88 protein-coding genes, 2 tRNA genes, 1 other RNA gene and 5 pseudogenes (2 of these 96 only partly in view) are annotated in these 115,343 nt (G+C 56.2%); 66 read left to right on the top strand and 30 right to left on the bottom strand.

What is annotated here, in order from left to right; genetic code table 11:
* From ssrA to TR2A62_RS03910, 5 genes are all read right to left on the bottom strand, one after another.
* Positions 1–265, bottom strand: a transfer-messenger RNA (tmRNA) gene (ssrA, locus tag TR2A62_RS17990) (it extends 84 nt beyond the left edge of the window).
* A 12-nt stretch (positions 266–277) separates the two neighbouring features.
* Positions 278–643, bottom strand: coding sequence for a DUF4345 family protein (locus tag TR2A62_RS03925; RefSeq protein ID WP_009158361.1), 366 nt, complete (start codon positions 641–643; stop codon positions 278–280).
* A 67-nt stretch (positions 644–710) separates the two neighbouring features.
* Positions 711–1,664 (bottom strand): DMT family transporter, encoded by a 954-nt coding sequence (locus tag TR2A62_RS03920; protein WP_040820167.1) that lies wholly within the window; start codon positions 1,662–1,664, stop codon positions 711–713.
* A gap of 182 nt (positions 1,665–1,846) precedes the next feature.
* Positions 1,847–2,893: an ABC transporter substrate-binding protein gene (locus TR2A62_RS03915; RefSeq protein ID WP_009160525.1), complete on the bottom strand. Its 1,047-nt coding sequence runs from the start codon at positions 2,891–2,893 to the stop codon at positions 1,847–1,849.
* Between the two features lie 64 nt (positions 2,894–2,957).
* Positions 2,958–3,686 (bottom strand): FadR/GntR family transcriptional regulator, encoded by a 729-nt coding sequence (locus TR2A62_RS03910; protein WP_009158134.1) that lies wholly within the window; start codon positions 3,684–3,686, stop codon positions 2,958–2,960.
* Positions 3,687–3,781: 95 nt separating this feature from the next.
* Here TR2A62_RS03910 and TR2A62_RS03905 point away from each other — a divergent pair, with 95 nt between their 5' ends.
* The 18 genes and pseudogenes from TR2A62_RS03905 (at position 3,782) to TR2A62_RS17985 (ending at position 22,439) form a co-directional block, all read left to right on the top strand.
* The gene (locus tag TR2A62_RS03905; RefSeq protein ID WP_150103554.1) at positions 3,782–4,555 is read left to right on the top strand and encodes a DUF2182 domain-containing protein; all 774 of its coding nucleotides are present in this window, start codon (positions 3,782–3,784) and stop codon (positions 4,553–4,555) included.
* A 13-nt stretch (positions 4,556–4,568) separates the two neighbouring features.
* Positions 4,569–5,279, top strand: coding sequence for a DUF1326 domain-containing protein (locus TR2A62_RS03900; protein WP_009158446.1), 711 nt, complete (start codon positions 4,569–4,571; stop codon positions 5,277–5,279).
* Positions 5,280–5,311: 32 nt separating this feature from the next.
* Complete coding sequence (locus TR2A62_RS03895; protein WP_009157616.1) at positions 5,312–6,415, top strand: dimethylsulfoniopropionate demethylase; 1,104 nt, start codon at positions 5,312–5,314, stop codon at positions 6,413–6,415.
* A gap of 87 nt (positions 6,416–6,502) precedes the next feature.
* Positions 6,503–7,486 carry an acryloyl-CoA reductase gene (gene acuI, locus TR2A62_RS03890; protein ID WP_009158625.1) on the top strand — a complete coding sequence of 328 codons (984 nt, stop codon included), beginning with the start codon at positions 6,503–6,505 and terminating at the stop codon, positions 7,484–7,486.
* Between the two features lie 180 nt (positions 7,487–7,666).
* Positions 7,667–9,292: a BCCT family transporter gene (locus TR2A62_RS03885; protein WP_009159801.1), complete on the top strand. Its 1,626-nt coding sequence runs from the start codon at positions 7,667–7,669 to the stop codon at positions 9,290–9,292.
* Positions 9,293–9,362: 70 nt separating this feature from the next.
* Positions 9,363–10,583, top strand: a complete 1,221-nt coding sequence (locus TR2A62_RS03880) for an aminotransferase class V-fold PLP-dependent enzyme (protein WP_040821099.1) — start codon at positions 9,363–9,365, stop codon at positions 10,581–10,583.
* A gap of 19 nt (positions 10,584–10,602) precedes the next feature.
* A complete protein-coding gene (locus TR2A62_RS03875; protein ID WP_009157965.1) occupies positions 10,603–12,024 on the top strand; it encodes a deoxyribodipyrimidine photo-lyase in 1,422 nt (473 codons plus the stop codon).
* 146 nt (positions 12,025–12,170) lie between these two features.
* Positions 12,171–13,379 (top strand): cyclopropane-fatty-acyl-phospholipid synthase family protein, encoded by a 1,209-nt coding sequence (locus TR2A62_RS03870; protein WP_009157359.1) that lies wholly within the window; start codon positions 12,171–12,173, stop codon positions 13,377–13,379.
* Between the two features lie 35 nt (positions 13,380–13,414).
* Positions 13,415–13,855: a TrgA family protein gene (locus TR2A62_RS18375; protein ID WP_040820165.1), complete on the top strand. Its 441-nt coding sequence runs from the start codon at positions 13,415–13,417 to the stop codon at positions 13,853–13,855.
* 2 nt (positions 13,856–13,857) lie between these two features.
* A complete protein-coding gene (locus TR2A62_RS03860; protein ID WP_009159529.1) occupies positions 13,858–15,003 on the top strand; it encodes an NUDIX domain-containing protein in 1,146 nt (381 codons plus the stop codon).
* A 56-nt stretch (positions 15,004–15,059) separates the two neighbouring features.
* On the top strand, positions 15,060–16,094 hold the full coding sequence (locus TR2A62_RS03855) for a cysteine synthase A (protein WP_009159668.1): 1,035 nt from the start codon (positions 15,060–15,062) through the stop codon (positions 16,092–16,094).
* Positions 16,091–18,427: a DUF3772 domain-containing protein gene (locus tag TR2A62_RS03850; protein ID WP_009160723.1), complete on the top strand. Its 2,337-nt coding sequence runs from the start codon at positions 16,091–16,093 to the stop codon at positions 18,425–18,427. The genes TR2A62_RS03855 and TR2A62_RS03850 overlap by 4 nt, the downstream gene beginning before the upstream one ends.
* Positions 18,424–19,143, top strand: coding sequence for an alanyl-tRNA editing protein (locus TR2A62_RS03845; RefSeq protein ID WP_009157404.1), 720 nt, complete (start codon positions 18,424–18,426; stop codon positions 19,141–19,143). The genes TR2A62_RS03850 and TR2A62_RS03845 overlap by 4 nt, the downstream gene beginning before the upstream one ends.
* A 4-nt stretch (positions 19,144–19,147) precedes the next feature.
* Positions 19,148–19,519, top strand: a complete 372-nt coding sequence (locus tag TR2A62_RS03840; RefSeq protein WP_009158330.1) for a hypothetical protein — start codon at positions 19,148–19,150, stop codon at positions 19,517–19,519.
* Positions 19,520–19,607: 88 nt separating this feature from the next.
* Positions 19,608–19,697: transfer RNA gene (locus tag TR2A62_RS03835), tRNA-Ser, on the top strand.
* A 175-nt stretch (positions 19,698–19,872) separates the two neighbouring features.
* Positions 19,873–20,577 (top strand): IS6 family transposase, encoded by a 705-nt coding sequence (locus TR2A62_RS03830; protein WP_369699514.1) that lies wholly within the window; start codon positions 19,873–19,875, stop codon positions 20,575–20,577.
* A gap of 416 nt (positions 20,578–20,993) precedes the next feature.
* Complete coding sequence (locus tag TR2A62_RS03825; RefSeq protein WP_050761062.1) at positions 20,994–21,683, top strand: YrbL family protein; 690 nt, start codon at positions 20,994–20,996, stop codon at positions 21,681–21,683.
* Positions 21,684–21,742: 59 nt separating this feature from the next.
* Positions 21,743–22,439 (top strand): annotated as a pseudogene (locus tag TR2A62_RS17985) (IS6 family transposase).
* Positions 22,440–22,580: 141 nt separating this feature from the next.
* Here TR2A62_RS17985 and TR2A62_RS03810 read toward each other — a convergent pair.
* Positions 22,581–23,453: a LysR family transcriptional regulator gene (locus TR2A62_RS03810; protein ID WP_009157995.1), complete on the bottom strand. Its 873-nt coding sequence runs from the start codon at positions 23,451–23,453 to the stop codon at positions 22,581–22,583.
* A 134-nt stretch (positions 23,454–23,587) separates the two neighbouring features.
* Between TR2A62_RS03810 and TR2A62_RS03805 the strand changes: the two genes are divergently transcribed.
* From TR2A62_RS03805 to TR2A62_RS03745, 13 genes and pseudogenes are all read left to right on the top strand, one after another.
* Complete coding sequence (locus tag TR2A62_RS03805) at positions 23,588–24,160, top strand: hypothetical protein (RefSeq protein ID WP_009160898.1); 573 nt, start codon at positions 23,588–23,590, stop codon at positions 24,158–24,160.
* Between the two features lie 73 nt (positions 24,161–24,233).
* Entirely contained in the window at positions 24,234–24,647 is a 414-nt protein-coding gene (locus tag TR2A62_RS03800) for a hypothetical protein (RefSeq protein ID WP_009160114.1), read from the top strand.
* A 57-nt stretch (positions 24,648–24,704) separates the two neighbouring features.
* Entirely contained in the window at positions 24,705–25,451 is a 747-nt protein-coding gene (locus TR2A62_RS03795; protein WP_223296068.1) for a glutathione S-transferase family protein, read from the top strand.
* 9 nt (positions 25,452–25,460) lie between these two features.
* Positions 25,461–26,558, top strand: a complete 1,098-nt coding sequence (locus TR2A62_RS03790; RefSeq protein ID WP_009158728.1) for an FAD-dependent monooxygenase — start codon at positions 25,461–25,463, stop codon at positions 26,556–26,558.
* A 235-nt stretch (positions 26,559–26,793) separates the two neighbouring features.
* Positions 26,794–27,438 (top strand): annotated as a pseudogene (locus TR2A62_RS03785) (IS6 family transposase).
* Positions 27,439–27,457: 19 nt separating this feature from the next.
* Positions 27,458–27,649, top strand: coding sequence for a hypothetical protein (locus tag TR2A62_RS03780; protein ID WP_009159880.1), 192 nt, complete (start codon positions 27,458–27,460; stop codon positions 27,647–27,649).
* Between the two features lie 402 nt (positions 27,650–28,051).
* Positions 28,052–29,341, top strand: a complete 1,290-nt coding sequence (locus TR2A62_RS03775) for a TolC family protein (protein WP_223296067.1) — start codon at positions 28,052–28,054, stop codon at positions 29,339–29,341.
* A 36-nt stretch (positions 29,342–29,377) separates the two neighbouring features.
* Entirely contained in the window at positions 29,378–30,163 is a 786-nt protein-coding gene (locus TR2A62_RS03770; RefSeq protein WP_009157622.1) for a SapC family protein, read from the top strand.
* A gap of 45 nt (positions 30,164–30,208) precedes the next feature.
* Positions 30,209–56,392: an LEPR-XLL domain-containing protein gene (locus TR2A62_RS03765; RefSeq protein ID WP_040820156.1), complete on the top strand. Its 26,184-nt coding sequence runs from the start codon at positions 30,209–30,211 to the stop codon at positions 56,390–56,392.
* A 32-nt stretch (positions 56,393–56,424) separates the two neighbouring features.
* On the top strand, positions 56,425–58,236 hold the full coding sequence (locus TR2A62_RS03760) for an HlyD family efflux transporter periplasmic adaptor subunit (protein ID WP_009159327.1): 1,812 nt from the start codon (positions 56,425–56,427) through the stop codon (positions 58,234–58,236).
* Complete coding sequence (locus tag TR2A62_RS03755) at positions 58,236–60,353, top strand: peptidase M50 (protein WP_009160625.1); 2,118 nt, start codon at positions 58,236–58,238, stop codon at positions 60,351–60,353. Before TR2A62_RS03760 ends, TR2A62_RS03755 begins: the two co-directional genes overlap by 1 nt.
* Complete coding sequence (locus TR2A62_RS03750; protein WP_009159792.1) at positions 60,350–62,275, top strand: DEAD/DEAH box helicase; 1,926 nt, start codon at positions 60,350–60,352, stop codon at positions 62,273–62,275. The genes TR2A62_RS03755 and TR2A62_RS03750 overlap by 4 nt, the downstream gene beginning before the upstream one ends.
* A 10-nt stretch (positions 62,276–62,285) precedes the next feature.
* Positions 62,286–63,026, top strand: a complete 741-nt coding sequence (locus TR2A62_RS03745) for an efflux RND transporter periplasmic adaptor subunit (protein WP_040820154.1) — start codon at positions 62,286–62,288, stop codon at positions 63,024–63,026.
* Here the strand turns inward: TR2A62_RS03745 and TR2A62_RS03740 are convergent.
* Entirely contained in the window at positions 63,023–63,775 is a 753-nt protein-coding gene (locus tag TR2A62_RS03740) for a hypothetical protein (RefSeq protein WP_009160599.1), read from the bottom strand. The two genes, TR2A62_RS03745 and TR2A62_RS03740, sit on opposite strands and share 4 nt — an antisense overlap.
* Before the next feature lie 126 nt (positions 63,776–63,901).
* Between TR2A62_RS03740 and TR2A62_RS03735 the strand changes: the two genes are divergently transcribed.
* The 3 genes and pseudogenes from TR2A62_RS03735 (at position 63,902) to TR2A62_RS17980 (ending at position 66,187) form a co-directional block, all read left to right on the top strand.
* The gene (locus TR2A62_RS03735) at positions 63,902–65,065 is read left to right on the top strand and encodes a BamA/TamA family outer membrane protein (protein ID WP_009158485.1); all 1,164 of its coding nucleotides are present in this window, start codon (positions 63,902–63,904) and stop codon (positions 65,063–65,065) included.
* Positions 65,066–65,178: 113 nt separating this feature from the next.
* Positions 65,179–65,406 (top strand): annotated as a pseudogene (locus tag TR2A62_RS03730) (IS6 family transposase); the annotation flags it as partial.
* A gap of 72 nt (positions 65,407–65,478) precedes the next feature.
* Positions 65,479–66,187: pseudogene (locus TR2A62_RS17980) on the top strand (IS6 family transposase).
* Positions 66,188–66,650: 463 nt separating this feature from the next.
* On the opposite strand, the pseudogene TR2A62_RS03720 reads toward TR2A62_RS17980, so the two are convergent.
* The 12 genes and pseudogenes from TR2A62_RS03720 to TR2A62_RS03665 all read right to left on the bottom strand — a co-directional run.
* Positions 66,651–66,929: pseudogene (locus TR2A62_RS03720) on the bottom strand (arginase family protein); the annotation flags it as partial.
* Entirely contained in the window at positions 66,929–67,924 is a 996-nt protein-coding gene (locus TR2A62_RS03715) for an arginase family protein (protein ID WP_009158951.1), read from the bottom strand. The pseudogene TR2A62_RS03720 and the gene TR2A62_RS03715, both read right to left, overlap by 1 nt.
* 323 nt (positions 67,925–68,247) lie before the next feature.
* A complete protein-coding gene (locus tag TR2A62_RS03710; protein WP_009160013.1) occupies positions 68,248–69,732 on the bottom strand; it encodes an inorganic phosphate transporter in 1,485 nt (494 codons plus the stop codon).
* An 82-nt stretch (positions 69,733–69,814) separates the two neighbouring features.
* Positions 69,815–70,201: an NUDIX hydrolase gene (locus TR2A62_RS03705; RefSeq protein ID WP_009160779.1), complete on the bottom strand. Its 387-nt coding sequence runs from the start codon at positions 70,199–70,201 to the stop codon at positions 69,815–69,817.
* Between the two features lie 264 nt (positions 70,202–70,465).
* On the bottom strand, positions 70,466–71,599 hold the full coding sequence (locus TR2A62_RS03700) for a CaiB/BaiF CoA-transferase family protein (protein ID WP_009157509.1): 1,134 nt from the start codon (positions 71,597–71,599) through the stop codon (positions 70,466–70,468).
* A gap of 54 nt (positions 71,600–71,653) precedes the next feature.
* Positions 71,654–71,977, bottom strand: coding sequence for an ATP-binding cassette domain-containing protein (locus TR2A62_RS18985; RefSeq protein WP_223296066.1), 324 nt, complete (start codon positions 71,975–71,977; stop codon positions 71,654–71,656).
* A gap of 33 nt (positions 71,978–72,010) precedes the next feature.
* A complete protein-coding gene (locus TR2A62_RS18980) occupies positions 72,011–72,343 on the bottom strand; it encodes an Hpt domain-containing protein (RefSeq protein WP_009159227.1) in 333 nt (110 codons plus the stop codon).
* Between the two features lie 2 nt (positions 72,344–72,345).
* Positions 72,346–72,711 carry a response regulator gene (locus TR2A62_RS03685; protein WP_009160270.1) on the bottom strand — a complete coding sequence of 122 codons (366 nt, stop codon included), beginning with the start codon at positions 72,709–72,711 and terminating at the stop codon, positions 72,346–72,348.
* Between the two features lie 11 nt (positions 72,712–72,722).
* Positions 72,723–73,028 (bottom strand): lipid asymmetry maintenance protein MlaB, encoded by a 306-nt coding sequence (locus TR2A62_RS03680; RefSeq protein ID WP_009160770.1) that lies wholly within the window; start codon positions 73,026–73,028, stop codon positions 72,723–72,725.
* 92 nt (positions 73,029–73,120) lie between these two features.
* Entirely contained in the window at positions 73,121–74,080 is a 960-nt protein-coding gene (locus TR2A62_RS03675) for an ROK family protein (protein ID WP_009158128.1), read from the bottom strand.
* A 48-nt stretch (positions 74,081–74,128) separates the two neighbouring features.
* The gene (locus TR2A62_RS03670; RefSeq protein WP_009158760.1) at positions 74,129–75,451 is read right to left on the bottom strand and encodes a GH1 family beta-glucosidase; all 1,323 of its coding nucleotides are present in this window, start codon (positions 75,449–75,451) and stop codon (positions 74,129–74,131) included.
* On the bottom strand, positions 75,448–76,488 hold the full coding sequence (locus TR2A62_RS03665) for a substrate-binding domain-containing protein (protein WP_009159367.1): 1,041 nt from the start codon (positions 76,486–76,488) through the stop codon (positions 75,448–75,450). The genes TR2A62_RS03670 and TR2A62_RS03665 overlap by 4 nt, the downstream gene beginning before the upstream one ends.
* 256 nt (positions 76,489–76,744) lie before the next feature.
* On the opposite strand from TR2A62_RS03665, the gene TR2A62_RS03660 reads away from it, so the two are divergent.
* From TR2A62_RS03660 to TR2A62_RS03635, 6 genes are all read left to right on the top strand, one after another.
* Positions 76,745–78,031 carry an ABC transporter substrate-binding protein gene (locus tag TR2A62_RS03660; protein WP_040821095.1) on the top strand — a complete coding sequence of 429 codons (1,287 nt, stop codon included), beginning with the start codon at positions 76,745–76,747 and terminating at the stop codon, positions 78,029–78,031.
* Positions 78,032–78,157: 126 nt separating this feature from the next.
* Positions 78,158–79,177 (top strand): carbohydrate ABC transporter permease, encoded by a 1,020-nt coding sequence (locus TR2A62_RS03655; protein WP_009157618.1) that lies wholly within the window; start codon positions 78,158–78,160, stop codon positions 79,175–79,177.
* A gap of 13 nt (positions 79,178–79,190) precedes the next feature.
* Entirely contained in the window at positions 79,191–80,333 is a 1,143-nt protein-coding gene (locus TR2A62_RS03650) for a carbohydrate ABC transporter permease (protein WP_009158590.1), read from the top strand.
* Positions 80,334–80,361: 28 nt separating this feature from the next.
* The gene (locus TR2A62_RS03645; protein WP_050761061.1) at positions 80,362–82,017 is read left to right on the top strand and encodes an alpha-glucosidase; all 1,656 of its coding nucleotides are present in this window, start codon (positions 80,362–80,364) and stop codon (positions 82,015–82,017) included.
* An 18-nt stretch (positions 82,018–82,035) separates the two neighbouring features.
* Positions 82,036–83,139 (top strand): ABC transporter ATP-binding protein, encoded by a 1,104-nt coding sequence (locus TR2A62_RS03640; protein ID WP_009158021.1) that lies wholly within the window; start codon positions 82,036–82,038, stop codon positions 83,137–83,139.
* 72 nt (positions 83,140–83,211) lie between these two features.
* A complete protein-coding gene (locus TR2A62_RS03635) occupies positions 83,212–83,943 on the top strand; it encodes an HpcH/HpaI aldolase/citrate lyase family protein (RefSeq protein ID WP_223296065.1) in 732 nt (243 codons plus the stop codon).
* A 101-nt stretch (positions 83,944–84,044) separates the two neighbouring features.
* On the opposite strand, the gene TR2A62_RS03630 is transcribed toward TR2A62_RS03635, so the two are convergent.
* Genes TR2A62_RS03630 through TR2A62_RS03620 form a run of 3 tightly spaced genes read right to left on the bottom strand, consistent with a single transcriptional unit; the run spans position 84,045 to position 86,397 of the window.
* Positions 84,045–85,127 carry a methyltetrahydrofolate cobalamin methyltransferase gene (locus TR2A62_RS03630; RefSeq protein WP_009159205.1) on the bottom strand — a complete coding sequence of 361 codons (1,083 nt, stop codon included), beginning with the start codon at positions 85,125–85,127 and terminating at the stop codon, positions 84,045–84,047.
* 11 nt (positions 85,128–85,138) lie between these two features.
* Positions 85,139–86,068 (bottom strand): methylenetetrahydrofolate reductase, encoded by a 930-nt coding sequence (locus TR2A62_RS03625; protein ID WP_009160223.1) that lies wholly within the window; start codon positions 86,066–86,068, stop codon positions 85,139–85,141.
* Between the two features lie 32 nt (positions 86,069–86,100).
* Positions 86,101–86,397: a virulence factor gene (locus TR2A62_RS03620; RefSeq protein WP_009157590.1), complete on the bottom strand. Its 297-nt coding sequence runs from the start codon at positions 86,395–86,397 to the stop codon at positions 86,101–86,103.
* A gap of 265 nt (positions 86,398–86,662) precedes the next feature.
* Here TR2A62_RS03620 and TR2A62_RS03615 point away from each other — a divergent pair, with 265 nt between their 5' ends.
* Both TR2A62_RS03615 and TR2A62_RS03610 read left to right on the top strand, forming a co-directional pair.
* Positions 86,663–87,775, top strand: a complete 1,113-nt coding sequence (locus TR2A62_RS03615; RefSeq protein WP_040821091.1) for a Ppx/GppA phosphatase family protein — start codon at positions 86,663–86,665, stop codon at positions 87,773–87,775.
* Between the two features lie 48 nt (positions 87,776–87,823).
* Positions 87,824–88,537 carry an RlmE family RNA methyltransferase gene (locus tag TR2A62_RS03610; RefSeq protein ID WP_009159328.1) on the top strand — a complete coding sequence of 238 codons (714 nt, stop codon included), beginning with the start codon at positions 87,824–87,826 and terminating at the stop codon, positions 88,535–88,537.
* Here the strand turns inward: TR2A62_RS03610 and TR2A62_RS03605 are convergent.
* Positions 88,534–89,289, bottom strand: a complete 756-nt coding sequence (locus TR2A62_RS03605; RefSeq protein ID WP_009160134.1) for a DeoR/GlpR family DNA-binding transcription regulator — start codon at positions 89,287–89,289, stop codon at positions 88,534–88,536. The genes TR2A62_RS03610 and TR2A62_RS03605 overlap by 4 nt on opposite strands.
* A gap of 171 nt (positions 89,290–89,460) precedes the next feature.
* Between TR2A62_RS03605 and glpD the strand changes: the two genes are divergently transcribed.
* The 3 genes from glpD to TR2A62_RS03590 all read left to right on the top strand — a co-directional run bounded on the left by glpD (position 89,461) and on the right by TR2A62_RS03590 (position 93,517).
* Positions 89,461–91,032, top strand: coding sequence for a glycerol-3-phosphate dehydrogenase (glpD, locus tag TR2A62_RS03600; RefSeq protein ID WP_009160080.1), 1,572 nt, complete (start codon positions 89,461–89,463; stop codon positions 91,030–91,032).
* Positions 91,033–91,104: 72 nt separating this feature from the next.
* Entirely contained in the window at positions 91,105–92,595 is a 1,491-nt protein-coding gene (gene glpK / locus TR2A62_RS03595; protein ID WP_009159281.1) for a glycerol kinase GlpK, read from the top strand.
* A gap of 283 nt (positions 92,596–92,878) precedes the next feature.
* Complete coding sequence (locus tag TR2A62_RS03590) at positions 92,879–93,517, top strand: hypothetical protein (protein WP_009158993.1); 639 nt, start codon at positions 92,879–92,881, stop codon at positions 93,515–93,517.
* 101 nt (positions 93,518–93,618) lie between these two features.
* Here TR2A62_RS03590 and TR2A62_RS03585 read toward each other — a convergent pair.
* Positions 93,619–93,708: transfer RNA gene (locus TR2A62_RS03585), tRNA-Ser, on the bottom strand.
* 52 nt (positions 93,709–93,760) lie between these two features.
* Complete coding sequence (locus TR2A62_RS03580) at positions 93,761–95,335, bottom strand: sulfotransferase (protein WP_009158173.1); 1,575 nt, start codon at positions 95,333–95,335, stop codon at positions 93,761–93,763.
* A gap of 139 nt (positions 95,336–95,474) precedes the next feature.
* Here TR2A62_RS03580 and TR2A62_RS03575 point away from each other — a divergent pair, with 139 nt between their 5' ends.
* Complete coding sequence (locus TR2A62_RS03575) at positions 95,475–96,290, top strand: DUF2059 domain-containing protein (RefSeq protein ID WP_040820142.1); 816 nt, start codon at positions 95,475–95,477, stop codon at positions 96,288–96,290.
* Here the strand turns inward: TR2A62_RS03575 and TR2A62_RS03570 are convergent.
* Positions 96,287–96,559, bottom strand: a complete 273-nt coding sequence (locus TR2A62_RS03570) for a hypothetical protein (protein ID WP_009159798.1) — start codon at positions 96,557–96,559, stop codon at positions 96,287–96,289. The genes TR2A62_RS03575 and TR2A62_RS03570 overlap by 4 nt on opposite strands.
* Before the next feature lie 266 nt (positions 96,560–96,825).
* Between TR2A62_RS03570 and TR2A62_RS03565 the strand changes: the two genes are divergently transcribed.
* From TR2A62_RS03565 to TR2A62_RS03530, 8 genes are all read left to right on the top strand, one after another.
* On the top strand, positions 96,826–97,584 hold the full coding sequence (locus TR2A62_RS03565) for a 50S ribosomal protein L21 (protein WP_009158443.1): 759 nt from the start codon (positions 96,826–96,828) through the stop codon (positions 97,582–97,584).
* Positions 97,585–97,595: 11 nt separating this feature from the next.
* Positions 97,596–97,865 carry a 50S ribosomal protein L27 gene (gene rpmA / locus TR2A62_RS03560; protein WP_009157587.1) on the top strand — a complete coding sequence of 90 codons (270 nt, stop codon included), beginning with the start codon at positions 97,596–97,598 and terminating at the stop codon, positions 97,863–97,865.
* Between the two features lie 98 nt (positions 97,866–97,963).
* Positions 97,964–98,554, top strand: coding sequence for a LysE family translocator (locus TR2A62_RS03555; protein ID WP_009160578.1), 591 nt, complete (start codon positions 97,964–97,966; stop codon positions 98,552–98,554).
* Between the two features lie 11 nt (positions 98,555–98,565).
* Positions 98,566–99,105, top strand: coding sequence for a GNAT family N-acetyltransferase (locus TR2A62_RS03550; RefSeq protein WP_009159612.1), 540 nt, complete (start codon positions 98,566–98,568; stop codon positions 99,103–99,105).
* A complete protein-coding gene (locus tag TR2A62_RS17500; protein WP_009160184.1) occupies positions 99,102–99,650 on the top strand; it encodes a GNAT family N-acetyltransferase in 549 nt (182 codons plus the stop codon). Before TR2A62_RS03550 ends, TR2A62_RS17500 begins: the two co-directional genes overlap by 4 nt.
* The gene (gene obgE / locus TR2A62_RS03540; RefSeq protein WP_009159123.1) at positions 99,647–100,687 is read left to right on the top strand and encodes a GTPase ObgE; all 1,041 of its coding nucleotides are present in this window, start codon (positions 99,647–99,649) and stop codon (positions 100,685–100,687) included. The genes TR2A62_RS17500 and obgE overlap by 4 nt, the downstream gene beginning before the upstream one ends.
* Complete coding sequence (proB, locus tag TR2A62_RS03535; RefSeq protein WP_009158587.1) at positions 100,675–101,781, top strand: glutamate 5-kinase; 1,107 nt, start codon at positions 100,675–100,677, stop codon at positions 101,779–101,781. Before obgE ends, proB begins: the two co-directional genes overlap by 13 nt.
* Before the next feature lie 17 nt (positions 101,782–101,798).
* A complete protein-coding gene (locus TR2A62_RS03530; RefSeq protein ID WP_009159657.1) occupies positions 101,799–103,052 on the top strand; it encodes a glutamate-5-semialdehyde dehydrogenase in 1,254 nt (417 codons plus the stop codon).
* Here TR2A62_RS03530 and TR2A62_RS03525 read toward each other — a convergent pair.
* Positions 103,049–103,546, bottom strand: coding sequence for a histidine phosphotransferase family protein (locus TR2A62_RS03525; RefSeq protein WP_150103552.1), 498 nt, complete (start codon positions 103,544–103,546; stop codon positions 103,049–103,051). The genes TR2A62_RS03530 and TR2A62_RS03525 overlap by 4 nt on opposite strands.
* Positions 103,547–103,695: 149 nt before the next feature.
* Here TR2A62_RS03525 and TR2A62_RS03520 point away from each other — a divergent pair, with 149 nt between their 5' ends.
* The 3 genes from TR2A62_RS03520 (at position 103,696) to TR2A62_RS03510 (ending at position 105,653) form a co-directional block, all read left to right on the top strand.
* Positions 103,696–103,881, top strand: a complete 186-nt coding sequence (locus TR2A62_RS03520) for a DUF3553 domain-containing protein (protein WP_009160708.1) — start codon at positions 103,696–103,698, stop codon at positions 103,879–103,881.
* A gap of 144 nt (positions 103,882–104,025) precedes the next feature.
* Positions 104,026–104,790 carry a GNAT family N-acetyltransferase gene (locus TR2A62_RS03515; RefSeq protein WP_009158029.1) on the top strand — a complete coding sequence of 255 codons (765 nt, stop codon included), beginning with the start codon at positions 104,026–104,028 and terminating at the stop codon, positions 104,788–104,790.
* Positions 104,790–105,653 (top strand): 1-acyl-sn-glycerol-3-phosphate acyltransferase, encoded by an 864-nt coding sequence (locus TR2A62_RS03510; RefSeq protein ID WP_009159045.1) that lies wholly within the window; start codon positions 104,790–104,792, stop codon positions 105,651–105,653. Before TR2A62_RS03515 ends, TR2A62_RS03510 begins: the two co-directional genes overlap by 1 nt.
* On the opposite strand, the gene TR2A62_RS03505 is transcribed toward TR2A62_RS03510, so the two are convergent.
* Positions 105,602–106,231 carry a thiamine phosphate synthase gene (locus tag TR2A62_RS03505; RefSeq protein WP_040820137.1) on the bottom strand — a complete coding sequence of 210 codons (630 nt, stop codon included), beginning with the start codon at positions 106,229–106,231 and terminating at the stop codon, positions 105,602–105,604. The genes TR2A62_RS03510 and TR2A62_RS03505 overlap by 52 nt on opposite strands.
* 126 nt (positions 106,232–106,357) lie before the next feature.
* On the opposite strand from TR2A62_RS03505, the gene TR2A62_RS03500 reads away from it, so the two are divergent.
* The 3 genes from TR2A62_RS03500 to TR2A62_RS03490 all read left to right on the top strand — a co-directional run bounded on the left by TR2A62_RS03500 (position 106,358) and on the right by TR2A62_RS03490 (position 109,822).
* Complete coding sequence (locus TR2A62_RS03500; RefSeq protein ID WP_050761107.1) at positions 106,358–107,131, top strand: RNA methyltransferase; 774 nt, start codon at positions 106,358–106,360, stop codon at positions 107,129–107,131.
* A 72-nt stretch (positions 107,132–107,203) separates the two neighbouring features.
* A complete protein-coding gene (ctaA, locus tag TR2A62_RS03495) occupies positions 107,204–108,349 on the top strand; it encodes a heme A synthase (protein ID WP_009158012.1) in 1,146 nt (381 codons plus the stop codon).
* Positions 108,350–108,352: 3 nt separating this feature from the next.
* Positions 108,353–109,822, top strand: coding sequence for a carboxypeptidase M32 (locus tag TR2A62_RS03490; protein ID WP_009158277.1), 1,470 nt, complete (start codon positions 108,353–108,355; stop codon positions 109,820–109,822).
* On the opposite strand, the gene TR2A62_RS03485 is transcribed toward TR2A62_RS03490, so the two are convergent.
* The gene (locus TR2A62_RS03485) at positions 109,823–110,668 is read right to left on the bottom strand and encodes an enoyl-CoA hydratase (protein ID WP_255346151.1); all 846 of its coding nucleotides are present in this window, start codon (positions 110,666–110,668) and stop codon (positions 109,823–109,825) included.
* Between TR2A62_RS03485 and TR2A62_RS03480 the strand changes: the two genes are divergently transcribed.
* On the top strand, positions 110,667–111,086 hold the full coding sequence (locus TR2A62_RS03480) for a PaaI family thioesterase (protein WP_009159476.1): 420 nt from the start codon (positions 110,667–110,669) through the stop codon (positions 111,084–111,086). The two genes, TR2A62_RS03485 and TR2A62_RS03480, sit on opposite strands and share 2 nt — an antisense overlap.
* Positions 111,087–111,147: 61 nt before the next feature.
* On the opposite strand, the gene TR2A62_RS03475 is transcribed toward TR2A62_RS03480, so the two are convergent.
* Positions 111,148–111,381 (bottom strand): DUF1127 domain-containing protein, encoded by a 234-nt coding sequence (locus TR2A62_RS03475; protein WP_009160503.1) that lies wholly within the window; start codon positions 111,379–111,381, stop codon positions 111,148–111,150.
* A gap of 95 nt (positions 111,382–111,476) precedes the next feature.
* On the opposite strand from TR2A62_RS03475, the gene TR2A62_RS03470 reads away from it, so the two are divergent.
* The 5 genes from TR2A62_RS03470 to TR2A62_RS03450 form a co-directional block, all read left to right on the top strand.
* Positions 111,477–112,868 carry a PLP-dependent aminotransferase family protein gene (locus TR2A62_RS03470; RefSeq protein WP_009157570.1) on the top strand — a complete coding sequence of 464 codons (1,392 nt, stop codon included), beginning with the start codon at positions 111,477–111,479 and terminating at the stop codon, positions 112,866–112,868.
* 161 nt (positions 112,869–113,029) lie between these two features.
* The gene (gene rplM / locus TR2A62_RS03465) at positions 113,030–113,488 is read left to right on the top strand and encodes a 50S ribosomal protein L13 (RefSeq protein ID WP_009158858.1); all 459 of its coding nucleotides are present in this window, start codon (positions 113,030–113,032) and stop codon (positions 113,486–113,488) included.
* A 4-nt stretch (positions 113,489–113,492) separates the two neighbouring features.
* Positions 113,493–113,987 (top strand): 30S ribosomal protein S9, encoded by a 495-nt coding sequence (rpsI, locus tag TR2A62_RS03460; protein WP_009159087.1) that lies wholly within the window; start codon positions 113,493–113,495, stop codon positions 113,985–113,987.
* Between the two features lie 122 nt (positions 113,988–114,109).
* Complete coding sequence (locus tag TR2A62_RS03455; RefSeq protein WP_009159884.1) at positions 114,110–115,003, top strand: ABC transporter permease; 894 nt, start codon at positions 114,110–114,112, stop codon at positions 115,001–115,003.
* A protein-coding gene (locus TR2A62_RS03450; protein WP_009159283.1) for an ABC transporter permease crosses the window boundary here: on the top strand, positions 115,000–115,343 show its start. Its footprint extends 457 nt past the window's final position; the window shows 344 of its 801 coding nt (coding positions 1–344); the start codon lies at positions 115,000–115,002; its stop codon lies beyond the right edge, outside the window. The genes TR2A62_RS03455 and TR2A62_RS03450 overlap by 4 nt, the downstream gene beginning before the upstream one ends.

Raw genomic sequence — 115,343 nt, 5'->3', positions numbered from 1 at the left:
GCTTACGCTGCGAGTGCCATCGGAGCTTTGTTGTCGTTTGCAACTAGCTTGAATGTACCGATAACGGTGGTAACTCACCGAAACAAAGCTAACATCTTTAGACGTTTGTCGATCCTATTTCGTCCCCATGGTCCCCAAACGAGGGATGTTGGTGGAGACGCCGGGTACCGCCCCCGGGTCCAATCCGCTTATTACATGCGCGTTTATGTTCATAGTCCCGAAGGACACCCGATATATGGGAGGTTTTATGTGGTTTGCCAAGGGGCAAGCGGCGGATTTACCCGATTGATGGGGCCGCATTGTACCAAATCAGCCATGCCGCTGGGCCCCATTCAAAGCCTAGAAACACCAGTGCTTTGGTCATAGGTGGCTTGTCGAGGATGATGGACAAGAGCCGACCGGCACCCGCCCCGACGTACGCGACACCCAGCATGAAATAGGCTTCGGGTTGGTTGGTGATCAAGCAATAAAGCGCGACAAAGACAAAGAGCCCGCCAGAGCCTGCGCGCAGCTCGGACAGACCCATCGTCGAATGTGTAGGCTGCATGTCTAGCGCCGAGGCTGTGTAGCGCGGGGCCAGAAATCCAAAGCCGCCAAAGAGGATTGTGATCAGCGCCATCGCTGGATTGAGAAGGTCTAGCATCGGGGCACCTTTTGATTTGTTTTATCCTTGTAACGCATAAACCGGCCGATCGGGTCAAAACTAGCGTCTATCGCCGCACGGGTCGTTCGCGGATGGGCGCGTTTATTTGGTTTTCGCGCCATACCGAGTAGAGCCCTGATCCCATAATCATAACGATGCCGATCCAGACAACCGCATCTGGCCATTCGCCGAACACGACGATCCCCAATACGATCCCCAAAGGCAGGGCGAGGTATTCGAACGGCGCCACCAGTGCTGCCTCTGACAGGCGGTAGGCTTGGCTGATGCAATATCCGCCTATCGACGCAAAAAGCCCCAGTATGATCATAACGATGAAATCAAACCCAGTGGGCCAAACCCATGCGCGCAAGAGGAACGACATCGACGCATTGGCGCCTGTATCGAACCGACCGTCACCAACTAAAAGCCACATGGCCGCGCCAACAATTATGAAAACGATTTGAATGTAGAACACCATCGAGACCGCGCTCTCGGTTCCTCGCATGAGGCGGGTCATGACGTGCAGCCCTGCGTAGCCCGCGGCCCCAGCGATCGAATACAAAGCCGCTGGCGTGAACGCTTCGGTTCCGGGGCGCAGGATCACCAAAACACCCAAGAGACCAATCAGAACTGCGGTCCAGCGGCGCGGGCCGACAGTTTCGCCTAAAAAGACGGTGGAACTGATTGTGATAAGCGCTGGGGATATGAAAAATAGTGCGACGGCAGTCGCGACGTCGAGTTCGGCCAACCCCATAAAGAACGACATGTTGGCAAAAACGATAAAGCCCGCACGGATCAAATGCATCACTGGACGTCGCGTTTTGATCGTAGCGAACCCACCGGCCATCGGGATCATGATGAGAAGAACAACCCCCATGCCAATGAGGCTGCGGATCAAAACGACCTCATGCAATGCGTAGCCGCCGCTCAGAGATTTCATCGCCACATCGTTCAACGAGAACAGCGTCACCGCGATCAAAGCAAAAACAGGACCAACCAATAAGGGGGGTATTCGTGTCATAGGAGCGTTATGACGTAGGTCCATGTAACGGGTCTTGCCCATCTGCGACGAGGCGTGTCGCCAATAACTGTCGAAGTGTGACAGGCCAACGATTGGGCGGGTTGGCAGATAATATCCCCGATGAGCCTTGTGCGCCGTCTTGGCGCGCCCACCGGAGATATCAAAATCTTGTCCCGCTGTGCTTAGAAGCCGACTTTGATTTTTTCGAACTCTTGGATCATCAATTCGCGGATCGCGTTGTCCATTGGCAACTGTGCCAGCAGTGGCACGTCAACTTCTCCAAGACCAACCTCTTCGAGCGTTTCCGCGCCGATACCGGCCATCGCTTGGGTGTTCGAGTGGCCATAGCCCCATTCGTTGACGATGTAGTCTGTCGTGGTTGGCTGCAGCCATGCCTCCATGAACTGGTGCGCTTTATCTTCGGAGCCAGGTCCGTCAACGAGGTTCACGTAGCCACAGAACCAGACAGAAGAACCTTCTGCAGGGGAGCGGTTAAAGCCGATTGGGAAATCTTCGCCAACCATTGTCACTGGAACTTCGTTCCATGTCCAAGAAACCAAAACTTCGCCTGTTGCCATGAGCTGCTGCAATTCTGCGCCGTCCGCCCAATAGGCACGGTTCAGTGCGTGCGCTGTGCGCAGCCAATCGGCGGCAGCGGCAACATCGTCAGTGGTGGCTTGGGTCCAGTCGCTGATGCCTGTGGCGAGATATGCCAATGCAAATGCGTCTTCTACGTTGTCAGGCAGCGACAGGCGGCCCGCATATTTTTCGTTGTGAAAGACCTGAAGCGATGCCACGTCTTCGGCGGGCACTTCTTCGGTGTTATAGGCAATCGCGGTCGCGCCCAAATCAGCTGGGATGAAATAGACATCATCGCCGTCCGTAAAGATCGGGGCGGTTTGGTATTCATCAGCAACGGTCGAATAGGATGGGATTTTTGACAGATCCCATGGCTCAATCAGGCCAGCCTGACGCCATTTGTCGACTGATTGTGAGCAAGGGTGAGACACGTCTGCACGAAAGCCCGACCGCAATTTCTGAAACGCTTCTTCTTCTTCGCCAAAGAACGCAAAGGTTGGGGCAACGCCGTTTTCCTCTGTGTATTTCGTATAGAAATCGGCCTCTTCGTAGCCGGACCAGTCAAAGATCAACAGCTCTGGATCCTCAGCGGAAACAGCGGTAGCCAGTGAGATGAGGGCGGCAGAGCCCATCAGTTTTGTAAGTTTCAAAGCAGTTCTCCCTATGCTTGATGCCGTTACGCTAAGCGCGGTCGGGCTATCTCGCAAGCGGGATTTAACCTTTGGAGCGGGCCTCGAACACCGATTGTGCAAGTGCGAGTGTGTATTCGGACAAGTCGCACAGCAATTCATCAGCCCGCGATGCATCCTGTGCTTCGATCGCATCGGCAATTTGGCTGTGAAGCGAAACAATGGTTTCACGAGACCGGGCAGAAAAGGTGATCATGTTCATCAAAGGCTGCATCGCCTCAACGGCACCGGCGAGTTGATAGGACAACACGGGGTTCGCAGCACCGTCTACCAACGCACGGTGGAACGCGACATCTGATGCGCAAAACGCCTCGTCTGTGAGGCCTGGTTGGGCCTGACGAAACGTTTCGGCGCGCATCGTTGCCAGATGATCAGGCGTCCGGCGTTCAGCCGAAAGAGACGCACAGGCCCGTTCCAGCGCATAGCGTGCCTCGCAAGCTGTGGCAAAGCTGACTTCGTTCATCGACAACAACAGCGTCGAGGTTGTGATCTGTTGGGTATAGGCGTCTTCGAACTTCAATCGATTGACAAAGGCACCGCCTGTTGCACCACGTTGCGTGCGGATCAGGCTTTGTGCGCCCAACCGTTTCAGTGCCTCTCGAACTGTCGAGCGGGACACGTCGAACTGATCACACAGTTCGGCCTCGGAGGGCAGGCGTTCGTCCACAGGCAGATCGCCCGAAATGATCGCGTCACGGATGGCGCTGGCGATTTGGACCGAGAGGTCGGCGGAGCAATCAGGATCAATTTTCATATGTCAGACATTTAATCATTTGCCACAAATCTAAAAGTCTGACATTTGATTTGCAACACCTGAGTCGGGAGGATTATCTGGTGCACAGTTTGAATATGCCAATCCGTTCGATCCTATGGCTCGCGTTTTTCGCGGCCATTTTGGGTTCGTGGTGGATGATGTTCATGATGAGCATGTCAATGGATCTCGATATCCTTGGCCGTCCCGGTGCGATGGGGCAGGCGATGCGCGCGATGGATCCGCGGATGCCGATGGATATGCCAATGGCACGTTTCGGTCCTGTATTTGCAATGTGGGCCATCATGATGGCGGCAATGATGTTGCCAACAATGGTGCCAACGCTGCGAAGCTACGAAGACCTGATCAATAACGCCAATGGCAGCCGTGCTGGCTGGATTGGTGTGATCCTAGGATATTCGATTGCCTGGGTCGGCTTTGCCGCCTTGATCGCCGCCGTTCAAATTACGCTCTTGTTTGCAGGCATCATCGATATGCTCGGGATTGCGACGTCGATTTGGCTGTCCGCTGCATTGTTGATTGTTGTCGGTGCCTTTCAGTTCACGCGCATCAAAGAGGTCTGCCATGGCGTATGCCACAGCCCAATGATGTATTTTGTTGGTCACTGGAAGACAGGGTTTTCTGGCGGGCTTCGCATGGGGCTGGGTCTAGGCGTGTTTTGTGTAGGCTGCTGCTGGGGCTTTATGGCTCTGGGGTTTGTAGGCGGCGTGATGAGCCTTGCTTGGATGGGTCTCGCCACACTGTTTATGGTTTTAGAGAAATTGCCCAGTATTGGGCATTATGTGACACGCCCGATGGGTGGTCTGTTGATCGCGGCTGGGGTTCTATTGCCCCTGTGGTCGCTGGTTTAGAAAGGGTCTAAAAATGGCTGACAGAGAAAGACAACCCAGTGACAAGTTGCCGATTTCGCAACGCATTGACCAACGCATAGAAAGTCATCCATTGCGCCGCAAAATGGACCCAACAGAATGGGCCATCAAGGGCGAGCTGTTCCTGAACTGCTCTTGCGAAATGTTCTGTCCGTGCGTCATTTCGTTGGGTGCGCATCCCCCCACAGAGGGTCACTGCCACGCTTGGATGGCGATTGCGATCGACGAAGGCCATTTCGAAGGCGAAGACCTATCCGGACTGAACGTTGGTCTGCTGGTCGATATTCCGGGTCGTATGGGCGAGGGCAACTGGCGCGTAGGTGCCTATGTTGACGAGCGTGCGACGCAAAAGGCGTACAACGGCATCTTGAAAATCTTTAGCGGTGCTGCTGGCGGCACCACGGGCCTATTCACGTTCCTCGTGTCCGAAATCATCGGTGCCGAGCGCGAAAAGGTCGAGATCACACGCGAAGGCAACAAGCGCGGTCTGTATATCGGGCGCAAAATTGCTGGTGAGATCGAAATGATCGAGGGCAAGTCCAAGGATCATCCGGTTGTGATTTCGAATTCCAAATATTGGATGGGTCCCGACATCGTGGCGGCCCGCGGTCTGAAGTCCAAGGTGCGTGACTACGGCCGTGTCTGGGATTTCGGTGGCAAATCCGCTGAAGTCTGCGCAATCGATTGGAAGGGCCCAAAGCCCTAACGTCTCAAACAACTTAATATCTGAGGTCTAAGATGGCACTCATTTCGCCCTCTCGTCGCTTGCGCCGCACACCCTTTTCTGAAGGGGTCGAGGCCGCAGGTGTCTCTGCCTACACGGTCTACAACCGCATGTTGCTGCCCACGGTGTTTGAAAGCGTCGAGGAAGATTATCGACACCTCAAGGACCACGTTCAGGTCTGGGACGTCTCGGTCGAGCGTCAGGTCGAACTGCGCGGTCCAGATGCGGGCCGCTTGATGCAAATGCTGACGCCGCGTGATCTGCGCGGGATGTTACCCGGCCAGTGTTATTATGTGCCTATCGTTGATGAAACGGGCGGCATGTTGAATGATCCTGTTGCGGTGAAAATCGCCGATGATCGCTGGTGGATTTCGATCGCAGACAGCGACCTGCTGTTTTGGGTCAAAGGTATCGCACAGGGCTACCGCTTGGATGTGTTGGTTGATGAACCTGACGTGTCACCGCTTGCCGTCCAGGGCCCCAAAGCTGACGACTTGATGGCGCGGGTCTTTGGTGATGACGTGCGCAAGATCAAATTCTTTCGCTTTGGTCACTTCGATTTTCAAGGTCGCGATATGGTCGTTGCTCGTTCTGGGTACTCAAAGCAGGGCGGTTTCGAAATCTATGTCGAAGGGTCTGACATTGGTATGCCACTGTGGAATGCGTTGTTCGAAGCGGGTGCAGACCTGAATGTGCGGGCAGGGTGCCCTAACGGGATCGAACGGATCGAGGGTGGCTTGCTGTCGTATGGCAATGACATGACCGACGACAACACACCCCACGAATGTGGGCTGGGTAAGTTTTGCGATACGCAAACTGCAATCGGTTGTGTGGGGCGTGATGCTCTGTTGCGTGTCGCAAAAGAAGGACCAATCCAACAGGTGCGGGCCCTTGATATCGCGGGCGACAAAGTGCCGGGGTGTGACCGTGTTTGGCCTTTAATGGCTGGCTCGAAAAAGGTCGGCCAAGTCACGTCAGCTGCGTGGTCGCCTGATTTCAACACAAACGTTGCGATTGGCATGGTCAAGATGACCCACTGGGACGCGGACACAGTTTTGTCTGTGCTCACACCTGATGGCGCGCGCGATGTCACAGTATGCGAGAGCTTTTGGTTGTAACGCTCGGACCGACTGTCGGGCAAACCGGCAATTGGTTTCTTGAGCAAAGATTGTGGGGCCACATGCCCCCAAAAAAGGAGATGGACGATGTTTAATGCTTTGGTCGTGAACAAGAACGACGAGGGTAAAACCTCGGCTGCGGTGCAAGAAATCGGATTGGATGATTTGCCAGATGGTGATGTGACCGTTGCGGTCGAGTATTCGACAGTGAACTACAAAGACGGTCTGTGCATCGGCCCAGGTGGCGGTTTGGTTCGGAACTACCCGCACGTGCCGGGTATCGACTTTGCCGGAACCGTCGAGGCATCAGACGATCCTCGCTATAAAGCGGGCGACAAGGTTGTACTGACAGGCTGGCGGGTGGGCGAGGCCTATTGGGGCGGCTATGCACAAAAAGCACGTGTCAAAGCCGACTGGTTGGTGCCGCTGCCTGACGGTCTGGACGCACGTCAAGCGATGGCTGTTGGCACAGCTGGTTTCACGGCAATGTTGGCTGTCATGGCGCTCGAAGATCTCGGGATCAAAGACGGTCCTGTTTTGGTCACTGGCGCGGCAGGTGGGGTTGGTTCCGTCGCGACTGCGATCCTTGCCAATCTGGGACATCAGGTGGCTGCGGTTACCGGTCGTCCTGAGACGGCAGAGTACCTGACATCGCTGGGCGCAACACAGATTGTTGCCCGTGAAGAGATCAACGAGACGACAAAACGCCCCCTCGAAGCCGAAGCTTGGGGGGGCTGTGTCGATGCGGTTGGCGGCGATATGTTGGCGCGTGTTCTGGGTCAGATGCAGTATGGCGCAAGCGTGTCTGCTGTTGGTCTAGCGGGCGGCGCGGGTCTGCCAGCGACAGTCATTCCGTTCCTGCTGCGCGGCGTAAACCTGTTGGGAATCGACAGTGTTATGCAGCCCTACGACAACCGTGTGCGCGCATGGCAGCGCATCGCCAAAGACCTGCCAATGGACAAGCTTGATGCGATGGTGCAGCCAGCAACGTTGAGCGATCTGCCGCAGCTTGGCCGAGACATCCTCAAAGGTCAGGTTAAGGGCCGAGTCGTTGTCGATGTGAACGCCTAGAAAACTACATTTTGTACTGTTGAAATGCGCCGCGGATACATCTTGCGGCGCATTTTTGTGTTTCGTTTACAATTCGCCCGAAAATTGGGCATTTTGTCAGTAAAACATGCGATAAATTCTTTGTGAGAAAGATTCCCCGGCTTAGGATTGGGGAGCAATTAGCTAAATAAGGGGACAACTATGGCGATGAAGCCACCAATTACCGATCTCGATATCCCAACCGCGAATAGCGGTTTTTACGAGGGATTTTCCAAATTTGTCGCAATCGGCTCAAAGCTGTTGATCGGCGCGCTGATCTTATGGGCGATCGCCTTTCCAGATGCAGCAGGTAATGCTCTGAATTCGGTGCGAGGCTCGATCGATGCCAACACCGGTTCTTGGTACATGTACGTGATGGCATTCTACATCATCGTCTGTCTCGTACTCGCGATCCTGCCTTCTACAGGTAAAATTCGTCTGGGTGGGGTAGACAGCAAGCCAGAGTTCTCAAGCTTCTCTTGGTTCTCGATGATGTTTGGTGCCGGTATCGGCATCGGCATGTTGACCTACGCAACAGGCGAGCCGATTTTCCACTTTGGCACCAACCCTGACGTGATCACGGGCGAGACAACAGCATCAAGCGCAAACAACGTACGCGCCGCGATGAAGTGGTCGTTCCTGCACTGGGGCTTCTCCGCTTGGGGTTGTTATGCGATTGTAGGTCTTGCGCTTGCGTTCTTTAGCTACAGCCGTGGTTTGCCGCTGACGATCCGTTCGGGTCTGACACCGCTTCTGGGCCGTTCGCTAGAAGGTCCTTTGGGTCACATCATCGACATCGTATCGGTCATCGCGACCATCCTCGGCATCTCTGTGACACTGGGCTACGGTGTTTCGCAATTTGCGGCTGGTCTCTACAACATCACTGGGATGGAGTGGATCATGAACGCTGAGGGATCGCCTACTGCTGGCGCAATGATCCTGTGTCTTGTTATCGTGATGATCTTGTCGACATTGTCGGCTCTGTCTGGCGTTGGCAAAGGCATCAAATGGCTTTCCAACATCAACATGGGCCTGTCGTTCTTCATCCTCGCATTCCTGTTGATCTTTGGTTCGACAATGTTCGCGCTTCAGTCGCTGTTCCTCGGTATCTGGGACTACGTAGTCGCACTGCCAAGCATGGCTCTAAGCGTTTACAAAGGTGACGGCCTTGAAGACAGCGTGGCCACACAGCTTGCCGGTTGGCAGGGTGGTTGGACCATCTTCTACTGGGCATGGTGGATTGCTTTTGCACCATTTGTTGGTTTGTTCCTTGCACGTATCTCCAAGGGTCGCACGATCCGCGAATACGTTCTGGGTGCGATGATTGTACCTTCGATCATGTGTTTCGTTTGGTTCGCCTTTGCAGGCGGCACAGCGATTGACCTGACGTTGAACGGTGGTGCAGGTGATCAGATCACAGGTGCAGGCCTCTCGAGCCAGCTCTTTGCGATGATCAACTTCATGCTGTCGCCAACGCTCGCGACTTTGATGTCATGTGTGATCGTGGTTCTGTTGCTGACGTATCTTGTCACATCGGCAGACTCCGCTGTTCTCATCATCAACACAATCGCAGCTGCTGGTGACGAAAGCCCTAAGGGCCGCGCGCACATCATCGTTTGGGGTGCAATCCTCACGCTGGTGATTGGCGGTCTGTTGTTGGCTGGTGGTCTCGGTGCGATTAACACTGCGATGATCATTGGCGCGCTGCCATTTTCGGCAGTGATGGCACTCATGGGTGCTTCGCTGCTCAAGGCACTTTGGCGCGATAGCAAACGCTCAAAAGACTAATCATTGATTAGTCGGAAAACAAAGGGCTCCGGTGCTTGCGCATCGGGGCCTTTTTCGTGACTGTGTTGTCATGACACTTGATCTCAATTGGGTGCGGGACCAATTTCCCGCCTTTGCCGAGGCACCGCTGCAGGGCCAAGCCTTTTTCGAAAACGCAGGCGGGTCCTATACCTGTCAGCCTGTGATTGACCGCCTGATGCGGTTCTATCATCAGCGCAAGGTTCAGCCCTATGCGCCGTATGCCGCATCGACCTTGGGCGGCGAGGAGATGGACGAGGCACAGCGCCGGCTGGCCCTGATGATGGGCGTCGAGACTGATGAAGTATCGTTTGGCCCGTCGACGACGCAGAACACCTATGTGCTGGCCAATGCCGTGCGCCGCTGGTTGGGCGAGGGCGAGGCGATCATCGTCACTAACCAAGATCACGAAGCCAATTCCGGCCCATGGCGCCGTTTGGCGGAAGAAGGCATCGAGGTACGTGAATGGCAGCTGAACTCGGAAACGGGCAGCCTAGAGATCGAAGCGCTTGAGGCGTTGTTGGATGAAAAGGTTCGTTTGGTCGTGTTTCCCCACTGCTCGAATGTTGTGGGTGAGATCAATGATGTTCCGGCAATCACCGAGGTTTGTCATTCCACTGGGGCCTTTGTTTGCGTAGATGGTGTCAGCTATGCGCCGCATGGCATTCCCGACGTTGGCGCGTTGGGGCCGGATGTTTATCTGTTTTCAGCCTACAAGACATATGGCCCGCATCAGGGGATCATGGCGATCCGCCGCGCGTTTGGGATGCTGTTGCCGAACCAAGGGCACCATTTCAACAGCGAGATGCTATACAAACGGTTCACCCCAGCGGGTCCTGATCATGCACAAGTCGCGGCCTGTGCAGGTATGGCGGATTATGCTGAGGCATTGACCGAACACCACGGCGGACCCGCAGGTGCGCGAGATGGTGCAAGGTTCGCCCATGATCTGATGCGCGCGCATGAAATCGAAACCATGCAGCCGCTGCTAGACTATTTATCCGACAAGAATTCGGCTCGTTTGGTCGGTGGGCGTGATGCATCAAAGCGTGCGCCAACGATCGCGGTTGAACTTGCGGGCAATGCCGAAGAAGCAGCAAGCAAGCTGGCACCGCATGGTGTGATGGCGGGTGGTGGCGACTTTTATGCGCAGCGCCCGCTCTCGGCGATGGGTATTGATCCTGACAAAGGTGTGCTGCGGCTTAGTTTTGTGCACTACACCAGCCCATCAGAGGTTGAACAGTTGATGAAGGCGCTAGATCAAACCTTGTAGTGATGACTAGGGCCTGACAATGACTGACAACTCTCCGATTATCCTGTGGTTCCGGCGCGATTTGCGATTGGGTGATCATCCCGCATTGGCGGCGGCGGTCGCAACGGGCCGCCCGATTGTTCCGTTGTTCATTCACGACGAGGTCGTCGAAGGTCAGGGCGCGGCGCCCAAGATGCGTCTCGGTTTCAGTGTCGAGGCTTTGGATCGGTCTTTGCATGGCACCGGGTCTAGGCTGGTTTTGCGCCGAGGTCGCGCATTGGACGTTTTGCGCAAAGTGATCACAGAGACAGGGGCAGGTGCCGTTTATTGGTCGCGCCTCTATGATCCTCTTAGCAAAGAACGCGATACCGCTGTTAAATCTGCGCTGAAAGACGACGGCGTCACCGCCCAGAGCTTTGCCGGGCATCTGTTGTTTGAGCCGTGGACTGTTGAAACCAAAACCGGCGGTTTCTACAAAGTGTTCACTCCGATGTGGAAGGCGGTGCGCGGCACCGATCTGCCCGTATCAACCCCTGCGCCCAACAGATTGGAAGCACCGCAAGAGTGGCCAGCCAGCGATGCGCTTGCAGATTGGGCGATGGACGCAGCAATGATGCGTGGCCGCGATGTGCTTGCCGCGTTTTGTACTGTGGGCGAGCAGGCCGCGCTGTCGCGGCTTGAGACCTTTATCAACGAACGCGTTGGCAATTATCAAACCAACCGCGATTTGCCGCGGGTCGACGGTACATCGCGGCTGTCGGAAAACCTGACGTATGGCGAGATCGCGCCGCTGACGTGTTGGCATGCGGGGTGGGCTGCATTGAACCACGGAGATGCAGACGCGGAGGTGTTTCTAAAAGAGCTGGTTTGGCGCGAGTTTGCCTATCACCTCGTGCATCACACGCCCCACATCACCACCGACAATTGGAAGCCCGACTGGGATGGCTTTGCGTGGAACACGGACGAGACCGACCCAAAGGCCGTTGCGTGGAAACAGGGACGCACTGGCATCCGGTTTGTCGATGCAGCCATGCGCGAGATGTATGTGACTGGAACGATGCACAATCGTGGCCGCATGATCGTTGCGAGTTATCTGACAAAACATCTGATGTGCCATTGGAAAATTGGGCTCAAATGGTTCGAGGATTGCTTGGTCGATTGGGACCCCGCCAGCAATGCTATGGGGTGGCAATGGTCGTCTGGTTCGGGGCCGGATGCGACGCCATATTTTCGTGTCTTCAACCCCGTCACGCAATTGGACAAATTTGACAAGAACCGCGAATATGTTGACCGGTGGATCGCAGAAGGCCGCAGCCAACCACACGCAGATGCTCTGAGATATTTCGATGCGGTACCAGAACATTGGGCCATCAAGCCGACCGATGACTATCCTGCACCGGTCGTCAGCGCAGAAGACGGTCGCAAAGCGGCGCTTGATGCGTACTCAAATCGTGGTTTTTGACGGATTGGTGCAAAGTCGGCGGAAAATATCGCCTCGTGATGAAACCTTTTGTGTCCAAACCACGTGACTTTTCAAGAACTTGCGTTACCTTTTGTGGTGATAAGAGCCTGCAATAAGCCGCAACGAACACGAACTGGGAATTTGGGATGATCCTTACAACAACAAGAGGCCAAGGCGATCTGCCGCGATATTTTTCTGCGGCCTTTGATGTCGCCTGCAAGATGAAAAATGGCCGTCTCGACATGGTGTTGCCAGACGGTCGCCGGTTCCGCGCCGAAGGTGAAAACCCCGGATATGTTGCGGAGCTCGTCATTCACAATCCCGATTTGTTTTCCCGCCTCATTCGCGAAGGCGATCTAGGGTTCTGCGACGCCTATCTAGACGGTTGGTGGTCGACGCCAGATTTGCAGGCGTTCATGGATCTCGCCCACGCTGGCAATGAGGAAATGTATGACGGATATCCCGGTCAGGGGATCGTACGAGTGTTCGAGAAAATGCGTTTTTGGCTACAGCGCAATTCCAAAGCACAGGCGCGTAAAAACATCAGCTATCACTACGATTTGGGGAATGATTTCTACGGTCTGTGGCTCGATGATACGATGACCTATTCATCGGCTAAATTCACCACTGGGCAAGAGAGCACGGAAGCCGCGCAAACCGAAAAATACAAGAGCATGGTAGACCAGATGGGCGTCCAAGAGGGTGATCATGTCCTCGAGATCGGTTGCGGTTGGGGCGGCTTTGCGGAATACGCTGCAGGCACGCGCGGGCTGACAGTAACCTGTCTAACAATCTCAGAAGAGCAGTTTAAGTATGCAGTGGATCGCATTGAAAAGGCTGGACTTTCTGATATGGTGACCTTCAAGCTTCAGGACTACCGCGATGAGACGGGCGAATATGATGGCATCGCAAGCATTGAAATGTTCGAAGCCGTAGGCGAGCAATATTGGCCCGTGTATTTCGACACGCTGCGTGATCGGCTAAAACCCGGCAAGCACGCGACGCTGCAGATTATCACGGTCGCCGACGAACGGTGGGAGGTCTACAAACGCGGTGTGGATTTCATTCAGAAATACATCTTTCCGGGTGGTATGTTGCCCAGCCCCAGTGCGCTGCAGGCCCAAGCGGACCGTGCGGGTCTCGATGTCAAAGGCTCGATTGAGTTCGGCGAAAGCTACAGCCAAACGCTGCGGCGCTGGTATGTGGATTTCAATGATAAATGGTCCCAAATCGAAGAAATGGGCTTTGATGAACGGTTTAAACGCATGTGGGACTTTTACCTGACCTCTTGCGCGTCGACCTTTCATAGCGGTAACTGTGATGTGACGCAGATCACGGTGACGCGCCCCGCATAAAAGAGGGTGCGCACCCGCAACAAGGGACGCACACTATGCCCACCGCAGGCCGGCTCGTCGCCGTACTTATGTTCGCACCACTCGCGTGGTATGTCTCGACACTTATTATTCCACTTTTTCCCAATGAAAAAGATATAGGACGGTTCGTAGAAGTGAATACGCTTTTGACGATTCCGATTGCGTGGATGGTTGCGGGGTCCAGAGCGGGAACGGGGTATCGATCGGCTTTGGGTTACGGGCTGACAGCAGGGGCTGCCATGGTTTTTTGGTGCGTGTTCCTTCAATGTTTTGGCGAAATGATCCGGCTTTCTCTGCGAAAGCAATATGACGGCCCAACCGAGGCTGTTGTTGGTATGTTCGAGCTTATGGCAAAATACGGTCAAATCCTGCTGGACCAACAGGTCGTGATCACACTGGTCGTAGGGTCGATTGTTGGTGGTTTCGTAACCGAATTCTTTGGCCGTCGGTATTCGTAAGGATGCGTGTTTTCGTATACGGAACGCTGTGCCATCTGCCATTGCTCGATGTTGTCTTGGGGGCGGGGCATACAGCACGTATTCGGACCGGGTTTTTACCCCAACACGAGGTGATTTGGTCCCCTGATGGGTCTTGGCCGCATGTACGGGCTGAATTGACCGGTATCGCACCAGGGTTGGTGGTGGATGATCTAAGTGCGGATCATCTGGCGCGACTGGACTATTACGAGGCGGCATTCGGATATCAGACCCGCCGCGTTGGGGTGCGGGTCGAAGATGAGGACGGATCACCAGCAGGGGAAATCGCGGCTGCTGTGTATTTTTCGGATGTTGATCATTCTGATCCTGGCGATCTTTGGCATCTTCCGACTTGGGTGGCAGAGCACGGCGCACTGGCAGTCGAGACCGCCCAAGAAGCGATGAGCTATTTTGGTGAATTGTCAGCGCCAGAGATGGGTGTTCGGTTTGGCCAAATGAAATCGCGGGCCGCGTCGCGACTGCGCGCGGCGTCCGAGGAACCCGCACAAGTCAGTGGCTTTGGGGTAGGGGACGTCACTGTCGCGGACAGCCGTCGCCCGTATTCAAACTTTTTTGTCATTCAAGAATTTGATCTGTCGTTTCGTCGCTTTGATGGGGCCGACAGTCCGCAGGTGACACGCGCTGTCTTCGTTGGTGGGGACAGTGCTTTGGTGCTGCCTTATGATCCGGTGCGCGACCTGGTTCTCTTGCTCGAACAATTCAGAACTGGGCCCTTTGCACGTGGTGACAATGCCCCTTGGACGCTCGAGCCGATTGCAGGCCGCGTGGATCATGGCGAGACCCCAGCTGACGCCGCCCACCGCGAGGCGAACGAAGAGGCGGGACTGGCCCTGTCCGATCTCAAGGAAATCAGTGCGGGTTATCCGTCACCAGGGTCGACGACGGAATATTTTACGCTGTTTTGTGGCATTTGTGATTTGCCGGATGATGCCGAAACTGTCGGTGGGCTGGCGTCTGAGGATGAGGACATTCGGACCCATTTGATAGAAGCGTCACGTGCTATCGAAATGGCCGACGCGGCCGAGATCCGCGTTCTCCCCTTGGTGACCGCATTACATTGGTTGGCGCGACACCGATCCGACTTGCGCGCGGCGGCCAACGTCGCTTGAAGTAGATCAAGGGTCCCACTAGATAGGGACGACACAAGAACAAAGGCGCGACCGTCATGCAAATTCACAACGATCTGGCCTCGGCAGTTGGCAACACCCCATTGATCCGCTTGCGCGCCGCATCCGAAGCGACGGGCTGCGAGATTTTGGGCAAGGCTGAATTCATGAACCCCGGTCAGTCGGTCAAAGACCGGGCTGCGTTGTTTATCATCCGCGATGCGATTGCGTGCGGTGATCTAAAGCCGGGTGGAACGATTGTAGAAGGTACCGCTGGTAACACAGGCATCGGGCTTGCGTTGGTTGGCGCATCGATGGGCTTTAAGACTGTGATCGTGATCCCCGATACACAGAGCCAAGAGAAAAAAGACATGCTGCGACTGGCAGGGGCCGAATTGGTCGAAGTGCCCGCAGCACCCTACCGCAACCCAAACAACTTTGTTCGCTATTCCGAGCGTTTGGCGGCCAAGCTAGCCGAGACCGAACCTAATGGCGCGATCTGGGCCAACCAGTTCGACAATGTGGCCAACCGTCAGGCGCATATTGAAACGACTGCACCTGAGATCTGGGAGCAAACGGACGGCAAGGTAGATGGTTTCATCTGTGCTGTTGGATCGGGCGGTACGTTGGCTGGTATTGCATCGGTGCTGCAGCCCAAGGGCGTCAAGATTGGCCTTGCTGATCCGGATGGTGCCGCGCTCTATTCCTACTACACCGAGGGTGCTCTCAAGATGGAAGGCTCGTCGATCAACGAAGGGATCGGGCAGGCGCGCATCACCAAGAACATCGAAGGGCTCAAGCCGGACTACAACTATAACATCTCAGACGCCGAGGCGTTGCCAATCGTCTTTGATCTTTTGCAGAACGAAGGTCTGTGTTTGGGCGGCTCATCGGGTGTGAATATCGCAGGTGCGGTGCGTTTGGCACGTGACTTGGGACCAGGTCATGCGATCGTGACGATCCTGTGTGACTATGGCACGCGCTATCAATCCAAGCTCTACAATCCTGCGTTCCTGCGGGAAAAGGGGCTTCCGGTGCCTAATTGGTTGGACGGCCCACCCAAAGACATCCCTTCGGTCTTCGAAGACGTATGAACCACCCGCTGCATCTATGCAGCGTTCTGCTGCTCTGCTTTTCGATTGCTTTCTCTTGGGCTGGTGGGGCGCTTGCGCAATCTCAGGACAGTGCCGTTGAGAGTAGCGTATGGGTGTCGGTTGCTGCGCGCGCTCAGACGGCAACTCAGAGCACACGTATTTCATCAGCCGCGCTTGAGGGTCTACGCAGCGAACTGGTGGGCTATCGCAGTGAGTTTCTCGAGGCGCAAAACGTCAACGCGGCGCGTATTGCAACAACCGCAAACCAAATTGCATCGTTGGGAGCTGCGCCCACGGACGGCGACAGCGAAAGCGCCGACGCCACCGCATGGCGGCTCAGTCTAAACGAGAAATTGGGCCGCTTGCGTGCGCCGGTGATCGAAGCAGAAGAAGCTTATTTGCAAGCAGATGGATTGATCCGCGAGATCGACAGCATCATCCGGAACCGGCAAACCGATGCGTTGTTGGAATTTGGCCCGACACCTCTGAACCCGACGCTATGGAGCGGCGCGTTGGCAGGGCTCTCAACTGGTCTTGATCGGATCAGAAAAGAAATCCGAGCCGCTTGGGCGAGCCCCACGGGCAAACAACAGTTCCAAGGGCAGCTCCCTGTCACGCTTCTTTTGATCATCGTCGCTGCGGTATTGTTGCTGCGAAGCAAACAGTGGGTCGAATTCATTGCGGGATTCGTCGTGACCAATACCCGTCGGGGTAAAGGGGTATGGCGTTTTGCATTGTCGTTAGGCCAGCTGCTTTTGCCGCTCGCTGGTCTGACCGCACTCAGGGAAGCGGCCTTTAGCTCGGGCCTCCTCGGGATCGGCGGCACGACATTGGTCAACACGTTGATCCCAATTGGAATGAGCATTTTCGCAGCCCGCTGGCTGGCTGGTGTTTTGTTCCCAAAACCTGCTTTGGCTGGCGCCGAACAACCCCGGTTTTTGTCCCACACCACAGAGGAACGCACTAAGCTACGTGCCCTGATCACAGCATTGGGCGTGGTCTATGCCGTTCGGCTGTTCGTGCTGACTTTGCTGGATGTCTCAAGCGCTTCTGCAACCGTTGCCGCGGTTTGGGGATTTCCATTCCTTGTTGTCGCAGCATTGCTGTTTTTCCGGTTGTGTCAGGCATTGCGCCCGGGACCCTCTGAAGATGATGAATTGGTCCACGGCGTCCGGCTGATCACCACAGTTAGTCGCGTTGGCATGTTGATTGCAGTCCTTGCGCCGGTTCTGGGCGCCATTGGGTACATGTCGGCTGCCAATGCCCTATTGTATCCAGCCATCATTAGCATCGGTCTGATTGGTCTGCTGGTTGTGCTCCAGCGTTTGGCTGGTGATCTCTATAGCCTTGTGACAGGGGCGGATGATGGACAATCAGACGCCTTGATCCCAATTCTAATCGGATTTGTGCTGACGTTGACCTCCTTACCTATCTTTGCGTTGGTTTGGGGCGTGCGTATCGCTGATCTGACTGAGATTTGGGCCCGTTTCCGCGAAGGCTTTGCAATCGGTGAAAGCCGTATTTCGCCAACGGATTTCCTGACCTTTGCTGTGATCTTTGCCGTGGGTTACATGATCACCCGTTTGGTACAGGGCACGCTCAAATCATCGGTACTGCCAAAAACACGAATGGATATTGGTGGTCAAAATGCGATCGTGTCAGGCCTCGGCTATGTTGGTATCTTTTTAGCTGCAGTGATCGCGATTAGTGCGGCCGGTCTTGATCTATCGAATCTCGCCATTGTCGCGGGTGCATTGTCGGTTGGTATCGGCTTTGGGCTGCAGAACATCGTTTCTAACTTTGTCTCGGGGATCATTTTGCTGATCGAGCGTCCGATCTCCGAAGGGGACTGGATCGAAGTTGGCGGGCAAATGGGCTATGTGCGCGACATCTCTGTGCGCTCAACTCGGATCGAGACCTTTGACCGAACTGATGTGATTGTGCCGAACTCTGATCTCGTGTCGGGGACTGTTACAAACTATACGCGCGGCAATTTGGTTGGGCGGGTTCGGGTGCCTGTCGGTGTTGCATATGGTACTGACACCAAGCGGGTCGAAACAATCCTGCTGGAGATTGCGACAGCGCATCCAATGGTTCTAACGACGCCACCAGCGCGCGCGTTCTTCATTAGCTTTGGTGCAGATTCGCTTGATTTTGAAATCCGGGCCATTCTGCGCGACGTGAATTTTGTAGCCGCGGTCCGGAGCGATATGAACCACGAAATTAACCGACGTTTTGCCGAAGAGGGGATCGAAATTCCATTTGCCCAAAGAGACCTGTGGCTGCGCAATCCCGAAGCCCTAACAACCCCCGATGCTGGAGGCTCCGCATGACCCAAGATTTGTTCCGCAGTGACAGTTACAAACGCGATGCACGCGGCATGGTCCGTCACATCACGACCGAAGGCGGCATCGTGTTGGACCAGACGATTTTCTATCCAACAGGTGGTGGCCAACCGGGTGACAGTGGGCGACTGACATGGGACGAGGGCGCGATCGAAATTGCAACAACGATCAAGGGCGAGGGGACTGACATTGTTCTTGTTCCGGCCGAACCCTCTGCGCTGCCGCCAGAGGGTGTTGCAGTCAAACAAGAGCTGGACTGGGACCGCAGACATCGCCACATGCGCGTCCATACGGCGCTGCACCTGTTGTCGGTAGTCATTCCATTGCCAGTAACAGGTGGGCAAATCGGCGCCGAGAAGGGCCGGTTGGATTTCAATATGCCCGTCGCTCTCGAAAACAAAGACGAGATCGAAGAGACGCTGAACAAGCTCATCGCTTGTGATTTCCCAGTGACGACAGAATCCATTTCCGAGGTCGAGCTGGATGCAAATCCCGGGCTTGTCAAAACCATGTCTGTTCAGCCGCCTCGTGGCACGGGCCACATTCGTCTGGTTCGCATTGGCGAGGGCGATAACATGGCAGACCTGCAGCCCTGTGGCGGAACGCATGTTGCCCACACAATTGAGATTGGACGTGTCCGTTTGGGCAAAGTCGAAAACAAGGGCAAACAGAACCGCCGCGTTCATTTGCATCTAGAGGATTAGCAGCATGCCGTCATTTCGATTGACCTGTAGTCTGCTCGCTCTTGTTTGGTTCGTTCTCTTCGCGGTCTTGTGCATCGCGCCTGCGCTCTATGCGCCAACCTATGGGATCGAGGCCTCGGAAGGGGTGCAGTTCATCACACGCCGCGCGTCACCAATGTTTCTAGGTTTTGCAACCTTGTTGTGGGCGCTGCGCGACGAAGCCCCAAGCCGCTTGCGCGATATGGTGGTCATCGCGATGGTCGCGGCGTTCATTGGAATTTCGCTGACCGGCCTTTACGATTTTGTACGTGGATACGCGTCACAAACGATTGCGATTGCAGCCTTGCTTGAAACCTTGATGGCGGTTGTTTTGATGCGAGCAAATGCACAAAGATAGGTCTTGATGGGGCCGAAACACCGCGGTTGCAGGTTTTGCGTAAAACCCTCTTGCACTCAGGCCCGCTTGTTGGGTAGAGACGAGGCACGGACAGGTGGCCGAGTGGTCGAAGGCGCACGCCTGGAAAGTGTGTAGGCGGGAGACCGTCTCCAGGGTTCGAATCCCTGTCTGTCCGCCATTATCCCCATTGCGAACCAGTAACACTGCCCTGACGGGCACTGATTTTTTCGTGTTATCAAAGGGGTTTGCGGGAACAGACCGAACCTCATAGACGAGCGGCATGGCCAAAGCTGGGTCTTGTCAGAAGGATTTGAGTTGAGGCGGGCAGGGTGGTTGCGTAGCCTGTCCACATGATTAAAACAGACCCATTCAAGGGCTTTCATAGCAGCCCTGAGATTATCCGCCTCGCCGTCATGTTGTATGTTCGTTTTCCTTTGTCGCTGAGAAACGTCGAAGATCTTTTGCACGAGCGCGGCGTCGACATCAGCCACGAAACCGTTCGATATTGGTGGAATAGATTTGGCCCAATGTTCGCCGCTGAAATCCGCCGCAAGCGAGTTCAGCAGATGCGCGCATACTCGAACTGGCAGTGGCATTTGGATGAGGTATTTGTGAAGACTAATGGCGAGACGCATTATCTTTGGCGTGCCGTGGATCAAGAGGGCGAGGTGCTGGAAAGCTATGTCACAAAGCGCCGGAATCGCAAAGTAGCGTTGAAATTCCTCAGGAAAACTATGAAGCGTCACGGTCACCCTCATATCCTGGTGACCGACAAACTCCGGTCTTACGGTGCTGCAATGAAGGAAATCGGCAACGAGCAGAGGCAGGAAACCGGTCGCTGGCTCAACAATCGCGCGGAGAATTCACACCTTCCGTTTCGACGACGAGAACGGGCCATGCAACGTTTCCGCAGCATGCGAAGTTTACAGAAATTCGCCTCCGTTCATGCCTCTGTCTGCAACCATTTCAATAAGGAACGCGCCCTGTACAGCAGAGACAATTTCAAGCTCAACCGCGCCGCCGCTCTTGCCGAGTGGCGCGATCTCGGTGCGGCATAAGGGACAGCCTCACTGTCCTTGCAGAGACGAGTTCGAATTGGTCTGACACCACCCATTTTCGCTGTCTCGCGCATGACCTTATTCAGGCACCCAAGCTGGACGTAGAGGTGGAAGATTTCTTCAACGGTTTTCGCCTCATTCTGGCTTACCACAAGCCCTCTGGTTTTTGGATCGGGGTGTGGATTATCGCCAAGGGGTGGGACTCCACCCATCCAGAGGCCCTTCTTTGGCAGCTTCATTGTCCTTACAGAGACTGGTTCGCATTCGTCTGACAGCACCCATCGGCGGCATAACCCCCGCCATGAAACTGAAAACTGCCGCCTGAATTCTACGGCTGGACCCCATTGAAAATGGAGGGATTACCGATTAATTTTATATTACCTCGGACGTAACGGGGTAATAATTGGACTAAAACAATGCATAAGAAAGTCTTCCTTAGCGACGATGTGATTGTCCTTGATATTAATGACGCAATAGCAAATGGCGCGCAGCGGATGGTGTTTGTACACCCAAACGACCCTACCCTGCTCATTAAGGTACACAAACACCAGGATCCAGCTGTATTTAAGCGCAGCCTAGATGGTTGGTTTCGCAAAAAAAAATCGCTTCATTATAGTTATAAAGAGTATGTTGAATATGCCCGCGTCATGCTTAGCCATACTAACATGTCGATAGCTCTACCAATATCCCACATGTATGGATTTGTGCACACGTCTCTTGGAGTAGGCTGCGTCACCGAACATGTGGTTCAGGAGAATGGCATTACCGGAAACACAGTTCGACATAAATGCGAAACCATGCAATTTACTCTATCAGACCTTGGGTTGCTGAATGAAGCAGTTACCCAGATTTTTTCTTTGGGCGTCCGCGTAAGTGATGCCAATCCTGGAAACTTTGTCTTTGGGTATCGACGCGCAAGCGCTCTTGGTTTCAGACCAGTCTATGGGTGTTTTCTTGTCGACGGCTTTGGTGACTCCTATCCAATAACTGTAAGATCTTGGTGTCGCTGGACCAATAGTCTTGGGCTCAACGACTGCTTTAAACGCATGTCGAAAAAAATTGAATTGAAATGGGATGGGCGAGCACGACGCTTCACACTGCCTTGACTGGTGTTGTCAGAAGAAACCGGCTTGAGACCGGCAGGGCGGCGGTTTAGCGTTTTGTGATGACAAAACGCTCCCCATTTCGCTATTTTAAGACCACCCCAGAGATCATTGGCCTACCGGTAATGCTGTACGTTCGATTTCCGCTGTCACTGTGCATTTTTGACGAACGCGATATTGATATTAGCCATGAGACAGTTCGGTTTTGGTGGGATAGATTTGGCCCGACGTTCGCCGCTGAAATACGCAAACGGCGCGTCCAACAGTTACGGGCACATTCGAATTGGCAATGGCATTTGGACGAAGTGTTTGTGAAGATCAACGGTGAGACGCACTACCTTCTGGCGGGCAGTCGACCATGAGGGCGAAGTTCTGGAAGGCTATGTGACAAAGCGCCGTGACCGCAAAGCAGCTTTGAAATTCCTCAGCAAAACAATGAAGCGTTGCGGCAAACCCGAAATCATCGTGACCGACCTACTGCGGTCTTACGGTGCCGCGATGAAGGTCATCGGCAATGCTGACAGACAAGAAACCGGCCGCTGGCTCAACAATCGAGCAGAGAATTCACACTTGCCGTTTCGACGAAGAGAACGGGCAATGCTGCGCTTTCGTCATATGCGTAGTTTACAGAAATTCGTCTCCGTTCACGCCTCCGTTTACAATCATTTCAACCAGGAACGTCACCACTACTCACGCGCCAATTTCAAGATCAACAGAACCGCCGCTCTTGCTGAGTGGCGCCAGGTTTGTTCGGCATAAGTTCCGGAATTGAGGGGCATACAGAGACTGGTTCGCATTCGTCTGACAGCACCATTCGCTGCAGTCTGCAGCAACGACCGAGATGCGGACGAAGTGTGCTTTCGCTGCGGCTGCGCCAATGACTGCTTTCAAGCTTCGGTCTCAACGCGAGAATCTGTCATTCTTGATGAATTTCAAAACTGCTTGCACCTTAGCGGAACGGTGCAGATCCGTGTGAGTCACGAGCCAAAACGGGACCACCCAATCTGGTTGCGGCGCAAGCACCTCGACCAAATCGGTGCGTTTTTGCGCGTATATCTCAGGGTGAAATCCGATCCCCATTCCGGCCAACAGGGCTTGATCGGCGACGCCTTGGTTTGCGCTGATTAAGACTTTGCTTGTCTCGGGCACATTTTTCCGCAGCCATCCCGTGAAGGGAAACGGTGTTTTGTCCTGCTCCCAACAGACAAATCTGTGATTGCGATAGTCGTCTTGCGATTTCGGCACGCCATGGCGCGCGGCGTAGGTCGCATGGGCGTAAAGACCGAGCTTGAGGTCCAGATAGGGCTGAGCGACGTTGTCTGGCTGATCGGGCTTGGGGCCGGACCGGATAGCGACATGGGCCTCGCCATATTCCAGTTTGAGCACGGCCGGACTGGCGACAAAACGGATCACCGTGTTTTTGTTTTCGACCTGAAACCGCTGCAGCGCGGGCAGCAGAAGGGGAGCGATGCGCTCATGCGCCGTCACGACGAGATCACCGGTAATCGCCGCGGAGCGGCCCCGTGGTCGCCCGGCCAATTGATCAAACTGTTCTTCCGTGGCTTGTGCGACACGCAGTAGGTCCAGGCCGACTTCTGTGGGCACATATCCAGTCTTGTTGCGCAGAAAAACGCGCGCACCGAGTTCAGCCTCCAATGTGTCGATATGGCGGATCACGGTAGCCCGATGCACCCCCAGCAGATCAGCAGCGGCGCTGACTGTCCCAAGGCGGGCGACGTGGTAGGCGGTCTTGATCTCAGTCCATTTGTCCATATCGTATGATGTCATATTTTCGCACGTCAGGTGCGTATCTTGGCTTCTATAATCTGTTTTTGCAGTATGGCACAAGCGGCCAACCGACAACAGAGTCAACTGGCTGCGCCGGCGACATACATAAGGAGACCACGATGGACAGGGAATTCCCTCGGTATCTATCTTTCATTCTGATCATTGCCGCGTGGCAGACCTACCGAATAGCAGGAGCGATATTCTGGTCAGGCCTTGATCTGTCAGGCGGGGATTTGCTTCCCAACGCATGGGCGATCCCATTGTCGCAAGACACCGTTACCGGCCTGCTCGCGCCGTTAATCGTTTTCATGATGGCCATGCGTCCGAGCGTATTGAGCTATGCACTTGGCGTCTCGTTTTTCGTATTCGGAATTGTGGATTTCACTAATGGCATGGTTGTCGAAGCGCTGTACCCACCGCACTTTCCGCCGCTTGGTGAAAACATGCCTGCTGGTTTTCTGAAAGGCTGGCTCTTCGGCAACATGACGCTTGAGATCGTCGCCCTCGCCCTTTTGCTGACACCCGCTGTTCGGCGTTACTTCATTCAAGCCGAAGGCGGCTCGGGGCTGAGATTCAGGGACTCTCCCATGGCGGGCAAGTGGATCTGGGTCGTCGGTTTCGGCGCGTTGAATGGCATCTTCTTCAAGGCACAAGCTGCTGCCATGAACGCGATGTTCGGGTTGTTGAACTAGCGAAATGAACTTCTTGATTGCCACCATGAGCAACGTATTGAGGACTAAAATGACCAACACAATGAGGACTAAAATGACCAACACAACACGACCCCGCATCCTGATGACCATCATGATGGCACTTACCTTCTCTCGCACCTCTGTTGCCACTTATTTCCCCCATTTGGAGATGTATGGCGGCGTTGATGCAAATGCCTGGTTCGCCCCATGGGTCAGCGATACAATTCTCGGCCTTTTGGTTCCGGTCATGATCTATCTTTTGTGGCGCCAGACCGGTGCGAAGGTCTGGGCCACATTGATCGCCTATAACGCGCTTGGAGCCTTTGATTATTCACATGGGCTGGCCACGCAGTGGCATTATCCGCAAGCGACCGAAGGCGCGGTGTCCGCAGTTATCTACTTAGCCATTGGATTGGGCATGGTTTTGAACATCGCAGTCGCGTTGATGATGTTCCGCGGCGACGTCATGCGTCATTTTCTCAAATAGTCAGCGCAAAACTCAAAACTCTGGAATGAAAGATTCAACATGTCTGTATCAACGAAAATGCTTCCCGATGGCTCCAACCCGGAAGGCGTCGCCCCGAACCCACCTCTTGGATGGACGGGCAAGACCGACCTGAAAGATGTGATTGTCCACGGACCGGCGTTCTCTCACGCGACAACAAAGCTGCGCACGTTTCTTGAGTATGCAGGCGTGCCTTTCCGGCATGAACAGCATCTGAAAGCCAAGCCGCAAGGGATCAAGCCGAACTCTAGCTATCGAAAAGTACCGGTCATCGACGTTGCCGGACGCCAGGTGAATGACAGCTGGATCATTCTGCAAAACCTTCTGCCCGCGCTCGGGATAGAGATGGATGCAGCATGGGAAGAACGTATCGTCATGGAACTTGATACAACCTTCAAGCTGCACTGCACCTCGACCGATTGGGCGCGGCTGGCCGTGGCGACGGTGGGTGCGCCATCGGTAATGAAATGGTTGATCGGGCCAATGCTTGCGCGGATGGAATGCAAGCAGGCGCGTCACAACATCGCGACCACCGGCCTTGGCCACCGCGAAGGCGACGAGATTGCCTTTGCGCGGGATTTCAAACGATCGATGCAGGGTAAATTTCATGGCGGAACCGAGCCGGGCCATGTCGACCTGTCATTCTACGGCTTTTTGGCGGGATACCTCCATGCCGGTTCGCCCATTGCTGCCAACATGGTCAAGCAGGCCGGTCTTGAGCCATGGGTCAGTGCAATGAAGAAGGTCGTTCCGCTGGAAACGCTGTTCCCGAAAACCATCAAATAGGACCGCGCCATGACGATCCGTCGTGATATCAGGATTGCTGTTGTCGGGGCATCCCTCGGCGGGCTAAGCGCAGCCAATGTGCTGCGCCAGCTTGGCTTTGACGTGCAGGTTTATGAACTGTTTGCCAAGGGGTTTGAGGAACGGGGTGGCGCTCTTGGGTCGGTCGATCTTGGCCTGCTCCGCCGTATCATGGGAGGCAACCTAAACGGAGCTGACCGCGCCATCAAAGGCCACGGTCATTTTTACGGTGACCTGTGGGACTACCTCTATCAAGGGTTGCGGCTTGAAAGCGTGCGTTTTGGCACTGACGTCCAAACGATTACCGATGCGCGCAGCGATCGGCCAGCGATCGTGATTGACGGGAAGCCTACCACCTTTGACGTGATCATAGGGGCGGATGGTGGAAAATCGACGATCCGGCCCTTCGTCACACAGCAGCAACCTGTATATTCTGGATATACGGCTTGGCGGGGCCTCGTGCCGATGAATGGAATTGATGGCCCGCCATCTGGTGTGCGAATAGTGAATGGCATTCGCTATGAAACACTTGGCTTTCCCTGTGCGGGTCCGGACGGCCCGTTGTGGAACTGCGGCGTCTACATGGCGATGCCGTACGCCGAGGTCGCGGCACCGACGCGCAACCGACAGGTTGGGTCTGCCATTCGCGATATTCCTGACTGGTTTGTTCCCTTGGCCAAGGCCCTGTTCGGCGAACGCAATGCGCAGTTTTGGGCGGATTGTGTGAAGCACGGAAAGGTCACGCCGCATCCGATCTGGGAGTTTGCCGCAGACCCTGTTGTGGCTGGCCGTGTCGCCTTGTTGGGTGATGCCGCCCATCTCTCCAGCCCGCGCACGGGCGCAGGTGCTTATACGGCCATGCTTGATGCTTATGCACTCGGGACGGCTTTCAACGACGCCAGCTCCGTTCCTCAGGCACTGGCCAACTACAACCAAGACGCCGTTTCGCGCGCAAGGGCGCTATATGATCGCAGCCGCAGAGCCGGGCTGGCGTTTGCGCCAGACCGCGGGCATTCCGTGTCCCCGACTAAGGTACTTGATCATTTAACGCGATCAAGTGACGCGCTCGACTGGGCAGCAGTGCGCTGAACAATAGCAGCCAAGGTCGCTACTTTTGCCAAATTCAACATGGCAAATTCTGCGCTCGCCGCAGCAAACCTGACGCTCGCTGCGTCGCAGCATTTAGTTAAAAAGGGCTCTCACCGGTGATGTCAGAAGAAACTCGGTTGTGAAGGGCAGGGTGTCGATCTAGCTTTCGTTCATTATAAAACGATCCCCTTTTCGTTACTTCAAAACGAGCCCTGAGATTATTCGCCTTGCGGTGATGATGTATGTCCGGTTTCCGCTCTCACTTCGGAATGTGGAGGATTTGCTGCATGAACGAGGCATCGATGTGAGCCACGAAACTGTACGGTTTTGGTGGAATAGATTTGGCCCGTTGTTTGTATCTTAAATCCGCCGAAAACGGATTTTCCGGATGCGATGTTACTCGAACTGGCGTTGGCACCTCGATGAAGTTTTTGTGAAGATCAACGGCGAAGGACACTATCTTTGGCGTGCGGTGGATCACGAAGGTGAGGTGCTAGAAAGCTTCGTCACTAAGCGCCGGGATCGCACTGCGGCCCCTACATTTATGAAGAAAGCGATGAATCGATATGGACAACCGGAAGTCATCGTGACCGACAAATTTCGTTCATATGGTGCTGCGATGAAGGTTATTGGCAACGCCTGGAAGCAAGAATCCGGGCGCTGGAAAAACAATCGCGCAGAAAATTCACATCTACCTTTTCGAAGGCGAGAGCGAGCGATGCACCGCTTTCGTCGTATGCAAAGTTTGCAGAAATTCGCCGCCGTTCACGCTTCAGTCTGTAACCATTTGAATTCGGAGCGCAGCCTTTCCCAAAGAGATCAATTCAAGATGAACCGCACCGCTGCTCTTGCTGAGTGGCGCGGTCTTTGCACGGCATAAAAGGGCAGCATCACTATCCTTGTGGAGACTGGTTCGCATTGGTCTGACAGCACCCGTTTGTGTCCTGCGCGAGGGGATCGAGGATGGCTACCTGACCGCGTTCTGCGTTCGCCCATGCGCCTCAACCCGCGATGTTTATGAGTTCGACGGGGCCGATCAGGTGTCGGCGGGCGAACTTGAGGAGTGGGGCAGATCCGTATCGCTGTCATGAACGGCTACACAGCCCTCGGAACACCCATCAAAAACTCCGTGGGCCAAATCTGTCCGTCGAAAACGGAACTCCGGCCATCCACCGGTTTGTGCAACCGCGCCAGTCAACACACTGAAATCAATGGGTTGAGGATCAAAGTCGCCGCACAGGCAAGGCAACACATTGAATAAAATTAAAAAAGAATTGCAGAGGGACGTCGAATGCGGCAGTTTAAAAAGGGAGTTTTGGGGTCATGATGTCTGCCCTTTGTTTTGCCAAGCCGCCTGGGCGCGCTGCAAAGCCGAGCGGCTTTAAATTGTTTAAGGATGGGTTTTGACGGTGTGCTTGAACGCGATGCGGGATAACTTCGGACGGCGGTTGGGGATTTGCTCAAGGGGCTTATTTGCGGTGCTGGCCTTAGGGGTGAGCACCGTCGGTGCACAGGCGCAAACTGTGACTTTGGCCGATGCGTTTGACCTGATGTTAGACAGGGACGTTCAGTACGAAATACTGGATATCGAAGAGAACATAGCCGCTGAGCTTGTGCGGCAGGCACGCGGCGAGCGGTTGCCGCGCGTCGGTTTGGCAATTCGATACATTCAGACGCAGCAAGTCATCGTAAATCAGGACAACACAACGTTCCAAGAAGGCACCTCGCAGTATCCCACGACTCGCATGACATTTTCGGTTCGGCAGCCGCTTTACGACCCGGTTCGGTGGCGGGCGCTTCCTCAGGCGCGTGCCGAAGAAGAATTGGTAGCTGCTCAGGCTGCGGTGGCGCGCAATCAATTGACGACGTTGTTGATAGGAGCCTATCTCGACGTTGCTCGCGCCCAAATTGGTGTGGAGCAGGCCCGGATCATGATCCGGGCGCGCAGCCAGCTTGAAAGCGATCTTGCGGTGCAGGTTGATGCAGGCGTAATCGAGGCTGACACGTTGCTTCGCGCTCAGGGAGACGTATTTGAGGCCCGTGCAATGCAGGCCGAGCGGGAACTGGACCTGACGACCGCATTGTTCGAACTGTACCGCTTTACTGGCCCTGAGGTCACGGGCGTAAGCTATGCGGGGGCGTCTGTTGGCATCCCGAATTACAATGAACTTGTTGGCACCTTCAGCCTCGAGAGCTTGCTCGCCATGTCGCCCGCTATTCAGGTGGCGCGCGCGGAGCTGGACGTCTCAGAGCGTCAGGAACATGTCGCAAGGGCAGCATATCAGCCGACAGCCAACCTGGCGCTCGAATTTGAGTATGAGCAAACCGAAGGCTCTCTCTTTGGCGGCGGGTCGACTGTGCAATCGACTGAACTTGGCCTGAACGTAGATTGGTCGATTTACGAAGGTGGCTTGCGGCGCAGTCGCATGCGTGAAGCCGGTGCACGGGTTCAGATTGCCAACCTTCGGCTGGAGCAAATCACCGATCTGACCGAGCGCCGCTACGACGCGCTGACCTCCGCGTTGGGGCGCAGCTTCGTTTCGGTAAGAGCCATCGGCGCCGAACAGTCGGCCGCAGGACGCCGCCTGGGGGCTGCAATTGAGCAAGAAGACGCTGGCCGTATCGGTCCGCAGGCTTCTCTGGAAGCGCGGCTTCGGCGCGATACAATGGCGCTTCAGGGGCAGATTGCGAGGTTGCGCGTGGTGCAGCTTCAGGCAGAACTTCTGGCACTTTTCGGGGCGCTCGATGTCGACGCTCTTTCTCAGGAATTCCGCGGCACCTGATCTTCGGGTCCATACGATAGGCAAACAGGGAAAATAATGACAAAGCAATTACTTATCTACGACAACGTTGTTCCGGTGAATCGTCAGACGCACCGGGGCATGTCGGTTCGCCAGACGACCTCCTTCGGGTTCGCGAAGGAGGTCAATTCCGTCCCGATCGTGGATGTCGAATTTCCCCGGGCCTGCCTCGAAATGCCGATCGTTTTCAGTCGGACCGAAACAGGGATCGTCAGCCTTGCACTTTTGGGTGCGCAACAGAACCAGAACGCGTTCGTCGATGAAAACGACGCCTGGACAGGTCGCTATGTGCCGGCGTTTTTCCGGCGCTATCCCTTCGTGTTCGCAGTTCAGGAAGACAGCGAACAGATGACGCTGTGCCTCGACGAAACCTACGAGGGTCTGAACGGCGAAGACCGTGGCGAGCGGATGTTCGACAGCGAAGGCACCGAAAGTTCCTACTTACGCACGGTCCTTCGTTTCGTGGAAGAGTACCAGGCCACCTTCAACCGGACGCAAGCCTTTTGCGATCGTCTGGAAGAGGCCTGTCTGCTGGAAGAAGCCCGCGTGGATTACACGCTCGCCGATGGCACCAAGGGCGGCGTGACCGGCTTTTTGCGCGTCTCGAACGAGAAATTTCGCGCCCTCGATGACGAGCAGATCACGGACATGTTCCGGTCCGGCGATCTGGATCTGATCCAGGCCCATCTGCTGTCGATGCAACAGATTGAATCGGTCGTTGCCAAATCGGCACCTGCCACCGCGCCTGCTGCCGAGGCGATGGAAGAAGACCAGCCCGCTGTTGAAGATATGGGCCTGCACTAAGACTATTTTCGCTGCCTGTCCGGACTGCACATTGGGGATTTGATTGTGAGTAAATCATTCGGTCGGAAGGAACGCATCCGGGCAACCCGATTGACCGGAGCGAATGAGGATATCGCGCCGGGATGGGCGGTTCGTCAGCCCTGGACCCAGGGGTCCAGACTACAGGATTGGTTCTCCGATTGGGCGCGCGACCTGTTTGTTGGCAAACGTTCACGGCTTCCTAAAAAACGGCTGGGGATCGACACGCTCGAGCCCCGGCTTTTGCTTTCCGGGGACCCAATTGCCGCAGCAATGACCATCACCTCGGATGCCACGCTGCGTGTCGTTGAAAAAGAATACAATCGCGGCACGGAAGATGAGCCCGACAACGTCAAGGAAAAGCGCGTTCAACTGATCCAGGGCGTTTCGGCGTTGGGCAGCAACGTGATCGCGGAACGTCGGATCGTCGAAATTGATGGCCAGAAACGTGTCGTCACTGGTGATTGGGACGAGACAAGCACGATCATTGACACTCTGAACATCTCCGGTAACAACTCCAACAATAATCTGACCATCGACCAGTCGATCCTTAGCCTGCATGACGTGGTGCAGTTCAACGTTTCGCTTGCTGACGGCTCAGATATGATCAAGGGCCCTGAAAAAAGCGATGGCATGGTCTGGTCGCTGGATGCTTTGAACAGCACGGGCTTGACCGGCGAATTGGCGCTGCTGCAGCCCACGGGCGACATGACGAACCCCGACGAGGGCGACCGCACGCTGGACAACCGCGTCACATATCCCAATGGCACGCGCGATGAATTCCTGCGGTTCTCAGGTGTGACTGCGATCGAAGGCGAAAGCAGCCGCGATATCCTGTCGGATCGCATCGCGGGCTCCAGTGAATGGGGCCTGACGTGGGATGGCGAAACCAGCCTGAAACGCTTCACCACAACCACCGCTGTCGGAGGGACCACGGCGGCGCGCGAGTTTTCCTTCGAATTTACTGGGGCGGATGGCTTCAAAGGCGCCGGTGACACCCATCTCAACCTGTCGGGCGAAAGCCGGGGCGCATCGGGCATGGGCGCCGACATCAACGCCGAAAGCGGCGAATTGCGATTGTATGCATCTGCAGATATCGTGCGCTTCTTCCCGACGATGCTGGATACCGACGGGATTTCGGGCTTTACGGGAACCGGCGGCATCGACACAGGGCGTGCCGCGCAGGGCGTCGATTTCAACCTGCTTGACGGGCGTGACGTATTTTACGGCACCGACGATCTGCTGGAATGGAACGTGACCGCACGCGGCGCGGGCGCATTGCCCGAAGCCACCATCACGTTGGATTTCTTTGAGAATCCTGAAAACCCCGCCACGCCAGAGGACGCAGATCTCTGGATCGATCTGAACCAGACCGCGCAGCTTGCCGGGGTTGACGAAATCCGGGGCGGCGACAGCGATGACCGACTGACGTTGGGCTATGCGCCGAATTTGACGGTTGCGATCAAGGGTTCCGAAGACAATGCCGAGCTTGAGATCACGGGCGGCGGCACCGGCCTTTTCAAGGCGGACGACATCGAATTTCTGATCGTGACTGGCGCCGGGTCGGTGCTGGATTACTCGACGCAAAGCTATGACGTGTCGGTTGATTTCGGTCTTGGCACGGCCAGTGGTTTCCTTGAGATTTTGGGCTTTGTCGGTGTCCGCACCGGGTCCGGCGATGACGAGGTCATTGCAGCGGCAGACACGATCTTGATCGAAACCGGCGCCGGTGCCGACACGATCACTCTGACCCGGTTCACGAATACCGCTTCGGTCGACGCGGGTGCTGGCGATGACATTCTGATCGGTGATACCGATGCGCGATCCGACCGGGTCGCATATGTCGATGACGATGATTTCACCACGGCGGAACCTGATTTTGACGCTGACGGTAACCCGATTGAACGCGATCCAGTGACGGGCTTGCCGATCAATGGCCCGTACCAAATTACCAATCCTCTGGGTAGCCGTTTCCAGGTCAATGTGCTGGACGGCAACGGCGCGGACGGTGTGTTCACCGCCATTCTGCCAACCGGCGTGGCGCAGGGCGCGAGTGTCAGCTTTGCCAATGTCGAATCCATCGAAGGGCAGGGGTCATCGGGTGACGAAGACCAGCTGGTCATGAACCTTGGCGGTGGTGGCAGCGTTGTCTGGAATGTCACCACGGTTTATGAGGGAGTGATCGTCGCGGGCGGCGCTTCGCTGGCCTATTCGACCATTGCGCGCGGCCAGAACACCGGCACGCGGCCCCTGACGCTGAGCTACTTTGGCGATGCCGGCAATAACATCGGCACCTATGACGGCGACGTGATTGTCGATCTGTCGATTGAAGAAGCGGCAGGGTTCTCGGAATTCAAAGGTGACGTCAGAACGCTGATCGGCACCAACAAGAACGACGCGCTTCTGGGGAACGCGGCCACGTTGCTGATCGAGGCGCATGACGGTGATGACCAGTTGGGTCTGGTGACGCTGGCCGGGGCCGCTGCCGAAGGTGGCAGCGGAACTGATACCATCGCCTATCGTTCAGCTGAGGGCACCGTGACGCTGACCAATGGAGCCTTGGCGCAGACGGGCAGCAGTGCGGATGGCTCTGCAAACCTCTTGGGCATTTCCAAGGCCGTGATCCTGACGCCCCAGACCACAACCACCGCCGTGACGATCAACGCGGCGGCGTTCACTGGCGGCACGACCCTTCACGGCGGCGCTGGCAATGATTTTCTGACCAGCGGTTTGGGCGTGGACAATGGGTTTATCGGGTCGGCTGGCAATGACCGGATGACCAATTCCAGCGCATCCGCTGCGTTTTACGTGGTTACGGATGTGGCCGGAAACCGCGTCGTGCGAGATGGCGTGGCTGCAGGCGTCAATATCGAGATTACTAGCAGCGCAACGTCAAAGATCGATAGCCTTATTGGTGTGTTCAACGAGATCCGTCTGGCGGGCGACGACAATGCCAATATCTTCAACGCGTCCGCTCTTACCTCGGCCAGCGTCCTCCTGATCGGCAATGGCGGCAATGACACGCTTATAGGCGGCTCCCTCGCGGATATCCTGACTGGCGGCGAAGGCCGCGACAGCTTCACCGGCGGCGGCGGCAACGATCTTCTGAAAGAAGACGGGTTCCGATCCTATGACCTGACCGCTGGTGGGCTCTACCATGACAGCGCGACCGACACCGATTATACGCTGGCGCTGACCTTACCGGCATCAAGCGGGGCAGATGACAGTTTCCGCCTGAATATCAGTGGGTTGGACGGAATCGAGATGACAACCGCGGCGCTTGGCTTTGATGCCACGACGGCGCAGGTGCAAACCGCCATTCAGGCGCTGCGCCAGTTCGACACTCTGGCCTATGACCTGACGATCGTCCGCGATGGCGATGACAAGATCACCAGCATCACGATGACTTTCGAAAACGCCTTTGGCGGGCGCGATCTGGGCCTCGCGATGTCCGGAGCGGGCACCTGGACCCCTTCGGCCGGCAGCCAGACGGCGTTCACCGCTAACGCCGTGGCAACGGCAGGCGCCCGTGCAGACGCGCGGGAAACCATCAGCGGAATTGAATCCGCAGCCTTCAGTTTTCAGACAGACGTGCCCGGTTGGGCCGATGTGGATGGCTGGAGCGGGGCGGTGTCGATCACCGGCTCAGCCCGGATTGACCATGTCACCCTTGGCGCCAATGACAGCGCCGATCTGGGTGAAGGCGACGATTTCCTTAACCTGACAGGCGCAGGCCCGCTGAGTGCGGGTGTGGTTCTGACCGGGGGAGACGGGTTTGACAGGCTTCGGGTTTCGGGCCAGACCAGCCAGGTTCTGACCGATGCCACGGTGACCCTGACGGCGGGCGCGGTGAACCACACGGGCTTTGAAGACTTCCATCTGATCGGCACGGGCGGGGATGACAATCTGGATGCGTCCGGTTTGAATGCCGGGGCCTTGACAGCAGCTACGCAGCTCTCGACGTTGAACGCTGGTGCGGGCTTGCCGATCCGGGCCAGCGACAATGACCAATTGAGTGTTGTGAACCGGGACCCGACTACCGGCAACCCACTTGCCCCGGCCAGCTTTGATACCGGCGAAACCGCCTATGACCTGAAGGTCATCCACCCCGATGATTCAGTGGCTTACGTTGACCTGACGGCTGATGCGACGACGATGCAGGACGTGCTGGACGCGTTCAATGCAGTGACCGGGTTGAGCGCGGTGATCACCAATGGTGAACTGATCATCACCTCGTCCGTTGCGGGCACGGGCGATCTGCGCTTTGAAGGCGTCGAGATCGACAATTCCACCACGCAGGGCAATTCCGGCACGGTGCAGGACATCTATGTCGACACATACATGCTGGAAGCACTGGGCCTGTCGGATGTCGCGTTTTCGGGCGCGTCGGTTACGTCATCCATGGGCAGCGGCATCTCCGCGCTGATCGACGGCACGGCTGGTGCGGACACGATTGTAGGGTCTGCAGGGTCCGACTTGTTGATCGCCGGGAGCGGTGCCGACGTCGTGACAGGCGGTGCGGGCAAGGATCACCTGATCCTCAGCACGACCGGAACAGCCGGTGACTTCGTGTTCACCGCCACGACCGCGACGGTTGCGAGCGCCCTGACCGCGACGTTCTCGGGCGTCGAGATCATTGAAGCACGCGGCGATAGTTCGGCTCAGGCCGTCGATGCGGCGGCTTTGACGGGGAAATTCATCTATCGCACCGGCGGCGGTGCGGACACCATCACGAAGGCCGCCGGAAAAGACACAATCATTGTCGAACGCTCCAGTGGTACGCTCACGATGCCGACGATCAATGTCGATGCCACGGCCGCCAACAACACCAATGATCAGGTGTTCGTTGAACTGAGCGGCACGTTCAGCGGTGACCTGTCCAGCATCCTGACCGGTATCACCGATCAGGTGACGCTAGGTGTCCTGCCGGAACGCGCGGATGAACTGCGCATCACGCGCGTGGATGACAGCACAACCTCTGATCTGACGCTGGCGGGCGGCACGACGACCTATGGCTCCGGCGTGTTCACGATCAAGGCCGACTCGATCCATGTCCAATCCAATATCGTGCAACTTGGGTCCGCAAGTGACACCGACCGGTTAATCTTCGAGACGACGAATTTCACCCAGGATCGGGGCACTAAGATTTTGTCGAATGGCGATGTGTTTTTTATGGGCCGGTCCGAAGACCGGCGGTGGACCTCGGGCTTCTACCAAATCCAGGCACTTGATATTAACTACACATTCGGCGCCGCAGATAGCGGCTCCGGAACTGCAGAGGTCGAAGGCCGAAATATCCGGATCGATCTGCGCGCAGGCAAACTGCCCGCCAAAGAGGTATCCACCGGTGATGATCCTGCGACCCCATCGTTCTGGGACACGCTCGGCGCCTCACTAGTAGGCGGGCTTGAGATGATTGCGGATTTGCTAGAAAGCTTGGCGCTGATTTCGGCCAATTCGCGGATCGTGTCTGATATCAATCTTACAGCCACCGAGCACTCGACGTTCACCACGACCGGGACAGGTGAACATGGTGATCTGGATATTCGGATCATTACACACGGCTTGAACTCGGCCTCGCCGATCGCCATTGTGGCGGGTATCGGTGTTGGTCTGTCTGAGGCGTATCACACGATCCAGATCGACAGCCTTCTCAACATAGAGGGCGATATGGAGGTTCGGTCCATCGCGGATATGTCGAACTCGGTCAAAGCCGATAGTGGTGGGTTGGCCGGGGTGGGAATCGGTATCGCGGTGTCGGTGAACATCGTCGAAAACGAAGTGATGGTGTCGGCCAAATCAGGCAGCACAGTTGGCGGCGATTTGCGGGTTTCCGCAGATACGATCGAACGCATCTACACCGAGGCCAGAGCCGCTAGCGGCGCCGATGGCGTTTTTACCCTTGCCGTACCAATTGAGGTTGGCGTCAACACGACCAGTGCCGGTGTTGCAAGTGAAGATCTGACAGTTGGTGGAAATCTGGTTGTGCAGGCCACGACTCATAAAATGTCTCTTGAGATGAAGCATGCTTGGTTTTTGCCGTATGAAACTCAAGGTCTCTTAGCCGGGGCGTCAACCGGCACCTTGTCTCTCGGCAATTTTGTCTCTGATGTTATAAAAGGCGCGGTGCCCGCAGGCGCCGTTGGCGGCGTAGCCATCAAGGAGCGCGCGAACTCGGCGCCCAAAGACGATAAAGACAAAAACTTTCGCGACAAGATTGCCAAATGGCTTGACGAAACGTTGGATGAAGCGCCGGTCAAACCTAAGGTGCAAATCGCGGGCGCGATAAGCATTCTGGTCGATAAAGACGATCTGGATGCCTCGCTTGGCTTTAAGGATGGATCTGCCAGCCTGATCAAGGTGGGAGAAACCACGAACATTGTCAGCACCGTGTCGGCGCGCCCCAAGATGACAACGACCGCTTTGGCGTCGAACGAAGGCAAAAGCGGTGCAGGCTCGTCCAAGGCCGGTGGCAGTGTCGCGATAAATGTAGGTGTGATGGATATCGACGCTGACGCGATCATCGAAGGCAACACGACCCTGCGCGCGCGGGGCGCAGTATCCGTCAAGGCCGCGTCTGAGAACAAAATCGACCCACTTGGGCTTTGGGGTGCGACACTTGTGGCGCCGATCATAGATGCTGCATCCTCGCCGGATTTTAAATCTACGGACGGCGTCAAAAACATTAATGTGGGTGACGTTGTCGAGGACGGTGATAAACGCTACAAGGCCCTGCTGCCCCAGACACAGGTTGATCTCAGCACCGAAGACTACGTCAATGAAGTTAATAATTGGGAAGAGTTCTCTCCGAATGTCTCGATCCTCGATCTGGTCGGAACGGCAGCGGACCATGTAGATGACAACTTTGGCCTTGCCTCGAACCTGTTTGACATCTGGGCCCAGAGCTTTGCGCGCGGTGAAACCCTGAGCATCGCAGTTGCGACTTCAGTCGTGATTCTGGATTTCCAGGCCAATGCCAAGGTGGAGGATGGCGCCAAGATTGTCGTCACCGATACTGGACTTGATGTCGGCACCGCCGGCACAACGCATCATGTGAATGTCAGCGCCGCCGCACAAAATGACATGATTGCCCTGCACGGCAATTTTGCACCGTTTGGACCAACCCTAGATGCAGCACCCGATCCTGCGCGCGACAAGGGCTTCAAGAAGGGACTTGGCGAATTCTATAATAACCACAAAAATAATGTGAAGGACCGCAAAGCGGTCCAGAACCCGGCTGGTGAGGGTGAGACCAAAAAAGCAGTCGGCGCATCGGTTTCGGTACTGTTTGAGACGACGAAGGCCGAAGCATATATTGGCGACGCGGTGATCATTGCTAACAATATGACTGTCGCAAGCAATGCATCACAACTGAACTTCGGATTGGCGGCGGCTGGCGGCAAGGGATCGTCGATGTCGCTCAATGGGTCGTGGAACCACACTACAGTTGATAGTTCCGCAATTACCCGGATCCATTCTGGCGTGAACATCACGCTGTCGGGAAATCTTGATCTGGATGCGACCGAACAGACATTAATCGTGCAGTTTGCCGGTGCAGTATCGGGGTCGAACAGTGTCGCTGTCGGCATTTCGGGGCTGACATTCCTGAGCGATCGTCGCGCCGAAGTTCTGATCGAAGACGGAACCGGGGGCGGCAGCATTGCAGTCGATGGCGCCATCACCATGGACGCCGAGGTCAAGGGCGCTTTTGTGGCGGGGTCGATTGCGGCCTCTGTAGCCAAACCGGCTCCTCCGGGCACGGGCTCCGGGGCTAGCAGTTCACAGCCGTCCTCTTCAGGTGCTTCGGACACCGCCGGTGTCGGGGACAAGGTCGGATCTGGGGTCAGCAAGGGTGCTGCTAAATCAAATTCGGGGTTTGCAGTCTCTGGCTCCGCTATCGGATTTGAAGAGGATATTTTCGTCACGACCGATATCACTGGTCTGGCAAGCCTGAGCGCGGCGTCGCTGTCCATGCGGGCCGAAGACACGGCTAACCGCATTCTGGTTGCCGGATCAGGTGCCATAACAACCACGCAAAAGGGCGTTGGCGTTGCAGGTGCCTTCGTGGTGATCGACAGCCAAAAAGAGATAGCGTCGCGCATTGCGACGACGACCGCGACTGCGATGATGTTGAGCGCGGGCACCCTGACGATGCGTGCGCGGGACAATTCGGGCTACTTCAGCCTGGCCGTCGGTGTTGCCGTATCAAAAGGCTCCAAAGGCGTCGGCGTGGCCGGATCGGTCACTGTCACTGTCGCCCGGGCTGAAATTGACGCTGGCTTATTCGGCCAGTCCGCCAGGCAGATTACGCTTGGCGCTGCAACGGCAATGGATATCGAAGCGCGCAATGACACTCTTTGGCTGCATATCTCGGGCGCGGGTGCCTATGGTGGAGCTGCCGGGGTTGGCGTCGCCGTCGGCATCGCCGTGATCGGCAGTCTGGTGGAAACCCATGTTGATCATGTCATCATGGGCAGCGGGATTGAGGCTGCTTCGCTAAAAGCGACGGCAGTGAACTCGATCACGCTTGTGAACCTCAGTTTCGGGGCTGCGGCATCAATCGGAGCTAGTGCCAAGGGCGCAGGCGTCGGCATGGTGGCGATCAACGTCTACAATGGCAGCACGGTTGTGGAATCAACCGGCAGCACGATTTCGGTGGCAGGCACTGGCGCGCTTGGGCTCATTGCCTTCGACGAAAGCGCGCTTGCCGTCACGGCTGGCGGTGTCGCCGTTTCGACCGGCAAGGCTGCCGTTGGTGTTGCGATTGCAGTCAACATCGCGGGCGAAGCCGAAAATGACGCTGGCCAGACACGCGGGACCGAGGTTCTGGTCACCGGGTCAACGCTGACCAGCGGGTCGGGTCTGTTGTCGGCCGTTGCCACATCGGACCTGACGATGGTGTCCATCGCGGTCGGGGCTGCAGTTGCGAAAAGTTTCGCGCTGGCTGGTAGCGCGGCGGTGAACCGCAACGATATTGGCACCAAGGTTGTCGTGGATGTAACCTCGACCCTAGCGGGCACCGGATCGATGCGTGCTGAAGCGGTCAATGTTTCCGATCACACGACCATTGCAGGTGGCGTCGGCATTGCGTTCGATCCGTCCAAGGGCGGCGCAGGCGGTGCGGGTATTGCAATTGCTTTGATTGACACAGCCGTAACGACGCAGGTCAATGGTACGGTTTCCATGACCAATGACGCGTCGGTCATCGCACGCGCCAACCAGACCAATGTGACCATCGCGATCGGTGGCGCGGGCTCGGGTGGTTTCGCTCTTGGCGGCTCAATTGCCGTTACCACGCTCAGTGGTGCTGTAAGCTCATCCGTTGCGCCGACCAGCGCCAAGACATGGACGCTGCGGGACCTAACGGTTTCGGCGCAGGAGAGCTCAACAGTCGTGTCCATCGCGGGTGCGGTCGGTGTCGGGCTGAGCTATGGCGGCGTCGGCGCGGCCTTCGGCACGATCACCAGCAACCGGTCGATCCTGTCCAGCGTGAATGGCCCGGTGACGGTCAACGCGTCCGGCCATGTTCAGATCACCGCCGGGTCGCGCAAACCAGTCGGGGCAGGGCAGGACAACGCCTACTTGACTAGTGCTATTGACGGTCTCGATGACGATGCGTTCAGCCAGGACGATAATACACTCGATAAATCCGATCTGCGGTCGCAGATGGTCAACATCACCGCCGCAATCGGCGGTTCGAAAATGGTCGGAATCGGCTTCAACCTCGCCTACACCGAGGTTGACCGCGAGATCAAAGCCTCTGTTGATGGCGGTGCGAACTTCAACCTGACCAACACCGACACGACCGCAATCATTGACGGCGAAGCGGGTCAGACCAAGGGTCTGCTGGTGAAGGCCGATGATGCCAGTGGCATTGTCGTGGTGTCGGTGGGCGCGGCAGCAGCCATTGGGCCGGGGCAGGCGATTGCCATCGCGGTCGCAGGCAGCGTGGCCTATTCCAATATCGACAGCTCGATCATTGCCGAGATCGGAAGTGCCACGGTCAACTTGCAAAATCAGGCTGATCTGGGTGTTCTGGCCCGCAACGACGCGGATATCATCGCGGTCGCTATCGGCGCGGCTGCGGCCGTCGGCGGGTCCACCGTTGGCGGCGCTGTCGGGTTCTCGGCGGCGGTCAACAAGATCTCTGGCGAAGTCGGCGCGCGGCTTTCAGGCACCGTCAACGCCACCGGTGGTGGGAGCACCAACATCTATGTGGATGCGGAAAATTCCGGGCTGATCGCGGCCGTATCACTGGCTGCCGCTGTGGCTGCTACATCGGGCGCGATTGCCTTTGCAGGCGGCGGCGCGGGTAGCGGCAACATCATTGCAGGCGCAACGTACGCGGTTGTGTCGGGTGCTACGATCACGGGTGCCAACGCGATGAAAGTGAACGCGCATGGCACCGCGCAGATCGTATCGGTCGTGGTCGGTATTGCGGTTTCGGTTTCGGCGGGATCAGGTGGTGGCCTGTCGTTCTCGTTGGGTGTTTCGGCAGCATCAAACGAAACCCAGGGCCTCGACGACCCGATCGTCGGGCTGCCTGCGGGCGAAGGCTATGTTGTGGCGGCACGGATCGCCGACAGCGCGGTCACGCTTGATAGCGCGCTGGATGTCGATGCGCGGTCCGACAACATCATCACTGCTGTGGTTCTTGCGGCTTCGGTTGCGGTTGCGGCATCGGGTGGCTTTGGCCTTTCGGCGGCTGGCGCCGGGGCAGGGGCTGGCAACTATGGCTCGTCCCGTGTTCTGGCTGAGATCGTGGGCAGCAATAGCAGTCACCGGACCGTTGCGAACGGCATTCATGTCGGTGCACTGAACCTATCGAAAATCACCGCTGTGATCGGCTCGGCTGCAGTTGCAGTTGCGGCTGGCGGCGGATCGAACGTGGCCCTGTCGATTGCTGTCGGTATTTCGATCAACTCCATCGACGCCTCGACCAAAGCGCGGATCAGCGGCTTTAGCGCTGCCGGCGCGCTGGATGCGAAATCCGGCGCGTTGGAGGTGTTCGCAGACACCGAAAGCGGCAGCGACAAGCTTGAGATCAACTCCACCTCTGTCGCGGCTTCGGTGGCGGTGGCAGCTGGTGGTGCGACGGGGATCGCGCTTGCCGGTGGCGGGGCCAATTCTATCAATGATATCAGCGGCGAAACCATTGCCGGGCTGAGCAATATCGGCGCGGGTGGGGCCGGATCGGTGACGGTCCGGACGCTTAACAAGATCGACATTGATGCCAATGTGGTCGTCGTGGCCGCCGGTGTTGGTGCGGCGGGCACCGGTGGTGCAGGCGCAGCGTCGATCGGGGCGGTCTTTGTGTCGAATGAGGTCGGATCGTCCAGCAACCCATTCGACGTGATCGCACGGGTCGCCGACGCGCGCATGACTGTGGCTGGCGAGATGTCCGTCACGGCAACCAATTCGTCGCGCATCTTCGCCAATGGGGACGCCATTTCCGCCGCCGTCGCGGTATCGAGCGATGTGGCGGGCGCCCTGTCCGGCGCGGGCGCGGGCGTCTACAACAAGGTTAATGTGAACACCCTGGCCGAGGTGACACGCACCAGCGGTCCGGTCGGCGGGTTGAACACCATGCTGACCGTGCGCAGCCTCAACGTGGCTGCGACAGATAATGCCGATATTCAGGCCATCGCCGTCGGCGCATCGGTCGCTGTGGGCGTTGGGGGGCTGGCCGTCGGGGTCGCCATTTCTATCGGGGTCGCGATTGCGCAGAGCACCGTCAGCAATGACGTCAAGGCACAGATCACGGATGGCGCCCTGGGCGTCGATCAGATGGTCGTGGCAGGGACCGCGGGCGTTGCGGGCATTCCGGCGGTCACGACTGTTCCTGCCGGAGGCGGGGCACCGGTTATTATCACCCCGGCTGTGGATGCCATTCCGGCAACGGGTGGCAACATTACCGTCAATGCCGACAACGATGCCACGGTCTTCGGCACGGCGGTTGCGGCTTCGGTCGCGGCGTCCTTCGGTCTGTTTGGCGGCATCGCGATTTCCGGGGCGGGCGCATCGGTGCACAACGCGGTTTCCAACAACAGCGAAGCCTTCATCACGAACGCGCGGCTGACGGCTTATGCCGGTAATATCGATGCCATCGCGACGAACGACACGCTTCTCAAAGCGCGGATCGTCACGGTTTCAGCCGCTGTCAGCGGCGGCATCATCGCGGGCGCTGGGTCGATCGGGGTGTCTATCCTGTCCAGCCGCGTCGGTGGCGATGGGCCGGGTGACCGGGAACAACGCACGCGTGCGGTCGTGACTAACAGCCAGTTGACCGCTGGTGGCAACGTTCAGGTCAATGCCGACGCCAAGGAAGAGCATCGGGTCGAGGCCGCCACAGCATCGGTTGCCGTTGCCATCGGCCTTGGCGGGTCGGTCGCAGGGGCCGGTATCGGGGTGTCGGTCTCGAACTATTCAACGGTTGAAGCGATTTCCACGAACAGCCTGATCACGGCTGGCGGCGACATAAGCGTGCTGTCCTTTGCCGAGACGCTCGTGAATGACGCCGTGCCGAACGGCTCTGGCTCTACAATGGTGGGCGTCGCGATGTCTGTCGGACTTGGCGCGATTGCGATCAATGTCAGCATCCTGCAGGTGGATGTCCAAAACACATCGCATGCCGTTGTGGATCATACCGGGCATGTCGGCCGGGTGCTGGAAGCGGGCGGCGACGTGACCGTGGACGCGGATTCGATCTCGCGCCTGCTGGACCTGAACGGGGTTGGCGTGGCCATCTCGGGTGGCGGTATTTCCGCGACCGGCGGTGGGCTCGAAATTACGCTGACGGTGCAAAACAGCGTCATGGCCAAGATCGACCTGTCCGGTAAGGAATCCGAGGTCAGCGCGACATCGGGCAAGGTGACGGTCGAGGCCAAGGACACGGCCGAATTCGACAGTAACGTCGCCAACATCAATACCGCGATTGCGCCTATCGGCCTGGCCGTGGGCGCCGCTGTCATGCTTTCGCGTCACAGTTCGACCGTGTCTGCCATGGTCAAGGACGCCCGTGTGACCGCGCATTCAATCGAAGTCGCAGCGCTGTCGGATGTCGATATCAAGGATGTCGGCGCCACCGGTGTCAGCGTCGGCACCATCGCGGTGGAAGTGAACGTTGCGCGGGCCGAAGCCGAAGGGTCCGTCGACACGACCATAGACAACGCGGTCCTGGTGGGCGAACAATTCGTTGATCTGACTTCGCGCGCTGACCTGTTCCTGCGCTCGTCCACGCTTGGTGTGTCTGCGGGTCTGGGCGCCATCGGCTCGATGACCGCCTTTGCCGAAGCAGGTTTGGGTCAGGATGTCGACAGTGGCATCGTATTGATAAACAACGTGGAAATCGTCAGCCGACAGTTGAATGCGCTGGCCGATTTGATTACCGACATGTTTGTGGACACCACGGCAGGCGGTGGTGGTGGGTTTGTCGCGATCGGGGCTGTCAGCCATGTGCGCGACAACACGACATCTGAAATATCGGTCGGATCGAACACCCAGATCGAAGCAGATGGTGTGAACCTGTCCGCCCGCGCATCGCGCGAAATGGATGGTAACGCGGACGCCAACAGCTTTGCGGCGGCAAGTGGCGCGGGCGCGAAACTTAACCTGTATGCCAATGGCGACGCGCGGATCAATTTTCTGACCGGCAATGGCCGCAGCAAGATTACCGGCACGTCGGTGCAGATCGACACCTACAACAAGGTCTACAAGGAAGCGGTTGTCAGCACGAATGGAGTGCCCGCGAAGGTGGCATCGAACGTGTCGTCGGGCTCCGGCAACCTGGCCGGCGTGACCGTCATCGGAACCGACGCCACCGTCGGCACAGATAGCGACAAATCCCGGTCGGCCATCTCGCTTGGTGATCTGTGGATCGAAGGCAAGGGCACGTTCACGGACCCAAGCCGGGTCGTGGTCCGCGCGCTCACCGACCATTCGGTCGCCGATGCGGTTGAGATTTTCGCCTTGTCTGGTCTGGGCGGTCTCGCAGTGTCCGACACTGATCAGACGATCAATGCCGAAACCGATGTGTCTATGGACGGCGTGTATATCGATAATCTTGGCGGCGACGTGAAGATTGAAACCCGCGCCAACATGCGCAACACTGCCGATGGCGCGGTGTTCCAGTCTGGGTTGCTGTCTGCGAACCTTGGCCTGGATGTGAAAGCAATCACCAACACCGCCACCCGGATCGATATCGACAATTCTACGATCGAAGGCCTGCGGGTCGAGGTCAGCGCCGGTAAGGCAAACAACACCGTCAGTTCGACCGTGTCGCGCACGGCGGCTAACGGGTCACTGGTGTCGGCGTTCATCTCGCTTGGCGTTGCGCTGCAGACCAACACCACCAACCGTGTGGCCTCGGTCGATATTGACGGCACGTCCAAGATCAACAGCGCCGGTAATGTGGTTGTGTCCGCCGAACGCGGGCTGTTCCAGCAAAGCAATGATGGCCTGGTGCTGGTTCTTGCGATCCCGCCCTATGGCTACAACGTCACGAACCAGGGAAGCCATGGCGGCTCGGCCAATGTGGTCATCGACCCGGGTGCGCGCCTGCGCGCCGGGGTGAATTACCAGACGGTATATGAGGTCGCCTATGTCGGTGACGGGGCGCTGAACCGCTGGAACGGGACTGACATTGTCATCAACTCGGACGGTACAGCGCGCCAGCTGTCGAACCAGATCACGCGCCCCGTCTTCGACGATGCGGGAGTTCAGACCGGGACTGCGACAGGCAGCGAAAAAGAAGTCATTCTGGGCGTCGCGGACAACCAGGATTACGTAATCCAGTACTGGAGTCCGGAGACACTGGCGACGGACCTTTATTACGGGGATGTCGTGCAGCTTGAGGCCGCAAACAGCGGTACGGCTGAAGGGACGGTTGGCAACTACTATCGCTTCCTCGGCGAAGGTCCGATGGCGATCACCATTCAGGCGACAGATTTCACCAATACCGCGCTGTGGCAGAACCTTGGTGCCAACCCGGGTGCAGTTGTCACGGATCAGGCCTTCGGGTCGAACGCCAACGCCTACATGCGCAGCGCGTTCTTCCAGCAGGTCGCCGTGATCCGCCCGGGCACGATGGACAACCCGATCATCAGCGTCGGGGAGCTGGCCACGCTTCTGGCATCTCAGTACCAGCAGGTCCGCCAGTGGATGCGTGACCATAACAGCAATGCCGAGGCGTTGGTGCGCTATGCCGCGCAGCTTGAGCAGATCGAAACCCAGATGACGGCCCTTGGGCTTGAGCCGCCCCCCAGTGACGGAAGCTCGGTTGTTCTGGAAGAAACGCTGCCAGCCGTGTTCCTAGAGATCCCGAACATCATCGCGGCGCCGGGCTCGATCTTTATCCAGTCTGAACAGCCTATTACGACTTTCAGCGTGCTGACTACCGGGGCGGACCCGACATTGCTCGCCCACAAGGATGTACAGGTCGACGTGCGGTCAGATGTATTCATGATGCACCGCGTGAATGACGTGGTGATCGCCAACACCAAAGTCGCACGCTTCAGCGAAGCGACCGGCGATTACACCGAATTCTACCCCGGCAACATCTATGCCAATGACCGGCTTGTCTCGGGTGGAAATTCGTCCGACGGAACCGCTGACATCAAGATCTCCATCAACGCGGTGAACCGGTCGACGTACGAATATGTCAGCGCGATCGAAACGGTGTATGCGCAAGCCAATGGGTATTGGACCGGCGGGGCGGTCAATTCGGGAACTTTTGTGCTCGGGACTCTGCCCGATCTGCCACCTGACCTGTATCTGCTTGGGTCGATCGTCAATGACTTCGGCAAGGTCACGGTCTCGACCACCACGGGCGCAATCCGTCTGACCGGTCAGATTCTGGCGAAAGAAGTCGCGATCCAGTCCGGTGGTGATTTCATCGTCTCGACCGATTGGTATCACGCAGGCGCCAATCCGCGGACTTATGGCGGGGTCAGCAACTTCATCGGGGCGCTTACGCCGTCGGACTTCGAAACCAAGGGCTCTGTTGCGACGCGCCACGCGGATGTTGGCGGCACGAACAACCTTGAAGCCCTTGCAATTCAGAACGGCCGTAATTCTGCCGCAGCCAATTCCGCAGTTGTGGCCAATGGCGTGGTTTCGATCGTTGCAACCAATGTGAACGTCAACGGGCTGATCCAGTCCGGCGTTCAGTCGGCTTCGATCACCATCCCCGAAGGCTTCGTGCCACCATCAACCAGCCGGTCAATCGTCAGTTCGGCCGACAGCGGCTTGTTCGGCATCACGTTCGGGAACATCAACGGGACGCAGGTGCCTCTGTCGGGCCGTTGGGACGCTAACGAACGTGCCATCGTTCTGGACGACATCGACTTTGCTGGTGGCCGGATCGAAATTACCGGCAACGTGTTCTCGACCGGAAATGGTGTGCTCAAGGTTGCATCCGGCTTTGCCGATGTGGCGATCCGCAACTATTCCAACCACAAGTTGATCCTGAACCAGATCAACACCAGCCGCGACCGGCAGGGCGTGATCCAGATCACCGATACGCTGAACATTCCGTCTGACGGATCGAACCCGAACCAGGCGCAGAAAGACAACTACGTCGCGTTGCGCACTGTCTATACGGAGAACTCCGGCGGGATAATCCGGCAGCAGTTCAGGGGTGATATTGCGCGTGACAGCAACGGTGTTTTCGAGGGCGTGCAGTTCACGCAAATCGGCAGCGACACCCCAATCGGCAGCTCGACCACGACCCATTCGCCAAAGGCGGGCACTTATTACGTCTGGACCGAAGGCCAGTCATCGGTGGTGCAGGAAATTTATACCGAATACTGGAAGACGTTTAACCTGTTCTTCAACTTCCCGGCCGGCAGTGGCACGGAATTGTCGCGTAATGTCGAAACGCTGAGCGACAGCCCGCTTCTGGAAAGCGAGGGCACGCAGGCCTTCAATGAACTGGCAGCTGCTCTTGGCATCAATACGTCGAATGCCGCCGGCGCTGATATCATCGGGCGCTACAAGAACATCACGAATGTGGCTGTTGAATTGCTCAACGGGGATACCATTCGCCATACTTTCGCGCCAAGCGGCGGCAGCGAAACCACCGTTTATTATCGCTACAATCCGGATGCAGCGGGTGCGAAGCTTGAGATTCAACTGAGCGACCTATTCAAGGCCGATGGCACTATAATCGACCTGCAGACCGATAATTTTGACCTCGTCACCGGCCAGACGTTCACGGAAAATGACCGTGACGCCGGTCAATATCTGTCCACCTTCAAGAACTTTGACCAAACCGTCCGCGAGTGGAGCGAAGGCGGTGGTTACATGAAGAAAAAGACAAAATACAAGGAAACCACGACCACCGAAGGCCTGAAGAAATACTGGGATATCGGCCTGAAAGCCGACCGTGCGATCAATATTGAATTCCTGGCCGGTAGCGTGATCCCCGAAGTGCGGATCGAAAGCGTCGGCGAGGTTAACCTGGCCGGTGATATCCGCATGGCGCCCGATGCGCATGTCTATATCAACCCGCTGTTCGCCACACCTTCCAAAGCGTTCGGCAAGAACGGCGGCAGCGTGATCGCAACGCAGAACGTGTCGATCACAGGTAAATTGCAAGCGGTCCGATCTACGGGCACGTTTGATACTGTTCTTGTGAACTTTGTCGAGTCCCCGGCGCCCGTCGCTGCTGCGGCCTTTGCTGCGCCGGCGGCGTTTAGCGTCGCGCCGATGAGCCTGATGTCGTTCGCCTCGGCGGTTACACCGCCGCCTGCCGTCTTGTCCGCGCCCGTTGTCACGCCCCCGGCTGGCACACAGGAGCTGGACATCGAAGCCGATGTTGCGATCATGATCGATCTGGGGTCGAACACGAACTCGGACGGCTATGTCGTGGTCAAACGCGCGTGGTCCACTGGTGGGCTGGTCTATATCAGCGCGCCGCAGGGCATCTTTGCAGCCGACGGCGGTTCAGCGTCGAACCCCCATGTCCGCGCCGACCGGATCGAACTTCAGTCCAGCCAATCGGTGGTGGGCACTGTCGACAAGCCGATTTTCATCGATACCAACCATTTGGTCGTCAATGGCGGCTTTGCAGGGGCTGCGAAGCTTGGCATGAACGTGGTGGAAGTTGCGGGCGATCTGCATCTGGTCCAGCCGGAAAACATCCGCACCAGCTTTATCCGCGAAGATCAGCAGGCCGAAGACAGCCTTGGCTCGATCTCTGTCGGATCGCTTGAGGGGGCCGTCCGTTTGACGGCGTTGTCCGGGTCGATCCTTGATTACAACTTTGAAACCGACGGCGCGATGACCGACGCGCGGCTTGCGGCGTATCAGTCCCGTCTGGGCCTGGCCGAAGGCAAACGTACGATTGCGGGCCAGGAGTTGGATAACAAGGCGAAGTCGGAATATCAGGTCTATGTCGATTACTGGAACCTGATCCGCACGCCCGAAGGCACCGGTCCGGTCAGTTCTGATCTGTCCAGCCTGCAGTCCTTTGATGATCTGGTGGCCAATACGGTCGCTGCATCCCAAGCGGCTGTGGCTCTTGATCCGACCACGGGTCCGGTCCTGACGGTGGCGCAAGCGACCGCACAACAGACCGCCCGGTTCAGCACGATTCACGCTCAGGAATTCGACAAGAGCTTCCGCAACACCGACAGCTACAACCAGTATTACAACCTGATTTGGGTGGATGGCGAAACCAACGATATCGACCAGATGAGCACCTTCATCGCCGAGGTTGACCGCCAGTTGTTGAACGATTTCGCCAGCCGTGTGTCACAGACCTACGGCGGATTGCACGCAACGCTGGCCGACGATGCCGTCGGCGTCGGCAGCGATGTGCGGATCTACATCGAAAACATCCATGCCAACGCGATCGACAAACCAGTTCTGGCTGACATGACCAGCTTTCAAACCTATGTTGCGGGGACACTTTCGGGCGGCGAAACACCTGAGCAGATCGCAGCGGCCACCGATGCGGCGCTGGCACAGTTCCAGCCGATCCATGACGCGCTATGGGCGTTCAACAACGGCACGCTTCAATCCTATATCGATGAGGTGCGCGACGGGTCTCAGGCCGAAGGCGACAAGGATGGAAGTAATGTTTACCTGAATGTCTGGGCGCAATTCCAGCAGCGCGGAACCGATGCCGCGATTACGGCAGATGTGACCGCCTGCACCTATGACGGTCTGTTCGCGGGCTATGATGGCGCGGCCCGCAAAGCGGCCATTGAAACGGACCTGACCTACAAGTTCGTCGTCATCCACGACGCCAACAAGGCCCGTGAGATCAAGTCTAGCTATGTCGAAAGCCTTTTCCTTGAAGATGCGGCGCGCGAAACGGCGATCGATGCCGAACTAGCGCGCATTGCCAGCCTGAATCAGACCTTGCCCGCCGCGGTGGCCAAGGCGTTGTATCCGCTGCTTGAGGTCGGGGCGATTGCCGGCGGCGCGACTGCCGCCGCTGAAAATGCCAATATCATCGCGCCCGAGGTTATCTTGAACGCGGCCGGTACGGCGACGGGCGAAGGCCAGATCGGCACGCTGACCGAGCCCAGGGATATCGACTTCACCGCCGTGCTTGAACGCGATGACAGCCTGTCTGACGCGGAAAATCAGGCACGACTTGACGCCCAGAACCTTCGCCGTGCGCTGCAGGTGCAGGATGTCGTCGATGTTGTGCACCAGATCTACGTCCGCACTGGGTCCGATATTATTATCACGGCCCCTGGCGAAAATCCCGCACCGACCGATCCGCCGGAGCAGGGCGCGCTGGAGACCGCTGCGGGCTGGACCGCGCTGAACCTCGTGTTTGGTGATCTGACGGATGCAAACCGCCCGACGGTCGATGTGACCAGTGGCGATGTTCTGGTGCTGTGGGGGACGTGGCAGGATGTGCCCGGCGATACGACCGCACTGACCTATCGCTATTTCCAGTATACGGGCGCTAACCTGACGGTTGAACCGCAGTCCGTCGACTGGTCCGCACCCGGCGGTGCGTGGAACAACATTACAGACGACATCGAACGCACCCCCGAGGTCGGGTCCATCGACATCGACACCGGCGACATCTTTGCAGATTTCTGGGATGTTCAGCGCGTTTCGGCCCGGCCCTTCGCCGATGTGAACCTGCGCGCCAGCAACCCCGACGCCCGGACGACCATTGAAATGACCTCGACCTCGATGGCGGGGATCGGTCATGACGGCGTGTCGCTTGATGTGCGCAAAGTCGACAGTGGCGGCTTCCTGCGACTGCTGACCACCGGTTCGATGGTCGATATTTCGCCGGATGGCGTGGCGGCTGCATCGGCTGAGGAATATATCAGCTTGATCTCGGATGGCATGATCGGCAGTGAAGACACCCCCTTCACCATCAACGCCTCGGGCGACAGCGTGCTGCTGCTGCAAGCCACGCAAAGCGCCTATGTCGAACAGTTGGGCGATGATCTGACCGTTCAGCTTGCGCTGGTCGGTGGCGACTTCGTGCTGACGATGGACGACAATCTGAGCATTGGCGATATCGAAGTGGGCGCGGGCGTTGCATTGAACGTCGGCGGCAATGTTGTCGATTTCTCAAGCGACGATGATGACCCGTCGGCGGATATCACGGCGTCAACCCTGACGCTGGATGTCGGCGGCAACTTTGGCGCGGATGGTGAACGCATCGAAATCCGCGTCGGGTCCGGCGTGGCGGGCTCAGTGGGCGGAAACTTCGTCGTTCACGAATTCAACACTTACGTTCAGGGTGGCGATCTGACGATCACAGGGGCTGCGGATATCCTGAGCCAGGGCACCATGTTCGGAGCCGACGGCGCCGTGCTCAGCGCCAATGACATCACGCTGCGGTCGGTGCTTGGCGATATCGGTGTTATTGACCCGCTGCAGCGCTTCGACATCTTGCTGACAGGTGGCGGTCTGCTGACCGCGCAGGCGGTGAACAACATCGTTCTCGGCTCGGCCGGTGTGGTCGCCATCAACCGCGTGACGTCACAGGCGCTTGTCGATATCGAAACGACCGATGCGATCACTGATGGCAATACTGACAACTTGTTGAACGTCGAAACCGTCAACCTGCGTATGAAAGCGTCGGGCATCGGGACCAACGCCAGTGATATTGAGATTGAAGCGGAGCGTTTGTCATTTGATGCCGGAGCGGGCGGCGCGTTCATCGAATCCTTGCAATCACTCTGGATCGACGAAAACCACTTTGGCGGGTTTGCTGCGCAGTCGCTTGGTGACGTTGTTATTTCCGTCCGCGAAGGCGCCGGGAACGACGACGACCTGATCATCGCGGGCTACATGAAGGTCGGTGACGATGGTACTGGCGCGCAGGACCTGACGCTGCGGGTCGGTGATGATGTTCGCCAGACCGCCGCAAGCTCAATCGACGTGACGGGTGATGTCCTGCTTCTGGCCGATTATTTGAATTTTGACAGCGGGACAGGCGCCACGGTCGAGATTTTCGGCGACATCAGCGCGACAAGCACTGAAATCCGTGGCAACGTTGACAGCGACACCATTTTGATCCGGCCCGGCGATGTTGACGGCGACGTCTACGTTCGCGCCGGCGGCAACAAAGACAACATCACGATCACGGAACTGGGCAACCGCGACGCCGAGGATGAATTTGTCCTCGATGGTCAGCAGGAAAGCGATGAGTACATCATCAACCGCAACAGCGGCGCCGTGACAAACGTCATCACAGTGGCGGACACCGGGGCCAAATCGGACGGCGCGGATGTGCTGACGATCAATGGTCGCGACGGTGAAAAGGACGTGGTCCTTGTGCGAAAGGAATTCGTCGCGTTGCTGAACGAGGATAGCAACGGCGATACCACCGATGATTACGAACGCATCATTTATACCGGTACCCGCGACACCGGTGAATTCAACATTAACGGCCGTGTGCGTGTGAACGCGCTTGGCGGGGAAGATGAGTTCTATTCAGACGACACGTCGACCATGATCACGCTGGATGGTGGCGCGGGCGCAGACACGTTTCAGATCGGACAGATGTTCGGGTCGGATCGTGTGGTGCCCAATGTGTTGCTCGGCGATGAGATCGAGACAAACGAAACCACCCAGGGCTTCCTGTCGGTCGGCAACAGCCATCCGATGATCGTTTATGGCGGCACGGAAAATGACACGTTCAACGTCTACTCCAACAAGGGTTTGACGAAACTGTTTGGCGAAGACGGCAACGACATCTTCGTCGTGCGGGCCTTTGTATTAAAGGGTGATCCAACCAGGACCGCAGGCGGCGGCGATGCCGAAGCCTTTGGCGGCGGCGGCGATGACAGCTTCCTTTACAACATCAACGCACCGCTTGCGATTGACGGCGGGGCAGGGACTGACACGATCGTCGTGCTTGGCACCGAACGGGCCGACAGCTTCCTGATCACCGAACAGGGCATCTTTGGCGCGGGTCTGAACATCAGCTTCGAAGGGGTCGAAAAGGCCGAGATCGACGGGCTGGAAGGCGACGACACGTTCTATGTCCAGTCGACCGCGGCCAATATGGCAGTAACCGTCATTGGCGGTCTGGGGTCGGATTACATCAGTGTCGCGGGCGACGTGATGACCGACATCGTGTCGCTTGAGGTCGAAGGCAGCTCGGGCATTGTCAACCACGCGGTGAATTCGCTCGACCCGGCCTTCAACGGGATCTTCGTTGATGGTTTGCGCCTGAACGTTGCCAATGAAAACTCCGGCCTGTTTGAGATGGATACCAGAGGTCTGGCGATCCTCAACGAAGGCGGGACCTTCGGCTACTACGACATCCGCATGACCCAAGCGGTTGCGGCGACCGCGTATCTGACGGTATCGGCGGCGCGGTCATCAACCCAGGATCGCAGCTTGCCGGGGGCCGTGAAGGCAAACTCTGCACTGGTCTCGACCAGTTCGGGCAGCGGTTACGAATCTGCGACTGTCCTGACCTTCACCAACTCCACCACATGGCAAAGGGTCTATGTGCAGGCGCCCGAAGATGGCGCTGCCGAAGGTACGCGCGACGTGGTCATCAGCCATCAGGCGATGGCCGCAGGCGGTACCCCGGTGGAGATTGCCGACAAGATCAACACCACCAAGATCGCGAATACCGAAGTGACGGTGTTCGACAATGACGCTTACGGCATCCGTGTCGCTGGCAATCCGTCGTCGATCGACATCGCAGAAGGGGCGGCTGGCGAAACCCTGACGCTGACGCTGTCACGTATGCCTGATGTCGGCGAAGATATCGTCTATGAGATCGACTATCCGACCAGTGATTATACGGTCACCAGCACGGACGCGACGTTCACCTATGTTGATGACGGCAAGCTGCACGTCCAGTTCACCACGGCCAATTACGCGACCGGCATTGATGTCACGGTCACGGCAATTGACGACTCGATTGAGGAAAACCGGGAACGTCAGCGGCTGTCCATCGCGCTGGATCAAACTGATACGACGCAAGCGTCGTGGAACGATCTTGCCGACCCGACCGAGGTCGACGTGCGTATCTTCGACAATGAAAAGGGCGAGGTTCTGGTCACCGAAACCGGTGGTGACACCATCGTTTCGGCGACGGCGCCCGACACCTACACGCTGGTCTTGTCGAAAATGCCGACAGCCGATGTCTTCATTTCGGTTCTGACGGACGGTCAGACCATCGCCACCAGCACCGATACCGCGCGCTGGAACAACACTGACAAGACGGTGACGTTCAACGCAACGAACTGGGATCAGCCGATCACCATCGATCTGACCATCGGCACGATCGTGTCTGAACCGCAGCCCACGATTGACCCCGGTGCGCAGAACCATCTGGTATCTGACATTCAGGGGCCGCTGTTCATCTTTGGCGGTGTCGGACCGGGCGCTGACCGTGCCGTGAAAGTGGCCAAGACCCTGCCGACCGAATTGAACGCTGAACTTGTCGCCGTCACCAACCCGGTGGACGAGAACGAACAGACCGACCGTCTGGTCGTGTTCAACGATGGCAGCAACGCGGTCCAGTCCGGCAGGATGTCTGAAGACACAAACACGGGCTACGACAACATCTCGGGCTTCGATATGGGCACAACCGATCTGGTGCTGAATTTCGGCACTACGGCGATTCCTGATCCGCAAACCTTCAAGGCCGGTATCAACTATGATGAAATGGAAGTGGTCGAACTGCTGCTGGGCGACAACAACGACACGCTGATCATCGAAAGCACGGCCCCGGACGCGCTGACAGTTGTCCATGGCGGCGGCGGGGATGACACCATCCGTGTTCAGGCGCCTGCGGGGACCAGCGGTGCCAATGTCGGCGGTAACAACCGCACGCTGGCGATCTTTGGCGACACGACGCAAGATGGCCTGCGCTACAACAGCGTGACAGGTGCGCTTGACGGGTCGGGGCGCGAATTTGCAGCCGGTGGCGATGACGTCATCGACGTGAGCGAGGCGAACGGCTTCGTGATCGTTTCGGGTGGTGTCGGCAATGATCGGATCACTGGCAGCAACCACAATGATCATCTGCTTGGCGGATCAGGCGATGATACGATCAACGCGCTTGGCGGAAACGATCACGTCTATGGTGACAACGCGCTGATTATCGATCAGTCGGTGCGCCTTGAAAAGCAACCGCAATTGATCTCGATCGTGACCGAACAGGTTGGAACGACCGGGTACAACGTGAAAACCGGGGATGCATTGAGCGCGCCGGGTGCGGATGTGATCAGCGGGTCGGGCAATAACGTCATCCTCACGGATTTCGGCCTTATCGAACAGATCGCGGGCACCAACCGGGCATTCGATACCGCCAGCATCGTCAACATCCAGTCGCAGCGTGAAGACGAAGGCGGCGCCGATGTCGTGAACATGGCAGGCGGCCTTGACTTCGTGATCGGCGGGCAGGGCACCGATGATCTGAGCATCGGCACAGGTGGCGGCGTCATTCTGGGCGACAATGGTCAGATCGATATGGACCCGGCCAGCCAGCAACTGGTTCAGATTGCAACACATGCCAGCGCATTCGGCGACAGCGACACCATCACAGCGAGCGACGGATCGGCGTTCATCTTTGGTGGCTCGGCAGGGGATCAGATCACCACCGCGGGTGGCGATGATGTCATCGCGGGCGATCAGGGCACTCTCGCTTTTGTAAGCGGCGTTCGGTCGGTGTTCGAAGGTCCGATCGAAGACCCGGCCTATGGCGGCGACGACACGGTCAGCACCGGGGCAGGCGACGATTGGGTGATCCTTGGCGAAGGCAACGACATGTCCACCAGCGACTCGGGCCTGAACATCGTGATCGGCGATGCCGGTGGGATCGAGGCCGAGGGTACGACGGGCATCTATGAGCGAGTCGAAAACACGCAAACGGGCACCGGTGGCGACGACACTGTAGTCGGTGGCTCCGGTCGCGATGTCCAGCTTGGCGGTGCAGGCGCAGACAGCCTGACCGGCAATCTTGGCAACGATCTGTTGAATGGCGACAATGGCCTGCTGACCCGCATGACGCCCTTTGCCTCAGGGCAACGGACCTTTGAAAGCACCGCGATCACCGATGGCGGCAATGACACGCTGATCGGGGACACGCTTGATGACCCCGAAACCGGGTTCGACGTGATGATCGGCGGTATCGGCAATGACACATTCAGCCTGTCGCTCGGAACCGACATCGTGGCCGGTGAATTCCTGCGGGTACGTTTTGTTCCGACAGGTGGCGATCGTGACCTGATCACATCGTTCCTGACCCCGGCGGTCCGCGATCTTGACCTTCTGGTTCAGCTCACACTTGGCGTGAACTTCTCGTCTGAGCGCACTGTCATCGTTGGCTCGCCCGAAGGTACCAACATCGACATCGGCTTCCCTGGCGACGCGCGGGTTTCGATCCTTGATCGGATGGATCTGTTGTTCCTGGATGGCGGCATTTTCGGTGCGGCCTTGATGGAAGGGTTGCTGTCCGAGGATGATCTGAGCCTGATTAGCGGTCTGACAGGGTTCCGTCTGCAAAGGATCGAAGGCGTGCTGGGCGGGGCGGGAGACGCGTTGCTGGATGCCACCAATGCGGCCGAACCGCCGTCCGATGAAAACGGTACTGGCGAACAAGGCGCGTCCGGGACTGGTCATGGCACCGCACCGGAAGTTCAGGAAGACCCAGCATTGCGTGCCCTGGAGGCCGAATTTGCCACGGCGCGCGCCGCGGCGGCTGAGGATGGGACCGATGGTGGTTGGCAGATGGGTGGCTGGCTGATAGGCACATAGTACCGATCCGTCCAACGCACTGAAGGCCGATGATGACCGCAAACCTTCCGTTTCCGCTGTTCCAGAAAGCTTTGGGGCGCCACCTTGGTGGCGTCCGCGGCCTCAAAGGGATCAACGCGTTTCTGCGCGAGGGTGAAATGTGGCGCGAGGCGTCGCGACTTGGGCAGACCCTGCCCGAACGCGTGGATGCCACGTTGCAGGCCTTTGACCCCGCAGCGGGTGGCGCGGTGGAAGCGATCGAAGGCACCGATATGGGCTGGTCGGCCAGCTACATGTTGGGTGGGCCGGGGCTGGATATGGTGCTGCTCTTGCGGCTTGAGGGGCTGAACTCCAGCGAGCTGCAGTCACAGCTTTCCGTGATCGAGGCCAAGGTCGGCTGGCTGATGCTGGCTGCGCTGTCCGATCGCACCGAAGAAATCGGCGATGTGGCGCTGAGCGCGGAAATCGGATCGCAAGTCCTGCTGGATGCCGCGCGCGCGCGCAGCCGTCGGCAATTGGCCGACCAGTGGATCGCCCGGCTGGAACGCGCCCTGGCGCCCGACCTGATCGCCGTGACTTGGGTCAAGAAAGGCAAGCCGAAGCTGGTCGCATTGTCGGGCGGCGGTATGATCGAACGCAACAGCGAAGCCCGCAGCCAGATCGAAGCGCTGGCCGATTATGCGGTGCGCGCCCGCGGCCCGCAGATCATTGCGCCCGAACCCGCCGCAAACCCCGACATGCCCGACCCCGAAGAAGACGCCCTGCCCGATCCCACTGAACAATCCGCCCGCGAAGACGCGCTGGCGCGGGTCGAACTGCTTGGCGGGCAGCGCGGGCTGTCGATGCCGATCTATAGCGGCGACGAAGCCGAAGCGGTGGTAATCGCCGTGTGGTCGTCTGCGTCCACCGCCGGGCCGCTGCATATGGAAGCCGCCGATCTTGTGGCGCAGGTTCTGGGCGAATCTTTGACGATCCAGGCGCGTTCCTATCCTTCGATCCTGCGGCGGATGGGCAACTGGATTTGGGCCAGTTTTCGTGGAGTGTTTGGTGCAACGGCTTGGAAGCTCAAGCTTTTCATCGTGATTGCGACTGTCATTGTGACGGTTCTCGCCCTCGTGCCCACCCGGTTTGAACCGAGCTTCACGGCCCGGATCGAAGCTCAGGACCGGCGGGTCATATCGGCGCCCTATGACGGCTTTCTTGCAGAAGCGCCCTATCAGCTTGGCGATGTCATCGCGCCCGGCGCGATCATCGTGGCAATGGAAGACAGCGATCTGGTGCTGCAGACAGCGCAGGCCGACTCCGAGTTGGCAGAGATCGAGGCCGAGATCCAGACTGCGCGCGCCCAGCGTGACACGTCCCGTGTCCAGTCGCTCGAGGCACAGCGTCGTCAGGTCGAAGTGCGGCAAGAACTGCTGCGACGGCAGCTTGATCTGGCCCGGTTCGAGGTCACCGAAACGGCTGCCGTTGTTGGCGGGGATGCATGGCGCCGGGTCGGTGGGCGGGTCCGATTGGGCGAGGCGCTTCTGGAATTGGCATCTCCTGATACGTTCCGCGTTCTGGCGTTTATCGATGAGGACTGGGTTGCGGATTTGGATCCGGGAGGCGCCGGCACTTTGTTGCTGACAGCGTTTCCGAACACACCCGTCGATGTGACGTTGCTTAGCATCACGACCGACCCCCAAATGCGCGATGGGGTGAATTCCTTCTCCGCATGGATGGATTTTGCTGATGTCCCACACGTTGCGCTTTTGGACGGGATGCGCGGTGTAGTTCGGATCGACGGCGGTGAAACCAACATGCTGGCGGCCTACACGCGTGGCGCGATGCGCTGGCTGCGCCGTACGCTGTGGCGGTGGAGCTAGTGAGTGCGCTTAGGCATCCTGACTGGCATCTGCTGAGTGATCAGAAATTTCGCCGCCGTGCGGCGATCGGCACATCGCACCAGATGTTTCGTGGCGAAGCCTTCGTGGTTCTGTGCGACCGTGTCACGGGCCATAACCTGCGCCTGACCGAACGCGCACAGGAACTGTGGCAGCTGTTCGATGGTCGCAGGACGCTTAATGACATCTGGGAACATCTGATGCGCCGTCCGGCCATTGCGCCCAGTCAGGGCGAATTGGTGGAATGGGTAATGCAATTGGTGGGAACGGGCCTGATCCTGTCGGATCATGAACTTGATCCGATCTACCTGAGCGACAGAACCAACAAGCGCCGATCCTCCACGATGGAGCAGCGGTTTGCCAGCCCGCTTGCGATCAAGATCAAGCTCTTTGATCCCAGTTGGCTGGTGCGAAAGACATATCCGCTGGTCGGCATGATGTTCACGCCTTTTGGCGGTTTGGTCGTTGCAGCAGTATTGCTCAGTGCGCTTGTGTTGGCAGTCATGAACTGGGAGGCGCTGTCCCAATCGGCAGATCAGACGATACTGTCGCAAAGTGGCCTCCTGGGCCTGGCGTTGGCCTATCCGATTATGAAAGGCCTACACGAGCTGTCGCATTGTTACGCGCTTTACCGGTTCGGCGGCCAGGTGCGCGAATTTGGCATCATGCTTTTGCTATTCTTCCCGGTACCTTACGTGGAGGCGTCCGAGGCGACGGCCCTGCCGGACAAACGCGCGCGAATGCTGGTGGGGGCGGCTGGCATCTTGTCGGAACTGTTCATCGCGTCGATCGCCCTGATGCTTTGGCTACAGATTGAACCCGGCGTCGAACGCGCGCTTCTGTTCAATTTTGTGCTGATCGGATCGATTTCCACAATTTTGTTCAATGGCAACCCACTTCTGAAATTTGATGCCTACTTTGTACTCGCCGATTACCTCGAAATGCCCAACCTTGCGCAACGGTCGGGCGAATACCTGCAAGACCGGTTCTTGTCGCGCATTCTGGGCCTGCGGTCCGACGTCGACCCCCGCCAGGGCGAGGCGCGGATACTGGGCACATACGGAACGCTTGCGCTGTCTTACCGGATGCTCCTGACGCTAACGATCGCACTTCTCGTATCGACCTGGTTTTTTGTTTTTGGCGTTCTTTTAGCGGCATGGGTTGTTATTATAGGCGTGATATGGCCGCTGGTGAAAGTGTTCAAGAAGGGGTTTCGGATGACCAAGTCGCAGAATCGGGCGCGCCGTGTGCTGGTGCGGCTGACGGTGTTTCTGGCTTTGCTAGTTGGACTGACAACTCTGGTGCCGCTGCCGTTTTCTGCGCAAGGCGAAGGCCGTATCGTACCCCTCGCAAGTGCGGAAGTGTCCGTTGAAACCTCGGGGCAGATTGCTGCGACCAATATCGTGGACGGCATGGAAATCACCGCCGGTATGCAGATCATGCGGCTGGACAACGCATCGCAGACCGCACGGCGGCTGGCGATGGATATGAACGTGACGTTTCTGCAAGAAGCGTTGTCGCGCAGCGGCCTGACGGTACCAGAACGCCAGCGTGCTGAACGCGAGCTTGAGGTCGCGCGCACGGCGCTGGCCAATGCCGAGGATTTGGAACAGGCGCTGGATGTGCGTGCACCAATTTCGGGCCGGATCAGTTGGCAGGGCGGGCGCCCGCCGCCGCCCGGCGCCTTCGCGTATCGCGGAGACCGGCTTGGGTACATCATCAACCCCGACGCACTCCAGGTCGTGACTGCGTTTCCCGCGGCGTATTCTGGTCGGATCGATGAAGACCCAACGCTATTGATGTTACTGCCCAACGGGGATGAATTCGCGCGCCCGGTCGCGCGCAGTCGCGTGGTTGATGTCGGCCAGCAGGTTCCGCCGGAATTGTTGGTGTCAGCGGGCGGGCCGGTGCCCGAACAGCCCGACCGTCCCGGCATGGCGCTTGATACCAGCTATATCGTCTGGGCCGCGCCACAGGGCGATCTGTCGGCCTGGGCGGGCGCGCGGGTTGTTGCGCGGATCGATCTGGGGAGCGCCACCGCGCTAGAACAGATGGTGTTTCACGTCCAGCGGCTGTTCCTGCGGGTCACGCGGCTATGACGCTGGCCGCGATTGGTCAGCGGCCGATCCTCAAGGCCTTTGCCCGGTCGCGCCGCCGCCCTGTCCGGCGCGAGGTTCCGCCCCTTTCGCGGATCCGGCTGTTCGCCGATGAATGGGCGCTGTGGCGCGTGGCGCGCGGGTCCGACCGGTTGGTGGCATTGCGCGGTGCAATCGCGACCGAACAGGCAAGAATGCCCGGCATGTCCGAAGCTGATCTGACCGCGGCGTTGCGTGTTCCGCTCAGGGCCGAACATCTGCTGGACGCAACGCAAGGAGCCGCACGATTTGCCGCCGTGCTTGAGGTCATCCGCCGCGAAACCGGCCTGTCGCTGCGCGGAAACCAGATCGAATGCGCGGTGCTTTTGCTGAACGGCGATTGTGTAGAATTGCGCACCGGCGAAGGCAAGACGCTTGCCGCTGCCCTGGCCGCGTTGGTGGCCGCCAGTGTAGGGGTGTCGGTGCATGTCGTCACGGTGAATGACTACCTTGCGGAACGTGACCATGATCTGATCGCCCCGCTGGCCGCGCGGCTTGGCCTAAGCTCTGCCGTGGTGCTGCAAACCGACAGCGACGATGACAAGCGCCGCGCCTATGACCATGATATCCTTTACGGAACCAACAAAACCTTTGTCTTTGATCACCTGCGCGACAAGCGTGAGGCGCGTAGCCGGCAAGATGCAGCGCGCCCGCGCCAAACCGGTCAGGCGCTTGCCATCGTGGATGAGGTCGACAGCGTCCTGATCGACGATGCAACGGTACCGATGATCTTGTCGGAACCCGCAGATCGCCTCCCGGCGGTGGATCTGGTCTTGTTTCGCAACCTGATTGCGTTTGCCCGCGCGATGGTGCCCGAAGACGACCGGGTGCGCGACCGTCAGGGTAATTGGCGGCTGACCCCAAACGGCACCGAACGGCTGGAAGCCGCCGCCGCAACCTGGCGCCATCCGCTGGCCGGTACATCGGACATCGTGGACCTGGCCGAAATGGGCATGACGGCCGTCTACGGCTTCATCGAAGGCGTCGCCTATATCGTGGTCGAAGGCGAGGTCGTGATGGTCGATCAGGCGACCGGACGGCTGATGCCGGATCGCAAATGGGATTACGGTCTGCAGCAGATGGTTGAAATGGTCGTCGGCGTCGATCCCACGGCTGAAACGCGCACTGTTGGTCAGATCACGCAGCAGACGTATTTTCGGCAATACCGTGTGTTGTCCGGCCTGACTGGAACTGCCCATGAATGCCGAAGCGAATTTTGGGCGATCTATCAGCTTGGGGTGAAACGGGTCGCGCCCCATGCGCCGTCGCGGATGGTATCTTATGGGTTGAGGCTGTTTCGCACCGCCGATGACCGCTGGCGCGCCGTTGCCGCGCGTGCGATTGACGTGGCTCAAACGCGCGCCGTGCTGATCGGACTTAATGACGTAGCAGAATCCATGGCCCTGAAGGCGGTCTTCGTCGAATTGGGCCGGGACGTCGCAGTGCTGGACGCCCTGACTGAAGCGCAGGAGGCCGATCTGGTCGCCGAAGCTGGTCGTCGCGGCCGCATCACGATTGCAACCCACCTTGCCGGGCGCGGCACCGATATCACGCTTGATGCGGATGTGCGGGATGCGGGTGGGTTGCACGTGATCATCGCGTCAGTGATGGCGTCGGGTCGGTTGGAACGTCAGCTTTACGGCCGCGCCGCGCGGCAAGGCGACCCCGGCAGCTATGACCGGATGATCAGCCTGCAGGATCGCGGGTTGGTCGAAGGTGCCTTTTCAATCTGGCGGACGGTTGTGACCTGGATACTACGACGCAGGCTTTCCCCCACATTTTGCCTTGCTCAAATCCACGCGGACCGTGATTGTCGGGCACGAACGCTGAGGCGCAAGACCCTGCTTCGGGAGCAGGACATGAGCAAGCGTCTTGGCTATCGCTAGGGGTGGTATCATGATCAGACGTTTTATCGGGCCGTGTATGCTGGCCATACTGGTGGCACAAGGCGGCTGGCTGGCGGGCGCGCGCCCTGCGCAGGCCCAGTCGCTGCAGCCGCTGACGTGCCTTCTGGTGCCCGCGCGCACCAGCGACATCGGCAGTGACCGCGTCGGCATCGTCCGGGCGGTCGATGTCAGGCGCGCTGATTTTGTTGAACAAGATGCTCCGCTGGTACGGATCGACGCCGAGATTGCCGAGGCTGACCTTCGCGTCGCGCGGATCAGCATCGCGGCGCTGGAAGAACGCCTCGGGCGCAGCGAAGGCTTGCTCAGTCGCAACTTGATATCGCGTGACGAAATCGGCGCCCTGCGCACCGATCTGCAACTGGCGCTGGCCAACGAAGCCCGCGCCCAGATGGAGTTGAGCCGCGCCACGATCCGCGCGCCGTTTGCGGGCTACGTGTCGAATATTGGCGTCTCAGTTGGCGAATTGATCGGTCCGGACCCTTTGCTGCAGCTCATCGAAGTCAGCACTTTGCGCGCTGAACTTGTCTATCTAGCCGGTGCGTTTGGGCTGGTATCTCTCGGCGACACCCTTATGGTACACGTCGAAATGGCGGATGCCGAAGTCGAAGCCGTGGTCACAGCAATTGATCCGTTCATCGACGCAACATCGAATTCCTTCACCGTCTTAGCCGAGATCGAGAACACCGATCTATCCCTGCCCGCTGGCACGTCTTGCGCGGTCTTGAACTAAGACAGGCGAGACAGCAGGGTTTCGACGTCGATTTCAAAGTAAACTGTTAGAAAAGCGCCCTTCACGTCGTCCGTGCCGCCCGCCAAGTGTACCAAACTATTGCTCCGTGCGGCCTCCAGTATGGCCGCGCCTCCCGGGCGATCCGCGAGCGGAGCCAGCCATTTGGCAAGTTCAACCCGGTTGATATCTGCGCGACGCACGGTCGTCAGCCATGATTTCCGCCCATTTCCCGATGTAAGTGTGAAAATCGCATTCGACGCCGAAAGGCCGCTGAACACGCGCTCGCCCTCGCTCTCGTCAAGCCCGAACTCGGCAAAACTCTTGGCCATCGGCGGCCAGAACAGCGCCGATTGGGCCGCAGGAAATGCAATGTATTCGTCGCGCCGTACGACACCGCCGGGCAGGGATTTAAACCCGCAGTACAAAGGGTATGGGGTGTGGATGCCACTTTTGACCCGGTCCACAATTGCCTCCCAGTACTGGGTGTACAGCCGAACGGATTTTCTGTCGCACCGGAGCGCCATACCGATGGCATCGGCGGCGCGCATTGCCAGCGACCAATCCGCCAACAGATTGTCATCCATGGCAAGCCTTTTGGCAGCTCGGGCGATGTTTTGGGCGGCCTCGACGCTAGCATCACAGAAAAACAGCACCCGCTCTTCCACTTCATCGGCCGTAAGTGACCAGGACTGTTCGCAGGCATCAGCCAAATGCGCCAGTTTGAACAGGGCTTCGTCGGCGTCGATCATAGTTAAAGTCATTCGGGTTCCGCCCATGGGCAAAAAGACACAGTTGATATTTTAGACTATTAGCGACTTGGGTTAAACTCTTGGCGCGACTACAAAACAAGGCTAGAGCAAATTATTGGGGCTGTCATGTACAAGTTTCTTTTCTGCTTAGTAGCAGCCGCGTGCAACTTAGGCATCTCTGCGGCGGAGGCGCAGTCGCCTACAGACATCGAAGAACCGATAGCTGCTGCTCGAACGAACACTTTGAATGAAAAGCCGATCGCGCAATTGTCGGCGAGGCTTGCGTACAATTCTGATGCAGGTCCGGTTGTTGGTCTGGGGTTCGGAACGGACCGGCTTTTTGGGCGTGACCAAACGCTGCGCTTTAATTTGGAAGCGCAGGAAGGTGGAACACGAATCAGCTTTCTTTATAACAACGACGCGATTTTTGGGGCCTTACCGACCTTTGGCCTGCGGGTTTTGCAGGCCGACAGCCGCGCGGGCAGTATTTATGGCTTTGACGCAACGGCCATGCGAATTGAGCCGCGCCTGACATGGCGCATGTCGCCGACTTTCACGACTTCGGCCTACATCTACTACGCATCGAATGAGATACAAAACGTTTCAGCCACAAGTTCAAACCTGCTTCGTATTGACGAAGGCAACCAGACGGCTGGTGCGGTAGGTATTGGTTTCGACTATCGGTTTCCGGGCATCGCGGGCGCCGCCATGCGCAATGCGCGCTTACAGTTCGGGGCCGAAGTTGGATCGACGTCGCGCGATCACGATTTTCTGCGCCTGACGGCCAGAGCTGACGCGATCCATGTTTTTGGCGGGGGCAACGTTGTGTTCCGCAGTCAACTGCGCGTCGGCGCCTTGAAAAGCTTGTCGGGAAACAGCAGCATCGGCGACCGTTTCATGCTAGGGCAGGCCTCAGTTCGCGGGTTTGAATTCGGCGGCTTCGGTCCGCGAGATCTTGCTGTTGCCAACACTCCTGCTTTAGGCGGAAATTACTACGGGATCACGCGGTTTGATGCGCAGTTCCCGAATATAATGGGTGATGGTGCTGAACGTCTGACGCCTGGTGTGTTTATGGATGTCGGCAGCTTGTGGGGTCTCGATAATGCGGCTGGCGGCGTTGCTGGCGCGACCCCGGTGGACGAAGGCTCCAATTTGCGCGCGTCCGTCGGACTGACGCTGCGGATCGCCACGGGGCTTGGACCAATCCAAATGTATGTGGCTCATCCTGTGGTGGACGAGGACTATGATCGCACGCAGACGTTCGGACTGACATTCAGCCATAGTTTCTGAGTGGGGCGTCCAAGACCACTCGGCCGCAGCTGCGTTGCTAAGGCACTCTTGATGAGGGCATTGTCAGAGGAAACTGACTTGAGATGGGCAGGGTGGCGACCTAGCATCGCCAGATGACCAAACACAGCCCTTTCCGCTACTTCAAGACGTCGTCTGAGATCATTCGTTTGGCGGTGATGCTTTACGTTTGGTTTCCATTATTGCTGCGCAATGTCGAAGACTTGCTGCACGAACGGGGCATCGAAATCAGTCACGAAACTGTCCGTTTCTGGTGGAACAGGTTCGGTCCGATCTTCGCTGCCGTGATCTGCAGAAACCGTGTCAGCCGGATGCGCGTATACTAAAACTGGCAGTGGGGCAGTGTCAGAGGAAACTGACTTGAACAGGGCAGGTGGGTTTCGTAGCGATTGCGGATGACAAAACCTTCGCCCTTTCGCTACTTTAAGACGTCTCCTGAAATCATCCGCCTGGCAGTGATGATGTATGTGCGATTTCCACTTTCCCTTCGAAATGTTGAAGACCTGCTGCACGAGCGAGGGATCGTTATCAGTCACGAGACGGTGCGGTTTTGGTGGAATCGGTTTGGCCCTATTTTCGCAGCCGAGATCCGCAAGAAAGGTATCCAGCGGAAGCACGCCCATTCCAACTGGCAATGGCATTTGGACGAGGTTTTTTGTGAAAATAAATGGAGAGATTCATTACCTTTGGCGTGCGGTCGATCATGAAGGCGAGGTGCTGGAAACCTTTGCCACAAAACGCCGTGATCGCAAGGCGGCATTGAAATTCTTTAAGAAAACAATGAAACGCTATGGGAATCCGCATGTCATCGTGACGGACAAACTTAGGTCCTATGGCGCTGCAATGGAGATTATTGGCAATTCGAAGAAACAGGAAACTGGCCGTTGGTTGAACAATCGAGGCGAGAATTCACAACAGCCATTTCGACGACGAGAACGGGCGATGTTGGGTTTCCGTAATATGGGAAGTTTGCAGAAATTTTCCGCTGTTCACGCCTCCGTCTATAACCATTTCAACCTGGAGCGCCCCATTTACTCACGCGCCAATTTCAAGCTCAACCGAACCGCTGCTCTTTCCGAGTGGCGCCAACTCGGTGCAGCATAAGGGACAGGCTCATTGTCCTTGCAGAGACTGGTTCGCATCCGTCTGACATCACCAGTTGAAGTTCTAAGCTTTTGACTTTGGCACTTAAGGTGATCATGGCCAAAAATGCACCGGCAGCGGCGGAGGACTCAAACCCACCTTCGCCCAACTTTGCTACTAAATTGTATTCTTCCTCGGTCAGCGTTTTTATTCGCAGTTCTTCGTATCTTCTGAGAAAAAGCCAATTTTGTGGAAGCACTATGCTTGCTGAGCCACCTCTTACGCACTGATCCAAGCAGCGCTGAAGGAAGACTGTTGCTAGGTCGTGACGCCCTGCAGGATAGAATTTATCGCTATAAATCTTGAGCGCCGAGGTTTGTTTGCCCCGAGATAGATAAGGTACCGTTTGTTACGACCCATGTGAATGGCGAGGAAAGCAATATGGCTGCCCTTGCAAGCCCGTAAGCAGCTACTGCTGCTTAACTGCGCAATTGACCAAATCAAAGGGGTTCACGCCAGTCACGGGGTTGCCCGCGCGGATCATGGTCGACAGGTTGCGTACCTGTCGCGGGCCGTGACGGGGGCCAGGTCGGTTGGTGGTGCCAGCATCCCAAGGCACGCCCACAAGCCCCATCTGCACCTGTTCGTACGCAGGGTGGTCAGGGGTCACATGCGGCAGGCGCATGAATGTCGGCACACCGGCAAAGCGTGGCAAATCCATTCTAGAAACCTGTCGAAAGAATTCAGCAGAAACGGTTTCCATCACGCGATCTCCCTGGGGGTCTTTGATACATTCTCGGCAACCATCGAGATCATCTCGAACATAACAGCACCAGCTGTCAGGGCTGTGATTTGGTTGGGACTGTCCTTGGTTGGCATCATGCAAACAATGTCGCCACCGACGATGTTCAATCCACGTACAGCGTGTAGCAGGCCAATCGCCTCGTCAATATCAAAGCCTTTTTCGCCAGCTTCGATGTTGGACACACCTGGTGCGATCGTGGGATCGAGACAATCGAGATCAAACGTGATGTAGACAGGTCGCCCTGCCAGTGTCTCGGCGATCTGCGCCACAACATCCGCTAGTCCGCGCTGTATGAACTCTTTCATCGTGACGACGTTGTAGCCATAGTCATAGGACGGTTGCAGCCAATCTAATGTCCGCGCATGGCCGCGCAATCCGATCTGCATTGAATGTGTTGGGTCGACCTTGCCCTGATCGGCGAGATAGGCCCCCCAGTGGGCTGCGGATTTCTTGGCCCCTAGGAAGTGATCGACCTTGGTAAAGACATCTGTATGAGCGTCGAGATGCAAAAAGCAGACAGGTTCACCACCGGTCACATTTCCACATCCCAATGCCTGAACGATCCCGCCTGTGATGGAATGATCCCCACCGACGGAAATCGGGTGTGCACCAGCTGCGTCGATCTCGCGGTAAAGCCGTGTGATTTGCTCGATGCAATCTTCGTTATCGTTGGCTTTTGGAAACGGCACGTCGCCTACGTCCACGACGCTCGCCGCACTCCATGGATCTAGCTGGAACCCGCTGTGCATGCGTCTCTGGACAGATGACACATTTCTGAGCGCGCGTGGTCCCAGATGCTGGTCGCGTTCGGTGGTCCCATTTCCGGTGGAGTGAGGCACGCCAACCAACGCAATGTCATGGCCCGTTGCCGGTTTATTGGGGCATCGGAATAAGGTGGGGATGCCCCACCAATAGAGGTTCTCCATCATGGAATTCAGATGTGGATCGGACATGGCTGCTTCCTCCGCTTAGTTTTCGCGGCGGTTTTGCTGTTGAATTGACGCCGAACCGCTGCTGTTACCTTTTTCGGTACCTGCCCCGCGCTATTCGGTCAATCATCATGGCCCATTGCGAGATCGCAAGACGGGCGAGGATCAGAAACAATGGTAGAGGGTTTTGTGGGAGCCCACCTATGAAAAAACACCCCCAAAGGGACGGATTTTTGTTGTCTCATGGTTCAGACCAATTGTACTGGAACGGAGAATTTGTGTCGGTGTGGTAGGTCGTGTTCTCTCGCAACCCTATTGGAAGGGCTGTGGGAGAACGCTGTTTTGACCTAGGAAACGAAAGAGCTGATCAGGAAGAAGATCACACCTGACATGATCGCGGCTGCAGGGACCGTAATGATCCAAGCCGCAATAATTGTCATAAAGTGCGAGCGGCGGACCAGCTTGCGACGGCGACGTTCCTCTGGCGCATATTGTGGGCGATCTGGCATTGCCACACGTGCCTTACGGAGGCGACGCTCTGCATCCCACTCGCGAAAGAAGCCAACGCCAAACACGGCACCAACAGCGATGTGGGTCGACGAGACCGGAAGGCCGAGCCAGCTGGCAAAGATCACAGTGATCGCTGCAGACAACGCCACACAATAGGCGCGCATCGGGTTCAGCTTGGTAATCTGGTTGCCGACCATTCGGATCAATTTTGGGCCAAACAGAAACAGGCCAAAGGAGATACCGAACGCACCAATAATCATAACCCACAATGGAATGCTAAAGGCCGAAGTGAAGTCACCGGATTGCGAAACGTCAACAATTGCGGCCAACGGACCCACTGCATTTGCCACATCGTTCGCACCATGCGCAAAGCTGAGCAAAGCGGCTGATACAACCAGTGGAATGCCAAAGAGAACCTTGAGAGATTTGTTCCGGTTCTCCAAGCCAATGGATTGCTTCTTGGTCACTGGGATCATGATCAACCATGCGATGACCGCGATCGCAAGACCGATCAACAACGCTATTGGCATATCAATCTTGATGATTTTCTTGAGACCTTTCAGCGCCAGATAAGCACCGAATGCACCGGCCATAATACCGACCAAGATCGGAACCCATTTGCGAGCTGCTGTGATCTTGTCGTCTTGGTAAATGATGCGGGACTTGATCACGAACAAGAAGAACGCCGCGATCGCGCCACCCAAAACAGGGGAGATGACCCAGGACGCTGCGATGCTAGACATTGTGCCCCATGACACTGCCGAGAAGCCCGCAGCGGCGATGCCGGCACCCATCACGCCACCAACCACCGAGTGGGTGGTCGAGACAGGCGCGCCAACCCAAGTGGCGAGATTGACCCAAAGGGCTGCGGACAACAGTGCCGACATCATGGCCCAAACAAACACGTCAGCGGTACCGATGCGTTCTGGCTCAATGATGCCTTTGGCGATGGTGGAAACCACATCCCCGCCCGCGATGAGAGCACCCGCACTCTCAAAGACGACGGCGATTGCGATCGCGCCCCCCATGGAGAGCGCATTGGCGCCTACAGCAGGGCCCATATTGTTGGCGACATCGTTCGCGCCGATGTTCAGCGCCATGTAGGCACCCAGACCGGCCGCAATGATGACGATGTATGAATTCGATGCTTGACCGAAGAATAGCATGGCCGCGAGGCCAGCCATCACGACAAAAATAAATGACACACCAACGCCGACCATCGGGCGACCGACCATACTGGTCGCAGCCTCGAGGTTTGAAAAGCGTGCTAAGTCACGGTCCAAGGTTTCTAGGTGGCGTGGATCGTTTTGATTCTCTGGCATTTGGTGTCCCCCCTAAGTTTGCTCGAAACCCTTAGCGGTTTCTGGTCCAACGCCGCAAGGTTTCAGTGATCCAAATAAGGGGTTATTGGTCGCGCAAAATCGCCTTGAGTTCAGGTTCTTGTACCATCTCTGCGGCGTCGGCGGCGTTAACCCATTTACGGGTACGTTCTTCGACCTCGGGAAACTCATCCGCAACTTCGGCAACTGACACAGAATAAACCAGTGTTTCCACTGGGATACATAGGCCAGTATCGCGACGTTTTTGGTAGGTGTACATGCCGATGGGCCGTTCAGAGGCTCGGCCCTTGGTAACGCCGGCTTCTTCCCACGCTTCTTGCAGGGCCGTTTCGTTCGATGATAGGCCCCGAATGGGCCAGCCTTTGGGAATAATCCAGCGGCCAGTATCGCGACTGGTCACCAACAGGTATTCTTTTGCGTCGCCTTGGCCGCGATGGCACAGCGCCGCCATTTGAAGACGCCTTGGCCGCCGAATGAACAGCGTGAGAAATGCGCCAAAAGTTGACGTGGGTAGGGATAGCATATTGAAACCGCTCAAGATTTTATTTTTTATTGAAGCCACGATAATCCAATTCGTACTGAGATTCAAATTGCTGCGGTTTGGGCCGCAAAGCCCATGATCCGAAAGTCGGCTAAATTGCCGAATTTGACTGGTCAGATTTCAGCTAGAGGCAACGCGAGCATGCTCGAGCATCAGAGTTAACGCTTTGGCGCATTACCCTTGGTTCTTTGGCCGTTTCGATTGATGCACTGGCGCGGGTTTGTCTGTTTTGAGCGTGCTGCGCGAAAATGCGATAGGGGTTCTGAGGCCTTGAATGCCGTCCGGCTTGACGACCAAGCTGCGATGTTTGATTTGCGGATGGTTCAAAGCCTGCTCAACTGTGTTGATGGGGCCTGCGGGCACCGAAACGCCTTCTAACCCTGAAATCACCTCTGACTGTGATAGATTTGAGAGTTTCGCCGTCAGAACTTCGGTCAATTCATCACGATTCTCGACGCGCAGGGCGTTGGTTTCAAATTCTGAGGGTACTGTGAGCCCCAGAAACTGCATCAGGGCAGCAAACTGTCTGTCATTGCCGCATGCAATGATCACATGGCCGTCTGCACATGTTAGCACCTGATAGGGCGCGATATTGGGATGCGCATTTCCTAGCCGTGTAGGAGCCTGTCCTGTAGCAAAGTAGTTTTGCGCTTGGTTGGCGAGCACGGCGGTCATGCTGTCCATCAAAGACATATCAATATGCTGACCTAGGCCAGACCTGTCGCGGTCGACGAGGGCCGCTTGGATCCCAATCACACCGTATAGGCCGGTAAAGATGTCGGTAAACGCGACGCCGATCTTTTGGGGCTCGCCGTCTGGTGCGCCCGTTAGATCCATGATCCCGCTCATGCCTTGGATCAAGAAATCATAGCCAGCACGATGGGCAAAGGGGCCCGTTTGCCCAAACCCAGTGACGCTGCAGTAAATCAATCTGGGATGACGACTCGAAACCGTTTCATAATCTAGCTCGTATTTTTCCAGCCCGCCGACTTTGAAATTCTCGATAAAAACATCAGCCTCGGCGATCAAATCGCGCAATTTGGCCAAATCGTCGGCGTTGGTCAGATCAATTGTGATGCTCGTCTTGCCGCGATTGGCGGAATGAAAATAAGCGGCAGTGGTTTCGGTAGTCCCATCAGGGGCAGTGCGCGTCACAAAGGGGGGCCCCCATGTTCTGGTGTCGTCGCCGTTAGGGGATTCGACTTTTACGACTTCAGCGCCAAGATCCGCGAGCGTCTGACCGATCCAAGGTCCCGCCAAAATCCGAGCAAGTTCGACCACCTTGAGGCCTTCGAGCGGCGCAGTCATAATCTAGATCCAGATGTTGAAAAAGAACAAGCGTGCAGGTGTGACATCATTGATCTACACTCCTAAATGTTGGTTTAAGACAGCCGGATCATTGGCCAATTCGGCGCGATCCATGGTTTGAATGGTCTTTCCGTTCTCAATAAACACCGCGTGATCCGTAAGTTCCAGAACGGCTTTTATCCGTTGTTCAACGAGGATCACCGCAACGCCGTCGTTCTTCATCCGTGCGACGACCTGCCGAATTTGCGCAATCATCGAGGGTTGCAGCCCTTCTGTCGGCTCGTCCAGCAGCAGGACCTTTGGACGCAAACACAATGCGCGTGCTTTGGCCAGCATCTGTTGTTCGCCGCCTGATAATGTTTCGGCCCGTTGTCCCATACGTTCTCGCAAACGTGGGAAGATGTCCAACACTCAATCGCGTGTATTCGGGCCTTCGCCATAAGCCATCATGCCGATTTCGATATTTTCCGCGACCGTCAGCTCGGAAAAGAGCCGGCGACCCTGTGGGACATACCCCTCTAAGGCGGTTTCAACCCCGTGAGCAAAACGAACGATGCCGGCGTAGTTGAATGCGCCAGCACCTTCTTTTATCGAATGAACGGCGCGAAACATATCGTTGATCGTGTCACGTGTTGAAACGTGACCTTCGATCGCGATCAAACCGTCATGGATAATCTCAAGCAGATCGTCACATTCGACAAGAAACCCTTGGTGGACATCGGCAAGAGGGTCGGGTGGTGCCATTGTTAACCCGTGATCATCTGTAGGGCGCGTACCAATTTACGTTGCTCGAATGGTTTAACGATCCACCCTGTCGCACCGGCCGTACGCGCACGCGTCCTTAACTCAGGTGCGCTCTCTGTCGTCAGAACCAATATCGGCGTTGCACCATGTTCCTTTTTTTTTCGGACCTCGTTGATGAAGCCGAACCCATCGAGTTTGGGCATATTGATGTCAGTGATGATAGCGTCGGGTTCGATACCTGCTAGAACTTCGAGCGCTTGTTCGCCGTCATCTGCAAAATGCCCTTCGAACCCTGCATCACTAAGAGCGATCGCGATGAGATTGCGCATTGTGCGGCTGTCGTCGACAGCCAAAACCTGAAGTGTCATTGTTACAAATCCTACGTACTAAGGGAGGGGACAGGCGATAATTCTGTTAGACCAAACAGCGCGAGATCCTGACGAATAGGGTCGTTGGCATGACGCAGAAAAACTTGTTTCCCACGTGCGCCGGCATAAGCCGCTGTCGCGAATACAATCTGAACGCCAATCGATGTCACTTCGGCAAGGTCACTTGCATCAAGCGTCAGCTGGGCTGCATTTTCGTCGCATAGCTGCTGCGAAGCTTTCCATGTCGCGTCAGCATTCCTTAGGTCGACCACAGGCGGCAGGGCCAACTGGCCTGTCACATCGACAGCTTGCGTCATAACACCTCTTATCCAAGGGAACTTTTCCCCTTAGATCCTTGGTAGCCGCTCAAGTCTTAAGATAGTTTTACGTCAGTAAGGATTTTGTGAAACTATTCGCCCGCTGCATTCAGATAATGGGCCGAACCGATCAAAGCCGCATAGTCATCTTGGACAACATACACGCCGAACTGAGCAACAAAGTCAGAGAACCGGCCTTTGTCAGCCATTGCGTCGGCCATCCCGAATTCTGTCAAATACGGGCCCAGAGCGCAGCTAACACCACCCACCAGATAAATCCCGCCAAAGGGCAGCTGTACCAATGCGAGATCGCCAATCACCTGACCCAATTTGCGGGTGCAGAGTTTGACAGTTTCACGAGCAGCAGGATCGCTGTTGTTAGCACACGCTTGCATAATCTCATGGCCGGTCATCTCGCGTCCGTCCGTTAGAAAGCCGTAAACATGGCTGAGGCCGCGACCAGACAAGACATCTTCGATGCTGGCGAACCCGTACTCTTGGGCGACATAATCTGCCAATGCTCGGTCTTGGGATGTCACAGCTGGTAGGCCCGCATGGCCCGCTTCGGCCGCAGTGACGATCCGACCATTCGGGGTGTTGTGGACAGGCGCAATGTTGAACCCGGTTCCAATGCCCACAACCAACTGAGGTTGATTGCTGTCGGATTTGGCGCCTTTGACAATCTCTACATGGGCACTGTCGGGCAGGTGGCCCAATGCATGCCCTTGGGCCTGAAGATCGTTCAGAATTGCTACAGTCTCTGCATGGGTTGCGCGTGCAAGTGTGGCCTCGTCGACGGCCCAATCAAGATTGGTCATTTTTGCCGTGCCATTATGAACAGGGCCCGCAACGGCAACACAGGCTGCTGTTGGATCAACGCCACCTTGGTCTGCGATGAACTGTTCCAAAACTTGGGTTAGGCTATCAAACTCTGCATTACGGTAGCGGCTGACGGTTTCAGACAGCAGATCGGTGCCTCGGGTTAGGGCGACACGCGTGTTTGTGCCGCCGATATCCGCAACCAATGTGGTGGTGTCTGAGGGATAGCTCATGTTGAATTGGACCTTCGTCGGCAATGCCAGTTGGTAAGCGTTTTGATTTTAACGGGCAAAAGCCAATTTTAGTGCGTGATAAGATGCTTTGGGCGTCCGCTGCAAGGTTTCAAAGTCGACATGGACCAACCCAAAGCGTTTTTCATAGCCCAGCGCCCATTCATAATTGTCGAGCAGCGACCACATAAAGTAGCCCTCGAGAGGCACGCCTTCGTCGGCTGCACGTTTGGCCATTGCAACATGCTGGTTCAGATAGTCGATGCGTGCCGCGTCTTCGACCGCACCATCAATTAGATGATCATTCGACGCCATACCGTTTTCGGTCACGTAAATCGGAAGCCCTTTTGTGTATTCTCGGTGGGTCCGTGTGATAAATTCATAAAGACCCTCAGGATAGATTTCCCAATCCATAAACGTCTTAGCCAAGGGGCCTTCAGCTTCTTCATGACTGGGCCAGGGTCCATCATTTGGCTGCATGATTTTGCGGGTGTAATAGTTGATACCCGCCCAATCGACCGGGGCTCCGATCACATCAAAATCATCCTGCCAGCCTTTGGGCATATGTGGGGCCAGTCCGTCCATCACGATCTGCGGATATTCCTTTCTGAAAATCCCCCCCATAAAGAACCTGTTGTAATAGCCGTCATAAAGCTTGGCTGACTTTAGGCTTTCGGGGCTCTGATCGTAGGGTTCGGCATATTCAAAATTACAAACAGCACCGAGGTTGGTCATACCCAGACCGCGCATGCGTTCGATCGCGGTGCCATGCGCCAACAAAACATGATGCATGGCATGGGCCGTTGCGCGAATATCGCGCAGGCCGGGGGCATGATGGCCTAGAAAGTGGCTTAGCCAGCCCACGCACCAAGGTTCATTGATTGGAGCCGCGCTAAACATACGGTCGCCAATGCGGCCCATGATCACTTCGGTGAAATCACCAAACCACCCAGCTATGTCGCGGTTTTGCCACCCACCCATATCCGCCAACGGTGAGGGAAGTTCCCAGTGATAGAGCGTGGCGCAGGGTTTGAGATCCCGTTCAAGCATCGCGTCAACAAGGCGGTCGTAATAGTCCAAACCTTCTTGATTTATGGCGCCGCGCCCCTCAGGCATCACTCGGGCCCAGCTGGTGGAAAACCGGTAGCAGTCGAACCCAGCCGCTTGCATCAGATCAAAGTCTTCTTCGAAACGGTGATAATGATCGCACGCCAGCGCGCCATTCTCGCCGCGAACAACATTGCCTGGCGTTGCGGCAAACGTGTCCCACATCGTTGAACCAGCACCGCCAAAGCCGTGGCCTTCGATTTGATAGGACGACGTTGCAGCCCCAAAGAGAAACCCTTTGGGAAAATCGGATCGGCTAAAGTTCATCGTGATGATCCGGATGCTGAGGCAGGGCCGGTCGATCGCCCGACCATCAATTCAGCTTCGAGCAGCTGATGTGTTGGCTCTGCGTCCGGATCAGCAATCTTAGCGAGCAGCATTTCGGCGCAGCGGCGACCCGCCTCACGGACTGAAGACCGCGTTGCCGTAAAGATTGGCAATGCATCACCATTGCGAAGATACGAGAGGTCATCGTCGAAGGTGATCAAAGATACATCGCGCGCCAAGGTCAAACCCATTTCCTCGACCGCGCGACGCACACCCAAGGCACAGATCATTGATGACACGACAAAAGCTGTGGGGGGATCAGGTTGCTCGAGCATATCCCGGGCCGAGCGGTGGCCCAATGTTTCTGTCATCTCGTCTGATCGCATCAAGAGTGGATCGATCGAGATGTCGCGCCCACGAAGCGCCGCCTCAAAACCGGCACGACGGCGATGGGCAAAATCCATGTTCTCAAGACCGTTAATCAATGCGATCTGGCGATGCCCAAGGTCCAAAAGGAAGGACGTTGCTCTCTCAAACGCGCTCTTGTTGTTCACGTCCAGCCATGAATAGGGGGCCGTGATCCCCGAAGCCCGACCGTGGACTACAAATGGCAAACCGATTTCATTCAGAAACGGAATGCGTGGATCGTTCAATACAGGGCCGTGGACGATCAGGCCATCGATCGTCCCGCGCGACTGAAGTTCGCGGTAGGTCTTTTCCTCGGCCACATCATCAACGACAGACAGTACCATTTCGTAGCCATTGCGCGAATAGGTTTCACCAGCGCCCGCGATAAAGTCACCAAAGACTGGGTTCACCATCTCGTGCTTGTTTGAAATTGGAATCACGTGACCGATTGCGTTGGACCGTCCCGTGGCCAATCCCTTGGCGCGTGTATTGGGGACATAGCTATACCGCTTGGCGGCTGCTTCGACCCGCGCGCGTGTTGTTTCATTGACCTCTGGATAGCCGTTCAAGGCACGGCTCACCGTGGTCTGTGACAGCCCTAGGCTTTCAGAAAGTTCCTTGAGGTTCATAGCGGTATTGGTTCCAAAGCGCTTTTATGTACGTGTTGCAGGACAATCTGACACAGGCTGGTATCAAAAGAAAAGAGCCAAGCTGTAAAAACATTGCAATCGATTACATATCGGCTTTTTCAGCAAATATTTGCAAAGGTGATTGACTTTGTTTGGCGGGTCGGGGTTTCCTCAAGGCATCCAAAGCGCTTTGAGAATCGATTCTTGGATCGCGGATGAGACTAAACGCGCAAACGCGCATCTTGGGAGGAAACCTATGAAACTTTCATTGTACGCCGGTGTGGCAACAATGGCTTTGGCCGCGGGCATGTCGCATGCTGCCGGTCATCTTGACGGTCAAACGATCACCGTTGCTGGCCCTTGGCTGAGCCCAGAGGCCGAGACGATCGCTGAAATCTTTGACATCTTCGCAGAGCAGACAGGCGCCACTGTAAAATACACTGGTTCTGACAGCCTCGAGCAGCAGGTGCTGATCGATGCCGAAGCCGGTTCATCTGCAAACATCACTGTGTTCCCACAGCCTGGTTTGGCAGCGGACATGGCATCGCGCGGTTTCTTGACGCCATTGGCTGATGATACAGCGGACTGGATCCGTGAAAACTATGCGGCAGGTCAGTCTTGGGTCGATCTGGGCACATATGCAGACCAGACGGGCGCCGACAATCTCTACGGCATGTTCTTCCGCGTCGACCTCAAGTCGCTCGTTTGGTATTCGCCAGAGAACTTTGAAGATGCTGGATATGACATTCCAGAATCCATGGAAGACCTCAAAGCATTGTCTGACCAGATCGTCGCAGACGGTGGCACACCTTGGTGTATTGGTCTGGGTTCCGGTGGCGCGACAGGTTGGCCCGCGACAGACTGGGTCGAAGACCTGATGCTCCGCACACAGTCGCCAGCCGTCTATGACCAGTGGGTTTCAAACGAGATACCGTTCACCGACCCAGCCGTCGTTGCCGCGATCAAAGAGTTTGGCGCATTTGCACGTAACGACGCATATGTTTCGGGTGGCGCTGGTGCAGTGGCATCTACCGACTTCCGTGACAGCCCTAAGGGTCTCTTCTCTTCGCCTCCACAGTGCTACATGCACCGCCAAGCGTCGTTCATTCCTGCGTTCTTCCCCGAAGGCACAGAAGTGGGCACAGATGCAGACTTCTTCTACTTCCCAGCCTACGCTGACAAAGACCTTGGCAGCCCTGTTTTGGGTGCAGGCACATTATTCGCGATCACAAACCCATCTGACGCCGCTCAGGAACTGGTTGCATTTTTGCGTGATCCGGCAGCCCACGAAGTCTGGATGCAGGCCGGTGGCTTCCTTACACCACACAAAGGTGTTGATAGCGCCAAGTTCTCGTCTGACACAGCACGTCGCATGAACGACATCTTGCTCAACGCGACAACATTCCGCTTTGACGCATCTGACCTGATGCCAGGTGGCGTTGGTGCTGGTTCGTTCTGGACAGGCATGGTTGACTATGCAGGCGGCAAAGACGCCGGGGAAGTTGCTTCTGGCATCCAGGACAGCTGGGACGCTTTGAAGTAAGCGATCACGCTTTAGCGTACATGCAAACGGGTGGTCCGGGTTTTAAACCGGGCCACTCGCGCTCACTAACCGTAGTGATCCATACCAGCGGTCTGGTGACGCCTACAGTATCGGGGGGACACGATTATGCATCCAGCACTACAAGGTCTGTTGACTGTGATCATCGGGGTAGGTGGCTGTATCAGCTATTTCTATTTCTCGAACCAGTTTCTGGACAAGGTGCTGTTCCCTGCCAAGGGGCCGAACGCCGGGCGCAATATCAACCGCGCCAACATGATCCGTCCTTGGCTCTTTCTCTTTCCGGCTTTGGCCGCGCTTGGCCTCTATCTGGCCTATCCGGTGGTCGAGACGCTGCGGCTGTCTCTCACGGAACGTATGACGCTGGCCGATGGCACAACAGACTACAACTTTGTTGGTCTAGACAATTACACCCAGATGATGGCCGAACCCAAATTCTGGGAGGCGCTGACAAACAACCTGATGTGGTTGCTGATCGTGCCTGCCATGTCGACAATCTTTGGCCTGTTGGTCGCTCAACTGACTGACCGCATCCGCTGGGGCAATATCGCCAAGGCGTTGATCTTTATGCCGATGGCCATCTCGTTCGTTGGTGCGGCGGTGATCTGGAAACTGGTTTATGATGCACGTCCACCCGAGGCGGATCAGATCGGTGTGCTGAACGCGCTCTACCTGTTCTTTGGTGGGGACGACCCGCAGCAATGGCTAACGATCCCATTCTGGAACAACTTCTTTCTTATGACTGTTCTGATCTGGATCCAGACTGGCTTTGCGATGGTCATCCTTTCGGCGGCTCTGCGCGGTATCCCCGAAGAGACGATCGAGGCTGCCATCGTAGACGGTGCCAACCCCTTCCAAATCTTCTTTAAAATCAAAATGCCGCAAATTGCAGGCACCATTGTCGTGGTCTGGACGACAATTACAATCGTTGTACTCAAGGTCTTTGACATCGTGTTTGCGATGACCAACGGCCAGTGGGAAACCCAAGTCTTGGCGAACTACATGTACGACAAACTATTCCGTGCCTCTGATTGGGGTGTCGGGTCTGCCGCGGCAATGGTCATCATGCTGCTCGTGACGCCGATTCTCGTTTGGAACGTGCGCAACGCGCGCAAAGAAATGCAGTAAGGGGACAGATCAGATGGATAATATCGCAGGTAGCAAATCGTCTCTGACTTGGGCTGTAAACCTTTCGGTTCTCGTCCTCGTCCTGTTGTGGCTGTTCCCAACTGTGGGTCTGTTGGTGTCGTCGTTCCGTACGTCGGACCAGATCGCGACATCGGGCTGGTGGGCATCGCTGTCCAGCCAAGAACGTCAAAACTCCGCGATCCGTGTTGCGGGCGAAGAAGTCATCGTCGCAGACGGTTTTGAAATTCGCGGCTCGTTGTTCGAAAGTGCAGAAGTCACTGTCAGCAAATGGGGGACGTCCTCGCGCGCACCTGAAGCGTTTGACCCCGATGATGTTGCTGAGTTGAAAAACGACTGGACGTTGACTGTCGACGGGCAGGGTGCGTTTGTCATGACCTCGCCTACAACGCTCGAGGGCGAACGCCTACCGCGTGTGTTCACGACCGCAACAGCACCGCCCGAATGGACGATCGAAAACTATGAAAACATCCTGCTTGATCCGAAAAACAGCGGTGGGATGGCCAAGGCGTTTTTTAACACGCTGACAGTCACGATACCGGCCACGATCATCCCGATACTGGTTGCGGCCTTTGCGGCCTATGCATTGGCATGGATGGACTTTCCGGGCCGTGCACTGCTCATCGCGGCGGTTGTGGGTCTGTTGGTTGTGCCACTGCAATTGGCATTGATCCCACTGCTGAAATTCCACAACGAGATTGGTATCGGCAAGGGCTACTTGGGGGTGTGGCTCGCTCATACTGGATTTGGCCTACCGCTCGCGATCTATCTCTTACGAAACTACATGGTGGGATTGCCACGAGACATCATCGAAAACGCCAAGGTTGACGGCGCGACTGATTTTCAAATCTTTACCAAGATCATTCTGCCGCTGTCGTTTCCTGCACTGGCGTCCTTTGCGATCTTCCAGTTCTTGTGGACATGGAATGATCTTCTGGTGGCTCTTGTCTTCTTGATCGACGCAACCGGTGACACCACCGTAATGACAAAACAGATTGTTGAGCTCTTGGGCTCAAAAGGCGGCAACTGGGAAATCCTCGCTACAGCGGCGTTCATCTCGATTGCTGTGCCGCTCTGTGTGTTCTTCTTGATGCAGAAATACCTCGTGCGCGGCCTCTTGGCCGGCTCGGTCAAATAACGCGTACTTAACTTAGAAAGACTGCTCCATGACGAAAATGGACCATACCCCTATGCTGCAAACAGCCATTGACCCTGATTGGTGGCGGGGTGCCGTGATCTATCAGATCTATCCGCGTAGTTTCCAAGACAGCAATGGTGACGGCATAGGCGATCTCTTGGGAATTGTACAGCGACTGCCCTATATCGCGTCGCTGGGTGTTGATGGGATCTGGATTTCGCCGTTCTTCACCTCGCCAATGAAGGATTTCGGTTATGACGTCAGCGACTACTGTGATGTCGATCCTATGTTCGGCAGTATTGCGGATTTTGACGCGGTGGTGGACACGGCTCACCGCTTAGGGGTCAAGGTGATGATCGACCTCGTGCTGTCGCACACGTCGGATGAACACCCGTGGTTTCAGGCCAGCCGCGTCAGCCGAGATAACGATAAATCCGACTGGTATGTCTGGGCTGACCCTAAACCTGACGGCACACCGCCTAATAACTGGCTGTCGATCTTTGGTGGCTCTGCTTGGCAGTGGGACACGCGCCGCGAGCAATACTTCTTGCACAACTTCCTGGCGTCGCAGCCGGACCTCAATTTTCACCACATGCCAGTCCAAGACGCGTTGCTAGAAGCGACACGCTTTTGGTTAGACCGCGGTGTTGATGGTTTCCGGCTCGACACGATCAATTTTTACATGGCGGACAAAGAGCTGCGTGATAATCCTGCGCTGCCGCTGGATCAGCGTAATTCGACGATTGCGCCGTCGGTGAACCCTTACAATCACCAAGAACACCTGCATTCAAAAAACCAGCCCGAGAACCTAGAGTTTTTGCGCAAGTTCCGTGCGTTGTTGGATGAGTACCCTGCAGCCACGGCCGTGGGCGAGGTAGGCGATGCCCAACGCGGGCTAGAGATCATGGGCGAGTACACGCGCGGCGATGATCTGGTTCATATGTGCTATGCGTTTGAACTGCTCGAGCAAAAGCCGCTGACCGCGCCGCGTGTTGCCGAAGTTTTTGCCCGTGTAGACGAAGTGGCAGCAGATGGTTGGGCCTGCTGGGCGTATTCCAACCACGACGTGCAGCGCCACGTGTCACGCTGGAACTTAACACCCGCAGCCTTGCGACTATTCACCACCATGCTGATGTGCCTGCGTGGCTCTGTTTGCCTGTACCAAGGTGAAGAGCTGGGCCTGGCCGAGGCCGAGGTGGCGTTTGAGGATCTCCAAGATCCCTATGGCATCGAGTTTTGGCCGGAATTCAAAGGTCGAGACGGTTGTCGCACACCTATCGTTTGGGAAAAATCCAATCAGAATGGCGGCTTTACGACTGGCACGCCTTGGCTGCCCGTCAGCCATGATCACTTGCCACGATCTGCCGCAACGCAAGAGGATGATCCGACGGCGATTTTGCACCACTACCGCCGTGCGATAGCGTTTCGCCACGGGCATCCTGCGCTGGCCAAAGGGTCCCATAGCGGTGTCGAGGCCCTTGGCGACGTGGTCCATTTCACCCGCACCTATGGGGACGAGACGATCTTTTGCGCATTCAACCTGAGCGACACGCCATCCGAGGCAATGTTGCCAGCTGGCGATTGGACGATGATCGGCGCCGAGTTGAGCAGCGCAAGCTTGTCTGCGGACGGGAAACTACACCTTGGCCCGTGGCAGCCGTGCCTCGCGCTCAAACGCACATAAACTAGGGGAGAGGGAACAATGGCTGATCTTAAACTGACGAACGTGGCCAAGGTCTATGGCGGCACCGTCGAAGTGCTCAAGGGCATCAATCTGGATATCACCACGGGCGAGCTCATTGTATTTGTTGGCCCTTCGGGCTGCGGTAAATCTACGTTGCTGCGGATGATTGCAGGGCTCGAGAAAATCAGTGAAGGCACGTTGGAAATCGACGGAACTGTCGTCAATGATGTCCCGCCCGCGCAGCGTGGCATCGCGATGGTGTTCCAGTCCTACGCGCTTTATCCGCATATGACGGTGCGCGACAACATGGCGTTCGCCCTGAAACTCGCCAAAAATTCAGCCACTGAAATCGATGAGGCAATCACACGCGCCGCGCGGGTTTTGCAGCTCGAAGACTATCTTGACCGGCTCCCCAAGGCGCTGTCTGGCGGGCAACGCCAGCGTGTGGCCATTGGCCGCTCGATTGTGCGGGACCCCAAGGTGTATCTCTTTGACGAACCACTCTCGAATCTCGATGCATCGCTGCGTGTGGCCACGCGGATCGAAATTGCCCAGCTCAAGGAATCGATGCCCGACAGTACCATGATCTACGTCACGCATGATCAGGTCGAGGCGATGACACTGGCCAGCCGCATTGTTGTTCTCGCGAACAAAGGCATCGCGCAGGTCGGCACACCGCTAGAGCTGTACGAGACCCCAGAGAACGAATTTGTGGCCCAGTTTATCGGATCACCCGCGATGAACCTGCTGGCTGGTGAAGTCGTAAAGACCGGTAAAACAACGACCGTCAAAGTTCACGATGGCGGTGGTACGATCACGGCCAACATCCCCACAACGGACAACGACATGGGGCTGGCGGTCAACGTGGGCATCCGCCCAGAGGACATGATCCCCGCAACTGGCGACAACCATGCCTTCAAGGATACAGTCAGCATCGCCGAAGCCTTGGGCGAGGTGACCCAAGTCTATTTCGAACCACCTAAAGCAGGACAGAACAAGGACACGGTTATCGCCAAGCTTGCCGGCATTCATCACGGCCTGCGCGGCCAAGAGATGACCTTGACGGCGGACCCATCCAAGGTTCATCTGTTCTCAAATGGTCAGTCCTTGCTCTATCGTTAACCAGCGTGGCGACCCAATTTTTACATGAGGATCGCCATGCAAACACCTGTTAATAAACTAAAAGTTTCCCTGATGAACGGCGTTCCCCAGAGCGGTGTTTGGTTGTCGATGGGGTCGTTGATCTCTGCCGAAATTGTGTCTCGCGCAGGATTTGACTGGTGCCTCATTGATGCCGAGCATGGACCAAACACGCCGGCGACGATCTTGCCTCAGCTTCAGGCGATGAACGGCAGCGATTGCACCGCAATTGTCCGTGTGCCTGTGAATGAAGATTGGGTCATCAAACAGGTCCTCGATCTGGGGGCTCAATCGATAATGGTTCCTATGGTTCACACAGAGCAGGACGCGAAGAACGCTGTCGCTGCGATGCGGTATCCACCTCATGGGCGCCGTGGCATTGGTGGGGCTCTGGCTCGCGCGACGGGTTACAACGCTGATACGGGTTACGTCGCGACTGCAAACGCTCAGGTCTGCACGATCGTTCAAATCGAAAGTCAGACCGCTTTGGACAATCTCGAAGCGATTGCCGCGGTTGATGGTGTTGATGCGTTGTTCATTGGTCCTGCCGATTTGTCGGCGGACATGGGCTTTGCGGGGCAGGTGGATGCACCAGAGGTTCTAGCGGCAATTGATGACGCGATTGCGCGAATCCTAAAGACGGGAAAAGGTGCAGGCGTTCTTAGCTTTGTCCCTGACACATTGATCGCTTACCGAGGCAAAGGTGCGACGTTGCTCGCTGCCAGTTCTGATGTGACGTTGTTGGCCAACAGTGCGCGCGCTTTGTCTGCAGAACTTGCTCCGTAAGACATCAGATCGCGATCAAAGAAACGGGACGGAAAAGGGCGCCCGCAGTGTCCTGCGAGGCGCCACAATTCTGTTCAACGCTGCATCATGGCAGCAACGAATTAACCCCGACGGCGACGTCCACCTGAACGACCGCCACGACCGCGGCCTTCTTCACCTGCTTTTGGTGGGACGCGATTGAACTGAATCCACTCTCCACCGCTTGGGTCATTGTCAGTCAAGAAGTTGGCCGCACGGATGGCTTCCATTTCCTTGCCTGCACGGGGCAGGGTGCTGCCCAATCCGAACATCTGTACGAATGCTTCGTTGTCCATGCCTTCGGGCAGAATGATGCCCGCGGCTTCGATCTCAGCCTTCTTTTCAGCAATTTTTTTGGGTCCAACAGGCAGTGCCACTGGGTTCATGATCGCGGAAGTCATACCGGCCGTCATCGCCATAGGCAGGAACGCGTTGTTGATGCCGTGACGGTTCGGCAGGCCAAACGAAATGTTGGATGCGCCACAGGTTGTGTTGACACCCAGCTCTTCACGCAGGCGACGTACCAATGTGAACACCTGCAAGCCGGCTGTGCCCATCGCTCCGATTGGCATCACGAGCGGATCAACCACAATGTCATGGGCTGGAATTCCGAAATCCGCGGCCCGTTCTACGATCTTCTTTGCCACGGCAAAACGGACTTCTGGATCCTCGGAAATGCCTGTGTCGTCATTTGAAATCGCAACAACGGGGACATTGTATTTAGCCACCAAAGGCAGAACCAATTCCAGACGGTCTTCTTCGCCGGTTACCGAATTCAGCAAAGGGCGACCCTCGGCCGCGGCCAACCCGTTTTCAAGCGCACCTGGCACCGAGCTGTCGATGCACAATGGTGTGTCGACAACCGCCTGAACCCGCTGAACCAGTTCCATCATCAGCTGTGGCTCGACAAAGTTGTTGTCCGCATAGCGGGGGTCTTCGGCCATCTTGTTCGAGAACACAGCACCAGAGTTGATGTCGAGCACTGTCGCGCCGGCGGCGGTCTGTGCAATTGCATCAGCCTCAACACGGCTGAAATCGCCGCGCTCAAGTTCTTCGTTCAGGATCTTGCGCCCCGTTGGGTTGATCCGTTCACCGATCACGCAGAACGGCTCGTCAAAGCCAATGATGGCCGTTTTGGTTTTCGATTCAATGACAGTACGCGTCATGGGGCAGGTCCTTAGGATTGTGAGACGGGAACAGCTGAAGTCCCGCCATGAGTGAGCGCCCAGTTGGCGTTTGTCTTGATGCCGCCCAGCGGAAAGAAGTGGACGGATTCGATGTTGAAATCAGGGTTTGCAGCTTTGTGTGCAGCCAGTTCAGTTAGAACCTCGGTCGGCTCGAATGGCAGCAACAGCTTGGTCACATCCTTTGCGCGCTTTTGCAGTACTTTGAGTGACGGACCGACGCCGCAAGCAATTGCAAACTTGATGAGCGTTTGCAGTTTTGCGGGACCGGCGATGCCGATGTGAATTGGGATATCAATACCAGCTGCTTTGACGGCATCCGCCCATTCGATGATGGGGCCGGCCTCGAATGCAAATTGCGTGGCCAACGCCATTTTGGCGTCGGTCCGGTTCGAGAACTCTTGCTTCCATTTCAAAGCTGCATCCACATTTGCCATGCCGCCATTGGGATCAATGTCTTTGTTGCCCTCAGGGTGGCCCGCGACGTGCAGTCGTTGAAACCCTGCTTTGTCGAACAGGCCGTTGTCCAACAGCTGCATGGAGCTGTCGTAATCGCCATGGGGTTTGGTCACACCACCTGCCAGTAGCAATGCTTGATCCACACCTGCTTCACCTTGGTAGCGCGCAATCCAATCGGCTAGCGTTGCTTCGTCCTTGATGATCCGCGCAGGGAAGTGCGGCATGACAGGATACCCATCGGCAGCCAGTCGTTTCGCTGATGCGACCATGTCTTCGATCGGGGTGCCTTCGATATGGGCGATATAGACCCGCGTGCCTTTGGGTAGCAACGCTTGGAAATCTTCAACCTTTTCAGCCGTGCGTGGCATCACCTCGATAGAATAGCCATCTAGAAACGCCTCGACCTGAGGGTTCACTTCGATTGGCGCATCCGCCTCTTTTTTTCTGAAATTCAACAGCGCCATGATGGCCTCCCTTATGCTGCTGTGACCGGGCCTTAGGCCCAACCGTCATTCGCGATCAGCGTCTTGATGCGCTCGCGATCATACTCTTCGTCGATCTTGGCTGCCTGAGCGTCCGCCACTTCGCGGTCATCACCGTCGACCGAGAACGGTGCGGCTTTGCGCCATTCTGCAAGATAGGCATCCGTATCCTCGGCGCCAATCTTCATCGCAGCCCGGTCAATTGCTTGTTCAAAGCGTTCTGGCAGCTGAACTTTTGCTGCACGGCGGCCTTTGCCGACGATGACCTGCGCTGGTATATCGCGCCAGTAAACGATGACCACATCTGCCATTTCGTGATTCCCTCTTATCTCTCTAGCTTCTGTTCTACGCTGCGGTGAGTCGTCGCTTGGTGCATTTTTCGACACCACAGGGACAGATCACGACGCGCGCAGATGTTGTGGCGCAATATCAGGACCTGCGCGTTCAAAGACCACCCCACGCCCCGTGAAAGCCATTCATATTGTATATGAACAATCAGATGCCCCGCGTCATAAGACTTGCGCGATGAGGTTTGCGCGCCTACCTTTAAGGCAACTCGAAATGGAGGGCGTGACTATGGCGCCCAAGCGTCCCAAAGGTGCGGGCGCGTTCCCAAAAGCGGTCGAACAGTCCGCGCCTCATCGTCCCGATCCAGCACAGCTATATGCGGCGCTCGATTTGGGGACCAACAGTTGCCGCATGCTGATTGCCCAACCAAAGGGCAACCAGTTTCATGTGGTCGATAGTTTCTCAAAGTCCGTCCAACTCGGGGCCGGGCTAGAGAGCACCGGACGGCTTAGCCGTGCGTCTATGACCTGTACGGTCAACGCGATCCGGATCTGTCGTCAAAAACTGAACCGACACAAGGTTAAACGGATGCGGCTAGTCGCAACCGAGGCCTGTCGTCGTGCCAGCAACGCAGATCAGTTCATCAACCAAGTGCGCCGCGAGACGGGGCTTAAGCTTGATATCATCGAGCCAGAAGAAGAAGCACGTTTGGCCGTTATCTCTTGTGCGCCGCTTGTGTCGACCAAGACGGAACAGTTGTTGGTCGTCGATATTGGCGGGGGGTCGACTGAACTGGTGTGGATCGATCTGACAAATGTGCCAAAGCTCGACCGGCCAAAGTCGATCATGCGGTTGCATTCTGGTTTTTGTCAGGACCCGGGTCCTTTTGCAGCGGCCAAGGTAGTCGACTGGATTTCGGTGCCATTGGGCGTTGCGACCTTGCGTGATCAATTCGAGGACGTCGAAGATGACGCTGGTCGCTTTGCATTGATGAGCTGGTTCTTTGAAGAAAACCTCGCCGAGTTTGCGCCCTATGCAACAGAGCAAAACCGCGAAGGGTTCCAGATTATCGGGACCAGTGGAACGGTTACAACTGTGGCCGCGTCGCATTTGGGGCTAAGACGATATGATCGCACCAAGGTTGACGGCCTACGCATGACGTCTGATCAAATTGATGCAGTAATCCGTGAATACCTAACACTTGGCCCTGCGGGCCGACGTGCGGACCCACGCATCGGACGGGACCGTCAGGCCCTGATCATGTCAGGATCAGCGATTTTGCAGGCTTTGATGCGGATTTGGCCAACAGATCGGCTGTCTGTGGCGGATAGAGGCCTGCGCGAGGGTTTACTCTATGCACAGATGAGTGCAGATGGCGTGCTCGAAGACGGGCCATACTAGGCGTTGCCCTGTCGGAGCTTACGGCGGGCATTTTTTGGGAATAGGACAATGGCGAAGAAACCAACGGGCAATACATCGGGTCGCGGACAGCGGGATTTGACGGTCAAGGTCAAGTCCGCGCGTGGCCGCAAGATGTCGTCGACCCTGTGGTTGCAGCGTCAACTTAACGACCCCTATGTCAAACGCGCCAAGGCGGATGGCTATCGCGGTCGGGCGGCCTATAAAATCCTTGAGCTGGATGACAAATACCGGTTCTTGGTACCAGGTGCGCGGATCGTTGATCTGGGCGCGGCTCCGGGCGGATGGTGTCAGGTGGCCGTGAAACGCTGCAATGTTTTGGGGCAAAAGACGTCCAAGGCGCAGGGCACGATCCTCGGCGTTGATCTCCAAGAGATGGAGCCAATCGCTGGGTGTGAATTGCACCAGTTGGATTTCATGGAAGACGACGCCGACCTAAAGGTCAAAGAATGGCTGGGCGGCAAAGCCGATGTGGTGATGTCTGACATGGCAGCCAGTGCGTCGGGTCACAAACAAACAGACCACTTGCGGATCATCGCGCTGTGCGAGGCGGCCGCTTACTTTGCCTTTGACGTTCTCGAAGAGGGCGGCACATTCGTGGCCAAAGTCCTCGCCGGTGGCGCTGAAGGCGATCTTCAGAAGTTGTTGAAAACCAAATTCACCAAAGTGGCAAATGTGAAACCCCCCGCATCGCGGTCGGACAGTTCCGAAAAATTTGTCGTCGCAACAGGGTTCAAAGGTTAAACGCGCAAAACCCGCGTGTTCCAATCCTGACACTGGTGAAGCAGCGCCTCGGGCAGTGTGGCATCGGTATAAAACCGATCAATTTGCGATAATGATCCAATTCTAACAGGGGCCGCGCGATTGAACTTGCCGGCATCGGCCACCAAAAACCGTGTGCGCGCTTGGGCCAGAATGGTTTGGCTGACCCGCACCTCGTCGGCATCAAAATCCAATAGATCGCCAGTATCATCAATGGCCGACGTCCCAATCACGGCAAAATCCACTTTGAACCGCGTGATCACGTCCGCGGTTAGATCACCAACCAAACCGCCATCGGAACGGCGAAGCTTGCCGCCCGCGACAATCACTTGGGCGCTCTCGTTTTCGGCCAAAATATTCGCGACGTTCAGATTGTTTGTCACAACCATCAGACGGCGGTGCTGCATCAGTGCACGCGCAACCGCTTCGGTCGTCGTGCCAATGTTCAAGAACAAGGACGCATCATCAGGGATAGCCTGTGCCACAGCTGCGCCAATTCGTGCTTTGGCGTCGCGTGCTTGTCCACGTCTGCTGCGATGTCCGATGTTGCGAACCCCTGACGGCAGCGCGGCCCCGCCGTGTGTCCGCTCCAGAACACCTGCTGTGCTGAGTTGGCGCAGATCACGCCGAATGGTCTGTACCGCGACGCCCAGCTCATCGGCTAATTGGTCGGCACGAACGACACCGTCCCGTCGCGCACGTTTTAAGATCAAGCTGTGGCGCGGATCCGTCATGTTCGTTTTCCATCTATAACGAACATCAGTATCTTATATGTGGTCGTTTATTGCAATTAACTCTCGTTCGTTTTTGCGTTCACGCACTCTTTAACGAACCTTTACCGCGGTTGCGCTTGCCCCAAATTGATCCGTGTGGCACCCAATCACCAGAAGAGCAGAGGCATTTCGATGAACACACAGCACACTCCACACGACATCTTTGTCATTGGCGGCGGCATAAACGGTTGCGGCATCGCACGGGATGCAGCGGGGCGTGGGTTGTCGGTCGCTTTGGTGGAAAAGAACGATCTGGCGTCGGCCACGTCATCGGCATCAACCAAGCTGTTCCACGGAGGCCTTCGGTATTTGGAGTATTTCGAGTTTAACCTCGTACGCAAAGCGTTGGTCGAACGAGAAACGCTGCTGCGCGCGATGCCTCACATCAGTTGGCCCATGCGGTTTGTATTGCCGTACCATCGCGACATGCGGTTTGAGGGCGAGACACCAACATCAAAGCTGTTGAACACTGTTATGCCGTGGATGAAGGGGCGCAGGCCCGCTTGGTTGATCCGTCTCGGTTTGTTTTTATACGACACTTTGGGGGGGCGCGAAATTTTGCCCGCCACGCGGACGGTCAATCTGAGGTTTGGACCCGAAGGTGCTCCGCTCAAGGAAAAGTTCGTAAAGGCTTACGAATATAGCGATTGCTGGATCGAGGATTCCCGCCTTGTTGTATTAAACGCACGCGACGCCCAAGCGCGCGGCGCGCGGATCATGACGCGCACCAAAGCTGTCAGTGCGACACGCGTCGACGATTTGTGGGAGATCGTGACCGATACCAACGGCACCCTCGAGACACACTATGCACGTGCCATTGTGAATGCAGGTGGACCATGGGTCGAAGACATCATTCGCAATACGGTCCGCGTGAACTCGAGCGAAGGCGTCCGCCTTGTGCGGGGCAGTCATATCGTGACCAAGCGGCTCTATGACCATGATAAATGCTATTTCTTCCAAGGTGAAGACGGACGTATCATTTTCGCTATTCCTTATGAGACTGATTTCACGCTGATCGGCACGACAGATGCGGAACACACCGATCTGGAAACAAAACCGATCGCAACACAGGAAGAACAGGACTATCTGTGCCATTTCGCATCGCAATATTTCGAGCAATCGATTGAACGCAAGGATATCGTCTGGACCTATTCTGGTGTGCGGCCTCTCTATGATGATGGTGCAAAATCCGCGACTGCGGCCACACGCGACTATGTGTTGTCGATGGACGAAAGCGGCGCACCACTCTTGAACGTATTTGGGGGCAAGATCACGACATACCGCAAGCTGGCGGAACACGCGCTGGTCAAACTTGCAAATGTTTTACCAGGAACGGGGCCGGAATGGACTGCAGGTGTCGCGCTGCCTGGAGGTGATTTCAAAGTGGCGGATGTCGGGGCCTTGACCGATCGTTTGCGCAACACCTACGCGTTTTTGACGGAACGCTGGGCCCAGCGGCTGATCCGCGGGTATGGAACCGAAGCCTTTGACATACTAGGCGGGGCAAACAATGTGCGCGACCTTGGGGTTGACTTTGGTGCGACCCTAACCGAGGCCGAAGTGACGTGGTTGATGTCGCGTGAATATGCTCAAACAGCCGAAGATGTCGTTTGGCGTCGCTCTAAATTGGGCCTGAGGATGACAGCGGAACAGATCAACACACTGGATGACCACATGGCACAAAACCCCGTCTTGGCTGGGTAGAACCTGATATTGCCAATTCGATAAATTGCGACCAAAAATACGCACGCTACATAAAATACTGGGGCACCGATCATGACCTACATCCTTGCAATCGACCAAGGCACCACATCGAGCCGTGGCATCGTTTTTGATGCTGATATGCAGATTGTTGCGACCTCCCAGCAAGAGTTCCCACAGCATTTCCCCCAATCGGGTTGGGTTGAACATGATCCGGCAGATTTGTGGGCGACCACGCTGCAAACCTCTCGCGATGCGATTGTAAAGGCGGGCATATCCGCAGCAGACGTTGCGGGAATTGGCATCACAAACCAGCGCGAAACGACCGTGGTTTGGGACAAGAATACTGGCGAGCCTGTGTACAACGCGATTGTTTGGCAAGACCGCCGGACGTCAGAGTATTGCAAACAGCTAAGGGCCGAAGGGTTTGAGGGCACGTTGACCCAAAAGACGGGTCTCCTGTTGGATCCATATTTTTCGGGTACCAAGTTGCGTTGGATCTTGGAAAACGTCGAGGGTGTGAGGGCAAAAGCGCATAATGGCAGGCTCTTATTCGGTACAATTGATGCATTTCTGATCTGGAAATTTACCAATGGTGCAGAGCACGTCACTGATGCCACGAATGCCGCGCGCACCATGCTGTATAATATTCGTGATGGAGCATGGGATAGCGAGATTTGCGACAGGTTTGGTATTCCGATGGAGATGCTGCCCCATGTCACGGACTGTGCCGCAGATTTTGGCACCGCACTGGCAGAACATCTTGGCGCCGACATTCCAATTTTGGGCGTTGCCGGAGATCAGCAAGCCGCCACGCTGGGGCAGGCCAGCTTTGAGCCAGGAATGCTAAAATCCACTTACGGGACGGGTTGCTTCGCGCTTTTGAACACGGGCGATACTCTGGTGGAGAGCCAGAACCGGTTGTTAGGCACGATCGCATATCAGCTAGATGGCAAGGTGACCTATGCGCTTGAGGGATCAATCTTTATCGCAGGTGCCGTGGTTCAATGGCTACGAGACGGCATGCAGATCATTGAAAATGCATCAGAAACCGGAGCCATGGCGCAAAGTGCTGACACCGGCCATTCGCTCTATATGGTGCCTGCCTTCACGGGCCTAGGTGCGCCGTATTGGGATGCAGAAGCACGCGGCGCAATTTATGGGTTAACCCGCAATTCCGGCCCAAAGGAATTCGCAAAGGCCGCTTTGGAAAGCGTTGGATTTCAAACACGTGACCTACTCGAAGCGATGCATGCCGATTGGGACGATGCCGAGGGCGGAGCGACCTTGCGTGTAGATGGCGGCATGAGTGCGTCTGACTGGACCATGCAATTTCTGGCGGACATCATCGATGCAGACGTTGATCGACCCAAAGTGCTGGAAACCACCGCACTTGGTGTGGCGTGGCTCGCTGGCAGTCGTGCTGGAGTTTACCCCGATCAGGCGGGATTTGCTGCCAACTGGGCGGTGGACAAAACCTTCTCTTCTCAGATGGACGATGATGTTCGGATCGAAAGATATGCTGGTTGGACGGATGCAGTTCAACGTACGATAACAAATTGCTGATCCACTTCTCGCCCAGGTAGTGACCGGTCACCTATTTCAGAGCCAAAGATCGGTATTACTGTCTGTTCTCGCTAAATAAATTACCCAAATCACCTTTGATCGTTAGGTCAAAGAGAGGGGCAGTGTTGTCCCGACTTGCATCTTATTTAAGGCCGATTGTCTGTTTAGGCACCGTTTTTGCCTTATTCCGTCCAATATTTTGTTGGATTGGTGAAGCAGTAAATTCAGCAGGCCTCACAAGAAAACGAAAAGACATCTGGGCAAGCTCGAGCAGAGGAACGGAATGAATAACTTTACAATTGTTGAACTTAATGGCGTTGCGTCAATCGACGTTTCTACCGGAGCCGATATCAACGATGCGCTAGCGGCCTTGGATGTATACATTTTAGGATCAGCCACCGCGACATCCGGGGTTGTAAATGTCACTGCGTCGACGTCATTTTCGACAACAATTGTCGCCCAAGACAACATTGCGTTGAATTTGAATGCTGGTGTAACGCTAACGCTGGATAGCGCCATTGTCGGTTCGGCCTATGATCTGTCTGGCACGCAATCTGCAGGCCTGACTGGTACGGGCACGTTAGATGCCGCAGGGAATACTGATACGGCTGTTCTGGGCGATGCGGCGAAGGATCCGTTCATTGGCAACGTTGGATCGACAGATCCATCACCAGACTCACTTACAATTGTTGGATGGAAGTACGGGGTTGTCATAGCATCCACTGCGACCGAGGCCGCGACGGACATTGTTGTTGAAAACCTCCAAATCAGTGGTCCGGCAGCCATCGATGTTATTTACCCGTTCTGGATCACAAGCAGGCCCGCACTAAACGGCCCACAGGTGGAAGGATTGGTTGTCACCAATCTGCTGGCCTGCTGGAAGGGCTGCAAGCCTCGGATCTCAGTGCAAATGACTTTATGATCTAGCGCGTTCGCAAACCGAGCAGGGCTACGCCGGTCCCCGATAGGATCGGCGTTTTCATTTGTGAACCAACGGCTTGCCCAAACTATGTTGTAGGAAAGTGGCAGAGAGACAGGGATTCGAACCCTGGGTACCCTTGCAGGTACAACGGATTTCGAATCCGTCCCGTTCGACCACTCCGGCACCTCTCCACTGGGTAGTCACGAGGGGCGTTTAATCCGCTCTGAAAAGAGGTGCAACCCTTCAATCGCTCTCGAGCGCATCAAAGAGTGGGCCGAGGTGTTTTTCGTATCTTTTCCACGACGCCACAGACTTGCTGTTGATCGGTTGGCGCGCCTGAACAATGCTGAGCGTCCGAACCTGATATTCGGATTTACCGGGCGTCAGGACATTTGGAACCCATTCAAGACCGCAGTAGTCGAGAATGCGTTTTGCCTGAGGTTCGGGATCCTTGGTCAGCTCAGAATAATCAACCTCGAGAAACCGGTTAGGGAGCTTCTCAGACCAATAGCTAACGAATTTTTCAAAATCGACCAGATGACGCCCTAGATCCGCTAGATCGTTCGAATAGAGATGCGTGCCATACCTAAACATATTGCGGTAACACGAAGTCGCGGTGTCACGAGGGTCACGCCGCAGAATGATGATTGGCGCATTGGGTAGGGCGGCAGCTAGGGGACCAAGGTAGCGATAGTTGAAAATGGCTTTGTCTGTGACGTACTTTGCATCTGGGAACCGCTCGCGCGCTTGCGCAAGATAGGTTTCGCCTAATGCTGAGATAGCCGAAGACAAATCCCTGGGCAAATCTCCGTCATCCATGATTTTGGACTGCAAACTGCGGGTCCGTGCCCGCGTGAACCATTCAGTTTCTCCGGCCGATGTGACGTCTGGATGACGCGACAAGATTTGTTCGACCAATGAGGTGCCCGAACGCGCACTGCCTGTGATGAAAATGGGCAACCGGTCTGGTTTTCCCGCCTTTGCCAATTCTTCAAAATCGTAATTGTCCAACGTGGAGCGCATCGCGCTTAGAACACGTTTATGTTCGTCAAAATTGAACGGCGACAATTTCCGACAGCACTCATTCGCGGCCTTGTAATGTGCAAAGGCAGTGTCGTAATCCTTGATGTCATCATGCGCTTTGCCTAACGCAAAATTCAACGTCACGGTGTCCACTTCGGTCAGCTCGGTCTTAAGCAATGCCTTCATGTCTTGAAGCTCAGGGTCATCGATCTTGAATTTGTGCACCTTGGCCAAGCCCAAATAAGCATCAGTCGAACCAGGATTGATCTTGATCGCGGACCGACATGATGCAGCTGTTTTGTCAAAATCGCCTGCATGCAGATGGGCACGGGCAATCATACGGGTCGGTTGTTCTTGCTTGGGGAATACCTTTTGCGCATCACGGCATAGTTTGATCGCGAGCTTTGTGTCGCCAAGGTTGATCAGCGTTTCTGACAAGTCGATCCACAACACTGCCTTCGAAGCCTTGTCGAGAGGGCCGGACCCAACTTCCTTTACGACACTTTGGGTTCGGGACAAATCATTAGCTTCGTTCAACGCATGCAACGTTTGGCGCCAAACAGATTTTTCAAGCGGCGCGTACTTTCGGGCGACTTCCAGGTGATTTAGCGCCTTTGAATATTCCAGCTCGCCGATCAACAGGCGCGCCAATTGAAAGTGCGCCTCAGCCATTTTGGGAGCAATCAGAATGAGCGCACGATATTCGGATATCGCCTGTTTGACCTTGCCCGCCTTTTGCAATGCGCGAGCATGCTTGAATTTGACCATTTGTGGGTTCGGTGTTGGTTGTCGCATGGTGCGTCCTCGGGTCAATTGTTGCCCTTTGCTAACGCGAAACGAGGCGGGGCTAAATGGTCAATCGTCACAATTGCGTTGGACGCGTTGGAATTCGGCCACCAATGAATCATATTCAGAGGACAAAATAGGAGTTCCCATGCTGCGATCCCTTGCAATAGCCCTGTCGCTCATTCTGCCCACGAGCGTTTTCGCCCAAACGCCGGCCAACACTTTGTTCTCGCAGATGGGGCTAGATCGCATGATCCCCGTGATGCGCCAAGAGGGTCTGCAATATGGTGCCGAGATTGGTGAGGGCATGTTTGGCGATATACCAAGACCTGCGTGGGCCGAGGTGGTCAGCGACATCTACGACGAGGATCGATTGCGCGAAGGTGTCGAGGCAGCGTTCGTACAGGCATTGGATGAGACAGATGTCACACCGTTGATCGCGTTCTTTCAATCCGAACGCGGCCAGCGGATAGTTGATCTCGAAATTTCGGCGCGGCGCGCCATGTTGGATGCGGATGTAGAGGCCGCGAGCAAGGACGTTGCCCAAGAACAGATCGCAGCCAATTCAAGGATGTATCAGGTCATCGACGACTTTGTTCAGGTGAATGACCTTGTGGAAACCAACGTGGTTGGCGCGTTGAACGCGAGTTATGCGTTCTACATGGGCCTGATGGGCGGCAGTGCCTTTGGCAATGATCTGACCGAAGACCAAGTTTTGCGCGATGTTTGGAGCCAAGAAGGCGACATCCGAGCGAGCACAACAGAATGGGTCTATTCATTCCTCTTAATGGCGTATGACCCCCTAGAGGCCACAGACATCGACGCCTATATCCTTTTGTCCAAAACCGAGGAAGGCAAGGCAATGAACCGCGCGCTGTTTGAAGCCTTTGACCAAATGTTTGTTGGTGTCTCCGGTGCGCTTGGGATGGCCGCCGCAGAAATGATGCAGACAGAAGAACTCTAGGAATAGACCATAAGGGTGACAATCATCGCGTCAGGGCTGTTGGAATAAAGCGGCAAGTCAGACTGTAGATCCAAGACCAAACCCGCCCGATTGCCAGTTGGAACTTCGGCACGGTTCATAGCCTCGGTCAGGGTCGCGCCACCGCCTGCGCGGATATCACTGACGAGGATAGGGTGATTGGATTTCACAAAGAGTTCGACAGCCCCACGTCTGGATTGATATGCCGTCTCAGAGGCCGCGTGGCTGACTGCGTGGACAGGCCATAGCAATGGATTTCCAAGGTGGTTTGCCTAGTTCGAGCATCCGCACAAAAGCGTCAGTAAAATGAGGGGCGTGCGCATGAAAATAGGCCTCGTGTTAGGGCTTGACTTAAATACCAAACAGACAGATAAGCCGGCACTCGGGCAACAGGTTTGTCCGAATACAGCATAAATTCGCCCACAGGGCGCGCTGTCCGAAGGTGATCGCTTGGAAACATGGGGTCAAAAACGCCGCTTGCGGGACCTGAGAGACGCGGGAGACAAAGGAAAATACCATGTTTGCGGTTATGAAAACCGGCGGCAAGCAATATAAAGTTGCATCAGGCGACGTTCTCCGTGTGGAGAAGATCGCAGCAACAGCCGGCGAAACAGTACAATTCAACGAAGTTCTGATGGTTGGTTCGACCGTCGGTATGCCCACCGTTTCTGGTGCAGGCGTCCAGGCCGAAGTCATCGATCAGATCAAAGGCGAGAAGGTTATTCACTTTGTGAAGCGCCGGCGTAAGCACTCGTCCAAGCGTACCAAAGGTCACCGTCAGCAACTGACGTTGGTTCGGATCACTGACATTCTTGAAAAAGGTGCCGATAAGTCGGGCATTAAAGAAGCAGTCGGTGTTGGCTCGGTATCCCTCGCAGCACTCGCTGCAATGGACCTGACACCTTCGAACAAGCCTGTGAAAAAGCAAGCCGCTAAGAAAGCAGACGCGCCTAAGGCTGAGAAGCCCGCAGCGAAGAAGCCAGCTGCTAAGAAAGCTGCTGCAAAAGAGATGCCAACAGCTGTTGAAGTTGCAGGCGAGAAGCCAGCAAACTTGTTGACCGAGGCCCGTGAGGGTGGCGCTGATGATCTCAAGAAGATCTCTGGCGTTGGTCCAAAGCTGGAAGGCGTTTTGCATTCCATCGGCGTATTCCACTTTGACCAGATCGCCGCATGGGGTCCGGAAGAAGTTGCATACATGGATGACAAATTGTCGTTCAAGGGCCGCATTGACCGCGATGAGTGGATCAAGCAGGCTGAAGAGTTCATGAAAGGCTAAGGAGAGACACTATGGCACACAAAAAAGCAGGTGGTTCATCCCGTAACGGTCGCGACTCAGCAGGTCGCCGCCTTGGCGTGAAAAAATACGGTGGCGAGCACGTCATCCCCGGCAACATCATCATCCGTCAGCGCGGCACTAAAAAGTGGCCGGGCGAGGGTGTTGGCATGGGCAAAGATCACACAATCTTTGCAACTGTCGAGGGCAATGTGACCTTCCACAAAGGCCTGAAAGGCCGCACCTTTATTTCGGTTACTCCGCTGGCGGAGGCCGCTGAATAATCCGAACCCAAAAGGTTACAAGAATTTGTGGGGATCGGTGCAAACCGGTCCCCTTTTTCGTTTTCCCAATTCCCAAGTGTCGATTGAAAGGACTTAACATGGGCGTCGCATTTGTAGGATTTATCCTGTTCGCTATTGGTCAGGTTGCAACACCTGGACCCGCAAACATGGTCTTGCTGGCAACGGGCGCTCGATACGGGTTGCGCCGTGCTTTTCCTTTTGTCGCGGGCGTCGCTCTGGGCAAACAGTTTCTGATTTGGCCGATCGGCTTTGGATTGATGACATTGGCCGGAACTGCACCCATTGTCTTTGCAGTCTTCAAATGGGCGTCGGTCGCGTATTTGTTGTATCTCGCATGGCGTATCGCTGGCACGCGGTTGGTTGTGCAAAATGCGGATGACACGCCGCCGGGATTTCTGGCCGGTCTGATTGTGCACCCGCTGAACCCCAAGGCTTGGGCGATGATCACAGGCAGCTTTACGAACTTCGTAGCCGAGGGCACGCCCGCGTTGCAGGCGACCGCGACGATCGCGGCGTTGTTGTTGGCCGTACAGTTGGTGCTGCATCCTGTTTGGACCTTTGCGGGCCAGAGCATTGCACGTGCCATCGCAGGCAAACCTGCGGAACGCTGCCTGATGTGGAGCCTCGCGGCTCTGACCGTCGCCAGCGTTCTCTATGTTTTGATTTAAGGAGCAGACCAATGACTGATACTTTGGTTCAGCAACCTAGCTACAACACCCAGCGTCTGTTTTTGCGCCCGATACGCAAGAGTGACGCGGGATTGATCTCAGTGCATGCCGCCGATGTGCGCGTGGCGCAGATGACGGCGGTGATTCCACATCCTCTGCCCCCTGGTGTTACTGAGGCGTTCATCGAAACCTCAATGTCTGCGGATCGCACTGAAGACGTTTGGGTGATGGACGGCAGCGAACAGGGTCATGCCGAAGTAATCGGTCTGATATCGCTCAATCGTATGGACCGTGGCCAATCCGAAATCGGCTATTGGGTGGCGCCTGCGTTCTGGGGGACTGGCTTTGCAAGCGAAGCCCTCGCAGTCCTGATTGAGGCCAATCCGCACAATAACAGCCGGATTTTCGGGCAGGTGTTTCAAGACAACCCCGGATCGGCACGGGTTCTGATGAACGCGGGCTTTGAGTATCTCGGAGATGCCGAGGCCTTTTGTATCGCGCGAAATGCAGTCGTACAGACTTGGACCTATAGCAAGGCGATTGAACAGTGACAGACGTCCAAGCCTATCATTTGACAACCAAACGGTTGGTCTTGCGCGGGCTCGTGGCGGATGACTGGCGCGATCTTGCGCGGATCGGGGGCCGTGACGATGTCGCCCCGATGCTGTTTTCGGTCAGGTCTCCGTGGCCTGAGGCTGATGTAAAGGCGTCGATCGCCACATCACAGTATCGCGGGTCTTTGGGATTTCGCGCAGCGATCTGTTTGCCAGATGGCGAATTGATTGGCACCGTTGGGATTGGACGCAGTGCAAACGACCAGCCCATCTCCTGCGCCTATTTCATTGATCCTGCACATTGGGGGCAAGGGTACGCAACCGAAGCCATGATCGAATTTCTCGCCGATAGCTTTGAACGTTACGATATAGACGCCGTTGTGGCCGATCATTTCGCCGATAATCCGGCGTCGGGCGCTGTTTTGCGCAAATTAGGCTTTCAAAAGACGGGCGAGAGCACGGGCACGTCAGCAGCAAGACTTGAGCCTGCGCCCGTCATAGATTACCTGCTGGACGCATCTGATGTAAGGACACGCACATGAAATTCCTCGATCTCGCCAAGGTTTATATCCGTTCCGGCGGCGGCGGCGGTGGCTGTGTGTCGTTCCGTCGCGAGAAATACATTGAATATGGTGGCCCGGATGGTGGCGACGGTGGTCGCGGTGGCGACGTAGTGGCCGAGGCCGTCGACGGTCTGAATACGCTGATCGACTTTCGCTACCAGCAGCACTTTTTCGCCAAAAACGGTGTCCCCGGTATGGGCAAACAGCGCACCGGTGCGGATGGTGATGACATTGTGTTGCGCGTCCCCGTTGGGACCGAAATTCTGGATGAAGACGAAGAGACAGTGATTGCCGATCTCACAGAGGTGGGCCAGCGCGTGATCCTTGCTGGTGGCGGCAACGGCGGTTTTGGCAACTTGCATTTTAAATCTGCTACGAACCAAGCACCCCGGCGCTCAAATCCCGGTCTGCCCGGGATTGAACGCACGATCTGGTTGCGCCTCAAACTGATCGCGGATGCCGGATTGTTGGGACTGCCCAACGCGGGTAAATCGACATTCCTTGCGGCCAGCTCGAATGCGCGGCCAAAGATTGCCGACTATCCGTTTACAACGCTCCATCCAAACCTTGGGGTTGTCGGAGTGGACGACACTGAATTCGTAATGGCGGATATTCCCGGTTTGATCGCAGGCGCCTCAGAAGGGCGCGGTATTGGCGACCGTTTCTTAGGGCACGTCGAGCGTTGCTCGGTTCTTTTGCATTTGGTCGACGGCACGTCCGAGACGGTGGCAGAGGACTACCGAACCATTATTGGCGAGCTTGAGGCTTATGGTGGCGAGTTGGCCCACAAGCCACGCGTAACTGCGTTGAATAAAATCGACGCATTGGCTGACGAAGAGCGTGCCGAAGCTAAAGCTGATCTGGAAGAAGCTTGCGGTGCGCCCGTCTTGATGATGTCCGGCGTAAGCCGAGAAGGTTTGATCGATGTGTTGCGCGCTGTGCGTGGGCAGATCGAGGATGACAAGTTACGCATCAAAAAAGAAGAAATGGACGAACCTGCGCCGTGGCAACCCTAAGCAACGCAAAACGGCTGGTCGTCAAGATCGGCTCGGCCTTGTTGGTGGACGGGGCAACCGGACAGCTGAACCAAGTTTGGCTGAACGGATTGGCCGCTGATGTCGCAGAGCTGCGCGCGGGCAGCACCGATGTCATCCTCGTTTCGTCCGGATCAATTGCGTTGGGGCGTGGCGTTTTAGGATTGCCCGCAACTGAACTCGCGCTTGAGCAATCCCAAGCGGCGGCTGCGGTCGGTCAAATTCAGCTCGCGCGGGCGTATCAGGATGTTCTGGCACCTCATGACATTGTCGCGGCACAGGTTTTGGTAACTCTCGAGGATAGCGCCGACCGCCGTCGCTATTTGAATTCTCGTGCAACGTTGGAACAGCTTTTGTCGTTGGGGGTGGTGCCAATCGTGAACGAGAACGACACGATTGCGACAGACGAAATTCGCTATGGTGACAATGACCGACTGGCCGCGCAGGTCGCCGTGACAGTTGGTGCGGACCAGTTGGTCTTGCTCAGTGATGTCGACGGTTTCTATTCCGCCAATCCCAATGGTGATGCAAACGCGGTTCGGTATGATGTCATCGACAAAATCACGCCGGATCTAGAAGCCATGGCTGGCGATGCCGGTTCGGGACTGTCCAAAGGTGGGATGAAAACCAAAATCATGGCCGCCAAGATTGCAATGGATGCAGGCTGTGCAATGGCAATCACCTTGGGCAGCCGTTCGAACCCGTTGCGCCAACTAGGGCAGGGTGCTGCAGCGACGTGGTTTGTCCCACAGACCGATCCGCAAGCGGCACGCAAAGGCTGGATTTCAGCGATGAAGCCCCGTGGAACAATCACGATTGATGCAGGAGCAGCCCGTGCGTTAGCCCAAGGCAAAAGCCTGCTGCCTGCAGGTGTTACCAGTGTAGAGGGCACCTTCGGACGTGGGGATCCCGTGGCGATCGTCGGACCTGATGGGACACAACAAGCTGTCGGGCTAACTCGATATGCCGCGAACGAAGCCGTCCAGATTGTGGGCAAGCAAACAGGGCAGATCGAAGCAGTTTTGGGCCACAAGGGCCGCGCCGCTTTGGTTCACCGTGATGATATGGTCGTCTGACCAAGACAGGATTTGAGATGACACAAGCAAACAACGTATCAGAGATGATGGCCGATCTTGGCAAACGGGCCAAAGCCGCAAGTGCCGAGTTGGCATTTGCCACTGCTGAGCAAAAAAAACAGGCATTGCTGGCTGCCGCAGACGCTCTCTGGGCCAAACGGGCCGATATTATTGCGGTGAACGGGCAGGATCTAGAGTTTGGTCGAAACAAAGGTCTAAGCGACGCGATGATGGACCGTCTAATGCTGGACGAGGATCGGATCCAATCAATGGTCGACGGTCTGCGCGCGATCGCGGCCCAAGATGATCCCGTTGGCAAAGTCATCACTGAATGGGATCGCCCCAGTGGTTTGCAGATCAAACGGGTCAGAACGCCTTTGGGTGTTATCGGTGTGATCTACGAAAGCCGACCGAATGTCACCGCGGACGCAGGCGCCTTGTGCCTAAAAGCTGGTAACGCTGTCATATTGCGGGGCGGATCCGAGAGTTTTCATTCATCGGGTGCAATCCACGCCTGTTTGGTTGACGGGCTACGGGCGGCGGGCTTGCCAGAAGACGGCATTTTGCGTGTCCCAACCCGTGATCGCGCGGCCGTGTCCGAGATGTTGACCATGATCGACACCATTGATGTGATCGTGCCACGTGGCGGCAAAGGGCTCGTTGGGTTGGTTCAGCGCGAAGCGCGCGTGCCGATTTTTGCGCACCTTGAGGGGATTTGCCACATCTATGTCGATGCGACCGCTGATGTCGAGAAAGCTCGGGCTGTTGTGCTGAATGCGAAAACCCGCCGGACGGGGATTTGTGGGTCGGCGGAATGTCTGTTGATCCACCGCGACGTTGCCGAAACTTTGGGTCAACAGATTGTGGATGATCTGGTTGCTGCGCATGTGGAAGTACGCGCAGAGGGTGTTTCTGGGAGCATTGAGGCGACAGATGCTGATTGGGGCGTCGAATTTCTGGGCATGAAGATTGCGGCCCGCGTCGTGGATGACGTTGATGAGGCGATCGCACATATCCGGCAGTACGGCTCGAACCACACCGATTGTGTTTTGACCGAAGATGATGCTGTGGTGGATCGTTTCTTTGCGCGCCTAGACAGCGCCATTTTGATGCACAATGCATCGACCCAATTCGCCGATGGCGGAGAATTTGGAATGGGCGCGGAGATCGGCATTGCAACAGGCAAGATGCATGCCCGTGGCCCTGTTGGCGCCGAGCAATTGACCAGCTTTAAATATCTTGTGATCGGTGATGGGACACTGCGGCCCTAAAACTCGATGCGAATTTTCTGATCTGTGAGATCCACCTTCAAACGGCGATCCGCGGCGCGGCAATGTTCTGTTACCAACGCAAAATGAACGGCAGAGGCGGGTATTTTTGCAGCTTGGCTCGATGGCGCAGACAGAGTGTCCCACAAGGGTTGGTCGATCTTTAACTTGTCCGCCTCACCACAGATCCGCCATTTCGCGTCGACCGACTGGACGGTAATCTCGCCACCAAAGGCCATCGCGCTCTCGATGCACAGGATCAGCAAGAACAGGATGCGCACATCAGGGCGGCTGTGGTCGCCAGCGGCTTGCCATCGGTACTGGACCCGCGCACCAGCGGCGATCGCGCCCAGCGTTTGATTGATCTCTGACTGATTGATCCGCTGCGTTTCGGTGCTAGAACCGAACGCGACCCGAAAGAACAGAATTCGTGCGTTTGCATTCGCTATACTCTCGGCAATCAACTGAACTTCGGGCGTGTCGGCGAGATTAGACATCTCAAGCAATTCAATGCCATTGCTGATTGCGCCAAGGGGGCTAATAAGGTCATGACAGATACGGGACCCCACCAACGCGGACAGTTGGGCCGATATTTCGGTATTTTCTCGTTTCAAATCATGTCTCCTGTCGAGGGAAAGGCGAAGTTATGAATGCGTTGAACAGCATACTTGAGCCCGGAATGCGCGTGCGCCATCCATACCAACCCGATTGGGGTGTGGGCCAAGTGCAGTCCAATATTGCAGGACGGATCACCGTGAATTTTCCTGAGGCGGGAAAGGTTGTGATTGATGGATCAAGGATCACCCTAGAAATAGAGTTCGAGAATAAATGATTAACAACCCGTGCGAGGGTGCAAAGTAGCGCACCCATACATCACGTCAACCTTAAGGCGATTTTTTCACCCTTTGAGCTGTTGTTTTTGTCGTCTGATGTGCCTAAATACTCGTTAACGAGATCGTCGTAGTAGGGCATTTCAATGAGCCTAGGATTGAGTGTGAGATTGGCGGCAACGCCCGCTGACGTCGAAGCCGCACAGCGGCTACGGTACCGCGTCTTTGTTCAAGAGCTAGGCGCCACGGGTTCTGATGTTGATCACGCACGGCAACTAGAATGCGACACGTTTGATGCACTGGCAGAGCATCTAATCCTAGTCGATGACCGTCGCGACGTTGGCGATCATGTTGTCGGTGTTTACCGATTGCTGAGCGGGGCAGCGGCCGCAAAGATCGGCCGGTTCTACACCGAAATTGAATATGACCTCAGCCGATTGAAAAATTCGGGCCGCAAGTTGCTCGAACTTGGGCGTTCATGCATGCATCCCGATTTCCGAGGCGGTAAAGGGTTCTTACAGCTCTGGGCCGGTTTGGCTGACTATATTGACCAAAATGGTTTCGAAATCATCTTTGGCGTGGCGAGCTTTCATGGAACGGACATAGAAAGCCTGTGCGAGCCGCTAGCCCATTTGCATCATACGCATCGTGCAGCACCAGAATTGCGGGTCCGGGCACGGCCCGAATCCTATGTTCCACTGGACCAGCTAGAAGCACCGTTGGTGAACGACAAACGCGCGATGATTGGTACACCTGCGTTGATCAAAGCCTACCTAAAACTAGGCGGGCGTATCGGCGATGGTGCGTTCGTCGACCATCAGTTCAATACGGTTGATGTCTGCGTTGTCATTGATGTGAACGATATGAACCAACGACAGAAACGCATCTACACCCGAGGTTTTGCGGCATAATGGAGCCGTGGAACAACCAAGACCCGATCCCTGTTTATCGTGCGACACCAGTTGGGGTGATCTTGGGCCTTCTTCGGATTGTTCCGCTCGCTTTTGTCGTGTTTGGCGGGCTCGCGGTTTTACTACTGATACGGGTGGTCGAGCAGCCCATTTGGGGAATTCACAGGCCAATCACGCCACGGATCACGCGCACCGTCTGTCGGCTGGCTTTTGTCATTTTAGGAATTGAATATCGAACCGTTGGTGCTCCGATGACTGGCCGTGGTGCAGTTGTGTCCAATCATACGAGCTGGCTCGATATTTTTGCGTTGAACGCAAACGACCTGATCTATTTTGTCGCTAAATCCGAGGTCGAAGGCTGGCCCGGGATCGGATGGCTGGCGCGCGCGACAGGAACATTGTTTATCCGCCGCAATCCACGCGAGGCGGCAGTACACCGCGACATGTTTACGGAACGTTTGATGGCCGGTCACAGGCTACAGTTTTTTCCAGAAGGCACTTCGACCGATGGAATTCGTGTGTTGCCATTCAAACCGACGTTGTTTGCTGCGTTCTTTGCACCTGATGTGCGCGACGAGCTTAGTATCCAACCCGTCACTCTGCGCTATATCGCACCCGTAGGGCAGGACCCGCGATACTATGGTTGGTGGGGTGAGATGGAATTTGCACCGAACCTTTGGCAAATACTGACCACGCGGCCTCAAGGTGGCATTAAACTGATCTATCACACACCAATCGCGCTAAAAGACGCGAAGGATCGCAAAACGCTGGCCAAAGAAATAGAAGCCGCGGTGCGTTCAGGTTTAGATGATCAGGACATCGTCGCGACGAGCATCGAGAGCCGTGCCGCAGGATCGTCCTGAGACCAGATCTCGTCACCTAGGCCGAAAAAGTCCGTGTGATCAGAGAGTTGTCCAATCAACGCGTCGTCCAAGCCGCCTTCGGCGACAACGGGAACTTCGATCATTTGCGACCACCACTGGAACAAATCCAACGGCGCGGTAGATCCGTCACCCAGCGCGGATGCCCCAACAGGGCCGAAACTGACATAGTCTGCGCTGTGCTCGCCGGCACTCATCCCGTCGTGGCTTGAGGTCGCACAAAAGGCGCCAATAATAGCGTCCTCGCCCAACTCTGTCCGGGTGCTGCGCACTGATCGCGAACCATCCAACAGGTGGACCCCGTCCAGCCCCAAGCGTTCGACCATCAGGATATGGCTGTCGATGACCAATGCCACATCACGTGCGTGTGTCACCTCGCGCAGGGCATCCGCCGCGCGTGAAATCCGATCTTCATCACGGGTGGCCAAGCTGAGCCGAACACAAGACACCTCGGTTGTATCAAGACACTTGCCCAGTTGGTCGGGAAACGTCGACAGCTCGAATTCAGGTGGCGTGATCAGATAGATCTGCGGTGTTTGAGGCGCATCGTCTTGGGTCATTGGTCTGATCCTATTGGTCTTTCTGCGCTCGTTCTAACGGGGAAAGCGTGGCTTGACCAGTTCCCACGCGTGGTTGCAGGGGCGAAAATGTCAGCGTATCAGGAACCTGATTTTGAGAGGTTCACCATGCCCGTCCCCAAGGCCCAACAATCTGCCAGCCCGCACCCACAGCCGAGCTTTGTTTTGATCCGTCCGCAAATGGGCGAGAACATCGGCGCTTCGGCGCGTGCTATGTGGAATTTCGGTCTCGACCGGATGCGGATAGCTGCTCCGCGTGATGGATGGCCCAATCCCAACGCAGTGGCTATGGCATCTGGGGCAGGGCGGCTGTTGGATGAAGCGTTAGTCTACGACAGCACGGCAGATGCTGTGGCAGATTGTACATATGTCTTTGCCACGACCGCGCGCCCACGTGGATTGACCAAACCGGTCATGTCCCCAGAGGCAGCGATGGAGCTGGCCGCCCAAAAGGTCGCTGCGGGTGAAAAGGTCGCTGTCATGTTCGGACCTGAACGCGCAGGTATGGAAAATGATGACATTGCACGGGCAAATGCGATCATTTCGGTGCCAGTGAACCCCGATTTTGCGTCTTTGAACCTAGCCCAATGTGTTTTGCTCGTGGGGTACGAGTGGCAACGGCAGGTCGCCCAAATTGAACACAGCCGCGTTGAAATGATCAAAACCGACTGGGCCGAACAGATCGAGATCGAGAAACTGACCGAACACTACGAAGACAGGCTCGATCAGGCTGGTTTCTTTTATCCTGAGCAAAAAGCCGACGGGATGAAACAAAACCTGCGAAATCTGTGGTCTCGGATGCCTTTGACCAAAGCAGACGTACAAACTTTGCATGGTGTCTTGCGGCAAATGGTCCGTTGGAAAGAACGCGGTGACGAGTAGCGCTATCTAGCCTTGTGACTGACCTTGCGTGGACTTAGGTTCATGCCAAACGACAATAAAAGGCGATACAACATGGCCAAGCAGCGCAATATTTTCGAAGACGTCGGGACCGCACAAAAGGCGCAAGTCGCAGCTCCCAATCCTGGTTTGATTGATGCCAACGGTCGCGGCGCGCGCTCTGGAATACGTTTGTGGCTGATGCTGCTCTTTACCCTCGTGGTTGTGATGATTGCAGTGGGCGGTTTAACCCGTCTTACCGACAGTGGATTGTCGATTACTGAATGGGCGCCACTGATGGGGGCGATCCCGCCACTGAATGCCGCTGATTGGGCCCTAGCGTTCGAAAAGTATAAGGAAATCCCGGAATACCAGCTTCAAAATGCGGGTATGACGTTGCAAGAGTTCAAGGTCATTTACTGGTGGGAATGGGGCCATCGTCAATTGGGCCGCGTTATTGGACTGGTTTGGGCAATAGGTTTCTTTGGCTTTTTGATTGTCAAACAAATCCCGACGGGGTGGACCGGTCGCCTGTTCATATTGGGCGTTTTGGGCGGTCTGCAGGGTGCGATTGGCTGGTGGATGGTGTCATCTGGCCTGACAGGAACCATGCTGGATGTCGCATCGTACCGGCTGGCGACACATTTGGGATTGGCGTTTGTTATCCTAGGCTTCATCGCGTGGTACATCTTTGCCATGGGTCGCAGCGAAGCAGAATTGATGCAAGCGCGCCGTGCTCGAGAGACGGCATTGATCCCGTTGGCCACGGGTCTCACGATCTTTGCCTTTGTTCAAATATTGCTTGGGGCATTGGTGGCGGGCATTGATGCGGGACGCGGATACCCAGATTGGCCTTTGATGGCGGGTGGTTTTTTACCGCCTGAACTCTTTGCGATCACACCGTGGTGGCGTAATTTCTTTGAAAATGACGGGTTGGTGCAGTTCATCCACCGCATGTCGGGCTATGGTTTGATGGCGTTTGGCGTCTTTGTTTGGATGCGCGCGCGTCGTTCACCCAATGGTGCCACACGATTTTCGTTCAACACGATGCTTGCGGTCCTGCTCCTACAGATGGCGGTCGGCGTCGTAACCGTTCTCTACTCGGCGCCTGCACATATTGCGATTGTGCACCAGTTCTTGGCGGTTGTTTTGTGGGTTCTGATCCTACGCGCACGGTTCGCCACCGCATATCCCGCCGCCCGATCCATTCAACGAGGCTAAGCCATGATCGCAATGAAAGACCTGATCGCATTTGACCGTGACACCCAAGCACTGGGTCAGATCGCTGGCCGTTTGGGCTGGGACCAAGAAACCATGATGCCTCGTGGCTCTGCAGGTCAACGCGCCGAAGAAATGGGTGCAATCCAAACCGTTTTGCATGCACGGCGCACCGACCCTCGGATCGGTGAATGGATCGCATCCGCAAAACCTAAGAATGACGTTGAAAATGCAATTTTGCGCGAAATCACTATCGGTTATGAGAAGGCTTGCAAAATTCCAGCTGATCTCGCGACCGAAATCGCCAAAGTCACCAGTGCAGCTCAGGGCACTTGGGCAGAAGCGCGTGCTGCCGAAGACGTGTCTGCGTTTTTGCCAACCCTGTCGCATGTGGTTGATCTAAAACGCCAAGAAGGCGCTGCATTGGCGGATGGTGGGGACGTATATGACGCCATGCTTGATGATTACGAGCAAGGTGCAACTGGCGTCGAAATCGCCACGATGTTCGATGCGTTGCGTCCACGCTTGGTTGATCTTCGGGCCGCTGTCTTGGCCGCAAATCCTGCGCCTAGCTTGGACCATACATTTGACGAGGCCGGCCAACTTGCCGTGTCGACCAAATTGGCCGAGGTGTTCGGATACGACCTGAACAAAGGCCGTATCGACAAGGCTGTGCATCCATTTTCCAGCGGATCAGGTCATGATGTCCGGATCACCACACGTACGAGTGCTGGTGACCCATTCAATTGTTTTTACTCAACAATTCACGAAGTTGGGCATGCCTGTTACGAACAGGGAATTGACGATGCCTATGCTTTGACGGCACTGGGCCAAGGTGTCTCAATGGGCGTCCATGAAAGCCAGAGCCGGATTTACGAGAATCAAATGGGTCGAAGCCGCGCGTTTACGGGGTTCCTTTTCGGTCACATGCGCGACCAGTTTGGTGACTTTGGAATTGCTGAAGAGGATGCGTTTTATCGCTGCGTGAACAGCGTCTCAAACGGCTACATCCGAACTGAGGCCGACGAGATACAATATAATCTGCACGTCATGTTGCGCTTTGATCTAGAGCGTCAACTTATGTCGGGCGATTTAGATGTCCAACACCTCGAAGAGGCATGGAACACACGCTTTGCTGCCGATTTTGGCTATGCTGTTGATCGTCCATCCAACGGTGTGTTGCAGGATGTGCATTGGTCCCTGGGTCTGTTCGGATACTTCCCGACGTATAGCCTTGGTAATGTCTACGCTGGATGCCTCTACGAGGCGCTGCGCGAGGCGGTTCCTTCGCTGGACGATGATTTGGCCCGCGGCGATGCTCAGGCGGCAACAACATGGTTGCGTGAAAACCTCCAGCAATTCGGCAGCCTGCGTAGCCCGCGTGACACGATTATGCATGCGACGGGCAAGGCTCCGAGCGAAGCACCACTTCTGGGCTATCTCGACGCCAAATTCACCGATCTATACAGGCTATAATCACTGCTCCCAGTTGGGATCACGTTTTTCCAAAAATGCGTCGATGCCTTCGCGGGTGTCGGCGTCCAGCATGTTTTCAACCATGACATCGCCGGTAAACGCATAGGCGTCTGATGTGCTGCGCTCGAGCTGTTCGTAGAACGCGCGTTTGCCGTGCCTGACGGCAGTTCCGAGTTTGGATGCGATTTTGGTGGCGAGCGCCCGGGTTTCGACAACAAGAGCGTCGTCCGGCACCGCGTGATTGATGAGCCCAAGCCGCTTGGCCTCGTCCGCTTCGATAAATTCGCCCGTTGTCAACATCTCAAAGGCGCGTTTTCGGCCGATATTCCGGCTAAGAGCGACCATCGGGGTCGAGCAAAACAGCCCAATGTTGACGCCATTGACGCCAAACCGCGTGCCTGTGGCGGCCACGGCTAAATCGCAGGTCGCAACCAACTGGCACCCAGCGGCGGTAGCGATCCCGTGGGCCTGTGCGATGACGGGTTGGGGCAGGGACTGGATCCCCTTCATCATCGACGCACAGCGATCAAAGAGGTCCTTAAATGCAGCGGCACCACCATCAGGGGCCTGTCTCGCGGCAGTCATTTCCTTGAGGTCATGACCCGCACAAAACGCTTTGCCCGCACCGGACAAAATCACCACCCGAATACTGCGATCTGTCGCCAATGTATCAATTTGGTCCTGTAGTGCGGCCAACATCGCATCCGAAAGGGCGTTCAGGCGCTCGGGTGCATTTAGGGTCAAATGTGCGATGCCGTCTGCGTCGCTACGTTCTAGAATTGCCATCTTGATCTCCGTCGTCTCTTGGGCGCAGGTTAGTAGGGCATTGACCAAGAGGGAAGTCATGAACGCAATTATGTCGATTCCAGAAATCACATGCTTTTTGGGCGATACCTTTCCCCAAATCGGAACGGATTTTGTGATTGAGAGTATCGGAGCGGTCGGTGTTTGCGTTCGCTTAAGGGTGCAGGACCGTCATTTGCGACCGGGTGGAACCGTTTCAGGCCCCTCTATGTTCGCCTTGGCTGATGTGGCGATGTACATCGCGGTGCTGTCACGCATTGGCCCACAGGAATTGGCCGTCACGGCAAACTGTGCAATTGATTTTATGCGTAGACCGACGGCAGATGCCGATTTAATTTGCGATGTCAGGCTCTTAAAGGTCGGTCGTGTATTGGCTGTTGGCGATGCTTTGCTGCGATCCGAAGGGCATGACGCTCCAGTCGCGCGGGCCAATTTGACCTATGCTATCCCACCGAAATAACACGAAAAGGGGGCCGATGGATGCACCGGCCCCAGTCTGTTCTGGTGCTTGGGAACTTGGGTTAAGCCTGCCAGAACCAGCGGCGCGCCTCCGTTAAAGCTGCACCATGTTCCAATCCAATGTCTCGCAGTTGGTGGTCGGTCAACGACACAAGAGTCCTGCGCGTTCGGTGACGCAGTTCCCATTTCATGATCACCGAGGCCGCCGCAAACACAACGCGAGAGACAGGCGGAAGCGCGGCCGGTGTCATCATTTGTACGTCGAGCGGTGCAAGCATTTGCCGTGCGGGTGTCATTTCGGATCTCCAGTTTTGTATTGATACAATATAGCGTGATTGCTATAATAAATTGATACAAAGACTCACTGCGCCTTGTCCAAGGAAACGTTGTAATGAATACAATTTGGCTGCCCGACCTTACCGACGTAACGATTCCCAAATACCAAGCTGTCACAGCCGCGATCAGAACCGCCGTGGTCTCTGGCGATTTGAAAGCTGGGGAAAAGCTGCCGCCGGTACGAGAAATTGCGTACCAACTCGGGATCACACCTGGAACTGTGGCGCGGGCATACACGCGTCTGGTGGACGACGGTGTCCTTGCGGCCCAAGTGGGTCGCGGAACATTCGTTGCGGGTGAAACGAAAGATGAGCTACCACTGGACGTGCCATTGATGACGCACATCCCCCTTGGGATGGCTGACTTTAGGGGGTGTCAGGTGCCTGATGTTGGGCAGGGCCAGATTATCAGTCAGATACTCCAGAAAATCGCCAAGCGGTCGATGACTGGCTACATTCATTACCCAACACCCGAAACAGATCGCCCCACACGCCAAGCTGTTTGTGATTGGGTCGGCGCAGATCACGTGGGGCCGCTGATGGCAGATGACATTGTGCTGGGCAATGGCGCGCAAAACACCGTTATGATGGCGCTGCAATCCATATTGCATGGCCCGAACCCTGTCATCTTGACCGAAGAGCTCGCATATCCCGGCGTGCGCCATGCCGCACGACTGCTGCGCGCACGGCTCGTTGGCCTAGAAATGGATGACGACGGTATTCGGCCAGAAGCTTTAGAACGAGCCCTTCGCGAACACGGGGGGCAGGTCCTGTTGACCTCGGCTGAGGTACACAGCCCAACAACCATGCAAACAAGCCATGCACGCAAGGTCAAAATTGCAAGTATCGCAAAATCCCATCGGCTTCAGATTATTGAAGATGATTGTCATAGCACCGCACGCACCGAAATACCTGCCTACCGTGAGATGTGCCCTGAACTCGCATGGTATGTCGGGTCATTGACCAAAGCAGTGAGCGGCGCTTTGCGTTTCGGGTTCGCTGTGTGTCCACGCGATACAGCGCACAAGGCGCGACAAGTGGCGCAGTCGTCGTTCTACGGCGTTGCGCGACCAGTCTTGGATATCGCAACAGAACTCATGGTTTCGGGGCAGGCGGCTCATATTCGCGGAATGGTTTGCGAGGAAATGGAGCGTCACATCAAGTTGGCCGTCAACGTTTTGGGCCAATGGGATATCAAATGGCGCCCCGATGCGCCCTTTATCTGGTTGAAACTTCCTGTCGGTTGGCGGGCATCTCGTTTTGCGATTGCGTGTGAACGACAGCGGATAAATGTAAAGCCAGCCGACGAATTTGCGATGCCGGATGGTGTGGCACCCCATGCCGTGCGCTTGGCAATCAATTCACATCTCGGGATCCCTGCGTTATTGGCCTGTCTCGAAACAATGAATCGCATGTTGGCCCACCCAGAGACCGATATTGACGCTTAAAGCGTGCCTAGGTGTGGGGTATTCCAATACCTAATTTGTAAGTCATTGTTTTAGATGGATAAAACACGTACAAAGGTCGTTGACGCAGCGAATACGACCTATATAACCCGCCCATCGAACAACCGGCGCGATGATCGCGTCACATCCCAAGGGTGAACCCGATGAAAACTTTTTCTGCAACTCCAGCAGACATCGACAAGAAATGGATCCTGATCGACGCCGAAGGCGTGGTTCTGGGTCGTCTCGCGTCGATCATTGCCATGCGTCTGCGTGGCAAGCACAAGGCAACATTCACGCCGCACATGGACATGGGCGACAACGTGATTGTTATCAATGCTGACAAAATCCAGCTGACTGGCAACAAGCGTGACAAGCCGAACTATTGGCACACCGGCCACCCAGGTGGCATCAAGTCGCGCACAACAGGTCAGATCCTCGATGGCGCACACCCAGAGCGTGTTGTCATGCAAGCGGTCAAGCGCATGCTGCCAGGCAACCGCCTGTCGCGCGTTCAGATGACGAACTTGCGCGTTTATGCAGGCACTGATCACGGCCATGAGGCCCAGAACCCCGAAGTTCTCGACGTCAAGGCGATGAACTCCAAGAACACACGGAGCTGAGCACATGACTGATCAAGTAAACTCTCTCGAAGAGCTGGGCACAGTCGCCGAAGGCGTTGCCGCCCCCGTTGAAACTGCAGTGGTCATCGACCGCGAGCCAGTTCGTGACGAATTGGGCCGTGCATATGCAACTGGCAAACGTAAAGACGCGGTTGCTCGTGTTTGGATCAAGCCAGGTTCCGGCAAAGTTGTCGTGAACGGCAAAGAGCAGAACGTCTATTTTGCGCGTCCTGTTTTGCAGATGATCCTGCGCCAGCCATTCACAGTATCCGGCACCGAAGACCAGTTCGACGTTATGGCGACTGTCAAAGGTGGCGGCCTGTCCGGTCAAGCGGGTGCTGTTAAGCACGGTATCTCCAAAGCACTTCAGCTTTATGATCCCTCGCTGCGTGGCGCACTTAAGGCAGCCGGCTTCCTCACACGCGACAGCCGCGTTGTTGAGCGTAAGAAATACGGTAAGGCCAAGGCGCGTAAGAGCTTCCAGTTCTCCAAGCGTTAAACCGAGCTATATATTTGGAAGAGGCCGTCCCAAGTGGGCGGCCTTTTTCGTTGCACATAACTTTTTGGGCCGGATCTTAGAAAGATCGTTGACGTTTTCCCTAAGACGTTTCTTGATAGGGCATGGCGTTTGGACGGTACAAGAACAGTGAGGCAGCACGCGGGCTAACGCTCGTCAGCCCCCCATTTTTTTACGCAATAACGCTGCTTGCCGCGCCGCTCGCCGCCGTTATCATGTTCAGCTTTTGGACACAGGACTTTCTGACGCTCGACCGGACACCGACGCTCGAAAACTACCGCACGATCATGACGGAACCGCTCTATGGAACGCTCTTGTTGCGATCATTATACATCGCCTCGGCCGTTATGGCTGTGACGGTCGCGTTGGCCTTTCCAATCGCATATTTCGTCTCGTTTCATGTACCCGCGCACCGCAAATCGTTGTGGCTGTTCCTGATTACCATTCCATTTTGGACCAGCTACCTGATCCGCGTCTTTTTGTGGAAGGTGATCCTAGGCTACAACGGCGTATTGAATTCCAGCTTGCTGGGCACAGGCCTGATCGGAGAGCCGCTTACGTTTATTCTCTACAATCCGAACGCGGTTGTGTTGACTCTGGCCCATGCCTTTGCGCCGTTTGCCATTTTGCCGATCTTTGTCTCGCTAGAGAAGATCGACCGCTCGTTGCTAGAAGCCGCTCGTGATTTGGGTGAAAGCCGCGCGCAAACTTTCTTTAGTATCACGCTGCCGCTGGCCATGCCGGGGATCCTAGCCGCGATGGTGATCGTGTTGATCCCGACGATTGGTGACTATGTGACGCCGCGGCTGGTCGGGGGGCCAAATGGCCTGATGATCGCAAACCTGATACAGACATTGTTCCTTAAACTGAACAATGCGCCGCTTGGTGCGGCTTTGGCAATCGTTGCGATGATCAGTGTTGCGACATGGTGTATAACATTCATTGTGATTGCCAAGATATTGATGTGGTTGACTAATAAGGCGAGGGGGCTCACATGACCTTGCGCATCTATGCGATCGCATATATGATCTTTCTCTACGCACCTGTGTTATTGCTACCTGTCTTTGCGTTCAACGACAGCCCAGTCATTGCCTTCCCGTTGAAAGGGTTCACATGGGGCTGGTTCAACGACCTTGCTGGCATTGGTGCCTTGCATGACGCGGTAAAAAACTCGCTCTGGATTGCTTGCATGTCGGCGATCATCGCAACAGGTCTAGGGATTTGTGCCGCACGCGCCGCGACGCGTTTCGAATTTCCGGCCAAGCGAGGCATTATGGGGCTCATCATGATCCCGCTTGTTTTGCCAGAGATCATCGTGGCCGTATCGCTGTTGGTCGT

The organism is Thalassobium sp. R2A62 (genome assembly GCF_000161835.1).
Lineage (GTDB): Bacteria > Pseudomonadota > Alphaproteobacteria > Rhodobacterales > Rhodobacteraceae > Thalassobium.
This window is presented reverse-complemented; position numbering and strand designations above follow the sequence as displayed.

What these genes read in the sequence shown, in the direction of transcription:
- TR2A62_RS03525 (WP_150103552.1), bottom strand. Translation starts at nt 103,546, where the DNA reads ATGTCTAATCTCGCCGACACGCCCGAAGTTCAGTTGATTGCCGAGAGT.
- obgE (WP_009159123.1), top strand. Translation starts at nt 99,647, where the DNA reads ATGAAATTCCTCGATCTCGCCAAGGTTTATATCCGTTCCGGCGGCGGC.
- glpK (WP_009159281.1), top strand. Translation starts at nt 91,105, where the DNA reads ATGACCTACATCCTTGCAATCGACCAAGGCACCACATCGAGCCGTGGC.
- TR2A62_RS03530 (WP_009159657.1), top strand. Translation starts at nt 101,799, where the DNA reads ATGACACAAGCAAACAACGTATCAGAGATGATGGCCGATCTTGGCAAA.
- TR2A62_RS03875 (WP_009157965.1), top strand. Translation starts at nt 10,603, where the DNA reads ATGACTGACAACTCTCCGATTATCCTGTGGTTCCGGCGCGATTTGCGA.
- TR2A62_RS03485 (WP_255346151.1), bottom strand. Translation starts at nt 110,668, where the DNA reads ATGACTTCCCTCTTGGTCAATGCCCTACTAACCTGCGCCCAAGAGACG.
- TR2A62_RS03520 (WP_009160708.1), top strand. Translation starts at nt 103,696, where the DNA reads ATGAATGCGTTGAACAGCATACTTGAGCCCGGAATGCGCGTGCGCCAT.
- TR2A62_RS03770 (WP_009157622.1), top strand. Translation starts at nt 29,378, where the DNA reads ATGACAAAGCAATTACTTATCTACGACAACGTTGTTCCGGTGAATCGT.
- TR2A62_RS03740 (WP_009160599.1), bottom strand. Translation starts at nt 63,775, where the DNA reads ATGATCGACGCCGACGAAGCCCTGTTCAAACTGGCGCATTTGGCTGAT.
- TR2A62_RS03655 (WP_009157618.1), top strand. Translation starts at nt 78,158, where the DNA reads ATGCATCCAGCACTACAAGGTCTGTTGACTGTGATCATCGGGGTAGGT.
- TR2A62_RS03635 (WP_223296065.1), top strand. Translation starts at nt 83,212, where the DNA reads ATGAACGGCGTTCCCCAGAGCGGTGTTTGGTTGTCGATGGGGTCGTTG.
- TR2A62_RS03455 (WP_009159884.1), top strand. Translation starts at nt 114,110, where the DNA reads ATGGCGTTTGGACGGTACAAGAACAGTGAGGCAGCACGCGGGCTAACG.
- TR2A62_RS03800 (WP_009160114.1), top strand. Translation starts at nt 24,234, where the DNA reads ATGACCAACACAACACGACCCCGCATCCTGATGACCATCATGATGGCA.
- TR2A62_RS03850 (WP_009160723.1), top strand. Translation starts at nt 16,091, where the DNA reads ATGAACCACCCGCTGCATCTATGCAGCGTTCTGCTGCTCTGCTTTTCG.
- TR2A62_RS03575 (WP_040820142.1), top strand. Translation starts at nt 95,475, where the DNA reads ATGCTGCGATCCCTTGCAATAGCCCTGTCGCTCATTCTGCCCACGAGC.
- TR2A62_RS03605 (WP_009160134.1), bottom strand. Translation starts at nt 89,289, where the DNA reads ATGACGGATCCGCGCCACAGCTTGATCTTAAAACGTGCGCGACGGGAC.
- TR2A62_RS03705 (WP_009160779.1), bottom strand. Translation starts at nt 70,201, where the DNA reads ATGGCGGCGCTGTGCCATCGCGGCCAAGGCGACGCAAAAGAATACCTG.
- TR2A62_RS03885 (WP_009159801.1), top strand. Translation starts at nt 7,667, where the DNA reads ATGGCGATGAAGCCACCAATTACCGATCTCGATATCCCAACCGCGAAT.
- TR2A62_RS03745 (WP_040820154.1), top strand. Translation starts at nt 62,286, where the DNA reads ATGATCAGACGTTTTATCGGGCCGTGTATGCTGGCCATACTGGTGGCA.
- TR2A62_RS03490 (WP_009158277.1), top strand. Translation starts at nt 108,353, where the DNA reads ATGATCGCAATGAAAGACCTGATCGCATTTGACCGTGACACCCAAGCA.
- TR2A62_RS03675 (WP_009158128.1), bottom strand. Translation starts at nt 74,080, where the DNA reads ATGAGCTATCCCTCAGACACCACCACATTGGTTGCGGATATCGGCGGC.
- TR2A62_RS03905 (WP_150103554.1), top strand. Translation starts at nt 3,782, where the DNA reads ATGCCAATCCGTTCGATCCTATGGCTCGCGTTTTTCGCGGCCATTTTG.
- TR2A62_RS03505 (WP_040820137.1), bottom strand. Translation starts at nt 106,231, where the DNA reads ATGACCCAAGACGATGCGCCTCAAACACCGCAGATCTATCTGATCACG.
- glpD (WP_009160080.1), top strand. Translation starts at nt 89,461, where the DNA reads ATGAACACACAGCACACTCCACACGACATCTTTGTCATTGGCGGCGGC.
- TR2A62_RS03660 (WP_040821095.1), top strand. Translation starts at nt 76,745, where the DNA reads ATGAAACTTTCATTGTACGCCGGTGTGGCAACAATGGCTTTGGCCGCG.
- TR2A62_RS03895 (WP_009157616.1), top strand. Translation starts at nt 5,312, where the DNA reads ATGGCACTCATTTCGCCCTCTCGTCGCTTGCGCCGCACACCCTTTTCT.
- TR2A62_RS03515 (WP_009158029.1), top strand. Translation starts at nt 104,026, where the DNA reads ATGAGCCTAGGATTGAGTGTGAGATTGGCGGCAACGCCCGCTGACGTC.
- TR2A62_RS03475 (WP_009160503.1), bottom strand. Translation starts at nt 111,381, where the DNA reads ATGACACCCGCACGGCAAATGCTTGCACCGCTCGACGTACAAATGATG.
- TR2A62_RS03900 (WP_009158446.1), top strand. Translation starts at nt 4,569, where the DNA reads ATGGCTGACAGAGAAAGACAACCCAGTGACAAGTTGCCGATTTCGCAA.
- TR2A62_RS03925 (WP_009158361.1), bottom strand. Translation starts at nt 643, where the DNA reads ATGCTAGACCTTCTCAATCCAGCGATGGCGCTGATCACAATCCTCTTT.
- TR2A62_RS03685 (WP_009160270.1), bottom strand. Translation starts at nt 72,711, where the DNA reads ATGACACTTCAGGTTTTGGCTGTCGACGACAGCCGCACAATGCGCAAT.
- TR2A62_RS03825 (WP_050761062.1), top strand. Translation starts at nt 20,994, where the DNA reads ATGCATAAGAAAGTCTTCCTTAGCGACGATGTGATTGTCCTTGATATT.
- TR2A62_RS03645 (WP_050761061.1), top strand. Translation starts at nt 80,362, where the DNA reads ATGACGAAAATGGACCATACCCCTATGCTGCAAACAGCCATTGACCCT.
- TR2A62_RS03650 (WP_009158590.1), top strand. Translation starts at nt 79,191, where the DNA reads ATGGATAATATCGCAGGTAGCAAATCGTCTCTGACTTGGGCTGTAAAC.
- TR2A62_RS03760 (WP_009159327.1), top strand. Translation starts at nt 56,425, where the DNA reads ATGACCGCAAACCTTCCGTTTCCGCTGTTCCAGAAAGCTTTGGGGCGC.
- TR2A62_RS03700 (WP_009157509.1), bottom strand. Translation starts at nt 71,599, where the DNA reads ATGACTGCGCCGCTCGAAGGCCTCAAGGTGGTCGAACTTGCTCGGATT.
- TR2A62_RS03840 (WP_009158330.1), top strand. Translation starts at nt 19,148, where the DNA reads ATGCCGTCATTTCGATTGACCTGTAGTCTGCTCGCTCTTGTTTGGTTC.
- TR2A62_RS03910 (WP_009158134.1), bottom strand. Translation starts at nt 3,686, where the DNA reads ATGAAAATTGATCCTGATTGCTCCGCCGACCTCTCGGTCCAAATCGCC.
- TR2A62_RS03550 (WP_009159612.1), top strand. Translation starts at nt 98,566, where the DNA reads ATGACTGATACTTTGGTTCAGCAACCTAGCTACAACACCCAGCGTCTG.
- TR2A62_RS03790 (WP_009158728.1), top strand. Translation starts at nt 25,461, where the DNA reads ATGACGATCCGTCGTGATATCAGGATTGCTGTTGTCGGGGCATCCCTC.
- TR2A62_RS18985 (WP_223296066.1), bottom strand. Translation starts at nt 71,977, where the DNA reads ATGGGACAACGGGCCGAAACATTATCAGGCGGCGAACAACAGATGCTG.
- TR2A62_RS03500 (WP_050761107.1), top strand. Translation starts at nt 106,358, where the DNA reads ATGCCCGTCCCCAAGGCCCAACAATCTGCCAGCCCGCACCCACAGCCG.
- TR2A62_RS03920 (WP_040820167.1), bottom strand. Translation starts at nt 1,664, where the DNA reads ATGACACGAATACCCCCCTTATTGGTTGGTCCTGTTTTTGCTTTGATC.
- TR2A62_RS03480 (WP_009159476.1), top strand. Translation starts at nt 110,667, where the DNA reads ATGAACGCAATTATGTCGATTCCAGAAATCACATGCTTTTTGGGCGAT.
- rpsI (WP_009159087.1), top strand. Translation starts at nt 113,493, where the DNA reads ATGACTGATCAAGTAAACTCTCTCGAAGAGCTGGGCACAGTCGCCGAA.
- TR2A62_RS03615 (WP_040821091.1), top strand. Translation starts at nt 86,663, where the DNA reads ATGGCGCCCAAGCGTCCCAAAGGTGCGGGCGCGTTCCCAAAAGCGGTC.
- TR2A62_RS03880 (WP_040821099.1), top strand. Translation starts at nt 9,363, where the DNA reads ATGACACTTGATCTCAATTGGGTGCGGGACCAATTTCCCGCCTTTGCC.
- rplM (WP_009158858.1), top strand. Translation starts at nt 113,030, where the DNA reads ATGAAAACTTTTTCTGCAACTCCAGCAGACATCGACAAGAAATGGATC.
- TR2A62_RS03795 (WP_223296068.1), top strand. Translation starts at nt 24,705, where the DNA reads ATGCTTCCCGATGGCTCCAACCCGGAAGGCGTCGCCCCGAACCCACCT.
- rpmA (WP_009157587.1), top strand. Translation starts at nt 97,596, where the DNA reads ATGGCACACAAAAAAGCAGGTGGTTCATCCCGTAACGGTCGCGACTCA.
- TR2A62_RS18375 (WP_040820165.1), top strand. Translation starts at nt 13,415, where the DNA reads ATGCCCACCGCAGGCCGGCTCGTCGCCGTACTTATGTTCGCACCACTC.
- TR2A62_RS03860 (WP_009159529.1), top strand. Translation starts at nt 13,858, where the DNA reads ATGCGTGTTTTCGTATACGGAACGCTGTGCCATCTGCCATTGCTCGAT.
- TR2A62_RS03510 (WP_009159045.1), top strand. Translation starts at nt 104,790, where the DNA reads ATGGAGCCGTGGAACAACCAAGACCCGATCCCTGTTTATCGTGCGACA.
- TR2A62_RS03630 (WP_009159205.1), bottom strand. Translation starts at nt 85,127, where the DNA reads ATGACGCGTACTGTCATTGAATCGAAAACCAAAACGGCCATCATTGGC.
- TR2A62_RS03640 (WP_009158021.1), top strand. Translation starts at nt 82,036, where the DNA reads ATGGCTGATCTTAAACTGACGAACGTGGCCAAGGTCTATGGCGGCACC.
- TR2A62_RS03715 (WP_009158951.1), bottom strand. Translation starts at nt 67,924, where the DNA reads ATGTCCGATCCACATCTGAATTCCATGATGGAGAACCTCTATTGGTGG.
- ctaA (WP_009158012.1), top strand. Translation starts at nt 107,204, where the DNA reads ATGGCCAAGCAGCGCAATATTTTCGAAGACGTCGGGACCGCACAAAAG.
- TR2A62_RS03855 (WP_009159668.1), top strand. Translation starts at nt 15,060, where the DNA reads ATGCAAATTCACAACGATCTGGCCTCGGCAGTTGGCAACACCCCATTG.
- TR2A62_RS03680 (WP_009160770.1), bottom strand. Translation starts at nt 73,028, where the DNA reads ATGACGCAAGCTGTCGATGTGACAGGCCAGTTGGCCCTGCCGCCTGTG.
- TR2A62_RS03565 (WP_009158443.1), top strand. Translation starts at nt 96,826, where the DNA reads ATGTTTGCGGTTATGAAAACCGGCGGCAAGCAATATAAAGTTGCATCA.
- TR2A62_RS03805 (WP_009160898.1), top strand. Translation starts at nt 23,588, where the DNA reads ATGGACAGGGAATTCCCTCGGTATCTATCTTTCATTCTGATCATTGCC.
- TR2A62_RS03580 (WP_009158173.1), bottom strand. Translation starts at nt 95,335, where the DNA reads ATGCGACAACCAACACCGAACCCACAAATGGTCAAATTCAAGCATGCT.
- TR2A62_RS03870 (WP_009157359.1), top strand. Translation starts at nt 12,171, where the DNA reads ATGATCCTTACAACAACAAGAGGCCAAGGCGATCTGCCGCGATATTTT.
- TR2A62_RS03555 (WP_009160578.1), top strand. Translation starts at nt 97,964, where the DNA reads ATGGGCGTCGCATTTGTAGGATTTATCCTGTTCGCTATTGGTCAGGTT.
- TR2A62_RS03620 (WP_009157590.1), bottom strand. Translation starts at nt 86,397, where the DNA reads ATGGCAGATGTGGTCATCGTTTACTGGCGCGATATACCAGCGCAGGTC.
- TR2A62_RS03470 (WP_009157570.1), top strand. Translation starts at nt 111,477, where the DNA reads ATGAATACAATTTGGCTGCCCGACCTTACCGACGTAACGATTCCCAAA.
- TR2A62_RS03810 (WP_009157995.1), bottom strand. Translation starts at nt 23,453, where the DNA reads ATGGACAAATGGACTGAGATCAAGACCGCCTACCACGTCGCCCGCCTT.
- TR2A62_RS03735 (WP_009158485.1), top strand. Translation starts at nt 63,902, where the DNA reads ATGTACAAGTTTCTTTTCTGCTTAGTAGCAGCCGCGTGCAACTTAGGC.
- acuI (WP_009158625.1), top strand. Translation starts at nt 6,503, where the DNA reads ATGTTTAATGCTTTGGTCGTGAACAAGAACGACGAGGGTAAAACCTCG.
- TR2A62_RS03590 (WP_009158993.1), top strand. Translation starts at nt 92,879, where the DNA reads ATGAATAACTTTACAATTGTTGAACTTAATGGCGTTGCGTCAATCGAC.
- TR2A62_RS03845 (WP_009157404.1), top strand. Translation starts at nt 18,424, where the DNA reads ATGACCCAAGATTTGTTCCGCAGTGACAGTTACAAACGCGATGCACGC.
- TR2A62_RS03665 (WP_009159367.1), bottom strand. Translation starts at nt 76,488, where the DNA reads ATGAACCTCAAGGAACTTTCTGAAAGCCTAGGGCTGTCACAGACCACG.
- TR2A62_RS03670 (WP_009158760.1), bottom strand. Translation starts at nt 75,451, where the DNA reads ATGAACTTTAGCCGATCCGATTTTCCCAAAGGGTTTCTCTTTGGGGCT.
- TR2A62_RS03610 (WP_009159328.1), top strand. Translation starts at nt 87,824, where the DNA reads ATGGCGAAGAAACCAACGGGCAATACATCGGGTCGCGGACAGCGGGAT.
- TR2A62_RS18980 (WP_009159227.1), bottom strand. Translation starts at nt 72,343, where the DNA reads ATGGCACCACCCGACCCTCTTGCCGATGTCCACCAAGGGTTTCTTGTC.
- TR2A62_RS03625 (WP_009160223.1), bottom strand. Translation starts at nt 86,068, where the DNA reads ATGGCGCTGTTGAATTTCAGAAAAAAAGAGGCGGATGCGCCAATCGAA.
- TR2A62_RS03710 (WP_009160013.1), bottom strand. Translation starts at nt 69,732, where the DNA reads ATGCCAGAGAATCAAAACGATCCACGCCACCTAGAAACCTTGGACCGT.
- TR2A62_RS03750 (WP_009159792.1), top strand. Translation starts at nt 60,350, where the DNA reads ATGACGCTGGCCGCGATTGGTCAGCGGCCGATCCTCAAGGCCTTTGCC.